This is a genomic window from Aquibacillus kalidii (genome assembly GCF_014280935.1).
Classification (GTDB): Bacteria; Bacillota; Bacilli; order Bacillales; family Amphibacillaceae; genus Aquibacillus_D; species Aquibacillus_D kalidii.
In genome coordinates, this window is sequence record NZ_JACLZI010000066.1 from 1 (window position 1) to 115343 (window position 115343).

At 37.0% G+C, this 115343-nt stretch carries 113 protein-coding genes, 1 tRNA gene and 4 riboswitches (1 of these 118 running past the window's edge); of the genes, 92 read left to right on the top strand and 22 right to left on the bottom strand.

The genetic code is table 11. The features are described 5' to 3' along the window. Positions 1–261, top strand: a 261-nt coding sequence (locus H7K77_RS21140; protein ID WP_222599479.1) for a hypothetical protein, incomplete at its 5' end; no start/stop codon positions are given. A 140-nt stretch (positions 262–401) separates the two neighbouring features. Here the strand turns inward: H7K77_RS21140 and H7K77_RS20335 are convergent. The 3 genes from H7K77_RS20335 to pxpB are packed head-to-tail and all read right to left on the bottom strand — an operon-like array spanning position 402 to position 2807. After that, positions 402–1151: a 5-oxoprolinase subunit PxpA gene (locus tag H7K77_RS20335; RefSeq protein WP_186580764.1), complete on the bottom strand. Its 750-nt coding sequence runs from the start codon at positions 1149–1151 to the stop codon at positions 402–404. Continuing rightward, on the bottom strand, positions 1138–2118 hold the full coding sequence (locus tag H7K77_RS20340) for a 5-oxoprolinase subunit C family protein (protein ID WP_186580765.1): 981 nt from the start codon (positions 2116–2118) through the stop codon (positions 1138–1140). Before H7K77_RS20340 ends, H7K77_RS20335 begins: the two co-directional genes overlap by 14 nt. Then, entirely contained in the window at positions 2109–2807 is a 699-nt protein-coding gene (pxpB, locus tag H7K77_RS20345) for a 5-oxoprolinase subunit PxpB (protein WP_186580768.1), read from the bottom strand. Before pxpB ends, H7K77_RS20340 begins: the two co-directional genes overlap by 10 nt. 171 nt (positions 2808–2978) lie before the next feature. Between pxpB and H7K77_RS20350 the strand changes: the two genes are divergently transcribed. Next, positions 2979–4115: a hypothetical protein gene (locus tag H7K77_RS20350; protein ID WP_186580770.1), complete on the top strand. Its 1137-nt coding sequence runs from the start codon at positions 2979–2981 to the stop codon at positions 4113–4115. 5 nt (positions 4116–4120) lie between these two features. On the opposite strand, the gene H7K77_RS20355 is transcribed toward H7K77_RS20350, so the two are convergent. Next, complete coding sequence (locus tag H7K77_RS20355) at positions 4121–5188, bottom strand: aromatic acid exporter family protein (protein WP_186580971.1); 1068 nt, start codon at positions 5186–5188, stop codon at positions 4121–4123. A gap of 338 nt (positions 5189–5526) precedes the next feature. Here H7K77_RS20355 and H7K77_RS20360 point away from each other — a divergent pair, with 338 nt between their 5' ends. Together H7K77_RS20360 and H7K77_RS20365 are read left to right on the top strand one after the other, a co-directional pair. Next, complete coding sequence (locus tag H7K77_RS20360; RefSeq protein WP_186580772.1) at positions 5527–5970, top strand: IDEAL domain-containing protein; 444 nt, start codon at positions 5527–5529, stop codon at positions 5968–5970. 224 nt (positions 5971–6194) lie between these two features. After that, positions 6195–7187 carry a Gfo/Idh/MocA family protein gene (locus H7K77_RS20365; RefSeq protein WP_186580774.1) on the top strand — a complete coding sequence of 331 codons (993 nt, stop codon included), beginning with the start codon at positions 6195–6197 and terminating at the stop codon, positions 7185–7187. 414 nt (positions 7188–7601) lie between these two features. Here H7K77_RS20365 and H7K77_RS20370 read toward each other — a convergent pair whose 3' ends face one another. Continuing rightward, on the bottom strand, positions 7602–9635 hold the full coding sequence (locus H7K77_RS20370; RefSeq protein WP_186580775.1) for a penicillin-binding transpeptidase domain-containing protein: 2034 nt from the start codon (positions 9633–9635) through the stop codon (positions 7602–7604). Positions 9636–9789: 154 nt separating this feature from the next. Continuing rightward, positions 9790–10389: a class D sortase gene (locus H7K77_RS20375; protein ID WP_186580777.1), complete on the bottom strand. Its 600-nt coding sequence runs from the start codon at positions 10387–10389 to the stop codon at positions 9790–9792. A gap of 216 nt (positions 10390–10605) precedes the next feature. Next, positions 10606–10690, top strand: a riboswitch (cyclic di-GMP riboswitch). Between the two features lie 22 nt (positions 10691–10712). Between H7K77_RS20375 and H7K77_RS20380 the strand changes: the two genes are divergently transcribed. The 5 genes from H7K77_RS20380 to H7K77_RS20400 all read left to right on the top strand — a co-directional run bounded on the left by H7K77_RS20380 (position 10713) and on the right by H7K77_RS20400 (position 14468). Further along, entirely contained in the window at positions 10713–10850 is a 138-nt protein-coding gene (locus tag H7K77_RS20380) for an anti-repressor SinI family protein (protein WP_186580779.1), read from the top strand. 78 nt (positions 10851–10928) lie between these two features. Further along, entirely contained in the window at positions 10929–11261 is a 333-nt protein-coding gene (locus H7K77_RS20385; protein ID WP_186580973.1) for a helix-turn-helix domain-containing protein, read from the top strand. A 195-nt stretch (positions 11262–11456) separates the two neighbouring features. Further along, a riboswitch (cyclic di-GMP riboswitch) is annotated at positions 11457–11536 on the top strand. Between the two features lie 209 nt (positions 11537–11745). Next, entirely contained in the window at positions 11746–13437 is a 1692-nt protein-coding gene (locus H7K77_RS20390) for a methyl-accepting chemotaxis protein (protein WP_186580781.1), read from the top strand. A 295-nt stretch (positions 13438–13732) separates the two neighbouring features. After that, positions 13733–14239, top strand: a complete 507-nt coding sequence (locus H7K77_RS20395; protein ID WP_186580783.1) for a VanZ family protein — start codon at positions 13733–13735, stop codon at positions 14237–14239. 76 nt (positions 14240–14315) lie between these two features. Then, positions 14316–14468, top strand: coding sequence for a hypothetical protein (locus tag H7K77_RS20400; RefSeq protein ID WP_186580785.1), 153 nt, complete (start codon positions 14316–14318; stop codon positions 14466–14468). 119 nt (positions 14469–14587) lie between these two features. Here the strand turns inward: H7K77_RS20400 and H7K77_RS20405 are convergent, their stop codons facing one another. Beyond that, the gene (locus H7K77_RS20405; RefSeq protein WP_186580787.1) at positions 14588–15223 is read right to left on the bottom strand and encodes a YigZ family protein; all 636 of its coding nucleotides are present in this window, start codon (positions 15221–15223) and stop codon (positions 14588–14590) included. A gap of 167 nt (positions 15224–15390) precedes the next feature. Here H7K77_RS20405 and H7K77_RS20410 point away from each other — a divergent pair, with 167 nt between their 5' ends. The 24 genes from H7K77_RS20410 (at position 15391) to H7K77_RS20525 (ending at position 38027) form a co-directional block, all read left to right on the top strand. Beyond that, positions 15391–16521, top strand: a complete 1131-nt coding sequence (locus H7K77_RS20410; RefSeq protein ID WP_328701183.1) for a sensor histidine kinase — start codon at positions 15391–15393, stop codon at positions 16519–16521. Positions 16522–16630: 109 nt separating this feature from the next. Next, positions 16631–17311, top strand: a complete 681-nt coding sequence (locus tag H7K77_RS20415) for a response regulator (RefSeq protein ID WP_186580789.1) — start codon at positions 16631–16633, stop codon at positions 17309–17311. 307 nt (positions 17312–17618) lie between these two features. After that, a complete protein-coding gene (locus tag H7K77_RS20420) occupies positions 17619–18461 on the top strand; it encodes a DegV family protein (RefSeq protein WP_186580791.1) in 843 nt (280 codons plus the stop codon). Positions 18462–19055: 594 nt separating this feature from the next. Continuing rightward, positions 19056–20513, top strand: coding sequence for a DEAD/DEAH box helicase (locus tag H7K77_RS20425; protein WP_186580793.1), 1458 nt, complete (start codon positions 19056–19058; stop codon positions 20511–20513). After that, the gene (locus H7K77_RS21795; protein ID WP_186580794.1) at positions 20513–21193 is read left to right on the top strand and encodes a ComF family protein; all 681 of its coding nucleotides are present in this window, start codon (positions 20513–20515) and stop codon (positions 21191–21193) included. The genes H7K77_RS20425 and H7K77_RS21795 overlap by 1 nt, the downstream gene beginning before the upstream one ends. 76 nt (positions 21194–21269) lie before the next feature. Next, the gene (locus H7K77_RS20435) at positions 21270–21692 is read left to right on the top strand and encodes a TIGR03826 family flagellar region protein (protein ID WP_186580795.1); all 423 of its coding nucleotides are present in this window, start codon (positions 21270–21272) and stop codon (positions 21690–21692) included. Between the two features lie 82 nt (positions 21693–21774). Continuing rightward, entirely contained in the window at positions 21775–22044 is a 270-nt protein-coding gene (flgM, locus tag H7K77_RS20440; protein WP_186580796.1) for a flagellar biosynthesis anti-sigma factor FlgM, read from the top strand. A 15-nt stretch (positions 22045–22059) separates the two neighbouring features. After that, a complete protein-coding gene (locus tag H7K77_RS20445; protein WP_186580797.1) occupies positions 22060–22557 on the top strand; it encodes a flagellar protein FlgN in 498 nt (165 codons plus the stop codon). A 20-nt stretch (positions 22558–22577) separates the two neighbouring features. Continuing rightward, a complete protein-coding gene (gene flgK, locus H7K77_RS20450; RefSeq protein WP_186580798.1) occupies positions 22578–24149 on the top strand; it encodes a flagellar hook-associated protein FlgK in 1572 nt (523 codons plus the stop codon). A gap of 10 nt (positions 24150–24159) precedes the next feature. After that, positions 24160–25077 carry a flagellar hook-associated protein FlgL gene (gene flgL, locus H7K77_RS20455; protein WP_186580799.1) on the top strand — a complete coding sequence of 306 codons (918 nt, stop codon included), beginning with the start codon at positions 24160–24162 and terminating at the stop codon, positions 25075–25077. Between the two features lie 69 nt (positions 25078–25146). Further along, the gene (locus H7K77_RS20460; RefSeq protein ID WP_186580800.1) at positions 25147–25701 is read left to right on the top strand and encodes a DUF6470 family protein; all 555 of its coding nucleotides are present in this window, start codon (positions 25147–25149) and stop codon (positions 25699–25701) included. Positions 25702–25750: 49 nt separating this feature from the next. Further along, positions 25751–26203 carry a flagellar assembly protein FliW gene (gene fliW / locus H7K77_RS20465; protein WP_186580801.1) on the top strand — a complete coding sequence of 151 codons (453 nt, stop codon included), beginning with the start codon at positions 25751–25753 and terminating at the stop codon, positions 26201–26203. A 2-nt stretch (positions 26204–26205) separates the two neighbouring features. Further along, on the top strand, positions 26206–26436 hold the full coding sequence (csrA, locus tag H7K77_RS20470; protein WP_186580802.1) for a carbon storage regulator CsrA: 231 nt from the start codon (positions 26206–26208) through the stop codon (positions 26434–26436). A gap of 127 nt (positions 26437–26563) precedes the next feature. Beyond that, the gene (hag, locus tag H7K77_RS20475) at positions 26564–27388 is read left to right on the top strand and encodes a flagellin Hag (protein WP_186580804.1); all 825 of its coding nucleotides are present in this window, start codon (positions 26564–26566) and stop codon (positions 27386–27388) included. 63 nt (positions 27389–27451) lie between these two features. Continuing rightward, positions 27452–29236, top strand: a complete 1785-nt coding sequence (locus H7K77_RS20480; protein WP_186580806.1) for a motility associated factor glycosyltransferase family protein — start codon at positions 27452–27454, stop codon at positions 29234–29236. Positions 29237–29250: 14 nt separating this feature from the next. Next, the gene (locus H7K77_RS20485; protein WP_186580807.1) at positions 29251–29598 is read left to right on the top strand and encodes a hypothetical protein; all 348 of its coding nucleotides are present in this window, start codon (positions 29251–29253) and stop codon (positions 29596–29598) included. A 65-nt stretch (positions 29599–29663) separates the two neighbouring features. Next, positions 29664–30638 carry a UDP-N-acetylglucosamine 4,6-dehydratase (inverting) gene (gene pseB / locus H7K77_RS20490; RefSeq protein WP_186580808.1) on the top strand — a complete coding sequence of 325 codons (975 nt, stop codon included), beginning with the start codon at positions 29664–29666 and terminating at the stop codon, positions 30636–30638. Between the two features lie 23 nt (positions 30639–30661). Then, complete coding sequence (pseC, locus tag H7K77_RS20495) at positions 30662–31819, top strand: UDP-4-amino-4,6-dideoxy-N-acetyl-beta-L-altrosamine transaminase (RefSeq protein WP_186580809.1); 1158 nt, start codon at positions 30662–30664, stop codon at positions 31817–31819. Beyond that, positions 31794–32549 (top strand): glycosyltransferase family protein, encoded by a 756-nt coding sequence (locus H7K77_RS20500; RefSeq protein WP_328701180.1) that lies wholly within the window; start codon positions 31794–31796, stop codon positions 32547–32549. Before pseC ends, H7K77_RS20500 begins: the two co-directional genes overlap by 26 nt. Positions 32550–32563: 14 nt before the next feature. After that, positions 32564–33631, top strand: coding sequence for a UDP-2,4-diacetamido-2,4,6-trideoxy-beta-L-altropyranose hydrolase (gene pseG, locus H7K77_RS20505; RefSeq protein WP_186580810.1), 1068 nt, complete (start codon positions 32564–32566; stop codon positions 33629–33631). Continuing rightward, positions 33628–34173, top strand: coding sequence for a GNAT family N-acetyltransferase (locus H7K77_RS20510; protein WP_222599480.1), 546 nt, complete (start codon positions 33628–33630; stop codon positions 34171–34173). Before pseG ends, H7K77_RS20510 begins: the two co-directional genes overlap by 4 nt. Continuing rightward, positions 34170–34859, top strand: a complete 690-nt coding sequence (locus H7K77_RS20515) for a WbqC family protein (protein ID WP_186580812.1) — start codon at positions 34170–34172, stop codon at positions 34857–34859. The genes H7K77_RS20510 and H7K77_RS20515 overlap by 4 nt, the downstream gene beginning before the upstream one ends. A 5-nt stretch (positions 34860–34864) precedes the next feature. Beyond that, on the top strand, positions 34865–35911 hold the full coding sequence (gene pseI, locus H7K77_RS20520; RefSeq protein WP_186580813.1) for a pseudaminic acid synthase: 1047 nt from the start codon (positions 34865–34867) through the stop codon (positions 35909–35911). 301 nt (positions 35912–36212) lie between these two features. Further along, positions 36213–38027, top strand: a complete 1815-nt coding sequence (locus H7K77_RS20525) for a flagellinolysin (protein ID WP_186580815.1) — start codon at positions 36213–36215, stop codon at positions 38025–38027. 183 nt (positions 38028–38210) lie between these two features. Here H7K77_RS20525 and H7K77_RS20530 read toward each other — a convergent pair whose 3' ends face one another. Further along, positions 38211–39296, bottom strand: coding sequence for a DUF2920 family protein (locus H7K77_RS20530; protein ID WP_186580817.1), 1086 nt, complete (start codon positions 39294–39296; stop codon positions 38211–38213). Positions 39297–39560: 264 nt separating this feature from the next. On the opposite strand from H7K77_RS20530, the gene flaG reads away from it, so the two are divergent. The 9 genes from flaG to H7K77_RS20575 all read left to right on the top strand — a co-directional run bounded on the left by flaG (position 39561) and on the right by H7K77_RS20575 (position 47294). After that, entirely contained in the window at positions 39561–39941 is a 381-nt protein-coding gene (gene flaG, locus H7K77_RS20535; RefSeq protein ID WP_186580819.1) for a flagellar protein FlaG, read from the top strand. A gap of 14 nt (positions 39942–39955) precedes the next feature. Next, complete coding sequence (locus H7K77_RS20540) at positions 39956–41467, top strand: flagellar hook-associated protein 2 (RefSeq protein ID WP_186580821.1); 1512 nt, start codon at positions 39956–39958, stop codon at positions 41465–41467. A gap of 21 nt (positions 41468–41488) precedes the next feature. Next, positions 41489–41887, top strand: a complete 399-nt coding sequence (fliS, locus tag H7K77_RS20545; RefSeq protein WP_186580823.1) for a flagellar export chaperone FliS — start codon at positions 41489–41491, stop codon at positions 41885–41887. Further along, a complete protein-coding gene (locus H7K77_RS20550) occupies positions 41887–42240 on the top strand; it encodes a hypothetical protein (RefSeq protein WP_186580825.1) in 354 nt (117 codons plus the stop codon). The genes fliS and H7K77_RS20550 overlap by 1 nt, the downstream gene beginning before the upstream one ends. Before the next feature lie 131 nt (positions 42241–42371). Then, positions 42372–43346, top strand: a complete 975-nt coding sequence (locus H7K77_RS20555; protein ID WP_186580827.1) for an AAA family ATPase — start codon at positions 42372–42374, stop codon at positions 43344–43346. Continuing rightward, positions 43343–44473, top strand: a complete 1131-nt coding sequence (locus H7K77_RS20560; protein ID WP_186580829.1) for a DUF58 domain-containing protein — start codon at positions 43343–43345, stop codon at positions 44471–44473. The genes H7K77_RS20555 and H7K77_RS20560 overlap by 4 nt, the downstream gene beginning before the upstream one ends. After that, positions 44454–45788, top strand: a complete 1335-nt coding sequence (locus H7K77_RS20565; protein ID WP_186580831.1) for an MFS transporter — start codon at positions 44454–44456, stop codon at positions 45786–45788. The genes H7K77_RS20560 and H7K77_RS20565 overlap by 20 nt, the downstream gene beginning before the upstream one ends. A gap of 97 nt (positions 45789–45885) precedes the next feature. Then, positions 45886–46200 carry a hypothetical protein gene (locus H7K77_RS20570; RefSeq protein ID WP_186580833.1) on the top strand — a complete coding sequence of 105 codons (315 nt, stop codon included), beginning with the start codon at positions 45886–45888 and terminating at the stop codon, positions 46198–46200. Between the two features lie 140 nt (positions 46201–46340). Continuing rightward, positions 46341–47294 (top strand): DMT family transporter, encoded by a 954-nt coding sequence (locus H7K77_RS20575; RefSeq protein ID WP_186580835.1) that lies wholly within the window; start codon positions 46341–46343, stop codon positions 47292–47294. 69 nt (positions 47295–47363) lie between these two features. Here H7K77_RS20575 and H7K77_RS20580 read toward each other — a convergent pair whose 3' ends face one another. After that, positions 47364–47588 carry a DUF4190 domain-containing protein gene (locus tag H7K77_RS20580; RefSeq protein WP_222599481.1) on the bottom strand — a complete coding sequence of 75 codons (225 nt, stop codon included), beginning with the start codon at positions 47586–47588 and terminating at the stop codon, positions 47364–47366. Positions 47589–47831: 243 nt separating this feature from the next. Here H7K77_RS20580 and hpf point away from each other — a divergent pair, with 243 nt between their 5' ends. The 4 genes from hpf (at position 47832) to prfB (ending at position 52716) form a co-directional block, all read left to right on the top strand. Then, positions 47832–48395, top strand: a complete 564-nt coding sequence (gene hpf, locus H7K77_RS20585; RefSeq protein WP_186580837.1) for a ribosome hibernation-promoting factor, HPF/YfiA family — start codon at positions 47832–47834, stop codon at positions 48393–48395. Positions 48396–48618: 223 nt separating this feature from the next. Continuing rightward, entirely contained in the window at positions 48619–48855 is a 237-nt protein-coding gene (locus H7K77_RS20590; RefSeq protein ID WP_186580839.1) for a hypothetical protein, read from the top strand. A 162-nt stretch (positions 48856–49017) separates the two neighbouring features. Continuing rightward, positions 49018–51531, top strand: coding sequence for a preprotein translocase subunit SecA (gene secA / locus H7K77_RS20595; RefSeq protein ID WP_186580841.1), 2514 nt, complete (start codon positions 49018–49020; stop codon positions 51529–51531). Between the two features lie 83 nt (positions 51532–51614). Then, positions 51615–52716, top strand: a protein-coding gene (prfB, locus tag H7K77_RS20600) for a peptide chain release factor 2 (RefSeq protein WP_186580843.1) whose coding sequence is annotated in 2 segments (ribosomal slippage) — positions 51615–51686 and positions 51688–52716 — 1101 coding nt in all. Because the reading frame shifts where the segments join, the coding sequence is not laid out codon by codon here. A gap of 283 nt (positions 52717–52999) precedes the next feature. Here the strand turns inward: prfB and H7K77_RS20605 are convergent. Genes H7K77_RS20605 through H7K77_RS20615 form a run of 3 tightly spaced genes read right to left on the bottom strand, consistent with a single transcriptional unit; the run spans position 53000 to position 55144 of the window. After that, the gene (locus H7K77_RS20605; protein ID WP_186580845.1) at positions 53000–53206 is read right to left on the bottom strand and encodes a hypothetical protein; all 207 of its coding nucleotides are present in this window, start codon (positions 53204–53206) and stop codon (positions 53000–53002) included. A 26-nt stretch (positions 53207–53232) separates the two neighbouring features. Beyond that, on the bottom strand, positions 53233–54405 hold the full coding sequence (locus H7K77_RS20610; protein ID WP_186580847.1) for an ABC transporter permease: 1173 nt from the start codon (positions 54403–54405) through the stop codon (positions 53233–53235). Beyond that, positions 54398–55144 (bottom strand): ATP-binding cassette domain-containing protein, encoded by a 747-nt coding sequence (locus tag H7K77_RS20615; protein ID WP_186580849.1) that lies wholly within the window; start codon positions 55142–55144, stop codon positions 54398–54400. The genes H7K77_RS20610 and H7K77_RS20615 overlap by 8 nt, the downstream gene beginning before the upstream one ends. Before the next feature lie 165 nt (positions 55145–55309). On the opposite strand from H7K77_RS20615, the gene H7K77_RS20620 reads away from it, so the two are divergent. From H7K77_RS20620 to H7K77_RS20665, 10 genes are all read left to right on the top strand, one after another. Further along, a complete protein-coding gene (locus H7K77_RS20620) occupies positions 55310–56011 on the top strand; it encodes a LytR/AlgR family response regulator transcription factor (protein ID WP_186580851.1) in 702 nt (233 codons plus the stop codon). A 21-nt stretch (positions 56012–56032) separates the two neighbouring features. Beyond that, positions 56033–56992 (top strand): sensor histidine kinase, encoded by a 960-nt coding sequence (locus H7K77_RS20625; RefSeq protein ID WP_186580853.1) that lies wholly within the window; start codon positions 56033–56035, stop codon positions 56990–56992. A 345-nt stretch (positions 56993–57337) separates the two neighbouring features. After that, entirely contained in the window at positions 57338–58201 is an 864-nt protein-coding gene (locus H7K77_RS20630) for a YitT family protein (RefSeq protein WP_186580981.1), read from the top strand. 278 nt (positions 58202–58479) lie between these two features. Next, positions 58480–59166, top strand: coding sequence for a cell division ATP-binding protein FtsE (gene ftsE, locus H7K77_RS20635; RefSeq protein WP_186580855.1), 687 nt, complete (start codon positions 58480–58482; stop codon positions 59164–59166). Beyond that, positions 59156–60049, top strand: a complete 894-nt coding sequence (ftsX, locus tag H7K77_RS20640) for a permease-like cell division protein FtsX (protein WP_186580857.1) — start codon at positions 59156–59158, stop codon at positions 60047–60049. The genes ftsE and ftsX overlap by 11 nt, the downstream gene beginning before the upstream one ends. 47 nt (positions 60050–60096) lie before the next feature. Next, positions 60097–61446: a murein hydrolase activator EnvC family protein gene (locus H7K77_RS20645; protein ID WP_186580859.1), complete on the top strand. Its 1350-nt coding sequence runs from the start codon at positions 60097–60099 to the stop codon at positions 61444–61446. A 132-nt stretch (positions 61447–61578) separates the two neighbouring features. Beyond that, positions 61579–63075, top strand: coding sequence for a S41 family peptidase (locus H7K77_RS20650; RefSeq protein ID WP_186580861.1), 1497 nt, complete (start codon positions 61579–61581; stop codon positions 63073–63075). A gap of 132 nt (positions 63076–63207) precedes the next feature. Further along, the gene (locus H7K77_RS20655; protein WP_186580863.1) at positions 63208–64413 is read left to right on the top strand and encodes a S1C family serine protease; all 1206 of its coding nucleotides are present in this window, start codon (positions 63208–63210) and stop codon (positions 64411–64413) included. A 146-nt stretch (positions 64414–64559) separates the two neighbouring features. Next, positions 64560–65201: a GTP pyrophosphokinase gene (locus tag H7K77_RS20660; protein WP_186580865.1), complete on the top strand. Its 642-nt coding sequence runs from the start codon at positions 64560–64562 to the stop codon at positions 65199–65201. A gap of 63 nt (positions 65202–65264) precedes the next feature. Continuing rightward, positions 65265–65355: riboswitch (cyclic di-GMP riboswitch) on the top strand. A 68-nt stretch (positions 65356–65423) separates the two neighbouring features. Beyond that, positions 65424–66407 (top strand): HD-GYP domain-containing protein, encoded by a 984-nt coding sequence (locus tag H7K77_RS20665; RefSeq protein ID WP_186580867.1) that lies wholly within the window; start codon positions 65424–65426, stop codon positions 66405–66407. Between the two features lie 396 nt (positions 66408–66803). Here the strand turns inward: H7K77_RS20665 and H7K77_RS20670 are convergent, their stop codons facing one another. Further along, positions 66804–70022, bottom strand: coding sequence for a DEAD/DEAH box helicase (locus tag H7K77_RS20670; protein ID WP_186580869.1), 3219 nt, complete (start codon positions 70020–70022; stop codon positions 66804–66806). A 279-nt stretch (positions 70023–70301) separates the two neighbouring features. On the opposite strand from H7K77_RS20670, the gene H7K77_RS20675 reads away from it, so the two are divergent. Next, positions 70302–71891 (top strand): peptide chain release factor 3, encoded by a 1590-nt coding sequence (locus H7K77_RS20675; RefSeq protein ID WP_186580871.1) that lies wholly within the window; start codon positions 70302–70304, stop codon positions 71889–71891. Between the two features lie 141 nt (positions 71892–72032). Here the strand turns inward: H7K77_RS20675 and H7K77_RS20680 are convergent, their stop codons facing one another. Then, positions 72033–72812, bottom strand: a complete 780-nt coding sequence (locus tag H7K77_RS20680; RefSeq protein ID WP_186580873.1) for a FixH family protein — start codon at positions 72810–72812, stop codon at positions 72033–72035. Positions 72813–73170: 358 nt separating this feature from the next. Between H7K77_RS20680 and uvrB the strand changes: the two genes are divergently transcribed. The 13 genes from uvrB to H7K77_RS20745 all read left to right on the top strand — a co-directional run bounded on the left by uvrB (position 73171) and on the right by H7K77_RS20745 (position 87590). Next, positions 73171–75153 (top strand): excinuclease ABC subunit UvrB, encoded by a 1983-nt coding sequence (uvrB, locus tag H7K77_RS20685; protein WP_186580875.1) that lies wholly within the window; start codon positions 73171–73173, stop codon positions 75151–75153. 6 nt (positions 75154–75159) lie between these two features. Beyond that, entirely contained in the window at positions 75160–78033 is a 2874-nt protein-coding gene (gene uvrA, locus H7K77_RS20690) for an excinuclease ABC subunit UvrA (protein WP_186580877.1), read from the top strand. Positions 78034–78189: 156 nt separating this feature from the next. After that, on the top strand, positions 78190–78543 hold the full coding sequence (locus tag H7K77_RS20695; RefSeq protein WP_186580879.1) for a YojF family protein: 354 nt from the start codon (positions 78190–78192) through the stop codon (positions 78541–78543). 24 nt (positions 78544–78567) lie between these two features. Then, complete coding sequence (gene bshB2 / locus H7K77_RS20700; protein WP_186580881.1) at positions 78568–79224, top strand: bacillithiol biosynthesis deacetylase BshB2; 657 nt, start codon at positions 78568–78570, stop codon at positions 79222–79224. A gap of 136 nt (positions 79225–79360) precedes the next feature. Then, on the top strand, positions 79361–80452 hold the full coding sequence (locus H7K77_RS20705; protein WP_186580883.1) for a DUF4097 family beta strand repeat-containing protein: 1092 nt from the start codon (positions 79361–79363) through the stop codon (positions 80450–80452). Positions 80453–80465: 13 nt separating this feature from the next. After that, the gene (locus tag H7K77_RS21650) at positions 80466–80663 is read left to right on the top strand and encodes a PspC domain-containing protein (protein WP_186580885.1); all 198 of its coding nucleotides are present in this window, start codon (positions 80466–80468) and stop codon (positions 80661–80663) included. Next, positions 80663–81025, top strand: a complete 363-nt coding sequence (locus H7K77_RS20715) for a phage holin family protein (RefSeq protein ID WP_186580887.1) — start codon at positions 80663–80665, stop codon at positions 81023–81025. The genes H7K77_RS21650 and H7K77_RS20715 overlap by 1 nt, the downstream gene beginning before the upstream one ends. Positions 81026–81800: 775 nt before the next feature. Continuing rightward, positions 81801–82766, top strand: coding sequence for an HPr(Ser) kinase/phosphatase (gene hprK, locus H7K77_RS20720; protein ID WP_186580889.1), 966 nt, complete (start codon positions 81801–81803; stop codon positions 82764–82766). Positions 82767–82792: 26 nt separating this feature from the next. Next, complete coding sequence (gene lgt, locus H7K77_RS20725; RefSeq protein WP_186580983.1) at positions 82793–83620, top strand: prolipoprotein diacylglyceryl transferase; 828 nt, start codon at positions 82793–82795, stop codon at positions 83618–83620. A 14-nt stretch (positions 83621–83634) separates the two neighbouring features. Continuing rightward, a complete protein-coding gene (locus H7K77_RS20730; RefSeq protein WP_186580891.1) occupies positions 83635–84591 on the top strand; it encodes a nucleoside recognition domain-containing protein in 957 nt (318 codons plus the stop codon). Then, on the top strand, positions 84566–85204 hold the full coding sequence (gene ppaX, locus H7K77_RS20735) for a pyrophosphatase PpaX (protein WP_186580892.1): 639 nt from the start codon (positions 84566–84568) through the stop codon (positions 85202–85204). The genes H7K77_RS20730 and ppaX overlap by 26 nt, the downstream gene beginning before the upstream one ends. 3 nt (positions 85205–85207) lie before the next feature. Then, a complete protein-coding gene (locus H7K77_RS20740; RefSeq protein ID WP_186580894.1) occupies positions 85208–85735 on the top strand; it encodes an acyltransferase in 528 nt (175 codons plus the stop codon). 193 nt (positions 85736–85928) lie between these two features. Continuing rightward, positions 85929–87590, top strand: a complete 1662-nt coding sequence (locus H7K77_RS20745) for a glycerol-3-phosphate dehydrogenase/oxidase (protein ID WP_186580896.1) — start codon at positions 85929–85931, stop codon at positions 87588–87590. Positions 87591–87625: 35 nt separating this feature from the next. Here the strand turns inward: H7K77_RS20745 and H7K77_RS20750 are convergent, their stop codons facing one another. Further along, positions 87626–88540, bottom strand: a complete 915-nt coding sequence (locus tag H7K77_RS20750) for a ketopantoate reductase family protein (RefSeq protein ID WP_186580898.1) — start codon at positions 88538–88540, stop codon at positions 87626–87628. A 223-nt stretch (positions 88541–88763) separates the two neighbouring features. Between H7K77_RS20750 and H7K77_RS20755 the strand changes: the two genes are divergently transcribed. The 7 genes from H7K77_RS20755 (at position 88764) to H7K77_RS20785 (ending at position 95173) form a co-directional block, all read left to right on the top strand. Further along, entirely contained in the window at positions 88764–89771 is a 1008-nt protein-coding gene (locus tag H7K77_RS20755) for a tetratricopeptide repeat protein (protein WP_186580900.1), read from the top strand. A 114-nt stretch (positions 89772–89885) separates the two neighbouring features. Next, a complete protein-coding gene (trxB, locus tag H7K77_RS20760; RefSeq protein ID WP_186580902.1) occupies positions 89886–90836 on the top strand; it encodes a thioredoxin-disulfide reductase in 951 nt (316 codons plus the stop codon). Positions 90837–91380: 544 nt separating this feature from the next. After that, complete coding sequence (locus tag H7K77_RS20765) at positions 91381–91854, top strand: NUDIX hydrolase (protein WP_328701182.1); 474 nt, start codon at positions 91381–91383, stop codon at positions 91852–91854. Positions 91855–91964: 110 nt separating this feature from the next. Beyond that, positions 91965–92849 (top strand): RNase adapter RapZ, encoded by an 885-nt coding sequence (gene rapZ, locus H7K77_RS20770; protein ID WP_186580906.1) that lies wholly within the window; start codon positions 91965–91967, stop codon positions 92847–92849. A 2-nt stretch (positions 92850–92851) separates the two neighbouring features. Next, on the top strand, positions 92852–93805 hold the full coding sequence (locus tag H7K77_RS20775) for a gluconeogenesis factor YvcK family protein (RefSeq protein ID WP_186580908.1): 954 nt from the start codon (positions 92852–92854) through the stop codon (positions 93803–93805). A gap of 31 nt (positions 93806–93836) precedes the next feature. After that, positions 93837–94784, top strand: coding sequence for a DNA-binding protein WhiA (whiA, locus tag H7K77_RS20780; RefSeq protein ID WP_186580910.1), 948 nt, complete (start codon positions 93837–93839; stop codon positions 94782–94784). 134 nt (positions 94785–94918) lie between these two features. Next, complete coding sequence (locus H7K77_RS20785; protein ID WP_186580912.1) at positions 94919–95173, top strand: HPr family phosphocarrier protein; 255 nt, start codon at positions 94919–94921, stop codon at positions 95171–95173. Positions 95174–95242: 69 nt separating this feature from the next. Here the strand turns inward: H7K77_RS20785 and clpP are convergent, their stop codons facing one another. Continuing rightward, positions 95243–95857 (bottom strand): ATP-dependent Clp endopeptidase proteolytic subunit ClpP, encoded by a 615-nt coding sequence (gene clpP / locus H7K77_RS20790; RefSeq protein ID WP_328701184.1) that lies wholly within the window; start codon positions 95855–95857, stop codon positions 95243–95245. Positions 95858–96188: 331 nt separating this feature from the next. On the opposite strand from clpP, the gene H7K77_RS21145 reads away from it, so the two are divergent. Beyond that, positions 96189–96419, top strand: a complete 231-nt coding sequence (locus H7K77_RS21145; protein WP_222599483.1) for a hypothetical protein — start codon at positions 96189–96191, stop codon at positions 96417–96419. A 248-nt stretch (positions 96420–96667) separates the two neighbouring features. On the opposite strand, the gene H7K77_RS20795 is transcribed toward H7K77_RS21145, so the two are convergent. Continuing rightward, positions 96668–96740, bottom strand: a tRNA-Arg gene (locus tag H7K77_RS20795). Positions 96741–96920: 180 nt separating this feature from the next. Here H7K77_RS20795 and H7K77_RS20800 point away from each other — a divergent pair. Beyond that, a complete protein-coding gene (locus H7K77_RS20800) occupies positions 96921–97481 on the top strand; it encodes a hypothetical protein (protein WP_186580916.1) in 561 nt (186 codons plus the stop codon). 135 nt (positions 97482–97616) lie between these two features. After that, positions 97617–97853, top strand: coding sequence for a hypothetical protein (locus tag H7K77_RS20805; protein ID WP_186580918.1), 237 nt, complete (start codon positions 97617–97619; stop codon positions 97851–97853). 56 nt (positions 97854–97909) lie between these two features. Here the strand turns inward: H7K77_RS20805 and H7K77_RS20810 are convergent, their stop codons facing one another. Beyond that, positions 97910–98554 (bottom strand): protein kinase family protein, encoded by a 645-nt coding sequence (locus H7K77_RS20810; RefSeq protein WP_186580920.1) that lies wholly within the window; start codon positions 98552–98554, stop codon positions 97910–97912. A gap of 262 nt (positions 98555–98816) precedes the next feature. Then, a riboswitch (SAM riboswitch) is annotated at positions 98817–98932 on the top strand. A gap of 52 nt (positions 98933–98984) precedes the next feature. On the opposite strand from H7K77_RS20810, the gene metX reads away from it, so the two are divergent. From metX to eno, 10 genes are all read left to right on the top strand, one after another. After that, entirely contained in the window at positions 98985–100172 is a 1188-nt protein-coding gene (metX, locus tag H7K77_RS20815; RefSeq protein ID WP_235989032.1) for a homoserine O-acetyltransferase MetX, read from the top strand. A gap of 34 nt (positions 100173–100206) precedes the next feature. Further along, on the top strand, positions 100207–101433 hold the full coding sequence (locus H7K77_RS20820) for a homoserine dehydrogenase (RefSeq protein ID WP_186580922.1): 1227 nt from the start codon (positions 100207–100209) through the stop codon (positions 101431–101433). Positions 101434–101936: 503 nt separating this feature from the next. Next, complete coding sequence (locus H7K77_RS20825) at positions 101937–102899, top strand: L-lactate dehydrogenase (protein WP_186580924.1); 963 nt, start codon at positions 101937–101939, stop codon at positions 102897–102899. A 77-nt stretch (positions 102900–102976) separates the two neighbouring features. After that, positions 102977–103213, top strand: coding sequence for a glutaredoxin family protein (locus tag H7K77_RS20830; RefSeq protein ID WP_186580926.1), 237 nt, complete (start codon positions 102977–102979; stop codon positions 103211–103213). Between the two features lie 147 nt (positions 103214–103360). Continuing rightward, positions 103361–104389, top strand: a complete 1029-nt coding sequence (locus H7K77_RS20835) for a sugar-binding transcriptional regulator (protein WP_186580928.1) — start codon at positions 103361–103363, stop codon at positions 104387–104389. 32 nt (positions 104390–104421) lie between these two features. Next, on the top strand, positions 104422–105429 hold the full coding sequence (gene gap / locus H7K77_RS20840; protein ID WP_186580930.1) for a type I glyceraldehyde-3-phosphate dehydrogenase: 1008 nt from the start codon (positions 104422–104424) through the stop codon (positions 105427–105429). A gap of 141 nt (positions 105430–105570) precedes the next feature. Beyond that, complete coding sequence (locus tag H7K77_RS20845) at positions 105571–106752, top strand: phosphoglycerate kinase (protein WP_186580932.1); 1182 nt, start codon at positions 105571–105573, stop codon at positions 106750–106752. An 18-nt stretch (positions 106753–106770) separates the two neighbouring features. Further along, on the top strand, positions 106771–107529 hold the full coding sequence (tpiA, locus tag H7K77_RS20850; RefSeq protein ID WP_186580934.1) for a triose-phosphate isomerase: 759 nt from the start codon (positions 106771–106773) through the stop codon (positions 107527–107529). Next, on the top strand, positions 107526–109064 hold the full coding sequence (gpmI, locus tag H7K77_RS20855) for a 2,3-bisphosphoglycerate-independent phosphoglycerate mutase (RefSeq protein ID WP_186580935.1): 1539 nt from the start codon (positions 107526–107528) through the stop codon (positions 109062–109064). The genes tpiA and gpmI overlap by 4 nt, the downstream gene beginning before the upstream one ends. A 33-nt stretch (positions 109065–109097) precedes the next feature. Continuing rightward, positions 109098–110384, top strand: a complete 1287-nt coding sequence (eno, locus tag H7K77_RS20860; protein ID WP_186580937.1) for a phosphopyruvate hydratase — start codon at positions 109098–109100, stop codon at positions 110382–110384. 236 nt (positions 110385–110620) lie between these two features. Here the strand turns inward: eno and H7K77_RS20865 are convergent, their stop codons facing one another. Continuing rightward, a complete protein-coding gene (locus H7K77_RS20865) occupies positions 110621–110899 on the bottom strand; it encodes a hypothetical protein (protein WP_186580939.1) in 279 nt (92 codons plus the stop codon). Between the two features lie 206 nt (positions 110900–111105). Between H7K77_RS20865 and H7K77_RS20870 the strand changes: the two genes are divergently transcribed. Both H7K77_RS20870 and H7K77_RS20875 read left to right on the top strand, forming a co-directional pair. Beyond that, complete coding sequence (locus H7K77_RS20870; protein WP_186580941.1) at positions 111106–111336, top strand: helix-turn-helix transcriptional regulator; 231 nt, start codon at positions 111106–111108, stop codon at positions 111334–111336. Beyond that, complete coding sequence (locus H7K77_RS20875) at positions 111336–111626, top strand: hypothetical protein (protein ID WP_186580943.1); 291 nt, start codon at positions 111336–111338, stop codon at positions 111624–111626. Before H7K77_RS20870 ends, H7K77_RS20875 begins: the two co-directional genes overlap by 1 nt. Positions 111627–111687: 61 nt before the next feature. Here the strand turns inward: H7K77_RS20875 and ptsP are convergent, their stop codons facing one another. The 3 genes in view from ptsP to H7K77_RS20890 are tightly spaced (at most 58 nt apart) and all read right to left on the bottom strand, a layout consistent with a single transcriptional unit that may run on beyond the window. Then, positions 111688–113403, bottom strand: a complete 1716-nt coding sequence (gene ptsP / locus H7K77_RS20880; protein WP_186580944.1) for a phosphoenolpyruvate--protein phosphotransferase — start codon at positions 113401–113403, stop codon at positions 111688–111690. Between the two features lie 6 nt (positions 113404–113409). Then, complete coding sequence (locus tag H7K77_RS20885; protein WP_186580946.1) at positions 113410–113679, bottom strand: phosphocarrier protein HPr; 270 nt, start codon at positions 113677–113679, stop codon at positions 113410–113412. A 58-nt stretch (positions 113680–113737) separates the two neighbouring features. Beyond that, positions 113738–115343, bottom strand: the 3' portion of a protein-coding gene (locus H7K77_RS20890) for a PTS fructose transporter subunit IIABC (RefSeq protein ID WP_186580948.1). The gene runs 299 nt beyond the window's last position; 1606 of the gene's 1905 nt are visible here — the last part of the coding sequence; the start codon falls outside the window, past its right edge; its stop codon occupies positions 113738–113740.

Genomic DNA, 115343 nt, shown 5'->3' on the forward strand with positions numbered 1-115343 from the left:
TATTTCGAGAAGAAAGGAAATAACTGCACTAATCAATCTCAATCGTTGCGCTATTTCGAGAAGAAAGGAAATAACTGCACTAATCAATCTCAATCGTTGCGCTATTTCGAGAAGAAAGGAAATAACTGTACTAATCAACCACAATTGTTGTTGCGCTATTTCGAGAAGAAAGGAACATATCTGTCTATCTTAAAAGAGGTAAATCACCACCAGCCTTTGGTGTCTGGTGGTGAAAGCCGTGTACTCGAAAGGAGATCGTAAACCCATTAGATCTTGTGTACACATTATTACAATATGTTGGTGTTATTTTTCTGAATCAACACTTGTCATTAGTGCGTTGAAAATGATGAGATTGTCTATCAGCCATTGACTAGATAGATTCATTTTTTATTAGGACAAGGTTATCCTAGTGTAATGCTATATCTATCAAAAGCTTGTCGTAATTGTTTTACGAAGGTCAGCGCATGAGGGCTATCCCCATGAACACATATAGTATCTGCCTGAATGGCTATACGTGAACCATCTATAGCAGTTACACTACCTTCTGTAATCATTTGAATCACTTGGTTAATTGCTTGTTTTTCATCGTTTATAACTGCTCCATTTTCAGAACGAGGAGTTAGTGTACCATCTGCTTGATAGGTTCGATCCGCAAACACTTCCTCCGCCACTTGTAATCCTACAGCCTTTCCAGCATCAATTAACTTACTCTTAGAAAGACCAACGAGAATGAGGGTTTTGTCGAGATCAGCTACAGCATTTGCAATTGCGCTAGCAATGGATTCCTTTTTACATGCCATATTATATAACGCACCATGGGCTTTAACATGGTGGAGGTTTCCTCGATTGGATCTGACGAAGCCTTGAAGCGCACCGACTTGGTAAATTGTTAGTTCATATGCCTCGTCTGGACTTATATCGATCATTCTTCTACCAAAACCGTTTAAATCAGGTAACCCTGGATGGGCACCAATCTTAACGTTGTGTGCAATAGCTTGCTTTACTGTTTTGTTCATTGTGGAAGGATCGCCTGCATGGAATCCACATGCGATATTAACTGATGATACATAAGGAATAATTGCTTGATCATTTCCAATTGTATAATTACCAAAGCCTTCACCCATATCACAATTTAAATCAACAGTAAGCATTTTCCCACTCCTTCCATTTGGATGCTATGGCTACCTTTAACCGGGAAATAGTATTTTCTGTAATCTTTAATTCGGTTAGTGCTTCTTCGATACTAGATTTTTGGAAGTGAAAGGCTTGGGTTGGTCTTAATTGACTTAGTTTCGGTAAATCAGCTTGAATTACTTGGCCAATTTTAGGGTAGCCGCCAGTCGGTTGCCGATCAGCCATTAGCACGATGGGTTGTCCGTTTGGTGGTACTTGTATCGTACCAAAAGCGGTCGCTTCTGTAATTAACTCTTTCTGATCGTTAACTAGTAGCTCAGCCCCTATTAGCCGGTAACCCATTCGGTTAGACTTAGTAGAAATTTTCCATTGCTTTGATGTAAAATTATCTAATGATTGAGAGCTGAATGACTTATATTGTTTCCCTTCCAAAAAACGAATGATCGGCTTTTCCGACCGTAAGTAAGCAAATAAAGTGGAGTCAAGCTGCCACGGAATGCGACCGACATAACTATACGATTTTTTAATGGGGATAAAATCACCAGTTTGCAGTTTTCTTCCATTGTATCCACCAACCTGAGCAGTTAAGGAAGTACTCTTACTGTTTAACACTTCAGGTATATCCAAGCCACCTTTAACAGCTAGGTAGCTATAAAGTCCTGACTTGGAGGTGCGTAATTGCAACGTTTGGCCAGTTTTGACAGCTAAAGGCTTTCCGAGTGAAACAGGTACATCATCGATTCTAGGAGACATATCTGCGCCGGTAAGGGCAATAATCATATCAGATTCAAAGCTGATCGAGGGACCTAAAAAGCTCATCTCAAGAACAGCTTCATTTTGATCATTTCCTAGAATGATATTAGCAAGTCGCATTGCTAGTTGATCCATTGGGCCGTTTACAGAAAAGCCAAGGGATTGGTAGCCTTTGCGACCTAGATCTTGAACAGTTGTTAATAATCCTTCTTCAATCATTCTTAGACCCATTGGTTTTCCTCCCATTGTTCGAACTCATCCTTTGAAATGGCATAGAAAGATAAGTTATCCCCTGGTTGTAAGAGAGTTGGGGGATTTTTTTCTATTTGTAGTAGTGACTTGGGAGTACGACCGATGATTTGCCAACCACCCGGTGAATCACTTGGATAAATTCCTGTTTGGTTACCAGCAATTCCTACTGAACCAGCATTAATTTTGATTCTTGGATTTGATTTTCTCGGGGTTGCCAGCTTTGGATTTAACCCACCTAGAAAAGGAAACCCTGGGGAGAAGCCAAGAAAATAGACATGATATATGATTTCTGTATGGTACTTCACAACTTGTTTTACAGTTAAATTATTAGTCCTTGCTACCTCTTCTATATCTGGTGCATATGCTAAATCGTAACACACTGGAATATTAATCGTGTTAGCAGAGGTATCATCCAATGGTAGATTGTCTAGATAGTTTTCGATCCATGAACAGATTTTAGTAAAGGATTGGCTTTCCCCTATAATAGGGTCGTAATAAACGGTGAGCGTCGTATATGCAGGAACAGCTTCAATAAAACCATGAAAAGGCTGGTCCTTCAGTACTTTGGCTAACTGTAGTATTTTCTTATTGGTCTCTCTATTTATTGTTTTTCCAAAGTCAATCATTACTGCGCCTTCATGTAATGGGAAATATGTGACATCTTTCATGGATACACCTCTTTAATATCTTTGTTTTATTTTAACGTATTAGGGAAAAAATCTTAAATGAAATGAAAACAAGGTATATTCTCGGTCTATTTTGGTTATCTTTTAAATAAGATGTATTAAGAGATTACTAGATTAGTGCGGAAGGTTTCGAAATAGTTTAGGAGGGGAACAATGAGAAGCAAGTTGTTAATTGTATGGGTGGTATCCATTAGTTTTCTTGTAGTCGCTTGTGGTAGTAATAATCCTTTTTCTGATAAATATGGTTTTCTCTATCAGGAGGACAATCATTTAAGTCTTGTAAAATTGGAAGGGGATAATCGAAAAGTAAGCGGAACATATCAAACCTTTGACTTGGTAGAGGAAGGACTAGTAAAAACAAACCGAGAATTTTCAGGAAGTCTTTCGAATAATAAGCTTGAACGTATCAATATCGGGTTAGCGAAAAGTGGAACGGTCAATGGAGAGCAAATCACCTTACATTTAACTGATGGAAAGGATCAGGCTTTTAAACTCGTAAGTAAAGAAGAGTTTGAAGCGGCTCTAAAAGATTTAGAAAGTAAGGAAATGGCAGTTAAGGCTGCTAGTGTACAAGTATCGGCAGCGAATGTAGAAAAGGCTGTACCAGATGATACTAAAACGAAAAATGAGCAAGAAGTTGAGCGTGGCCAAACAACAGTTGGAATGGAACAACTCGTAAAATTAACAAATAACATTGGCAAAGTAAAAAAAGAAATCATTAATACAATTGAAGAAAAGGGATGGTATGATTCTGGTCAACCATCAAAACAAGCTTTTGCGGAAGTTGTCAAACCGATAGCAGCAGAGTACTTTTCGGAAACCTTTATAACGGAGCATATAGTTGGTCAAATGGATGCCTTCTTTTGTTATTGTGATGCACCAGGTCCACTTCATGGTTCCATGATGCCCGATGTGTTAGCTAATGTAAATCAAGAAGGAGATACTGCTACTTTTCAGGCTTATCGCCCGGCTAATGATATGTATTCCGGAACGAAGCTAGATGTAACAGTTGTTAAAGAAGAGGATAAATGGAAAATTGACCAGTTAACACCACTATTTGGTTCGCATGAAAAGTCCTTTTCTCTCACTAGTGAACAGGTGAAAGCATATTATGAGTATCGTGGAATAGAACTTGAGTTGGTTAAAACAATAAAGGAAGAGGAAGCTATTTACATTTTCCGAAATAAACATAATGGATCAATGCTAGCGGTACAATCACAAGATTATTATACTGCTGAGGGGAAAGAGTGGATTGAGCAGCTGTACGGTGAGATAGGTACTAAAAAATAACGATACTACTGGCTCGCTAAACCAACAGCATCGTTGTTTTCTTCCTCTACTAACAGTTTTTCAACTAAATTATAGATCGACAGCAATTCATATAAAATGATGATTTCTGGACTAAAGAAACTTATTTTCGCTGGGTCATGTTGTATATTAGCTTGTCGCTTACTTTCCCAAAATTGATCCATTAATGACTTCACCTGCTTCTGGTGTTCTTCGATAGTGAAATGCTCAGGGTATTTCATTGCATCAGCAAGTCTATGAACCATATCAATTAATTTACTACATTCGTTATTGTCCCATGAGACATGGTCAAGTGGAGTGTTAATTAGATTGCCGATATGATAATGGATGAGTCTAAGCGCGGTAAGTTTCTCGTGTTCCTCCTCAAAAACTTTACGTGCTTGCGCGTCGAATCGATGATATTTGGATTCATCTTTTTGAAACCGAAGTAGCATTTCGGTATTATCTAACTTTTTCTTTAGTTGGCTGAAGGTTTGTTTAATTAATTGTTGATTACTATGTTCATCTTTATTGCCCATAATAATTTCTTTTGTAAGAACTTCAAGTTCCTCTCCAGTTGCTTTTAATAAAGAATGAATGTTTGTAAGGATTGTTTTGGAATAGTTCGGTGGTAATACAAACATATTGACAAGTGTAGAAACTAGCAAGCCAATTGTTGTCGTCCCAAGTCTTATGAAAAAGGAAAAAAATAAGTTACTGTGAATCACTTCGATCATGGCAACCGATGTTAAGGTAGCGACTAGCAAGCCGGCATGTAGTCGTAGTTTGAAACAAGTTATAATCGTAAATAATGCGGCTAACGTATAGGTGATTGGGGAATTCCCAAAAAAGTAAATAAAAATAACAGCGTAAGCAGAACCAATTGCTGAAGCAGGGAAACGAACAATTCCTTTTTTAATGGAATCTGCAACGGTTGGCTCAATCGTTACAATCGCCGTAATGACCGCAAATACAGCAGGCCAATTCAGTAATTGACAAAATAACGAGGTTAAAAAAACAGCCAATCCCGTTTTGACGACTCTACTTCCAATAAATTTAAACCGAAACCTTTTCATCATAGTGTCCACCTTCGAATCATGCTTTGCTTTTCAAGTATAACGAAATAAAGAAACAAAAAACAATGTCTTTTAGGTATTTTGTCGGAAAACAACATATTTTATAATTATTAAACAGTTAAGTAGTTTACTGATGTAAACGCTATCACCATTTGTTATAATGATATGACAAGGGGAAGTGATTTTTCATTATTTAGAAAAAATATTAAAAAGTTGTTAACTTTATAGGAAGTCCTGTCATATACTAAATTAAAACAATCGTTGTTAACCTTTACTAGACAGGTTTCTCTTAGTTCAGCTTCATTGTTGTTGGTGATATTCTACAAGGGGGTGTCGGGATGCTTTCTGTTAAAATGTTAAAACCTTATTACGTAAAAGAAGAAGAAGAAGCGATTCGAGTCGTATTAGCGTATCAATATTTCTCCTTATCATTAGACGATAAAGTATATCAATTTGTACCTTTAGAGTCTCGAGAAATTCGTATCAACAGAAAGACGCAAAAGGTGGAAAACGAACAGGATGTATTTGTATTTCAAAAAGGCAAAGAATACAGTCGTGTTGCATTATCTGAACTGTTGAAATTAAGTGATTTTGTCAATCATCTAGATTCCATCGTTCATCCTTATTTAAATGGCGACAAAACTCCATTAAAAGATGAAAAAGTAGACCAAGTGATCATTGAACTTGAAAAAGAAAATATAAAAAGACTAATTGACCATGCATTAGAGGAAAGAAATTATTCTAAATTCATGGACTATACAGAAATTCTAAACAAAATGTAATGGCGTTAGATGTTAGTAAGCTGTCATGCAAAGCAGCAGAAGCCAGGAGGTTTCTGCTGCTTTGCATGACTATGCTTGTGAATAGAGGTTATGAGTAGCTACACTTTCAGTTGTGAGAGAAGCTGTCTAACGCAGGGTAGAGGGAAATCGCTGTCCATGCAAAGTAAATTACTGTAATATGAAACTGTGAAAACGATAACAATGTTGAAGGTGGCTAGTAAACTATGACAAATGTTAAATTTGGTGTGCTAAGTACAGCAAAAATCGGGCTAGAACAGGTAATCCCTGCAATTAAACGATCAGAGTATGCAGAAGTGCTTGCAATTGCAAGTCGTGATGATAAGTCCATAAAAATTGCAGAAGAGATGGCAATTCCTAAAGCGTACACTAGTTATGAAGAATTGTTAGATGATCCAGAGATTGATGCAGTCTATATCCCGTTACCGAATAACCTACATAAACATTGGGTAATTGAAGCTGCTAAAAAAGGTAAACACGTACTCTGTGAAAAACCGGCTACATTGAATAGTGAGGAGCTTGCTGAAATTTTTGAAGTATGTGAAAAATATGGCGTTACATTCATGGAAGCCTTCATGTACCAATTCCATCCACAACATGATAAAGTCAAAGAATTAATAATGAGTGGTGAAATCGGTGATGTTAGCTTCATGCGTTCTAGTTTTTCCTTTTTACTAGACGATTTAACCAATATCCGTATGGTTAAAGAGTTGGGTGGTGGTTCATTATATGATGTGGGTTGTTACACCTTACATTCGATTCGAAACATTATCGGGCAAGAACCAACAAAAGTATATGCAAGCGCCAAATTACAGCCTGAAACAGGTGTTGATACGACCGTGGCAGGTGTGATGTCTTTTGCGAATGGGGTAGAAGCATCATTTGATTGCAGTTTCGATTCCACTAGTCGTCAAACCTATGAGGTTGTTGGTAGCAATGGAACAATTGAAGTGCTAGGTGCGTTCAGACCCGATCAGAATGAGGACGGAAAGGGAATTATCCGTGTGAAAAAGGATGGAGAAGTAAGTGAGCAAAAAGTAGAGAGTGATCAATACAAAGAGCAAGTTGATAACTTCGCAAATGCTATACTTAATCAAACAGAACCACGCTACACCAAGGACGATATGATGAAGCAAATGAAATTGTTAGAAGCATGCTTACAGTCAATTGACAGTGGTGAAAGCGTGAAGCTGCTGTAAAATGTGAATATATTGATTGTAGTACCGGGTTTCCTTTAAGGGGGAGCTCGGTATTTTTTGATTTAATTCATATGCGTCGTTGGCGAGTTGGAATGCGTTAAATTTTGAAGGAAATGCGCCGGGTGCGTGTTAGAATGCGTTGTATTTAGATTATATGCGTCAGTTTAACATGGGAATGCGTCGTTCTACTCAAATGCGTTACTTTTTGGAATAAATGCGTCAAATTACAGGGGGGAATGCGTCAACTCCACAGAAGATACTGCACGCGACTTGGAATGCGTCAAATTATGAAATAAATGAGTCAACTCACTGGTGAAATGCGTCACCCCACAGAATAAATGCGTCCTCCCCAAACACACATGATTATAAAAAAAGTACCAGCCAGGATCTCTCCCAACCGGCACTTCATTAAAATTATCTTATTTTTTCATAAATATCTGCCATTTTCTCCACGACATAGGCGCTGCCGTGTGGTTTATCTTCGACGTGCTCTACCATCATCGAGATTAAGATATCTTCTTGGCTAGGATAGCTTACGAACCATCCATTTTCTTGACCATTTTCTTCGTCCTGGGATGCTTTTAACTCAGCTGTTCCGGTTTTACCAGAGATTTCAATGCCACTGATGTTAGCTCCGCGTCCAGTACCTTTTGGATCGGTAACTACTTTTCGAAGGGCATCCTTTATGACTGCGATATTTTCTGAGCTAATCAGATCATCTTTCCAAACTTGTGATGTTTCTTCTGTGATTTCCAATGTTGGTTTGATCATACTACCATCATTTAGGAAGGGAGTATAACTAACTGCCAGATGGAGGATGTTCATTTGCATTTCTCCCTGACCATATCCAGTGTCAGCTAGTAACGTTTTGCGATCTAGCTCTCCTGATGATGATAGTGTACTTTGTTCAAGTGGATAGGTAAACGGAAATTCTTCATTGAATCCAAAGTCCTTCAATCCTTTAGCTAACGTTTCTCCACCCATTTCAACGGCTTGCTTTGCGAAATAAATATTGTCGGAACGAATGAGTGCATCTGTTAGATCAACTGGCCCATTTGACTCGGATACACGACGAACACTGTAACCGTCCACTTTCCATGTTAATCCTTCAATTTCGATTCCTTCGTTAGGCTTGATACTACCATTTTTCAATCCTATTGCCGCTGTGATCGGTTTAATGGTTGAACCGGGTGCAAAGGTTGCAGCAAAACGATTAATTAACGGTTGTTTTTCATCATCTTGCAGTGCATCCCAATCTTCTTGGTTAATGCCGTACGTTAATTGATTTGGATCAAAAGCGGGACTACTAACTAAAGCTAGTGTTTCACCAGTTTTAGGGTGAATAGCGGATGCAGTTCCAGCATCACCATTAAATGACTCATAAATTGTTTTTTGTAACTCTGCATCAATGGTTAGTGTAATATTTTCCCCATGCTGAACTTCAGTTTCAGCAAGTGTTACAGGCTCTTCATCTTCTTTTTCCACTACTATTTTAAGCCCCTTATGTCCTTTTAAACGATCTTCAAAAAGTTCTTCCAGACCACGTATGCCGATCATGTCATTCGCAGAGTATCTCGTTTGGTCTAACTTTTCAAGACGTTCTGCCGTCATTTTACCGATGTAACCTACCATATGTGCGGTTGCTTTCCCATACGGATAAAGTCTACCGGTTGTATTTTGATATGTTAATGGTCCTATGTCTTCATTCAATTTAGCTGCTTCTGCTTCGGTTAGGGAAGGCATTACTTTTAGTGGAACAAAATAATTTGGTTTTACCCATGAAGCGTTCATCGCCTTATCAATTGCTTCCACATCCATATCTAACACTTCCGCAATTTGTTGCTTTTCTTTCTCTGGATCCTCTGCAAATTGTTCAGGAACAACACCCAGTTCATAAACGACAGCATTTACGGCTAATCCATTATGATTACGATCATAGATTTCACCACGTGTTGGCTGTGTAGATTGGAAGGTGATTTCTCCACCATTTTTAATTTCTGGGAAAATTAAACCTGGATTCCATTCAACAAACCAATTTTTCTCTTCTTTTTCTTTATCTATTACTTCTTGGACTAAACGGATATTGTAGTCAAATGTTATCGGACCTGCTACAGTATCCATCGAAACGGTGATCGGAAAAGAAGCACTTGTTGCTTCTTCCTCTTCCTTGCTTTCTTTTTCCTTTTGTTCTGGAATTTCATAATCGATTTTTAAATTACTCACTTCTAAATCTTCATAAATCTTTTGATACCGATCTATGTATTCTTCTGTCGGATAGTGCTCTTTTGTAGAAGCCGAGACCATCTGATACATCTCAGAGAACTTTTCCTCATTCCAATTACTGACATACTCCTTTAAACGGTCTTCGGGTTTTACTTCCTCTTTTGAACAGGAAGCTAAAATTGTGACGAGTATTAGTAAAGATAGCAATTTTATTAACTTTTGCAATGCTTTTACCTCCCTTTTATAAACACTTCATACTTACCATATTATACAATTAATAGTGGTCATATGTTAAAAAATGGTTCCCCTTTAATAGAAAATAATCAAAAGGAGCATTGGTATGACACCAACACTCCATCTATTTTTTTTGTATCTTTAATTATGATTTCTCTTCTACAACTGGTTTAGCGTAAATAATGTATCGTTCTGGTGCATTTCCAACATAAGAAAACGGATAGCATGTTGTTATGACTAATTCTTCATTTGGTGCAGTAGATTTTATGATAGAAGTATCATCAGCATCTACAATTTTATGATCGACCATTTCGTAGGTAAAATCTCCATATGGAAGTTTGACAACGAAAGTGTCACCAACCTTCACATCACCTAACTTTCGAAATACAGTATCTCGGTGTCCTGAAAGAACAATTTGATCTTGTTGCATTGGGTAGGCGGAACCTTTATAGTGTCCGACTCCTTTTTCTAAATCATCAGGGTCTGTTCCTTCTACAATAGGAAGTTCTGCATCAATAGCTGGAATCTCAAGAATTCCTACAGTATCGCCCATTCCTGGGAAAAATGTTTCGGGACTTTCCTTACTAGCTTGGTCTGAATCACTATTAGCACTATCCTTACTAAGCAATTCTTTTGCTTCATCTAACGCATTCTTCTCTGCTGCTATCGTTTTTATATACTGATAGCCACCGATACTCAACAAAACGACGCCAGCAATGATAAATAAAACCGCTAACTTTTTCATGCAACACGCTCCCACAACAATAATATTTCGATAATTCCATTATACTAATTTTACTAGACTGATGCACCTTTATTAAGAATTTATTCAAAAATTTATTTATTGTAAATTTATTAAATGTTATTTAGTATAATTTTCCAAAAATAGAATCGTTTCGACAAAACAAGTCATTAACATGTTAGAAGTAAAGGTTTAAAATAAAGTTAATAAATATTGCTTCTTAAGCAAAGGCAAACTTATTGAAAAATAGGGGCGCAAAGTAACAGGTCTAAGGCGATAAGGCTAAGGCGGCTGTACTATCTGAAAGGGGTTAGGGAGGAAATCTTATGACAAAACTACTACATAAGAGCCTTTTAGACGACGAATGGGTAACCATGTTAGAAGAAGCAAAAGCGATAGGGCTCACGATTGAGGAAATTAGACTTTTTTTGCAAGGAAATGATAACAGAAAACTTGCACATTAATTGTTCAATCCGCATTCTTTTTATAGAACGTTTACTATTCTATATGGTATAATGGCGATGGAAAGAAGGTGGATGGTCTTGATCGGTGAGAAAATAAAGCAACTACGGAAAGAAAAGCGCATGTCTTTATCAGAATTGGCTGAACAAGCAGGTGTAGCTAAATCTTACTTAAGTTCTATTGAACGGAACCTACAATCGAACCCATCTATTCAATTCATTGAAAAGATTGGCAAAGTACTAAACGTCTCTGTCAATGAACTCTTGATGAGTGAGAGCGATCAAGAACTAAGAAGCCAGCTGGATGAAGATTGGTTGAAACTCGCACAAGAGGCCATGAACTCAGGCGTGTCAAAACAACAATTCAAAGAATTTTTGGAATTTAATCGTTGGAGACAAAAACAGGATAGCTAAAAAAAATAAAACCAGTAAGGTTCACTAGAGCTTTACTGGTTTTTTTCGTGAACATTTTTATAAACCTAGATTATACGTAATTGGTAAAAATCATCAAGTAGTAAACGATTACTGAAATTTAAATTTTACAAAAAATTCAAAACCCCTTCTCACAAACGAAAAAATGTAGTACTATCCTAATGGTAAATATATCCCATACATATTAGGCAAACTTTCCGAAAGGTCAGGACGCAAAGCTAAAGGGGCTCTAATAGAGGTGCCAGCCAGTTGCTTTATTATTAAAAAGTTTCTATATAATAAGTTATAGGAATTTTTCTTCGTCTTAACTTAGAATTCTTTTTAACGATAGGATAGTGAAGACTTGGTTGGAACTAGGTAGTACCTATAGAGATTCGTTATAGGGATACCTAGTTTGTTTTTTGTGACGAGCTAACCCTTATGTGAAATAGGTTGATTGGGATAAAAAAAGAGGGAGACAGCCAGCATGAAATTTACTATCAAGCAAAAACTTATCGGTAGTTTTGTTATTGTTTCACTTATATTCGGTATTGCATCATTCCTGTCCTATACCAGTATGAAGGATACGAATGAAACCTATGATTATTTAATTGATACAGTTGCAGAATTAAGGTCCATTTCTCAATCGATTGAAATGGAAAATGCTAAACAAGTTGGGTTTTACCGAGCGTTTATGTTATATGAGGATGAAACTTATTTACAGAAGTTAAATCAGTCTAGTGAAAATATAAAAGGTTTAATTGAACAAGGTAGAAAATTATCTACTTTAGAAGAAACAGTCGAACGCTTAGATGAAATACTGTATTCAAATCAGGATTTCAATAAAGCGGCAAATGAGATTGCTAATTCTGTATCTCTAGATAAACAAGCCGCATTAGATAGAGGAATAAAGGAAATTGTACCATTAACGAATAGTTTAGATATTGAGACAAAATCTTTCCAGAAATGGTTGACTACGGATATTTTAGAAAAGAAGAAAGAAGAAACGGATAAACTTTCAAAAGCAAGCTTATTTACAGTATTAATTGTTAGCATAGTCGCAGCCTTAATCGCAATAGCTAGTGGATTCGTTATTTCTGTCTTTATCTCGCGTCCGATTGTGAAGCTTGGCAATTTAGCGAAGCAAGTGGCGGCGGGAGACTTACGTGTAGAGAAGTTGAAACTGAAAAGTAAAGATGAAGTCTATTATTTAAATGAATCCTTCCAACAGATGACCAAAAATCTAAGAGAGATGATCGGTGGAATAGCAGATAACTCTGACCAAGTCGCAGCATCTGCGGAGCAATTAAATGCAAGTTCAGGGCAATCAAGCAAGGCTGCAGAAATAGTTGCTTCATCCATTCAAGAAGTGGCAAGCAGTGCAGAAGAAAGTACATCTAAATTAGAATCAAACTCAAAAGCTTTACAAGAAATCCAGCAAGGAATCACGATGATCTCAAGTAATTCAGCGCGAGTATCTGAGTTATCTAAGGAAACTACTAAGGAAGCTGAAGAAGGCGATCAATTCGTTAATGACAATTTAAAACAAATGCGATTTATTCGTGAATCGGTTCAACGTTCCAACGAGGTGATTGGAACCCTTTCTGATCGTTCCAATGAGATTGGTAACATCTTAAATGTTATTAATGATATCGCTGAACAAACAAACCTACTTGCATTAAACGCAGCGATTGAAGCTGCTCGTGCTGGTGAACATGGGAAAGGATTTGCGGTTGTTGCAGATGAAGTTCGTAAATTAGCAGAACAATCTCAGGATTCAACCAAATCTATTGCTAAACTAGTAGCTGATATTCAAAAGGATACTAGTGAGTCTGTGTCGATGATGAGTGAAGTGATGAAAAACGCAGAAAATGGTGTACAAGTTTCCGAACAAACATCAGACAAATTTAGTAGAATCCTAAGTGGAACAAAAGATATTGCACCTAAAATTGAAGAAGTAACAGCAACTGTTCAGCAAATTTTGGCGAGCATCGAGGAAGTATCAACATCTGCAAAAGAAGTAGCAGAGCTATCTCAAACGAATGCAGCAAATTCTGAAGAAGTAGCAGCATCTACAGAAGAACAACTAGCTTCCATGCAAGAAATCAGTGCATCCTCTGATGCCCTAGCTTCTATGGCGGAAGATTTAAAGACTATTGTTAACCGATTTAAGTATTGATATATGTGTAAGGAGTAGTATCTATTAGGATACTGCTCTTTTCTTTTGCCTGGAGTGTTTGATTAGATGGGGGATGCTGAGTTTGACGCAAATATTTATTATCTGGCGCATTAAATGATTAGATTGACTCATATCTCAGCGAGACTGACGCATTTGATGGCTGAGGTGACGCATTCTATTAGTGGATCGACGCATATTCAAAATTTGTAGCTTGAAACTTTCACCTATCGACAAATAATCAGTTTGTAATAGTATAATAGTTAAATCACAGATATTTTATTAATAGGAGGAAACTATGAAAAAGTGGCTATATTGGATCTTTCCACTCAGTTGGATGGGAGTTATATTTTATTCTTCTGCCCAACCTTATCAAAAGCAGGATATTAAACCATTCCTCTCCGATAATATCGATCTTTCTTTTTTAGAGCCATTGATACAGACGATTGTATTTAGTTATCATCAGCAAGAAGTTAGTGTTGCGAATTTAGGTATAAATGGATTTGTCGAATTTTTCGTCCGTAAGGGAGCACATGTAACAGTATTTTTATTGTTATTTCTGCTTTTTTATTTGGCAATAATAAAGACAACCAACTTAAGTGTAGGGAAAACGATAGGTACTGCATTCTTTGCTTCTGTTTTATATGCGAGTTTTGATGAAATTCACCAAGGATTCACACCGAATCGAACTCCGTATATTGGTGATGTAATATTGGACAGTGTTGGGGCAATACTTGGAATTGGATTATTATTAATCGGGATTGCGTGTTACAAGCGATCAAAACCAAGGAAAGAAGCTCGATAGGTGTTGCTTGTAACCAGAGAAAAGCTATCCTCATATGATGATAGTGGTCTAACAGTTTAGGCGATGGGGTGATATGGTGACAGAGCAGGATTTGTACAAAAATATCCTAAGCAAAGTAATCAATCAGACTGAGCAACTACAATTTAAAAATACACGAGAGATCGTACAGCATTTAGTAGACGAATTACATGATAACCAGTTACCTAGTAATAGGGAATATCTTAACTAAAGAGAAAGAGGTTGATCAAAATAAATTTGGTCAACCTCATTTGTAATATTAAGAGATTGGTGCTTTTGATTTAAGTGTCGAGTTTTTTCATTTCCTGGGAAATATTTTGTCATATGACATTATTCCACATCTATTTCCAGATATTTCGTGCCACCTTCATTTATTTCTGCCTGATCACTAGTTAAGTCAACGATCCAATTACAAAAGGCTTCTTCTTCCCCTTCAATAACAAAAACTTTTAAATGTACCTTTTCTAAATAGTCGATATTTTCTAAAATATAAGTGGCATTTCGTAATTCGTTTTCTACTTTTCCAAGTAATGTGTAATCTACGGAGACGATAAATTCTTTCATAAGCTGTCGTTTAACGACACCAGTTGTATTAATTGCTAGAGAAGTTGTACTTGAATAGGCACGAATCAGTCCACCAGCTCCAAGCTTTATACCACCGAAATATCTGGTAATAACAATAGCAGTATCTTTCAACTCTTGTTTTTTTAGTACTTCCAATATCGGGACACCAGCCGTTCCGCTAGGCTCACCATCATCATTAGCCTTTTGAATGTGATCGTGTTCTCCTATCATATATGCTGAACAATTATGTGTGGCATCACGATGCTTTTTCTTTATGTCATTAATAAAAGCCTGTGCCTCTTCCTCAGATTCCACTCGTTTTACATAACCGATAAATCTTGATTTTTGAATGATTTGTTCATCAGAACCTGCTTTTTTAACTGTAAAATACTGATTTAACATAGTGAGACTAACCTCCTATTCTTCATTATATAGAGTACCATTATGTGCAGCAAATGTATTATAATAAGACTATTATAGTAGAATAAATATGATTACCCCCTTAACGGCAAAAGATAATGCGAATTTCTGTAAATATAGTGTGGATGGGTGGCGGAATTTTGAAAAAAATGATGAATGATCAAACACTAGACTTCATCATCGACGAAATGATTGATGCAGTTGAAAATAGTAAAGACGAAATTTTTCATATAGGAGAAGATTCTCGTCAAGAATATGAGAAGTTATTAGAAGAACTAGAAGCGATAAAGGTCCAGGTTGTTGATGTTATTGAAGATGGTGATGAAATAGAGAGGAAAACAAAACTCTCTCGTACAAGATTATTAGAAGTGAATAAAAATTTCAGGAAATACTCTGAAGATGAGATTCGTGCCGTATATGATCAGACGCATAAGCTGCAAACGGAATTAACGATGAAGCGTGAAAAGGAACATACGCTTCGTGACAAAAGGGATGACATTCAGAGAAGACTGCAAAATCTTGAACAGACTGTCGAGCGAGCAGAGGGGCTTGTCGGAAAGATTTCTGTTGTGCTAAATTATTTAAATGAAGATTTTAAACAGGTTACAGAATTAATTCATGATGCGGAAGAGAAGCAAGAATTTGGCTTGAAAATAATTGAGGCGCAAGAAGAGGAAAGAAGAAGATTATCGAGAGAAATGCATGATGGTCCAGCGCAAATGCTTGCAAATATTTTGTTGCGTTCGGAGATAGTTGATCGGACATTCCGAGAGCGAAGTGTTGATGAAGCGATTGAAGAAATGAAAAGTATGCGATCAATGGTTCGATCATCTTTATATGAAGTAAGAAGAATTATTTATGATTTAAGGCCAATGGCTTTGGATGACCTTGGACTAGTCCCAACTATAAGGAAATACTTAACAACTATTGAAGAATATAACCATAACCAATTTGAAATTAAGTTTGAACCTTTTGGGAAAGAAGGGCGTCTAAATAGTAAGTATGAAGTGGCATTATTCCGTCTTATTCAGGAGTCTGTTCAAAATGCAGTCAAGCATGCAGAGCCTAAAAACATTGTCGTGAAAATGGAAACGTGTAAAAACTTTGTGACTGCTTCGATTCAAGATGATGGAAAGGGATTTGATATATCCAATAAGAAAGATAAGTCTTTTGGCATACTTGGCATGCGCGAACGCCTCGAAATATTGGATGGGAAACTAACGATTGACTCAAAAGAAGGGGTGGGTACTAAAGTGCTTATCCAAGTTCCGTTAAATTAATTCAAAAGTAATAATACAAATGAACATTAATGCGTTATAATAAGTAAAGTTGCTAAAATTGACAAACTTTTTATTACATAGATTAATAGATAGTATAGGAGGACAAAAAATGACAACACAAATAATTCTAATAGATGATCATAAGTTGTTCAGAGAAGGAGTAAAACGCATTCTTGACTTTGAACCTAGTTTTTCTGTTGTTGCTGAAGGGGATGACGGTGCGATGGCGCTCACTTTAGTAGAAGAGTACCAACCAGACGTTGTACTGATGGACATCAATATGCCAACAATAAATGGTGTCGAAGCGACTGCTGAGCTAATTAAACGTTTCCCGGATATTAACGTGATTATCTTGTCGATTCACGATGATGAGAACTATGTCACACATGCACTGAAATCTGGTGCACAAGGCTACTTACTGAAAGAGATGGATTCTAATTCACTAATTGAAGCAATTAAGGTAGTAAGTGAAGGTGGGTCTTATTTACATCCAAAGGTTACACATAATCTAGTAAAGGAATACCGTCGACTTACTTCTGAAACTACTACGAAATTAGTAGATAAAATGATAGATTACCGTAAACCTTTACATCTGTTGACTAGAAGAGAATGTGAAGTGCTACAATTATTAGCAGATGGTAAAAGTAACCGCGGCGTAGCTGAAACGTTATATATTAGTGAAAAAACAGTTAAAAACCATGTGAGTAATATCTTGCAAAAGATGAATGTTAACGACCGTACACAAGCAGTGGTTACAGCTATTCGTAATGGATGGGTAGAAGTGCTATAATACAATCCTTCGTTTAAATAAACCGGTGTAAGTAATGCGCCGGTTTATCTGGGCTGATCCGTAGTGAATTCTCGTTTCCCTCATTTTAACCCCAATAAACTCTAGACGAAGATATTAACCTTTTCCTAATTAATATACGAATATGGTTTGGTAAAATATCACAAATCGTGTTTATGCTCTATTATTTTTTTTCTTTATTATGTAAAATAATGTAGGAATGAATTAATTAATAGTATAGCTTCTAAATGTTAGGTTATGCTGAATAGAATTAGAAAGTAAATCTGGACAAGAAGGGTACGATTATTTAATGAAAGTAGCTGTGATGACAGATAGTACGGCCTACATCCCTAAAGCCATACGTGAACAGTGGGATATATACATGGTTCCACTAAATGTTGTCTTTGGTCATGAGTCCTATCAAGAGGAAGTGGACCTGTCGATAGATGATTTTTATAGTTTAGTTAAAAACGAAGCGGAGTTACCAAAAACATCGCAGCCGTCGTTCGGATTGATTACACAAACGTTAGAAGAATTAGCAAAAGATTATGATGCTGTTATTTCAATCCATTTATCTAGCGGTATAAGCGGAACATATCAATCTGTTCTTTCTGCTAACAATATGGTAGACGGTATTGAAGTATATGGCTTTGATTCGGAAATTAGCTGTATGCCACAAGGGTTTTATGTGCTAGAAGCTGCAGAAATGGCCAGGAATGGTGCTGAACCAGAAGAAATAATCGAGCGCTTAAATGAAATGAAACAATCAATGAAAGCCTATTTCGTTGTCGATGATTTAAGTCATTTACACCGCGGTGGCCGTTTAAGTGGTGCGCAAGCGTTAGTTGGTAGTATGCTGCAGATTAAGCCAGTACTTCATTTTGAAGATACTAAGATTGTACCGTTTGAAAAAATTAGAACACAAAAACGAGCTTACAAACGCATTAAAGGACTGTTTGAAGAGGATGCCCAGACTGGCAAGCCGATTCGGGCTGTTGTGATTCACGCCAATTGTGAAGCAGAAGCTGAAGACTTTAAACGAGATTTAGAGCAGCAGTTCCCTAATGCAGAAATAATGTTAAGTTATTTTGGCCCAGTAATTGGCACACACCTTGGTGAAGGTGCGCTTGGGCTTGGTTGGTATTTTAAGTAATATTTTGATTCATGCAATTATTATTAATTATCTTTGGCGCCAGGGGAACCTGGTGCCTTACTTCTATATTCCCCATAAACTTCAACTACTATGTTATTCCTTATTTCGAATTCTTTTACAAAGGCTCTTTTCTCATAGTTTGTTGCTTCAGAATGATGCAGTTAAGATAAATAGCGTCATAGTGTAAATATTCAGCTGTAAAGGATGAGTGCAACGTTGATTTCCGCTCCGGGCAGTTGCTTTCCGTGGGCAACGCCTCAGCCTCCTCGGAAGAACACCGCTTCCTGTGGGGTCTTCACCTGTTGCTCTTCCCACAGGAGTCAACTGCCCTCCACTCCAATCACCCACTAAAAGAGGCTGGATTTCGTTTGCTTAATTGCAAATAATCTATAAACTGAGAGCGGAGGAAATTCACGTAAACTCCTGTGGGAAAGCGAAGTGAATTTCTGTAGTGACACCTATAAGTTAATTCGCATTCTATCGATATTGTGACAAAAGCAATAATAGTTACGAAAAGAGCCTTTGCAAAAGTTTCTCACTATTAATTAAATTACTCATATATTATCACTTGATATTAAAAAAGGAGGTTTAACTATGCTGAATATAGCATCCTCATTAAAATCCTACTTTACCCCTTCCTATTCATGGGTTCCCTCTTCCAATACTAAACAAGACGACTCAATTTATTCCAAACAATTTGCTGGAAAACTATTACTAAGACAGGAAATTCCACTAGATGATCCAACGTTAAATGAATTACTTCATAATAATCTATTCACAACATTAGATTCCATTGAGAAATACATATGGGGACATCGCTGTAGGCGGTGTGGGAATAAGAAAAAGCACTTGTTTGCAAATATTCCCTGTGCTAGGTGCAATCATACTCATCTTTATTGTAGAAAATGTATCGAAATGGGTAGAGTACTAGAATGTGAGCCCCTATATTATTGGACTGGATCCTCACCAACTTGGTTAGAACAGGAAGAGCCATGTGGATGGTCAGGGGAACTAACAAGACACCAACAGGTTGCCTCAGACCGAATAAAAGAAATGATGATAAAAGGGAATTCGGAGCTCTTATGCTGGGCTGTATGTGGTGCAGGAAAAACGGAGATGCTTTTTGATGGTATATCAGCAGCCATTAAACTTGGAAAGAGAGTGTGTCTTGCTACTCCACGTGCTGATGTAGTTAGAGAACTGCTGCCGCGTTTTCGAATTGCCTTTCCTAATACAGAAATCGAAGCGCTATATGGTGGGAGTGAGGAAAAACAGGGAGCTGCACAATTAATCATTGCGACAACCCACCAGCTATTACGTTTTGCACATGCATTTGATGTAATGATTATAGATGAAATTGACGCATTCCCATTTCATGCAGATTCCTCTTTGCCATTTGCTGCTAAGCGCGCAGTAAAACCTTCAGCTGCCACCATCTACCTAACAGCAACACCAAGAAAGCAACAAAAAAGGCGTATCGAAGCGAAAACATTGCCAACTGTTTTTGTCCCTGTTCGTTTTCATGGTCACCCTCTTCCAATCCCAAAACTACAAATGAGCTTTACATTGAATAAATCCCTAAATGCGAACTTGCCCCCCACTTCCTTTATGAAATGGTATCAACACTACCGTATCAATCCAAATAGACAGCTTTTAATATTTGTAGCCAAAATTGAGTTAGCAGAGCCTCTAGTAGAGTCCCTCATAAGCCTTCATATTGCTAGCGGAAAAGATGAAATAACATCGGTACATGCAGCTGATCCAGATCGGGAAATCAAGGTTCAGCAATTCCGTGAGCAGAAATTAAAACTTTTAGTCACCACTACGATTTTAGAACGTGGCGTAACATTTCCTTCTGTGGATGTCGTTGTATTTGATGCGGGTCACCAGGTGTTTGATGAAGCAGCACTTGTTCAGATTGCCGGGAGGGCTGGTAGAAGTCCAGATGATCCAACAGGAGAGGTGATTTTTTATCATAGTGGAAAAACAGATGCCATGGTAGAAGCGGTCCATTCTATTATTAGAATGAATAGGAAAGGTAGGAGATTATAGTGTATTGCTTATGGTGTGATGAGGAAATTTTAGTTGAGGTGAATTGGACTAACTTTTTATTGCCAGATAGGCCTAAACAGCTGTGTGAAGCTTGTGAGAAATCATTACAGCGAATAGAAGGAGCAATATGCAAACTATGTGGTAGGCCATCAGATGTTGAGGTTTGTATGGATTGTGAAAGATGGGAGAATGATGCTGGTTGGAAAGGGGTACTTACGTTTAATAGGTCTGTTTTTCAATATAATTCTAGAATGAAGGAAATGATTGCTAGGTGGAAATATAGAGGGGATTATGCACTACTAGAAGCCTTTCGTGAAACAATTATTAAGACTTTTAATCAAACGTTTGTTCAAGTTCGGAAAGATACTATTTTAGTACCTATTCCGCTTAGTGAAGAGAGACTTTTCGAACGTGGGTTTAACCAAGCTGAAGCATTAGCTAATTTAACTGGACTACCATGTGAAAATCGGCTATCAAGAATACATACTGAAAAGCAATCAAAGAAAACGAGGAGTGATAGATTAGCCACAACGAACCCTTTTAAAATAGAAACTAAAATAGATAGGCCAGTTATCTTAATAGATGATATTTATACGACTGGAATTACACTTCGACATGCAGCATCTTTACTAAAAAAACATGGTTGTCCAAAAGTATATTCGTTTACATTGGTTAGGTAAATGGTAAATAAATACATGATTTATTCCACATAGTCTATGCTATAATGAAGCCAAAAATGTTAAGGTGGAATTATAGATGGGTGAATTATCAAATTGCTCACAATGTAACGGGTTATTTGTGAAAACAACAAAGGATATCTGTCCTAACTGCGTGAAGGAAGAAGAAAAGGCATTTAGAACAGTGTATGATTTTCTGAAAATTAGAATGAATCGTCAGGCTACTATTGTAGAAATAGTGGAAGCGACAGGTGTGGAGGAACGTTTAATTATTAAATTTGTGAAGGAACAGCGTTTACGGCCGTCACAGTTTCCTAACCTGACTTATCCTTGTCAAAGGTGCGGATCAGAAATAAATGAAGGTAATTTATGCAGTGATTGTTCTAAGGAATTGGCGACAGATTTGAAAAATCAGGATGTATATAACGATTTAGCCAAAAGAAAAGCGGAAGAAGAAAAAAGAAAAGCTAATACTTATTATTCAATAAAAAGACAAAATTGATTTAAATTACTAAACAATTTAAGGACAAATCCGATAATAAGATTAGAGATAAGTGTGAATTTAACGAAAGAGGTGATCGATCTTGAAAATACAAGGTCCAAACCACTCTAATTTTAATCCATATCAAAAACAAATTAATAAACAAGCAGAAATTAAAAGTCAGCTAACTAAACGGGAAGACCAGCTACATATTTCTGATAAGGCGAAGGCACTACAAGATATTGATAAGCCAAGCTTCGTGAGACAGAAGAAGGTAGCGCAGATTAAGCAGGCTGTGCAGTCTGGTGAATATACTGTCGATGCAAAAGAGACAGCTAAGAAAATGTTAGATTTCTGGAATAACAAAATCTAAAGGAGAGGACGCATCATGTCCGTTCAATCAATAATTGATACACTGCAAAAAATAGCGCAACTACACCAAAGTTTGTTGAACATTTCTGAAATGAAAACAGATGTCTTGAAAAAAGGCGATACAGACGAATTACAAAAGCTTTTAAAGCAGGAGCAAAAGCATGCCCAAGCTATTAACCAGTTGGAAAATGCACGTCTTGGCTTGGTTGAGAAATGGGGACGTGAAAAAGGAATTGATTCTTCTTCACTGACTGTTTCAGAAATGTTAGATAACCATCTGGAAGGACCGGAAAAGCGAGACCTGGAAGATGTGACTGTTCAGTTAGCCGAGGTGTTAGTGAAGTTAAAGCAACAAGAAGATTTAAACCAACAATTAACACAGCAATCGCTGCAATTTATTCAATTGTCGATGGACATGATAAATCCCGGTATTAAAAACATAAATTATGGTGTGAAACATACTAAACAAGCTAGCCAAACTTCAAATCGATCGGTATTTGATTCTAAGGCGTAGGGATAGGGAGGAAACAAAGGATGGGTTCAACCTTTGGAGGTTTAGAGATTGCGAAGCGTGCGTTAAACACGCAGCAGTCAGCGCTTTATACAACGAGTCACAACATAGCAAATGCAAATACAGAAGGTTATACAAGGCAGCGAGTGAACTTTGAACAAACAGCTCCCTATCCACCAGCGTCTAGAAACAGACCAGAAATACCTGGACAAGTTGGTAGTGGAGTAGAAGCTGGATCTATTGAACGAGTAAGAGATAGTTTTCTAGATGTTCAATACCGTAGTGAAAATAGTAAACTAGGTTATTATCAGTCTAAAGCAGATGCAATGGCTCAGATGGAAACAATTATGAATGAGCCATCCGAGCAAGGGTTAGCAAATACAATGGATCAATTTTGGCAATCATTGCAGGATTTATCAGTAAATCCTGAGGATGCTGGGGCTAGATCAGTTGTGCGTCAACGTGGTGTTGCAGTTGCTGAAGCGTTTAACTATATATCTAATTCACTGAATTCAGTGAGAGCAGATTTACAAAGTGAAATTGGTGTTACGGAAACGGAAGTAAACTCTATTATCGATCAGATTAATAATGTAAACCAACAAATTGGTGATATTGAGCCACACGGTTATTTACCAAATGATTTGTATGATGAACGAGATAGATTGATAGATAAGCTTTCTGGAATAGTTAACATAAAAGTTTCCTATGAAAAAAGTGGCGGACAGCCTAGTCCACAAGCAAGCGGTAAAGCTACTATTACATTAGCAGGTAACGGAGCGGAAAGTGGAATTAAGCTAGTTGACGCTTCTTCTAATACGGTTAATCATTTTGATGTTGGATATGATGGGAATAAGGATGTTAATACTATTACATTTTATAATCCAAAAGACTTAGCGAATGGCGAAACAGATCCTGCTACCATTGCAGCAGATAAAAAGACAGCAGTTGATGCTTATTCTTTTCAGTCTAGTGGAAAGCTTAAGGCGTTAGTTGAAACCAATGGGTATGTTGCAGCGAATGGTCAAGCTACTGGTGAATTTAATAAGATGGTAGCTAATCTTGATAAGATGGCCTATGCGTTTGTAAATACGTTTAATACACAACATCAATTGGGAACTGACTTAGAAGGTAATACAGGAACTGATGCTAAGTTGTTTTTCACAGCTTTAGCTACAGAGAAAGGTGCTGCTTCTACTATTTCTGTCAGCCAAGATATTAAGGATAGTACTGACTATATTACAGCTAGTTTAAATGGAGACAGTGGTGATGGTACGAATGCTAATAAGTTAGCAGATGTATTTAATCAGTTGAATGTTGGTTTAGGTGCAACTACTTCTATTAATAGTTACTACCAGTCAGCTATAGGCGAAATGGCTGTTATTACACAGGAATCAAATAGAATGGTTAATAACGCTACAATATTAAAGCAGCAAGTCCAGGAGAATCGTCAATCTGTTAGTGCAGTTTCTCTTGATGAAGAAATGACGAATATGATTCAGTTCCAACACGCTTATAATGCTGCTGCACGTAGTATGACTACTGTAGATGAAATGCTAGATAGAATTATTAATAATATGGGATTAGTTGGAAGGTAGGTGAATGTGGATGCGAGTAACACAGGGTATGCTGAGTAATAATATGTTACGGAATATGAGTAATAGCTATAATAGTTTAGGAAAATATATGGATCAGTTGGCTACAGGAAAGAAAATAAATAAACCCTCTGATGACCCAGTAGTGGCGATGAAGGGGATGAATTATCGATCCGAATTAAAAAATGTAGAGCAATACCAAAGAAATATTAGTGAAGTGCATAATTGGATGGATAACTCCGATTCTGCTTTGGATCAAACAACAAGTACTCTACACAGGCTGCGTGAACTTGCGGTTCAATCGGCAAATGGCACTTATGATAAGGATCAACGTGAGGCTATTGCTGCCGAAGTGGATCAACTAAAGGAGCATTTAGTAGGTATTTCCAATACGAAAGTAAATGGTAAGTATATTTTTAATGGAACAAAAACAACAGGGGATGGGCCTGTGAAATTGGATGCTAATGGTATGGTTATTAGTACTCCAGATCAAGAGGGTTTAATAGATAGTAAAAAAACAGTACTTATAGAAGTATCCAGGGGAACGAGTATACAAGCGAACATTGATCCTACTAGCATTTTTACTAAATCGTTTTTTGAAGAGATTGAGAACTTTTCATCTGCGCTTAAAGCAGATGAAGTTAATTTCGACCAAAGTAAATTGGGAACAGCCATCTCTAAAATGGATGATAATATTAATGTTGTTGTAAATGCAAGAGCAGACTTAGGTGCTAGAATGAATAGGTTGGATCTAATTGAAAATCGTGTTGCTGATCAGGAAGTTAGTGCTACTAAAAAGATGTCTGACAACGAAGATGCAGATATGGAAAAGGTAATGATTGGTTTAACAGCTCAAGAAAGTATCCATCGTGCTGCGTTAAGTGCTGGGGCACGAGTGATTCAACCGACTTTATTAGATTTCTTAAGATAGAAAAATTAGTTCTTGCCACTGCTTTAGTGGCAAGGCTTTTTATTAGCGATCAGAAATGGTGGTGTAGACATGGAAATACCTCAAATAAGAATTCAAACCCAATTAGCGAAGCTACAAATACATACAGAGCCAGCAACACTAACAATGGAGCAGCCTAAAGCAATTCAAAGCATTGAACAACCTAAAGCTGATATCAAGATAAAAACAATTCCTTCTAAGTTATCCATTGATCAGACTCAAGCATGGAATGATATGGATTTAAAAAATGTTTTTAAACGAACAGAAGAAGCAGCAAATCTGGGGAAACAAGATCTATTTCAAGGTATAGCGAGACGAATTCAACAGGGAGCGGAATTAATGAAAATAGAAAACAAAGGCAATCCTATAAAAAGGCAAGCAATTGAAAATGGATTTGATGAACCAAAGCAATTTAATATTGGTTGGATTCCCTCTGCTGGATCTGTTAAAATACACTATCAAAAGGCAAAAGTAGAAATAAATGTAACTCCGAGAAAGCCTATCATTGAAACAACGCCACAAAAACCAGAAGTGATTTATAATGTAGGTGATGTGGAGATAACTTTAGGACAAAGAAACGAATTAACTATTGATTTTGTTAATTGAAAGCAACGAGGTATAAAAATTTAAGTTTCTATATAAGATGGGGTGAATTATGCTGATTCAAACAAAATATTTTGGCGAAATTGAAATAAATAAAGAGCAAATAATTGAGTTTACGCAAGGGATACCTGGATTCCTAGAGGAAAGGCAATTTGTACTATTGCCATTAGAAGAAAATGAATTTTTTTACGTATTACAGTCTGTTAAACATGCGAATCCTGCATTTATCGTTGTAAATCCATTTCATTTTGTTTCACAATACGAATTTGATTTAGATGAAGTAACACTTAAATTACTTGATATAGAGTCACAATCAGATGTACAAGTTTTGTGCATTGTCTCTCTTAAGGAACCATTTGAAACGAGCACGGCTAATTTACAAGCGCCTATTATCATCAATCATAAAAATAAAAGAGCAAGACAGTATATTACCAATTCAAAGGATTATTCAACAAAAGAAAGGTTATTTATGAAGTCAAATACCTCCGAGGTAAAGGAGGATTAATTATGTTAGTACTTACTAGAAAAATTAATGAAGCAATTAAAATTGGTGAAGACATAGAACTAAAGGTACTCGCCGTTGATGGTGACCAAATAAAATTAGGAATATCTGCGCCAAAGCATATTGATATTCATCGCATGGAAGTATACCTAGATATTCAAGAGCAGAATAGCGAAGCAGCAAAGGTTTCGACAGATTTATTTAATATTTTTAAAAAAAGTACTAAAAATGATTAAACATCTTGTTAATCGTTCCGATAATATAAGTGTAGCCAAGGTGAGCTAAAGACGGCCGCTTTAGTTTACTTGGTAAAACTAAATCAACCACATGGATGTGGGTTCAAACTCAAGGAGGAAATTTAAAATGAGAATTAATCACAATATCGCAGCTCTTAACACATACCGCCAATTAAGCAATGCAAATGGTGCGCAATCTAAATCAATGGAAAAATTATCTTCAGGTCTACGTATCAACCGTGCTGGTGATGACGCAGCTGGTCTATCTATCTCAGAAAAAATGCGTGGTCAAATCCGTGGTTTAGAACAAGCTTCTCGTAACTCTCAAGATGGTATTTCTCTAATCCAAACTGCTGAGGGTGGATTAAACGAAACACACTCAATTCTTCAAAGAATGAGAGAATTAGCGGTACAAGGTGCTAACGATACAAACGTTGCAGCTGACCGTGATGCAATCAAAGATGAATTAGAAGCACTTAGAACAGAAATCGATAGAATTTCTACAGATACTCAATTTAACGAACAAGACTTATTAGCTGCATCAGGTACTTATGATTTCCAAGTTGGAGCTAACTCTGGTCAAACTATCACTTTATCTATTGGAAAAATGGATGCTGCCTCATTGGCGACAGGACTTACTTCAGCTGGTATTACTGGTTTAGCATCATCTGGTGACTTTTCATCATTCGTAACAACTGTAAATGATGCAATCACAAAGGTTTCATCTGAACGTTCTAACTTAGGTGCTGTTCAAAACCGTTTAGAGCACACTATCGCTAACCTTGATACAAGTGCTGAAAACTTAACAGCTGCTGAATCTCGTGTTCGTGACGTTGATATGGCAAAAGAAATGATGAATCAAACTAAGAATTCAATACTTGCTCAAGCTTCTCAAGCTATGTTGGCTCAAGCTAACCAACAACCTCAAGGTGTTTTACAGTTATTAAGATAATAATTTTACAGATGGACAACTTAAGCATAAGTTGTCCATCTTATTCTTTAGGAGTGATTTTTTATGGTGAATATTCTGAATTTAAATAGTCCTATAGACGACATGCAAGATGATTTGTTGATCGTTAAAGCTAAAACCGGTGAACCTATTGGAATTCAAGGAGGATATTATTTAAACAGTAAATATGATCCAAAGAAAGAAGCAAACCAATTAGCTAATCGATATTATAAAAAGAATTTTACCCATGTTCTATTTGGCCTTTCTTTTGGTTACTTAGCGAACGAACTTTTAAAAAAAATGGGAAAAACAGATTTTTTACTTATTGTCGAACCAAACAAATACTTGTTTGAAATTGTAAAGAAAAGTGGTGTATTGGCCGGTTTATTAGATCATAGTCAAGTACTTTTCTTAATTGGTTATGAATTTAATACAGTTGAAGAGGAGGTTAAAAAGTTTGTCCATTCAAAATCAAGAAACATTGGGCAAGTAGAATTTATCTTATCCCCCAATTATGATAAGCTACATCCTCATTTATACAAACACCTCAAGGAAGAGATAATAAAGAACGTGAGATTGTCAATAGTAAATGTTGCCACACTTGTAAAGTTTGACAAATCATGGCATGATAACTTTTTGCATAATTTATATAGTTTATGGAAGGCTGTACCGTTTAAAAACTTTGAAAATAAATTTGATTGTCCGGTGATCATTGCTGCCTCGGGGCCATCTTTAAATAAGCAATTAGATAAATTAAGGAATCTTAGAGATAAAAATAAAGCCATAATAATAGCTGCGGGCTCAACGATTAATCCATTACTAAATGCGGGAATTAAACCTCATCTAATCGTATCAATTGATGGTGGAGAAGCAAATTGGAACCATTTTAAAGATATAAATTTTGATGATATTCCTCTATTCTATGGTTTTAATGTCCACAAAAATATTGTGAATAAGCATAATGGCTTAAAAGTAATTTTTAATTCATATGAACAGGGATTAACTAATTGGATAAACAGTCTTGCGGGTACAGAGTTAGGTTTCCTACACAGTGGTGCATCTGTAGCAAACTTTTGTTTTCAAATTGCCCAAAAAATAACTACTGGCCCAATTGCTCTAGTAGGACAGGATTTGGCATATACTGATAACTTAACTCATGCTGTCGGAAACAAGAACACTAAATTAATCCCTAATAATGAAATTCAAAATAACAAAAAGTATGTTGAGGTGCAAGGCTATTATGGTAAATCTGTACTTAGTGATTATTCTTTTTTAAGTATGAAAAAAGCATTTGAAGATATGGTTCTCTATTTCAGAAATAAGGGAGTAGATCGTACGATTTTTAATTGTACGGAAGGAGGGGCTTTTATTGAAGGAATAATTAACCTAAGTTTCGGAGAATTTATTAGTAAATATTGTGAGACAAACTATAAATCAGAATTGATCGAAGCTTTCCAAATAAGAAATGAAGAAAAAATTTCAAGAGAAAAGGTTACTCAAGGATTAAAGGAAGAAAAAGTAAATCTTAAAAGTCTAGAAAGAACTGTAAAGAAAGCAATAAACACAATCAAAGGTATTTCAGAGACAACGGAATATATCGACAACATAATCTTGAAAAAACTTGATCGTCTTGATGATGAGATAACTAGGTATTCCAAAAATAATATAATCCATAGTCAGATTATGTCAATAAGCTTTAAAATAGACCACATTTATCAGGAGAATGAAAACGAAACGAAATTAGAAAGAAAAAATAGAGTAATTAAGAAATCTAAAGCACTATATAAAAGTATTTTAGAAGCTGTTGAGTATTCATTGGAAATAATTGAAGATATAGAAAACGAAAGATAAGGGAGTGAATAGTTATGGAAAAAATTGTAAAAGAAACCTTAATAAGCTTACAAGAATACTTGCCCCGTTTAATAAACGGGTGCAGTCAGGTCGTTGATAATTTGAAGGAAGGCGACGAAGGAAGTGGTTTACGTAAAATGCCTTCTATTGTAGAAGGGATGCAATGGGTGTTTGAAGCTGTGTCCGGGATACAAAACAATGGATTTTTGCATAATATTTACTTACATTCACTTAAAGAACACTTTAAAGAAGTAGTTAAAGCACTAGAAATTGGTGATTATGTATTATTAGCGGATGTACTTAACTATGAAATACTTCCAGTTTTAGAAGAATGGTTGGAAATAGCCGAAGAATTGGCATGATTTGGGGAAGTGTTGGGAAGATTAACAAAGATTGATAATTAATATTAACTAGGTGGTATTTTAGTATGGCATTAGATCTAAACGATAAGACAATATTAATAACTGGTGGTACGGGTTCATTTGGTAAAAAGTTCATAAAACAAGTGCTTAATCAAGAAGTAAAAAAAGTAATCATCTTTAGCCGTGATGAATTAAAACAATACGAAATGGCTCAAGAATTTACCGACCCACGCATTCGTTTCTTTATTGGGGATGTACGTGATAAAGAACGCTTGTATCGAGCGTTTGATGGAGTGGACGTAGTTGTACATGCTGCGGCATTAAAGCATGTCGGTGCTTGTGAATACAATCCATTTGAAGCTGTTAAGACAAATATATATGGTGCTCAGAACATTATCGAGGCTGCAATAGATCGAGGTGTTCAACGAGTTATTGCATTAAGTACAGATAAAGCTGCTGCACCAATTAATCTATACGGTGCAACAAAACTAGCTTCCGATAAATTGTTTGTTGCAGCTAATTCTTATGCAGGGGATAAAGAAACGAAGTTTTCTGTGGTAAGGTATGGAAATGTTGTAGGAAGTCGAGGAAGTGTGGTGCCTTTCTTTAGGAAGTTAGTACATACAGGTAAGCTACCGATAACTGATAAACGTATGACTCGTTTTTGGATTACTTTAGATCAAGGTGTTCAGTTTGTAATTGATAGTTTAGAACGAATGAATGGTGGGGAAATATTTGTTCCAAAAATACCAAGCATGAAAGTTACGGATTTAGCAATGGCCATTGCACCTGAGGCTAAAGTTGACTTTGTTGGTATTAGACCAGGAGAAAAACTTCATGAGGCGATGATAACAGAAGATGATGCAAGACATACTATTGAAATGAATGATCATTTTATTATTTATCCTGAATTTCCTTGGTGGACAGATCAACTTCATGAGGAAGGGAAAAGACTTTCCGAAGACTTTAAATACACAAGTGATACAAATACGGAGTGGTTATCAGTAGAGGATCTAAGGGAACTAATTGAAGAAATGTAACTATTTTGTATAGGAGTTTGAAGATGAGAGAGTCATTTTTGCCGTATGGAAAGCAATGGATAGATGATGAGGATATTCAGAAAGTGATAGAAGTACTAAAGAGTGATTATTTAACTACGGGACCTTATATTGAACAATTTGAAAAAGATATTGCCAGTTTTGTCGGGACAAAATATGCAGTAGCATTTTCAAATGGTACTGCAGCTCTGCATGGAGCTTGTTTTGCAGCAGATATTAAGGAAGGGGATGAGGTAATCACCTCACCAATGACCTTCGTTGCAAGTGCTAATTGTGTATTATATCAGGGGGGAAAACCTGTATTTGTTGATGTCGATGAAATGACATACAATATAGATCCAGGAAAAATTGAAGAGAAAATTAATAATAGTACAAAAGCAATTATTCCGGTTGATTTTACAGGTCAGCCAGCTGATCTAGATAAAATTATGGAGATTGCAAAGGAAAATAATTTAATCGTCATTGAAGATGCTGCACATGCTTTAGGTGCAACATACAAAGGACGAAAAATTGGATCTATCTCTGATATGACAATGTTTAGCTTTCATCCTGTAAAGCATATTACTTCAGGTGAAGGTGGAATTATAACAACAAATAATGAAATGTATTATCAAAAACTCTTACAATTTCGTTCACACGGCATCACCAGAGAGCATGATAAGATAAAAGATAATCATGGTCCATGGTATTATGAGATGCAATTTTTGGGATATAACTACCGTATGACAGATATTCAGGCTGCATTAGGATCTAGCCAATTGAGAAAAATAGATCGTTTTATTGAACTTCGTAAAAAATATGTTCATTTATACAATGAAGCATTTAGTAATGTAGAAGAATTCACCACACCTTTTCAAAAACAAGATGGTGATTCAAGTTGGCATTTATACATTATCCGTCTAAATTTAGAGAAATTGAAAGTTAATCGAAAAGCAATTTACGAAGAACTATTGCAACAGAACATAGGAGTAAATGTTCATTACATTCCTGTTCATTTACAACCATATTATCAGGAAAGAGGATATAAACAGGGAAGTTGTCCAATAGCAGAAAATCTTTATGAGGAGATTATAACCTTGCCATTATTTCCTGCAATGACTGAGAAAGACGTAATGGATGTAATACGTGTGGTTAAAAGTGTTATTAGTCAATATAGAAGGTGAACTAATGAAAATAGCTGTTATTATTCAAGCAAGAATGGGATCCACTAGGTTACCCGGAAAAATCTTGATGGAAGTTATGGGAAAACCATTAATTGAATACCAAATCGAAAGAATCAATCAAACTAGATCTATAGATGAAGTCATCATTGCAACTACTACAAAAAGTGAAGACGATTCGATTGTGAATCTTTGTAATAAAAGAAAAATTAACTTTTTCAGGGGATCAGAAGAAGATGTTCTTTCTAGATTTTATGATACAGCTGTTAAATATAACGTTGATGTAATAGTTCGTTTAACATCGGATTGCCCTTTAATAGACCCAGAAGTAATTGATAGAACAGTATATTATTTTTTGAATAACAGTTTTGATTATGTATCTAATACTGTAAATAGAAAATATCCAAGAGGTTTAGATGTCGAAGTACTAACTATGAATACTTTAACTAGAATGCACAATGAGGCAAAATCGAAATGTGAAAGGGAGCATGTTACACCTTATGTGTTTAATAATTCAAATGATTTTATAATTGGATCTATTGAAAATGACATTGATCTAAGTTCTTATAGGTGGACAGTGGATACTGAGGAAGACTTTTTATTAGTTAAAAAGATAATATCTTCTCTGTATCCTAAAACAGAATCTTTTCTCATGAAAGATATATTAGACTTACTGGAATTAAACAGTGAATGGAAAGAAATAAATAATTATGTAAAACAAAAACTCTTATAGTAAAGGAATTATCAATGATAGTCATTATTAGAGTTGATTCTTCAAATAGCATAGGCACTGGACATGTATATCGTTGTGTGACATTAGCAGAACAGTTAAGAAATTACAAAGTTAAGGTCTTATTTATATGTATGAATCTAGAGGGTAACAGTATTAATTATATTAAGAATAATGGATTTGAAATTCGTATTATTAAATCTCTGAACAATAATGGAATGTTCTTATATTATGATGATTTAATGGATATCAAAGAGACTTGTAAAATCTTAACTGAATATCAAAATGATAATACTTGCTTAATAGTAGATCATTATAATATTGATATAAGTTTGGAGCTACAAGTTAGTCCATACATTAATAAAATCTTGGTAATAGATGATTTAGCCAATAGGAAACATTGTTGTGATTTGTTATTAGATCAAACATTTAATGAAGATGGGGAAAAATACAAAGGTCTTATAAATGATAGTTGTAAGAAGTTGTTAGGACTTAATTATGCACTTGTGCGAGAACAATTTAGAAGATATAGAAAGAAAAAGTTTTTTCTCGATAATAAGAAAATTAAGATTCATGTGTTTTTTGGGGGAACTGATAATAATAATTTCACTTTTAAATATAGTGATCTAATCCTTCAAAATTTTGATAATACATCAATAATTGCAATTGTGGGTGCAGGATTTAAGTTTACAGAAGAACTTATTTCTCTCGAAAAAAAATACTCAGGTAGATTTTATTGGAAACAAAATATTACCAATATGGCTAAGACAATGGCAAGTTGTGATATAGCAATAGGTGCACCAGGAAGTACGACATGGGAAAGAGCATGTATTGGTTTACCAGCAGCATACTTTAGTATAGTTGATAATCAAGTAAATATATTGAAAAAAATGGAGCTCGATCACTTTTGTACTTATTTAGGAGATGCAAGAAAAACAACAGAACAAGAATTTACCAATAAATTTAGTCAATTTATTAATAATAAAAAGGCGTTAAAAAAATATTTTATGATAAATACTATTTATCTTGACGGAAACGGTGCAAATCGAGTGGCTAAAAGTATTGAAATGTTATTAAAGGAATGATCTTTTTGGAAGTGTGTTTATTTAATGATAAAGTAAAATTAATCCCTTATTCTGACAAACATGATATGCAAACTATTAAGTGGTTAAAAGATCCAGAAGTATATTTAAGTTTTGGATTAACTAGAAGAATAACTCTAAATTCTCATCGTGAGTGGGTAAAAAGTTTAAAAAACACATTGATTTGGGCAATTTATGATGTAGATAATTTTAAACACCAGGGTAATATTATTTTAAAAATAGATGTTCCGGAAAATTCCGCATATTTACAAATTTACATAGGTAATGGAAAATATAGGAATAAAAAGATAGGCTATAATTCAATGAAGTGTGTCATAAATTTTGCATTTAATTTTTTGGATATATCCAAGTTGTGGCTTCATGTTTTTCCTGATAATGTTAAAGCAATAAATTTATATATGAAATTAGGATTTAATATTGAAGCTACAGAAAAACTGTCTCATTATTATAATGGGGAGTATAAAGATCAAATGCGCTACTCTTTATTAAAAATGTATTGGGTTAAAAAGGAGAATAATAATTGATTTGTGCGATAATGCAACCTACGTATATACCATGGGCGGGTTATTTTAATATGATATATAATGTAGATAAGTTTGTTTTTTTAGATGATGTTAAGTTTTCCAAGCGTTCATGGCAACAAAGAAATAAGTTGATTATTTCAGGTAATGAAAAGTTCCTTACAATCCCTGTTAGTAATAGTAGTGATACAAGCAAATTTATTAAGGATATTAAAACTGATAACGAGCAAGATTGGAAAATGGAACATCTTTTGACATTAAAACATAATTATAGAAAACATCCTTACTATGATAAGGTATCAGAAATTATGGAAAGAAGTCTATTAGAGAACAGTGACAGTTTGGTTGATATTAACATATCTGCTATTCAATTAATTATGAAAGAATTAAAAATAAAAACTGATACTATAAGAAGTAGTGAAATAGAAGTATCTGGAAAAAAATCAGAGTATTTATTAAACCTTTGTGAATACTTAGGTGCTAATCAGTATTTAAGTGCTGGTGGATCAAAAGAATATATTCAAGCTGAAGAAAAGTTTAGTAATAGTAAAATTAATGTTATTTATCATAATTTTGAATGCAAACCGTATTTACAGAAAAATAGTAATAAGTTCATTTCACATTTATCAATAATTGACATAATAGCAAATATTGGGGTTGTTGATACAAAAAAATATATTATGGAGTGATTAAGATGCTTATTGAACTCGAAGGTCGTTCGATAGGAAGGAATTCTAAACCATTTATTATTGCAGAGATGTCAGGAAATCACAATAAATCACTGGAACGTGCACTAAAAATTGTAGAAGAAGCCGCTAAAGCTGGTGTTGATGCATTAAAAATACAGACTTATACTGCTGAAACAATGACTTTAAATTCTGAAAAATCAGAATTTATTATCAGTGATTATGGTAATATATGGAAGGGTGAATCTTTATTTGAGCTTTATAAAAAAGCTTATACTCCATGGGAATGGCACAAACCTATTTTTGACCGTGCTAGAGAATTAGGTATGATTCCATTTAGTACCCCTTTTGATGAGACAGCTGTTGACTTTCTAGAAGAATTAGATGTTCCTTTGTATAAGATTGCTTCTTTTGAAAATAATGATTTACCTCTAATTAGAAAAGTTGCTTCTACTGGGAAACCAATGATTATTTCCACTGGTATGGCAACGATTGCAGAACTAGATGAAACGGTAAGTGAAGCAAGAAAAGCTGGCTGCAATGAATTAATCTTATTAAAATGCACTAGTACTTATCCTGCTTCGCCTATGAATTCTAATATCTCAACTATCCCTCATATGAAAGATCTCTTTAATTGTCAAGTTGGTCTTTCCGATCATACCTTAGGAACAGGGGTTGCTGTTGCAAGTGTGGCATTAGGAGCAACTGTGATTGAAAAGCACTTTACTTTATCTAGAGAAGATGGAGGAGTGGACTCAACTTTTTCTATGGAGCCAGATGAAATGAGTCAGTTAGTTACCGAGACAGAAAAAGCTTGGCAAGCAATTGGTGCTATTACATATGGGCCAACTGAGGCTGAATTAAATTCTTTAAAGTTTCGCCGTTCTATTTACGTAACAAAAGATATCAAAGCTGGTGAGAGTTTTACTAAAGATAACATAAGAGTAATCAGGCCAGGTTATGGAATGAAGCCTAAGTATTTTGATAAAGTGCTAGGAAGAGTTGCGACTAAAGATATTTGTGCAGGTAGCCCTCTATCTGCCGATTTTGTTTAATTAGGTTTATCTAAAGAATAATAATTGTTTACTACATATTCTTTTATAGATAAACGATAAAAGTTCGTATAAATATTAAAAAGACTTATCATTAGAAGAAGATGACTTTGTAAACAATGAAGCCATCTTCTTTTTTGTGACCTATGATTTAATCAGTAGATTGTACTTCTTAGTATTTGTCATTTACCAAATCTAGAACTTTATAATGTCATTTTCAAGCCGATATAATAGTCAAGAACAAAAAATATGACTCTTAATTTATTATGCCATATGATAATTATTAACATCAGGAGAATAATCAATGATCATAAAACATAACATCCCGTCATTAAATACATATCGTCAACTTTCAAAGAACCAATCCCAACTAGTTAAATCAATGGAAAAGTTATCATCAGGATTAAAAATAAATCGTGCCGGAGACGATGCTGCTGGTTTATCTATATCTGAAAAGATGAGAGCACAAATCCGAGGTTTGGAACAAGTATCTAGAAATATTCAAGATACAATATCTTTGGTACAGACTGCAGAAGGTGGACTTAAAGAGATTCATTCTTTATTACACCGGGGGCGTGAATTAGCTGTACAGGCTTCTAATGGAACATTAACCGTGAATGATAGAAAGGCAATTGAGCAAGAAACAAATCAAATAGTAAAAGAAATTGACAATATTGCTATTAATACGAAGTTTAATGGTAAGTATTTATTAAGCTCTGGTTCCACCTTTTCAGGCCCATCTACTGGAGGAGGTACAGGTGGAACCACAAATCCCCCACCATCTTCCGTTGACACAATCACTACAACAGAAGAAGCGGGAATTATTGATTCTTTAAAAAGATCTATGCTTGAACAATCTGAAAGTATGGTTTTAACTCATTTTGGTATACAAGCAGATAACTCCGACTTAACCATTTACTTAGATGATCCTGATGGTAATAATACCCTTGCTTTCGTTAGTTATTATGTGGGTGCTGACGGAAAAGGGGTCAATTTGGAGCTCCATTTAGACAAAGGAGTATTTACTGCCCCCTATTATCCTAATGGTGGTACAGGACCAATTTATAATGACCGTATAATCGTTCACGAAATGACACATGCGATTATGGCACGTAGCATGAATTTCGCATCGCTCCCGAAATGGTTTAAGGAAGGAGCTGCTGAATTTATCCATGGTGGAGATGAACGGTTAGAGGGTGATATATACTACAGTGGGAAAGCTGGTGTTGTTTCAGCAATAGGTGATGGTACAGATAGTACATGGGTGAACGATAGTAAACATTACTCTGCGGGTTATACAGCTGTGCGCTATTTACACGACCGAATTAAAGACGCTGGTGGAGAAGGGATAAAGGACGTAATGGTTTATCTCAATCAACACCAAGATCAAACATTGGACGATGCACTTCGGAATATCTCAAAAGGGTCTTATATGGGGGGAATAACAGATTTTATCAGTGATTATAAGACAAATGGAGTAGATTTTATCAATACTGAGATAGATCTAACAAATAGTGATACTGGTGCAATTGGAGGATTTGACGCGGATAGTGGCGCTATCAAGACCGCGGAAAATGTTGTGGCTGATACGGATAACTATAATGAGGATCCATTAACATATTTTAATGAAGTATGGCCTGTTTCATTAATGGAATCAACTTCAACAACATCACCTTTTGTCTCAATATCAAATCCATTGATAACTAGTGATTTATCAGCTATCTCAAGTAATAAATTAATCTCAACACAAATCGGTGCTAACTCAGGTCAGACATTCGTGTTTAATCGAAGTAATGCAACAACTATTAACTTAAGCATTGATGATGTTGATATGATTAATAATCCTACTACAGCTATAGAAAAATTTAATGTTGCCATCGGTTATGTATCCAGTGAACGCTCTAGATATGGTGCTATCCAAAATCGTCTAGAACATGCTTTTTCAAACTCATCTATAATGAATGATAATTTAGTAGGTGCTGAGTCTCTTATTCGTGATGCTGATATAGCGAAAGAAATGATGCAGGTTACAAAAAAGAACATTCTTGCTCAAGTGGCACAGAGCATGTTATCACAAGCAAATCAACATCCTCAAGGTGTTTTAAAACTTTTAGGATGAAATAGTTTTAAAGCTTAGTAAGAATCAATAACCTTTATCTGATCTATTTTAATTAACAATAGTTGTTTCCTATTAAAAAAACCCTAAAGTTAGAAGGAGGCAAACTTTAGGGTTTTTTAGATAGACTCGAAATGTTGTTCTTCAGAAAATTACCCATTTCTGAAACGGATATTTCTACATATTTTATCTAAAATCGAAATTAAAAATTGGTAGACCATGTGAGTAATCGACCGTTATAAACGTATTTTTTAGTCTAATTTCATATTTACTTTCTCTTTCCAGACTCTTTCTGGTGGAACGTTCAAAATTAATAGCATACTGAAAGAGTTCAAAAAAATCTGCATTTAAACCATGATTATTGGACTTATATTTTATATTATCTATATCTTCCTTTTTAACAAGAATATAATCTGAATTAGATAAAGAAGCGATTATTTTTTTCTTTTCGTTATGATTTATTAAATTGTCTTCGTCACCTTGAAATGCTAAGACCTGTGTTCTCATATTAAAGTTCTTATACAGTGTACTCAAGTTTAAATCATTTTTATGTTTAATAATATCTTTGGCTAAATAATTGAATTCAATGGCAAGAGTTGCTTTGCCAAGTTTGTTATAAAGGTGTCTATTTCCTGAAAGATAACCAGGCTCTGTCCAAGCTGAATTATCAATTATAAAAGAAAATAAGTTAGGTGCTAATCTATTGGATAAGTGTAACAAATAAGCTCCATGAGAATGACCATAGCCAATAATCCTTTTGGAATTAAAGGATAAATTATTATCTTTAAGTATAATCTTTATAGTTTCTATTGCACAGATTAAATCTATTGCCTGCATATAGCCCATATCATTAAAATGTTCAATAGTTTCATCGAGGTCAGCAGTTAATGGTAGGACAGTATTTTTATTGGATATTATTTGAGATAAAGCAGAAGAATTTATCTTAATTTTTTCTAACTCTTCTACTGTGAGGATTGAATTTAAAAGGTCGGGATCTTTGTAACTAAATTTATTAGTGGATTGCATATAGCAACTACCAAAATAGTCACATTGGATTGTAACTAAATTATATTTATCTGCAAATTGTCTTCGCATTTTTGTATAAACGTTTGAGTCAATGTCCCCGCCAAATCCAGGAACGAATATTACCAATCCTGTTCGTTCATTTACTCCATTTTCTGGGATGGAAAACTCAATTCGTAATTCACGATTACAAGACCCATTATATATATTTTGATGAGCCGGTATGTGTAAACTGTGTTGTTCAGCCATAATAGACATCTCCTAAGAAGTAGTTAATAGAAACTTTTTATTGATATTTTAAAGCATCTCAGCTTATTTGACATAAAATTGCATCTAATAATTTCATGTAAAAAATGGATAGCTAATAATTATTTTAAATTTATTTAATCTATAAAAATTTCTGCATGTACCATACCATATTACAACAAAACTTCAATAATTACTTTAAAATTCTAAGAGGTAACCGATAAAATAACTATACGACTTTAATTAACGTAAAGGATTGGTGTGACCATGAATGTAGAAAAAACCATTTCTGGATCTCAACTCCTGCAAAAGTCTTCAAACAACGGGCATGGTACAACTGCAGAAGAAAGAACCACTATTATTCAAAATTCTATTGCTGAGAGAACTACATTACCAGAAGGAACATATGAAGGGCAAACATTGGATAAGAAAGAAATTGAAAAAATGATAGCGGGTTTGAATGATTTTCTAAAGCCCACTGAAACAGCACTTCATTTTGAATTCCATGAAAAATTAGACGAATATTATGTTACGATTATTAATCCTCAAACGAAAGAAGTAATAAAAGAAATACCACCTAAAAAATTATTAGATGCTTATGCTTCAATGGCTGAATTTTTAGGATTTATAGTTGACGAGAAGATATAGGATGGTGAATTAATATGGTAAGTGGAATTAGTAGTACAAGGTTAAGTGGACTTGCTTCAGGGATGGATACGGAAGCCCTGGTAGCCAAATTGATGGATGTGGAGAAAATGCCTTTGACCAAGATGCAACAAGATAAATCTTGGATGACGTGGCAAAGAGATGCTTATCGTGACACCAACAAAGCTTTGTATGATTTTAATTTAAAACTCTCTGATATGAAGTATACCAAATCATATATGTCTAAAACGACAACATCATCTCAACCGAATGCTGTTACAGTAACTGGAAATACTGCAAGTTCAAATGGTAGCTATAGTATTCAGGTTAATGAACTAGCAACAGCAGCAATAAAAGTAGGGACACAGTCATTAGGCTCATCTTTTGATCCGGATGCAGCTTTATCAAGTGACTTACATGGTGATATTACTTTTTCTACTTATAACGAAAGTGGCGAGATGGTAACAAAGTCTGTGACGATTGCAGCGGGTGATACATTGAATGGAGTTTTAAAGAAAATCTCTGATAGTGACGCTGGTTTGCGAGCATTTTATGATAAATCGTCTGGAAAAGTAGTAATGGAAAGAACAGCAACAGGCGACTTTAATCCAGTAGATCCAACAACAGGGGATAATGATGGAGAAGAAATAATACTAGGTGCTTCAAGTTTCTTTGATTTTGTAAACTTAAGTGGATCTGTAGAACAAAACGGAACAAATGCAGAAATAGTTTATAATGGTGGACTGACACTAACACCAAAGAGTAACTCTTATACAATGAATGGTTTAACTTTTAATTTCAATACTACAACTACTTCACCTGCTCAAATAACTGTAGACAATAATGTTGACGAAGCGTTTAATAAGATTAAAGAATTCATCGATGAGTATAATAAATTAGTAGAGAAATTAAATGGTAGCCTAACAGAAACTAGATATAGAGATTATAAGCCATTAACGGATGAACAAAAAGAAGGGATGTCTGAAGACCAAGTTAAGCTTTGGGAAGAAAGAGCTAAAAGCGGTTTGTTGAAAGGGGACAGCTTAGTAACAGATGGTCTGTTTGATATTCGTGAAAAATGGTACACAGAAGTTAATACAGGTGGAGCGTATGATTTAATCACGGATCTAGGTATTGGAACTTCAAAAGAATTTCTAGAGAGCGGAATATTAACGATAAAAGATGAGCAAAAGCTTAAAGATGCACTAAGAAATGATCCTGAGAGTGTCTATAAGTTATTCGCGAATAATGAAGCCGGTTCAGATAAAGGACTTGTCTATAAATTAGAAGCATCCATTAAGAAAACCATGACTTCAATCGAGGAACGTGCAGGAAAAAGTACATCCACTAACCAGCAGTATACATTAGGAAAACGATTAGATGATCTGGATGATAGAATTGATGACTTTCAACAAAGGTTAGCTACCATCGAAAACAGATATTGGAGTCAATTTACGGCCATGGAAAAAGCCATGACTCGATTTAACTCCCAATCGATGTATCTTTCCAATCAATTTGGTGGATTTTAAAAAGGAGGAGCTATTACACTAATGATGAATCAAACATATAACACTTATCAAAACAATTCCGTTATGACTGCTTCCCCAGCAGATCTAACTTTAATGCTGTATAATGGCTGTTTAAAATTTATTAAACAGGCTAAGAAAGGTATTGAAGAAAACAATTACGAGAAAAAGAATACGAATATACAAAAGTCTCAAAACATCATTGATGAACTATCTATTACTTTAGATCAAGAGGTGGCAATATCTAAGCAAGTTTTACCACTATATGATTTTATTAAGAGGCAACTTGTTGAAGCGAATATCAAAAATGATGTGGAAAAACTAGACCAAGCTGCTGAGTTAATAACAGAATTTCGTGATACTTGGCAACAAGTGATTAAGATTAATCGTCAAAGGCAGTATAGTGGGCAAGGTTCAGTTTAATGTCAAAAGTAGAAGAGTATTATAAGTTATCTAATAGTTTATTAGAAACGTTAAATACCAAAGTTACAAAAGATCAAAGGCAAGAAAAAATAGATAAGATAACGTCCATTCTTGCTGCAAGGGAAGCTCTAGCTTCTAATTTTAGCAAAACATATACTGAAGAAGAAAAAGAAATTGGAACTTCTATTATCGCATTAGACAAACAAATCCAAGTTAAAATGACTGATTTTTTTGAAGAGATAAAGTTAGATATAAAGAACACTAAGAAACAAAAGAATTCCAATCAAAAGTATGTTAATCCATATCAAAACCTTTCCTCTTTTGATGGTATGTACCTTGATAAAAAGAATTAATCTTTGTAACCTGTTGTATGATGATTGATATTATCGTGCAACAGGTTTTTTTACGGAAATAGTAGGGATAATGAGAGCATAGGTTGTATAATGGAACTTAACAGTAAATATATGAAAGGGGTTAACCATTTATGAAAATAGACCAAATCCAACATTTATCCCAAAAAATAAAATCCAACATCCAACAAGTTATCGTCGGTAAAAATGACACCATCGACCTACTTTTAGTAGCACTTATTTCTTCCGGTCATGTCTTATTAGAGGATGTACCTGGAACAGGGAAAACGCTGATGGCGAAGACGCTTGCTAAATCTTTATCTAGTAAATTTAAGCGCATACAATTCACTCCGGACCTACTTCCTTCAGATGTTACCGGGATTAATTTTTATAGTCAGCAAAAAGGAGAATTTGAGTTTCGAGAAGGTCCGATTTTTTCAAATATACTCTTAGCGGATGAGATAAACCGTGCTACCCCGAGAACGCAATCTAGTTTGCTAGAAGCAATGGAGGAAAGACAGGTTACGGTTGATGGTGAAACTCGTAAACTATTAGCTCCATTTTTAGTAATCGCGACACAAAACCCTGTAGAAAGCCAAGGAACCTTTCCGTTACCAGAGGCACAGCTGGACCGCTTTTTATTAAAAATTAATATAGGCTACCCAACTAAAGAAGAAGGCATTTCCATCCTAAAACGATTCAAAGAAAAAAATCCGTTAGAGAATATTCAACAAGTTTTGAGTTCAGAAGAGATCATCGAAATGCAACAGTTATATTCTCAAGTAATGGTAAGTGAAGATATTCTTTCTTACATGATGGATATTATTGAACAAACAAGATCCCACTCTGATTTAGCGTTAGGCGTTAGTCCGCGTGGAAGTCAGGCTTTATTAAAAGCCGTTCAGGTTTATGCGTTGATTCAGGGGCGTGAATTTGTTATTCCAGATGATGTAAAGGCAATGGTTAAGCCTGTTTTAGCGCACCGACTTGTTCTAAATCAACGAATTGGAACGAAACAAAATCAAGCACACGATATTTTAGCAAAGATCCTAAACGAAGTACAGGTACCTACAGAAGAGGAACTTGCAAAGGAATGGAATGAAAAATGAGTATTGCTTGGACGATCTTTATTACCCTAATGGTTATGCTTGCTCAGGGTGCTGTCTACAGTAAATGGGGACTAAATCGTATCAAATATACGCGAACCTTCAGTCAAGAAACGGCCTTTGAAGGGGAAGAGGTGGAGATGATTGATCGTATTTCTAATCATAAACTTCTTCCGCTACCATGGTTGCGACTAGAGTCAAAGATGAATCCGAATCTCGTGTTTCATAAAAGCACAATTCATCCTAATTTGAATCAGGAAGACGATCAGTTTCATCGAACATTGTTTACCCTTTTACCATTTCAAAAAATTACGAGAAGGCATAAGCTGACATGTGTAAAAAGAGGATATTATCCATTGCAAACTGTCTCTATCGCTACTGGAGATGTGATTGGTTTTGGGGAAACGTTTCAATCCGTTGAAGCAAAGGCGAGTATGACGGTCTATCCTCGTATCGTACCAATCAAGGAGATTCCACTTCCATCGCACAGTTGGCTAGGAGATATTACGGTTCGAAGGTGGATCGTTGAGGATCCCTTTTTATATGCTGGGGTACGTGAATATGCTTATGGTGATCCAATGAATGCAGTCAATTGGAAAGCAACGGCACGAACAGGTCAACTGCAAATCAATAAGCGAGATTTCACGGCTGACCATCATTTAATGATCTACGTTAACTTTGATTTATCGGAGGATTTTCGTTTACCAATTTATAATGAAGCGGTAATTGAAAGAGGATTATCCTATGCTGCATCGATTGCTAATCACACGATTAGTAATGGCATCCAGACCGGCTTCGGATGTAATGCCTATTTTGTAGAGCCATTTACAAATTCGACTGATCCGGTCAAGGAGTCTGTTCGAATAGAACCAAGCAGTAGTAATGGGCAAATAGCTTATTTGCTAGACACAATAGCAAAGCTAAAGATGGATCGAAGTAGAACCTTTTTTAGCTTTTTACAAGAAGACATTGATCAGGAAAGAACGAATGCTGATATCCTTATCATAACAGCGATTGTAACTGATAAGATGCAAGTGAAAATTAGGCAACTTGAAACTATGGGAAATGCAGTTGAAGTGGTTCAGTTGCAAGATGACATGGGAGAGGTGGGTGAAGAAATTGCGCAGTAAGTTAAAGGTAATCGCATTGAAATTTCTTCAAGGATTAGTCGAATACATTGTCCTTTTCCCAATATTCTTATGGCTTGCAGTTTATTTTGTACCAGATCAAACATTAGTTATTTGGTTATCTAGCATAGCCATTATCTTTCTGATCGTAATAGCTTTCCGTGTGATTTTCTTGAATCAACCTAGATGGATCCCTATTTTGTTTGGTCTTGCTGTTGTTGGTGTATTTACTTATCTTTTTCAAGAAACATGGTTGGAATTAGCTGCTAGTTGCCTCGTCAGTTTAGTAGTTGCTTATCGAGCTTTGTTATACGCAGAAAACGAATGGGGTAGGCTCTTTTCAAGTGTGTATATGTGGTCGTTAGGGATACCTGTCTACTTTATAGGCTACTTTTTATTTAAATACGTCGATAAATTGGTACCTTATCAAAGTCCTGTTACGGTTTTAGGTGTAGTCCTACTGATACTGGCTTTGTTTATATCTAACGACCAACACCTTGCAACGGCAACACTATCGAAAAAAGAACAGCCCCGCGTTAGTAGTGAGATTAAGAGAAATAATCGTGTTTTCCTTATCGTAACGATTCTCGTCATTGGTGTAATTACTAATTTTCAAGTGATTCAACACGCGTTATTTGTTGCTGTTAAGTCTGTTGCTCAAGGAGTAATCGGATTTCTTACCCTATTCGAATCTGAACCCGAACCCCTTGAAACACCAAAGCAACAAGCACAACAGCCTCTAATGATGCAACCGGAAGAATATGACCCATCCCTTTTTGCCATTTTGATGGAAAAGCTAATGATTTTGACGGGTTACCTTGCCATAGTTGTATTTATTTTTTTATTGTTGGCTGTTTTTGTAAAACGTTTCCGAGGGTGGTTAATTACCGCGTATCGTTTTGTTAGGGGTTTATTTAAACAAGTATTTAGCAGGGGGAACAAAACTGAAACAGAGAACGAATATGTTGATGAAAAGGAAAGCAGTTTTGACTGGAATTTGTGGCGTAAGCAGGGGCAAGAAAAGGTTAAAAATATGTTTGGAAGAATATACAAAAGACCGGTAAAGTTTGATAATTTATCCTCGCGTGAAAAGGTTCGCTTTATCTATAAGCATTTAATAAAGGAACATAGTAAATCTGGTTCTAAGCTTTCCCTTTCCGCTACTGCACATGAAATGATTAGGCAGCTTGAACAGGAGTACCCTGATCGGCAAGCTTTACTGGCTGAGTTGGAACTAGAATATGACAGAGTTAGGTATGGGGATAAGGATGGGGAGAAGACGATTATTGATCGGATAGCTGGACTTATAAATAAATAAATAAATAAATAAATAAGTTAAATAAGAAGGTTACTAGAAAAAATTATTAGTAACCTTCTTCCATAGTAAGTACCTATATGTAAGAAAGGGTGATGGAATGCTTATATTCGCTGCATTTGTTACGATTGTTTCCATGCTGTTGGGATCGTCTATTCAAACGAAGATATTAAAGTCGAGAAGACTCGTTTTCCTCAAATTAAGTGGATTTTATTTTGCTATTACGCTACTTCCATTTTTCGCAGTAATGATTCTTGCATATATTCTAAACTCGTTTGGTAGGATACTGGCCGAATTGGTAGGTGGGATATTCTTTGTGTACTTCTTTTCTCTCCCTTATATCGCTCTATTAAACTTACTTTGGATGATTGTGCAATATGTTACTAATCGTAAGGATGTTAGTAATGAATCGTAGGTTTTCGAAGTAATTTCACATGCTTCTTTATATCCCCCCTTTAACTCTTTCCAACGCTCTGAATCACTTTCTTTGCTAAAAATTTCACAATAACATACGATATACCTTATTGATATAAAACAAGCAGGAGATGACATAAATTGAGAGGTTTATTTAAAAATAAAATATCGGTGATCGGGATAGCTGTATTCTGCTCGATCCTGTGGGGAAGTGCCTTTCCAGTATTAAAAGTTAGCTATGAGGAGCTGCAAATGAGTCCAGATGATATCATTGCGAAAATTGTCTTTGCTGGGATCCGGTTCTTACTGGCTGGCCTTCTTGTGCTAGCGTTTCTATTAGTTATTAGCCCGAAAAGGATTTTAGTTACAAGTCGACAGTTTATGATATTAATAATCTTAGGGATAGTCCAGACTGCGCTACAATACTTTTTCTTCTACAATGGTCTAGCAAAAGTATCTGGTATGCAGGGAGCCATTCTTTCCTCTAGTGGAACGTTTTTTACGGTAATCCTAGCCCATTATTTTTATAAAAATGATCGTCTAAGTTGGAAAAAAGCTGTCGGATTGATCGCAGGCTTTTCAGGGATTGCGATTGCGAATTGGGGGCAAGAATTTCAATTAAATTTTCAGTGGGACGGGGAAGGCTATATGATCCTGTCCGGAATCACTAGTGCGGTTGCAACAATCATGGCTAAGGAGCTTGCAACAGGTATTCATCCATTTGCTGTTACTGGTTGGCAATTGAGTTTGGGGGCGTCCATTTTGCTACTGATTGGTGTTCCACAGATCAACGATGGAGCGATCGTTTTCACCCCATTTGGAGTAGGGTTATTGGTTTACTCAGCCATTCTATCTGCAGTTGCGTTCGGACTTTGGTATTCTCTATTAAAATACAATCAGGCCGGAGAGATTAGTATGTACAAGTTTATTGTTCCTGTCTCGGGTGCTGTTTTGTCGTCGATTTTTATTCCCGGTGAGGAATTGAACTTGTTTATTTTCGCTGCGATAACAATGGTTGCGATTGGAATAATTGTTGTCAACTATAAGGGGAGAAGGGCAAGGCGTGAACAAAATTTGGCTAGGAGTAAATCATAATAGTATAGTGTTAGGTGAAATAAAAAATCCCAACTAAAATAACTAGCTGGGATTCACTGTATCTATTAGTTACATGCTTGCAAACATAGCCAAACTAAGAACTACCATGAGTATTAGAATTGCATAAAATGACGTACCAATAATGCTAGTTGTTAAACTAGCATTCGCCAGACCACGGCCACCTTGGTTGTAATTTCTAATTTCTTTAAGGGCTTTGGCTGCCAGAACGATACCAATAATTCCAAGGAAAAAACCTAGATAAGGAATAAGAATAGATAAAATTCCTAATACCAATGCTGCAATTGCCTTTCCATTTGTTTGAACAGGTGTTTGATAATGATTAAATGATTGCTATTTTTTAAGGTTATTTTAACCGTTGAAAAATGAATACTTTCATTACTTATCAAACTTTATATTCCATTTTATCAATAGACAAAAAATCGCCACATTCGACAAAGAAATTTACCTGTTTAAGAAGGATTTTATAAGGGTATCCTAGAATATAAATACATAGGTTAAAAAAAGGAGGACACTTTTATGAAATATAACATCCGTGGTGAAAATGTCGAGGTTACAAGTGCCATTAAGGATTACGTTGAGAAGAAGATTGGGAAGTTAGAGCGTTATTTTGATACTCCGCCAACATCTGATGTAAACGTGAACATAAGTGTCTATAACGATGAACAACAAATAGAGGTTACGATTCCGATGACAAATTTATTACTTCGTGCCGAAGAGAATCACAATGATCTATATGCTGCCATCGACCTTGTTGTAGATAAGCTAGAACGTCAAATTCGTAAATATAAAACAAAAGTTAACCGTAAGTTCCGTCAAAATGGTGCACCAAAGCACGTTTTTGCTGAATTAGAAAAAGAAGCAATGGCTGCCCAAACAGCGGTAGAAGAAGACGAAGAAAGTGAAATGGAAATCGTTCGTAATAAACGATTCGACTTAAAGCCAATGGATTCAGAAGAAGCAATTTTACAAATGGATATGCTTGGTCACGAGTTCTTCGTATTTACTAACGCCGTTTCTGGGAATACGAATGTAGTGTACAAACGCCGTGATGGTCGTTATGGATTAATAGAGCCAAGCTAATAAATTGATGTTAGACAGAGGGGATTCCTAGTGAGTCTCCTCTAATTTTTTTCAAATACTTCAACAATATATAATTTATCATAAAAAAATTTCAGGAAACGTAAATTTACATAATCAAAACATATTTTTAACATATAGCTTACATAGCATTTTTCTCATATGCTGATTAGCTTCTTTTTCGTTTACATGCTATAAAGTAAGTAACGAAAAGGGGGCGTATTCTATGTCAGTAGATCAGGAGCAATCCTATCAATCTATTTGTCGCAAACTGGAACAGCATGAGGAAACCATTACACAGTTACTTGCCATACTTGCTGTTAATAATCGAAAATTAAATGAAATAAATCAAAGGCAAATTAGTCTTGAGCGACATGTGCTTTATTCCTCCAGCTCACCCCACACGACATTTGCTGAAGCAAGACCTCCTTTATCCACGAATACGTCCCACTCAAATAAGTAGCTCATCCCCTGGGCTGCTTATTTGTACGCAACTTGGACATATCGGGATTCTTGTCTTTGCAAGGTGCTAGTGTTATTATTAAGTTTGGATTTAAAAATTAACTAATAGCAATATATAGCTTAAATTAAATAAAAATTTTTCACTAAATAGAGGAGCGTTTATATGCGTGGATTACTAAAGAAAGTCTTCGGGGATGGTAACCAACGCCAACTAAGCAGGTTGCAAAAAGTAGTTGACGAAATTGAAGCGCTAGAACCAGAGTTTGAAAAGCTAACGGACGATGGTTTAAGAGCTAAAACAGAGGAACTTAAAAAGCGATATCAAGATGGTGAAAGTCTTGATGATTTAATGGTTGAGGCATACGCTGTTGTTCGTGAAGGGGCGAAAAGAGTTCTAAATATGCGTCCATTCCCTGTACAGATTCAAGGTGCTGTTGCGATGCACGAAGGTAACATAGCTGAGATGAAAACTGGGGAAGGTAAAACATTAGCGTCTACTATGCCAGCTTACTTAAATGCATTGACTGGTAAAGGTGTTCACGTTATTACAGTGAACGATTATTTGGCTGAACGTGACTCTCGTGAAATGGGACAACTTTATGAATTTCTTGGCCTAACGGTTGGTTTTAACGCGAATAGCATGACAAAAGAACAAAAGCGAGAAGCGTATCTAGCTGACATTACGTATGGTACAAACAACGAATATGGGTTTGACTACCTTCGTGATAACATGGTGCTTTATAAAGAGCAAATGGTACAGCGTCCGTTGCATTTTGCGATTATCGATGAGGTTGACTCCATTTTAATTGATGAAGCAAGAACACCATTGATTATTTCTGGATCTGCATCAAAATCAGCCAGTCTGTATCAACACGCTAATTCATTTGTGCGTACGTTAAAAGATGAAGATGATTACACGTATGATGTGAAATCCAAAGGTGTTCAATTAACGGAAGAAGGTATCAATAAGGCAGAGCGTTTCTTCGGAATTGAAAACCTTTATGATTTAAATAACGTGACACTAACTCACCATATTAACCAAGCACTAAAAGCACATGTATCCATGCAACGTGATACAGATTATGTGGTGGAAGAAGATCAAGTAGTCATTGTTGACCAATTTACTGGACGTCTAATGAAAGGTCGTCGTTATAGTGATGGGCTTCACCAAGCAATCGAAGCTAAAGAGGGATTACAGATCCAGAATGAAAGTATGACGTTAGCATCGATTACGTTCCAAAACTTTTTCCGTATGTATGAAAAGCTTGCTGGGATGACTGGTACGGCAAAAACGGAGGAAGAGGAATTCCGTAATATTTATAACATGGACGTTATTGCTATTCCAACGAACCGCCCGATCGTTCGTGACGATAAAGCGGATTTAATTTATAAGTCAATGGAAGGCAAGTTTAGAGCTGTTGTTGAGGAAATTAAAACTCGTTATCAAAAAGGACAACCAGTATTGGTTGGTACGGTAGCGGTTGAAACTTCTGAATTAATATCTCAGCTATTGAAAAAAGCTGGCGTAAAGCATAACGTTTTAAATGCGAAAAATCACTATCGCGAAGCAGAAATTATTGAAAATGCTGGACAACCTGGTGCCGTAACCATTGCAACAAACATGGCTGGTCGTGGTACGGATATTAAACTAGGTGAAGGTGTAAAAGAACTTGGTGGTTTAGCGGTAATTGGTACAGAGCGTCATGAATCTCGCCGTATTGATAATCAGTTACGTGGTCGTTCTGGTCGTCAAGGGGACCCTGGTGTTACACAGTTCTATCTTTCTATGGAAGATGAGCTAATGCGCCGTTTCGGTTCTGACAATATGAAAGCCATGATGGAACGTTTAGGGATGGATGATACTCAACCGATCGAAAGTAAGATGGTTTCAAGAGCTGTTGAATCCGCTCAAAAACGAGTAGAAGGAAATAACTTCGATGCTCGTAAAACTGTTCTTTCTTATGATGATGTGTTACGTCAGCAGCGTGAAGTTATTTATAAACAACGTTTTGATGTTATTGATTCCGATAACCTACGTGAAATTATTGAAAAAATGATCCAGTCTACAGTTGAGAATACGGTACATTCCTTTACTGCAGATGACGATGAACAAGAATGGAACATCACTGGTCTATTGGAGTATCTTCATGCTAACCTTTTAGATGCTGATCAAATTGGAGAAGCTGATCTGAAAGGTAAGGATCCTCAGGAAATGATCGATTCAATCATGGAGAAAATTAAAGTGAAATACGATCAAAAAGAGGAAGAGCTTACTCCAGAGCAAATGCGTGAATTTGAAAAAGTTATTGTGCTTCGTACAGTTGATACGAAGTGGATGGATCATATTGACCAAATGGATCAGCTCCGCCAAGGTATTCACTTACGAGCATATGGACAAAACGATCCGCTTCGTGAGTACCAAATGGAAGGTTTCGCGATGTTTGAGCAAATGATCGAATCAATTAACGAAGATGTTGCTAGATACGTTATGAAAGCACAGATTCGTGAAAACTTACAACGTGAAGAAGTTGTGAAGGATACGCAAGCAGTATCTGGCGACCAAGCGAGTGAAAAGAAAAAGGTGAAACGCCCTTACGTGAAAGCAGAAAGTGTTGGGCGTAATGAGCCGTGTCCATGTGGCAGCGGTAAGAAGTATAAGCACTGTCATGGGCGTTAAGGCTTATAGAGGTTAAGAGGAAAGGCACTTCCTATATGGAGGTGTCTTCCGACTTTTTATACATTATAGTTGAGGTGGATAATATGGAATTAGTAGAAATACGACAAGATTTAGATAAAATGGCTAAACGTTTAGCGGACTTTAGGGGGTCTCTTTGACTTAGATGAGAAGAGAGCCCGAATTGCTGAGCTAGAAGAACTAATGACAGAGCCTGACTTTTGGGATGATCAACAAGGTGCTCAAAAGGTTATCGGAGAAGTAAATGGATTAAAAGATTTGGTTCAAACCTTTGATAAGCATGAAGAGAACCTTGAGAATCTAGAGGTTTCCTATGAGCTTGTAAAGGAAGAAGATGACGCTGATTTACGCGAAGAATTGGAGTCGGAGGTCACGGAACTAACAGAGGCTTTAAACAGATTCGAATTATTTATGCTGTTAAGCGAACCATATGACAAAAATAATGCTATCTTAGAATTGCACCCTGGTGCTGGTGGTACAGAATCCCAAGACTGGGCAAGCATGTTATTGCGTATGTACACGCGCTGGGCTGAGAAAAAGAACTTTAAAGTGGAAACAATGGACTATCTCCCTGGTGAAGAAGCAGGTGTGAAGAGTGTTACACTGATGATTAAAGGTCATAATGCTTATGGCTATTTGAAGGCGGAAAAAGGTGTCCACCGTTTAGTTCGTATTTCACCATTTGATTCTTCAGGCCGTAGACATACTTCCTTCGTATCTTGTGAGGTTATGCCAGAGCTTGATGATGATATCGACATTGAGGTTAGAACTGAGGATCTGAAAATTGATACGTACCGCTCTAGTGGTGCAGGTGGTCAGCACGTTAATACGACTGACTCAGCAGTGCGGATTACACACATACCAACAAACACGGTTGTAACGTGTCAATCAGAACGTTCCCAAATCAAGAACCGCGAACAAGCAATGAAAATGTTAAAAGCAAAGCTATACCAATTAGAAATTGAAAGGCAACAACAAGAACTAAACGACATCCGTGGTGAGCAGAAAGAAATCGGATGGGGCAGCCAAATCCGTTCCTACGTGTTCCACCCATATTCCATGGTTAAAGATCACCGGACCAATCATGAAGTAGGGAACACAAATGGCGTGATGGATGGTGACCTTGACCCGTTTATCGATGCATACTTGCGCTCTAGAATGGATTAATTATTTTGGAAGAGGCTCTTTCTTAGATGAGAGAGCTTCTTTTTTGTATGCTGAATTACTGTTGGCAGGATGATTTTGTACTGTTGGCACATAACCTCTCTCGTTTGGCACATAAATGCTTGGAAGTGGCACATAACTCCTGAATAGTGGCACATAACTCATACAAAGTGGCACATATATAAACAATACTGGCACATAACCTAACTCACGCCTAATATTATGTACGCTGCAAACAGCTACAAATTAAAAAGAGCTCCCACACAGGAAGCTCTCCATAAAAAGATCATCTACCGAACAAATTTAAGTTAAACTGTCTCCATTTAGACGTATCATTATTCATCGAATAGACACCAATTAGCTCAAGTGCAATACCAACTCCGTAGCCTAATCCCATTACGAAATCAGGTAGGTGCACTTCAAATTGACGAAGTAAAATCATAGTGACAATAATCGTTGCACCAACTGGAAAGCACATACTCATTTTCTTCATTCGTAAACACCCTCTGAAAAATTATTTTAAGAATCTCCTAGCACCCATTTACTCTTCTTAAACATAAATGTAGCGGCTGTGAAAATTAATAGGATGAACACTGCTGAACTTCCAAGTACCATGACAATGCTGGATATTTCATAAATACCTGCGATTAATTGTTTTATTAAGGCGAATATGTTTACAATCGGTACGAGAAAGTGCAAGTTTGTTAATTCGTGTGGTGATACCATTAGTAATATGAAGTATGGTACCATGCCAAGCATCGAAATAGGTGACAAGTAGTTTTGCGCTTCTTTGACCGTTTTGGCTATCATGCTGAGCAACATTTCGATCGCTGCGATTAAAAAGGCGAATGAGAAGATCCCGATACATAGGCTAGTAACGAAAAACGGTAAATTCTGGTCTAACTGCATGGCACTTTTCATTTGAGTGGTAAATAGCTGTACGAAAACGACGAAGGTGATGACAGAGAATACGCCACTCATGGCACCTAATGTAGAAATCGTTAACCATTTTCCTGTTACAATGTTAATGCGCTTGACTGGTGTCATAATCAAGGCTTCCATCGTTTTCCGTTCTTTCTCTCCTGCAAACAGATCAGTAGATGCTGGGAGGCCACCCATAATTACTGCGAGCACGATGATTAATTGAGCAAAAATCGATACCATATAGCTAGAGGTAGCGTCGTCTTCTGGTGATAGACTTAACTGATTGATAGTGAAAGGTTCTAAGCTGCTAACGTCTACCCCTTGTTCCTGTAGTGTATTTCCGACTAATATTTCCTTTTTACTAGAAAGCAAGACAGTAATTTTATCCATAACTGTGCTAGCTTTCGTGCTTATTGGGTCTCCATGTAATTCAATAACCGGTTTTTCATTAGTTGCTAGAGCTTCTGTGAAATTATCTGCTACGACAACTGCTAGTGATGTATTACCATCTGTTACTTCTTCCACTGGGTTTTCACTTGAAATAAATTTTATAGATTCAAGTTCTTCTAACCAACTGACAACTTCCTCATCTGCATTACTATTAATCGAAACATCAATAACTTCTTCGTTATCTACACTAAACATAAAGTTATCCATAAAATAAACGAGCGCAATATTGAAAAGGATTGGAATGACGATACTGAGCCATAATGTTTTTTTATCACGAAAAGCGTCTTTCAGTTCTTTGAAATAAATATGTTTAATCAATGCTATTCCCCCTAACGATTTTGGACATGAAGATATAATTGAGATTGTCTGTTTCTTCTTCTTTGTAAAGGTTTTGAAGTGTGCCGTTATACACAACATTACCTTTGTGAATCATAACAATCGCTTCGCAAAGTTGCTGTACTTCTTCCATAATGTGGCTTGAAAAAATGATTGTTTTGCCTTCGTTTTGCAAATGGTGAATAAACTCACGAAACATATTTGCAGATGTAATATCTAAACCAGTTGTTGGTTCATCTAACAAAATCACTTGTGGGTCATGAATTAATGTCCTAGCAATGGCTACTTTTTGCCTCATCCCTTTCGAAAAACCCCCAACACGTCGGTCTAAATAATCCTTCATACCAAATCGTGTAGCTAACAGTTCAATTTGATTTTCCGTATGGTGGCGACTTAGTCCGTATAACCTAGCAAAATATTGGAGGTTTTCCCGTGCAGTGAGGCGATCGTATAACCCTGTTTCACTACCGAACAAAACACCTATTGTCTTTTTGATTTCAGTCGGATTTTTTTGTACATCTAAATTGTTTATTGAAATCCCACCAGAAGTTGGCTCTAAAATGCCAGCTATCATTCGTAGCAAGGTTGTTTTCCCTGCCCCGTTTTCTCCTAATAATCCGATTACCTCTCCTTTTTCAATTGAAAAGGAAACGTTATTAACTGCAGTTACCGTCTTTTTCTTTTCTTTAAATACGCGTGTTACTTGATCTATTTGGATCATGTAAAGACCTCCTCGTGCTAAAGTTGTTATCTTAGTTATAAGCGAAAAATAACAGGGTGTCAGTAGGTATGTCATGAAGCGTCCTTATGATGTCACAAAACGTCTATTTTTTTGCTAATCCATGTTACAATAAAAGAAATAAAGACAGATGGATCGAGTGATAGGATGATAAAGGTAGGTTTAGTGGACGACCAAGTATATGATTTAGAAAAGCTACAACTGATTCTTGGCAAACAAGAAGATGTGGAAATTGTGTTTGCAACAACTAAGTCTGAAGAGGCTTATGAACTTCTCAAAAAAGATGAGATAGATTTATTAGTCTCAGATATTGAAATGCCTAGTTTATCAGGCTACGAGCTAGCAGACTTTATAAATACATATGGATTGGATGTTAAAGTGATTTTTGTAACAGGCTATAGCGCCTACGCTGTTCATGCGTTCGAGCTGGATGTGCTTGATTACATTTTAAAACCATATTCTAAGGAGCGTTTGATAAAAGGGATTGGTCGATTTGAACAAAAGCAAACAGAGGTAACTAGCTCAGAGAAGTTGATGCTGAAACAGCAAAGTGAAATACATATGATTAACAAGAAGGACATTGTTTTTATTGAACGCACTGGGAGATCTACAACGATTGTCACACTCGCGCAGGAGCTTGAAACATACCAATCGCTAGTTCAATTGGAAAAACAATTAAATAAGCAATATTTCATACGTTCCCATAAGGGGTTTATTATTAACGTGCAGTATATAAAGAACTTCACGATCTATTCCAAGCATTCTTATCTTGTTCATTTTCAACAGACGAACAAAACAGCGATGATTACAAAAGCGAATCTAGAAACCTACCAACAACAGTTTTACTAGGTTTGTAAAGGAGTAATTTTATTGTATAGTAGAACTTTTTATTATTTTCATATTTTCCTCTTTTTACTGATATCGATTGTAGTTGGGTTAGATAGTATTAGTCGATCAGCTGTTACCGCTATTATATTTATAGTTGGTTTGGTGATCACGTATAAATTGTATCTCCAATCGGAAAAGTGGGCTAAGCAAATGTGGTTACTATATACGTATCTATTGATTCAGCTGTTATGTAGTAGCTTGTTTGTAATACATAATTTAATAGTTAACGTTATTGTTTCCTTAATAATGACCCTACTATTTATAAGCATTTCTAAGGTGATTGCTGAAAAAATTAGTAATCAAAAAAAGTTAGAGACTTTAATGGAAAAGGTAGCGACGATGGATGATTCTTTCCGTGTTGTTCGTGCTCAGCGCCACGATTTCATGGGACATGTTAGTAGGATTGATTTTCTAGTTTCGGAGTCAAGATTTGATGAAGGAAAGGAATACCTGGCTGCTTTAATTAAACAGTATCAGCTTGTCAATTCTGCGGTAAAAGGGGAGGAAGGCCATGCAGCGTCGGTCTTATTAACCTACCAAAAGCAAGCGGAACACGTTGGTTCAGAAGTGTCATATCAGCTAGATGCACCAATCTCGCAATTGCCTATCCCAACTGTGGACCAGGTCAGTTTATTGTCGAACTTGCTAACAAATGCAATTGAGGCAGCTAGCGAGCATTCGAATAAACAAGTTCAATTACATACGTCGATACATAGAGGTTTATATATTTTAGAACTCACTAACACAACATTACCGTTACCTAACGAAATTGCAGACAACTTATTTAAACGGTTCGATCTAACTTCGAAACAGGAGCACCACGAAGGATTAGGTACATATATCATTCATGAGATCGTCACTAGCAACATGGGTCATTTAGAATATAAATATGAAGCTGAATTGATGGAAATAAAAATTAAATTCCCGATGGTGGAGAGGTAGTGACCAGGTCAAGATTAAATGGATCTGGTCTTTTTTGTTCGATATGGTGTAGGTGGCACATATCTGAGATGTTATGGCATATAAGTTCCTAGAAGTGGCACATATCCATCACAAACTGGCACATAAATCCATCAAAGTGGAACATATCTCCTTTTCATCCTCACAAAAACATCGAATCACATCATTATAGTATAAAAACATCGCTCCATCCCTCTGTCACTCCATTACAATACAGTGCTAAACACTGTTGTGATAGGCTTCTATGCGTGTTATACTCCATAAGGTTGAAATCATGGAATTGATTACGAGCTTAAAAGTTTTAACAACAGAGGTGTTTAAGTGATGATGACTAAATATAGACGTGAGCCGATGCCGCGTGTATTGGTTAATATAATTGAATATACACTTATTTTTATTGGTTCTTTTTTCGTTGCAACAGCATTTAACGTATTTCTTTTGCCACATGAAATAGCATCAGGTGGTGTTGCTGGGATCAGTACGATAACAAAATCCTTGTTTGGATGGGAGCCTTCGCTTGTACAATGGCTCATTAATATCCCGCTATTTATCACCGGAGTCCTTGTGCTCGGGAAAAATTTTGGTTTGAAATCATTGGTCGGGACGATTGTGTTACCGCTGTTTGTTTTTTTGACAAAGGAATGGGCAACAGCTACTCCGGATCCATTACTGGGAGCAATCTTTGGTGGTATGGGTGTTGGATTAGGGTTAGGAATTGTTTTCCGTGGTAAAGCTTCCACTGGTGGGATTGATTTGGCAGCTCAAATCTTTCATAAATTTTTCCCACTGCCACTAGGCGTCTGTGTTGCCTTATTTGATGGAATGATCGTCTTGACGGCAACGCTTGTATTTTCTGTGGAACAAGGATTATATGCCTTAATTGCCCTGTTTGTAACTAGCAGAACGATAGACTTTGTGCAGGTTGGTTTGAACACATCCAAAAATGTGATGATTATAACCGATCAGGTTGAAGAAGTGCGCCGAGTCTTGCTAGATGATATTGACCGAGGTGTTACCGTTCTAAATGGTACGGGAGGATATACGGACGAAGAAAGAAAAGTACTAATGTGTGTTGTCGCGCAAAACGAATTTAGCAAAGTGAAACAGATTGTCAGACATGTGGATGCCAAAGCATTTGTGGTTGCCATGAACGCAACCGAAGTACTAGGTGAAGGTTTCAAAACGTCATAACTAATTAAATAGTCTACCGGACATAGGACCTATCTCTTAATATAGGAGAATGGGTTCTTTTTTATTTTGAAGAAACAAGACACTTTTACAAAAAAGATAGAATTATGCTAAAAATTAGTAGCGTTTGAAATACAAATGTAATAAAAATATGTCTAAAAAAATTGAAATTAGATGTTATAATAAATAGGACTTGCTAATTTCGACATTTGTTGCGAGATAATATTCATTGAAAAGATAAAATTGTTTTTTACTAATTAAATTAAAAAGGTGATTAATATATGATAGAAATGCAGGGAGTTTACAAGACATACCCGAACGGCGTGACGGCTTTAAATGGTATTGACGTCATGATAGAACAAGGCGAGTTTGTCTATGTAGTTGGCCCAAGTGGTGCTGGTAAATCAACGTTTATCAAGTTAATATTCAGAGAAGAGAAGCCTTCCAAAGGTTCCATCAACGTTAACAATAAAGATCTTCTAACCATGAAGTGGAAAGATGTACCTTACCTTCGAAGAGACATTGGTGTTGTCTTTCAGGATTTTAAACTTCTACCAAACTTTACAGTCTATGAAAATGTAGCTTTTGCTTTAGAGGTAATTGAAGAAAGCCCAAAAGCGATGCGGAAGCGTGTAATGGAAGTGTTGGATCAAGTAGGGTTAAAGAATAAAGCTCGATTTATACCTGACGAATTGTCTGGAGGAGAGCAGCAGCGTGTTGCTATTGCTAGAGCTATCGTCAATCATCCTTCGTTATTAATTGCGGATGAACCTACAGGTAACCTTGATCCCGATACATCTTGGGAAATCATGAGAATACTAGAAGAAATAAATGCAAGTGGGACAACGATTATCATGGCTACTCATAGTAAAGAGATAGTAAACACAATTAAAAAACGTGTTATTGCCATTGAAGATGGCTTAATTGCACGTGATGAGCATCGAGGTGAATACGGCTATGAAATTTAGAACATTGAAAAGGCATTTTAGAGAAGGTGCTAAGAACATCCTTCGTAATAGCTGGATGACAATTGCATCTGTGGGTGCTGTTACGACAACACTTATCTTGGTAGGTGCATTTTTAGTCTTGATGTTCAACCTAAATCATATTGCGGACAAACTAGAAGAGGATGTCCAAATAAAAGCATTAGTCGATTTAACTGCTGATGATGCCGAGATAGAAGCGGTTGGAGAAGCGATTAACAAGATTCCGGAAGTGTCTAGTGTTGAATTTTCTACTAAAGAAGAAGAATTAGCAGATTTGGTTAAGAGTATGGGAGAAGAAGGGGAAGTTTGGGAGCTTTATGAACAGGACAACCCATTAAACCATGCCTATATCATAAAAGCAACAGATCCTCTTGATACAGAGTCGATTGCTAAAAAGATTAAGAAAATCGACAATATCGAGAATGTTACGTTTGGCCAAGAGGCTGTTCAAAACTTGTTCAAATTTAATCAATTAGCCCGAAATATCGGCCTGGCCCTTATTATCGGATTAATATTTACCGCGATCTTCCTAATTTCAAATACAATTAAAATTACAATCATGGCAAGAAAAAGAGAAATTGGCATTATGAAGCTTGTCGGTGCAACGAACGGATTTATTCGCTGGCCGTTTTTCGTGGAAGGAATGCTATTAGGTGTACTAGGGAGTATCGTACCTATCGCAGTAATCGTCACAGGTTACTACTATATTAGTGAAAATGTAAGTGCCTTTAAACAATTTAATTTTGTGGAACTATTACCGTTTAGTCCATTTGCCTGGCAGATCTCTCTTATTATTCTATTAATAGGAGCATCGATCGGAGTTTGGGGTAGTGTAATGAGTGTCCGCAAGTTCCTAAAAGTGTAATTACTAGTTAATTTGTAAGATATAAGAGGGGAAGGGGAAGATAAACGATGAAGAAGACCTTAACTTATCTAGCAATCTCTACTTTGGTTGTTACTTCCATCCTGCCAGTTTCACAACATGTGTCGGCAGAAGGGGTTGGATCCCTTAATCAAAAAATCAATGAGCTAAAAGAAGAGAAAAGTGATATTAGCCAACAGAAAAACAGCATAACTAATAAAGCAAATGAAACTGCTGAAAAAATTGAAAAGAATAAAGAAAAGCAAGAAGAGGTAACAAGTGAGATTAACCAAATAGATAATCAACTAGAAGTTACACAAAACAAGGTGGCTGCAAAAGAAACTGAAATAGCGGCTACAGAAAGTGAAATTAAAAAGACAGAAACAGAAATCAAAGATACAGAAGAGGATATTGTTGCGCTTAAAGAAGAAATAAAGAAAGTAAAAGAGCGTATAGAAGAGCGTGAAGAGTTACTAAAAAATAGACTTCGTGCGATTCAAAAAAGTGGTGGAGACCTCTCTTATTTTGAGGTGCTGATGGGTGCTTCAAGTTTCGGTGATTTTATAAATAGAGCTACAGCTGTTAATAAGATCATGGATCAAGATAAAGAAATAATGGAATCACAAAAGAAGGATAAAGAAAGTTTAGAATCCAATCAAAAGGAGTTAGAGGATAAGCAAGCGTCCTTAGAAGCTAACCGTGAAGGATTGGTAAGTAAGAAAGCATCTCTTGAAACACAAAAGCAAGAGTTAAGCAATTTACAAGCATCATTAAACCAACAATTGTCTAGTAAACAATCGTTGAAATCAGAATTAAAAGAAGAGGAACAGCATCTAGAAGAATATAAAATATCTATGGAAGAAGAACGACGCGTATTAGCAAATCAACAGGCAATTATTGATAAAGCTATCCAAGATGCTAAGAAAGAAAAAGAACGCGTCGAGCAATTAGCAAAAGAACAATCATCTGCCAATAATGGTACATCAACTACTCCATCAACTTCTACTGGAGGAAGTAGTTCGTTTATCCGACCAACGTCTGGATATATTAGTTCGCACTTTGGTAGTAGAAGTTTAGGATACCATTATGGTCTTGACTTTGCAGCTGGTGCTGGTACACCGATATACGCTGTTGCTGACGGTGTGGTTACGAGATCCGAGTATTCGTCTAGTTACGGTAATGTAGTTTACATTTACCATGCAAGCTTAAATAAAACAACCGTATATGCGCACATGGTAAGTAGACCGTCTGTATCATATGGGCAATCAGTCTCACAAGGTACACAGATTGGTGGGGTAGGTAACACAGGTAATTCATTTGGAAACCATTTACACTTTGAAGTACACAACGGTGGATGGAGCTACCACGGTGGAATAAACCCATTACCTTTCTTACCTTAATTAAAAATAAACATGTTTTGGACAAGTATTGCATAAACTAAATTATCAAAGGGCATCGCACGATTATGTTGTGGTGCCTTTTTGTGGCATAATCGATACATAAAACAGAATTAAATTCGTAGAGGTGAAACCATGAACTTGAAAAAGCGTTACATAGTAATACTATTGGTCGCTGCACTACTATTAGGGGCTGGTGGTTCTTATGTTGGTGTGCAACTTGCACAGTCAGAAGATGGACAATCAGAAATTTCTTCTGGTAATGCAGATTTAACTACCGAAGAAAGTCAATTTCTAGATTTATCTAATGATGAGCAAAAGCAACTTTTAAGTAAAATGCAGGATATGCAAAAAGTAATTAAAGCATATGAGCTTATCAAAGGTAATTATGTGGAGAAAATTGAAGACAAAGAACTTATTGAAGGTGCCGTGCAGGGAATGCTCAATACGTTAGAGGACCCATACAGTGTTTATATGGATAAGGAAACTGTTGAGGAGTTTAATCATCAAATTGAATCCTCGTTTGAAGGTATTGGTGCCGAGGTAAGCATGGTTGAAGGAAAAGTTACGATCATCGCACCAATTAAAGATTCACCAGCTGAAGACGCAGGCTTAAAACCAAATGATCAAATTCTAACGGTTAATGGGGAAAGTGTTGAAGGATTAGATTTATATGATGCAGTTTCGAAAATACGTGGGGAACAAGGAACTAAAGTGACGCTAGAAATACAGCGTCCGGGTGTGGAAGATTTATTAACGATAGATTTAATTCGTGATGATATTCCATTAGAAACAGTCTATTCTGAAACGAAAGAAATCGATGGGAAGAAAGCTGGTATCATTGAAATCACATCGTTCTCAGAAAAAACAGCTGAACGATTCCATGAAGAGCTAACTAAATTAGAAGAAGCGGGAATCGAAGGCTTAGTAATTGACGTTCGTGGTAACCCAGGTGGATTATTGCCAGCTGTCGAGGAGATTTTGAAGAACTTTATACCAAAAGATAGTCCATACTTACAAATTGAAGATCGTGATGGGAAAAAGTCTCGCTACTTCTCAGAATTGAAGGAAGCAAAGGATTACCCTGTGAGCGTATTAATAAATGAAGGTAGTGCCTCAGCTTCAGAAATATTAGCCGTTTCTATGAAGGAAGCTGGCGGATATGATGTTGTTGGAACAACCAGTTTTGGTAAAGGAACTGTACAACAAACTGTTCCAATGGGAGATGGAAGTACCATTAAATTAACTCTGTTTAAATGGTTGTCTCCAGATGGTAACTGGATCCATAAAAAAGGTGTAGAGCCTACTGTAAAAGTTAAACAACCTGAGTATTATTATACAAATCCAATCCAAATAAAAGAGCCGCTAACATACAACCAATCGAATGATAAAATAGCTAATGCTCAAGTAATGTTAAATGGCTTAGGCTATGATCCTGGAAGAGAAGATGGATTCTTTAGCAAAGAAACAGTAGAAGCAGTTAAAAGCTATCAATCTGATCAAGGAATAGACGTAACAGGTGAGATTAATAAGCAAACAGCGGAAAAGCTACAAGCAAGTGTAGTTGAAAAAATAACTAATGGTGAAAATGATAATCAAATGGAAAAAGCGTTAGAGGTTTTATTCCAATAACCAACAGAAATAATCCGTGGGCTTCCCACGGATTATTTGTTTTTATGGTATGCTAATAGAAGAAGGAAAATTGCGATAGTTATCGAATTAATTACATACAGGTTTTGATGTTGTTGGAAGGGGTAATAGCGGATGTCAGATTGGTTAATAGAGTTTGCAAAAGGAGTCGGGAAACTATTTTTAAATCCCCTGTTTTATTGGTTCTTCATACTTACCTTTCTTGTTTCGCTATCACGAATTAAGAATGAAAGAAAGAACTTCGGTACAAAAATATTTGATGTCTATTATGAGGCTGCTTATACTTGGCCAGTATCATTAATTAGTGGAGCCATCCTATCTGTACTAGCTGTAGGATTAGGAGTAACGTTTGATTACACGGTAATAGCACTTTTATCACTTGTTACTATTTTATTAAGTGTTTCAGGTCGTTTCTCATGGTTATCTGCTGCTTATTCATTTGGATTTACTTATTTATTATTATTAATTTTTCCATCGGTACTAGACAATGTGCTCCCTTCTGAGTGGCAAGAAAATTTTAAGAACGTAGAATTTGTTAGCTTTACTACCTTGTTAGGTTTAATGATTATGGTGGAAGCTGTTCTTGTACTACAAATAAGGAAGAGAGAAACATTTCCAGAGCTGGTTAAGGGAAATAGAGGTAAATGGGTTGGACAACACCGGTTAAAGAAGATTACGATGATCCCCTTCTTTGGTTTAGTGCCTAGTGGGTTAATTACACCTTTTGCTGACTGGTGGCCAATGTTTTCGATTAACGGGGAAAGCTATGGCATACTTCTGATTCCTATAGTTATTGGATTTGAACATGTAGCAAAAGGTGCCTTACCAATTAAGGTTACCCGCGCATTAGGACAATCCTTATTAATTTTAGGACTTGCTACAATTGCATTATCTATTATTGGTTATTACCTACCAATCTTTACGTTAATCAGTGTGATTGTTGCGTTAATTGGAAGAGAGTGGCTGTCTTTTCATTTCCGCTCGAAAGATCAGCAAAACCAGCCATTCTTTAGTCCGGATCAAACAGGATTACTAGTTCTAGGAGTTATCCCGGGAACACCTGCAGAAAGTTTGAAATTATCCGTTGGAGAAAAAATTCTTAAAGTAAATGGAATCCGCGTAGCAAACGAGCAGCAATTTTATGAAGCACTGCAAGCAAATAGTGCCTATTGTAAACTTGATATTCGAGATGAGCGTGGAGAAATCCGGTTTGCGCAGCGTGCACTTTATCAAGGAGAGCACCATGAATTAGGAATTTTGTTTGCTAAAAAGCAATACAGAATAACAACGAAAGAACAGAAAACAGCACAGAAAAATTAAGTTAACATCCTCTAGACACTACAAGTCTATGAGGATGTTTTTTATCTTATCGTGACAAAATAAGGAACTTTATAAATGGACATCCCATTCTCGTCACTTGGTGATATACTAATTGAAGGTTAGTTTTCTTAGAAGGGTGAAGTTGTATGAGTAAAATGGAAGAACAATTTAATGAATGGAAAAATGGTTTGTTAATCTATAAATTTGCATTAGATGAAATAAATACGAAATTAAACATTTTAAATGAGGAATTTCAATTCATTCATAACCATAATCCAATCGAACATATTAAATCACGAATAAAAACACCTGAGGGAATTATTAAAAAGTTAAAGCGAAAAGAGTTACCAATTACACTTGCTAATGCACGTGAAAATGTGAATGATATTGCTGGAATTCGGATCACGTGTTCCTTTGTTTCGGATATTTATAAGATCTATGAATTAATTAGTTCACAGGATGATATTAAAGTTATTTCAGTAAAAGATTATATAAGAAATCCAAAACCTAATGGTTACCGTAGCTTTCATTTGATTTTGGAGGTGCCTGTTTTTCTTGCGGCATCAACAGAACTAGTAAAGGTTGAAATTCAAATTCGTACGATTGCCATGGATACGTGGGCAAGTCTGGAGCACAAAATTTTTTATAAATTTGACCAGGATATCCCGGATGTTCTGAAAAATGAGTTGAAATTAGCAGCAGATACAGTCTGTGAACTAGATGAAAAAATGGCTAGTATTAACAAAGAAGTGGATAAGATTAAATTGACGACTAGTACGCCTGTATAATTTTGGATAGTGTTTTGCATTTGAATAGTACAAGTAGATACAGTATGATTATTAGAATAATAGGTATGCTAAAGGCAAACTATTTGAAAAAATAGGACGCAAAGCTAGGGGTCTAAGGTTGATTTATATTGACTAGGATAGCCCGGTTTCCATAGAATTTTTGGTTATCCACTCGGGATAACCATTTTGCTTCTAGTGGTTTATTGTATGGAGGGGAAAGAGTTGCGGTTGATTAAAATGACTGACTATAACTATCGGACAATGGTATTAGGACAGCCAATATATGATTCTAAGAGAAGGATATTATTAACAGCAGGAAGAACTATTGATCCTAAGATCAAGGATCGTCTCCTTGATCTTGGTATTAGTTATATTTTTGTGGAGGATGAAGTGTCCAAGGGTATAGAATTAGATGATATGTTAGATATGCCGACTTGGACGGAAGCAATAAAGGATGTACAAGAATATCATGAACTTGTTCGGGATAATAAAAAAGCGGATATAAGGAAAATTCAAGAGGTGGCAAAGAAGCTTACGAATGAAGTGAAGGGCCGAGTAATGCTTGTCTTGATTCCATCTGGAGCGATTGCCAAAGAGTTACATCTTTATGCGCATTCTGTTAACGTAGCAATCCTATCTTTATTAACTGCTAAAAAATTAGGTTATAGTGACATTCGTCTTAAGGACCTAGCGGTTGGAGCCCTGCTTCATGACGTTGGTAAGATGCTGACACGAGACTATGACAAGCATAGTGAGAGCGGATTTAATCATTTGCGTTTTGTTAGTCAAATGAGTATTGTATCAGCACACATTGCCTATCAGCATCATGAAAAGGTTGATGGAACTGGATCTCCGAGAAAAATAGCGGGTAAGGACTTCATAGAGGTAGCGCAAATTTGTGGCGTGGCAAATCTGTATGAGAATTTGATTACGAAAGAAGGCATGCCACCGCATGAGGCGATGGAAGGAATCATGGCTGCTTCCGATATCTATTTTGACCATCACATCGTCCAAAGCTTCACCCATGCTGTTCCGACCTATCCGCCTGGAACAAGAGTCATCGTCGACAATCAATATCCATCAATTGTTACAAAAGTTGATAAGCATTTTCAGAGACCGGTTGTGAAAATTTTAGCTGATGATAGGGTGGTAGACCTTGCAGAGGTACCAACCGTGATGATTAAGCCTGATTTAACAGCTAGTTAAAATACGGATGTTTTAGAGGTGCTGCTAGCGTTGCTAGTAGCACTATTTTTTTGTTGGTTAGCCGTGATGAGTGTGGACGGAGCTTTCTTTTACTAAAGAAGAAGAAGCTGTTGTGCTGGACATAATTGAGAGCTAGAGTTTGTGTGCAGATGAAAAGGAGGAACACCAAAAAGCGCAACGAGAGCATCGATTTTTCAAATGAAAGCAACTACACCAAATATCGAAACATAATTCCAACCCCAACGAAAAGAAAAATCCCCACCTATCCAACGATAAGTAAGGATTCTATTAAAACTAGTTTACATTAAGATGATAATTAAAACCACCCAATACCAATGCAATCATTACCGCTAACATGTAATGCACATCAAAACTTTTCTGCAGTTTCAACGAATTTTAAACCTTTACCTGCAGTAACTCTCTAATTTCTTTTTCAGATAGCTTAGAAAGCATTGTTTCTCCAGGTTGGATAATTTGATCGACAAGCTCTCGTTTCTTTTGTTGTAGCTCGTAAATCTTCTCCTCAATGGTTCCCTCGGTGATCAATCTAATAACCTGCACAACGTTTTTCTGGCCAATTCGGTGTGCACGACCTGCTGCTTGCTCTTCTATCGCAGGGTTCCACCATAAGTCGTACAAAATAACGGTATCTGCTCCGGTTAAGTTTAGACCAGTTCCACCAGCCTTAAGGGAAATAAGAAATACAGATTTTTCACCTTCATTGAAGGCATCTACCATTTCCATTCGCTTTGCCGATGGGGTAGAACCATCGAGATAGAAGGTTTCGTATCCTTCTTTTTCGAGTTGACCATTGATCATCGAAAGCATACTTGAAAACTGAGAAAAGATAAGCGTACGCTTGCCGTTTTGTTTAAGCTCTTCTAGTAACTCTTTTAATTGTTCTAGTTTACCGGACTTGCCTGTATAGTTTTCTAAAAATAACGACGGGTGACAACAAATTTGACGAAGTCTTGTTAGTCCAGCAAGGATTTCTAACTTGCCGCGTTCAAATCCTTTTTCCTGAATCGTTTGTTTTAATTGTTCTTGCATTTGTTCTAAATAGGCTAAATATACTTCTTTTTGATTTTTCGTTAAGTCAGAGTACTGGACCGTTTCAATCTTGTCAGGCAATTCTTCCAATACATCCTTCTTAACCCTTCTCAAAATGAATGGTCGCGTTATTTTGGCAATATAAGCTGGTTCTAAATTTAAAAAGGACTTTTTATTGCCAAATAAACCAGGTGATACCGTATAAAAGATTGACCATAGCTCTTCCAAAGAGTTTTCAATTGGTGTACCACTAAGCGCAAATTTCTTAGTTGCCTGAAGAGAACGGACTGCTTTTGCTGTTTGGGTTAAATGATTCTTAATCGCTTGAGCTTCATCAAGGATTAACGCATCAAAGGAGCTCTTTTCATATAAATCGATGTCTTGTCTTAACGTTGGATATGACGTGATAAAGATATCCACATCCTGACTAGACTCAATTAGACGTTGACGATGATCTCTTGTCCCAGTTGCGACACAAACGCGAACATGTGGTGCAAACTTTTCAAATTCTTTCTTCCAGTTGTACAAGAGTGATGCAGGAGCAACGACAAGTCCACGGAAGCTGTCTCGTTCCTCCATTTCTGATACGAGATAGCTAATCGTTTGCAAGGTTTTACCAAGACCCATATCATCGGCTAATATGCCGCCAAGATGGTAATGGGAAAGGGATTTTAACCACTGAAAGCCGACAAGTTGATAGTCTCTTAACTCTGCGTTTATAGAAGAAGGAAGAGAAAAATCTAGTAGGCTAGGCTGCTTTAACTCTGTCAGTAACCTCTGGAATGACTCTGAATAGCGTGCAGATTTAGCATTTAGAGCTTCTTCTACTTGAAAGCTTCTGGCAGCAGGTAACTGTAAATGGCCGTCCTCGATTTGTTTTTTTGTTAATTGTAATTGATCGGCAAGCTGATAAAAAGATTGGTATTCTTCCTCTTCTAATGAAAGCAAGGCACCATTTGGGATTCTGTAATAGTTTTTCTTCTCCACCATTGCTTGTAACACGTTCTGTATATCTTTTTCTGAGATGCCATCCATATCAAAATAGATATCAAGCATCCCACTCTTCTGATCTAAGTTAATCGTAGACACTAGAGGAGACCTAGTAGGTCCTCCAATCATTGCTTTTACTTGTGTAGAAGTATATACAGTTGCTTTTTCTTGAAGGACAGAAAGGGTCTCCTGTAAAAATTGATAGATGGCTGCGTTATTAAAAAGTTGAAACTGACCGTTTAAGAAAGTAAAGCCAGATTTTTGCAAAAGTTGCTGAATCTCGTTTTCTTTCTCGCTATCTCGTTTGATGATTTTATCGGATTGCTGGCTCTTAGAGAACGGTTCAATGATAGTATCCCCGTATTGATAGGATAGCTTTGCAGTCAACGTATCTCGTGATTCATCTAAATAAACTTTAGCCTCCAACGGTTTCAAGACGACTTTATCCTTTGTTTTTTCAGTAAATTTCACTTTACCGATTGCCTCTAGCTTAGGAACTACGTCCGCAACGAAAGGATTAATCTTATCCTTAGGAATCGTGTGTGCTTGCTTGGTCCGGTATGGTAATAAACTAAATAGTTGTTCCATAATGCTTTGTTGCTCTTTTTGGATTTTATAAAAAATCCCTTGCTTAAATAAATAATGATAGTTTTCCAAATACGTAAACGAAGACAGAGGTGAGATATCGATCGTATAAGAGTCATCTTCATCCTGATCTAACAAAAAATGAAGATGATTGATGTTATCGGTAATTTTTATGCCTCTATTAATTTCTCCATCGTATCCTTTATAATAACAATTTTCATTTCTACTAAGGATTTCAAGAATTTCATCTGCACCGCTCGGTTGAAGTGTAATCGTGCGCTTATCTTGTAGTGGATTGGAGAATGAATTCTCATACAGTGATTCACTGTCATAAGCAGTAATAAGTGCATGGATAATATCCTGATCGTCCTCGGTAAAATAATGTTGACTTGGATCATAAGAAAAGGTTGGCGTAATTTTATAGACTTTTGCCTTTTTTATATGCAATAGTAATTCTCGAATGTTTTTAATAATGTAGGTTTTCTTTGTACCCAGCTTTAGTTCGACTTCTAAAAAGGATTTTGAATTATGTGGATTGATTCTTAATCCAATTGTATATTCCACAACAATTTGTTCTTGTTTTCCCGGTGAAGATTTCGGATCCGAACGAAACGCATCAATCATTCTTGTCGTAAACGTATCCTTCTGTTGCGGAACGACACTAGTCTCGATTGGATCGTCATGGTCCTCTCGTAATTTATCCCACGAATCCTGACCTATCGCTAGGAGAACAGCAGCAATATGCTTACAAGTAAAGTGAGTTGCGTAAGCCGGACAATCACAGCTACCTTCTAGCTCATCATCTTCAAAAAAGAAAATCCGCACGCTATATGTCTCGGTCCCTTTTACTTGTCCGCGCCAAGAGTTAATAGTTGGGTTATAGCTTAAGCCGAAAACTCGGCCTTTTTTGTAATAGTCATAGCCACGTTTATAAAAACGTTCGCCAGTTATGCGAACGATATCTTGTTTATCAATAAAAAAGGTGCGCATTGGTTATCCCTTCCTTTTAAAACCTATCCTTATATTATAACAAATTTTCGCTTCTAATAGGTAACAGCCTTTCCTATTTGCCATATAATTAATAGTGTAGTTGACTTTATTACGGAGATCATGCTATTTTTACTATCGTGAATAAAATATTAATCGACTAATCATATATAATGGATATAAGTTTTTATTAAAGGAGAAATAGGACCGATGTGAAACTAAAATCCCGTCTGTTTGGAAGGAAATTAACTTTAAATATAATAGTGGAAGGGATTTTTTTTGATGAGTATAAAAGATGAAGCACAAAAACGTAAAACGTTTGCGATTATTTCGCACCCGGATGCTGGTAAAACGACGTTAACCGAAAAGCTATTATTATTCGGAAACTTGATTCGATCAGCTGGAACAGTGAAAGGTAAAAAATCAGGTAAGTTCGCAACGTCTGACTGGATGGAAATTGAAAAACAACGTGGAATTTCTGTTACGTCAAGTGTAATGAATTTTCCTTATAAAGACTATAAAGTCAATATTCTTGATACACCTGGACACGAAGATTTTAGTGAAGACACATATCGTACCCTAACAGCAGTTGACAGTGTTGTCATGATTATTGATGCGACTAAAGGGATTGAAGCACAAACGATTAAACTTTTCAAAGTCTGCCGTATGCGTGGAATTCCGATCTTTACGTTTATTAATAAGATGGACCGTGAAGGTAGAGAGCCTTTGGAATTACTGGAACAAATAGAGGAAGTATTAGATATTGAAACATATCCAATGAATTGGCCAGTAGGAATGGGGAAGCGTTTCTTAGGTATTTTTGACCGCCACAATGAGCAATTTGTAAAATTCAACGGGAATGAAGAAGAAACATACATTCCATACGCTGACTTAGATAATCCTGAATACCAGGAGTTAGTTAATCATCCAACCTATCAGGAAACGTCTGGTGAGTTAGAGTTGTTAGATGAAGCAGGGGACCAGTTCTCGCTTGAGTCTGTTCTAAAAGGCGAACAAACACCTGTATTCTTTGGTAGTGCGTTAGCCCCATTCGGTGTGCAAACGTTTTTTGATACGTTTGTAGAAATGGCACCAAATCCAACGCCAAGAAAAACTACAGAGGGGTTAGTCAGTCCTGAAAATGAAGAGTTTTCTGGATTTATTTTCAAAATTCAAGCTAATATGAATCCTGCCCACCGTGACCGTGTTGCGTTCCTACGCGTATGTTCAGGAAAATTTGAGCGTGGTATGACCGTTAAATTAGCCCGAAATGATAAAACGCTAAAGCTATCTCAAACACAGCAATTCGTGGCATCCTCACGTGACACCGTTGAGGAAGCTTACCCTGGTGATATTATCGGGATTTATGATCCTAACGCTTACCGAATTGGTGATACGTTGATGGAAGGGAAGAGTAGTTTTGAGTATGATGAACTACCACAATTCCCGCCAGAGCTGTTTAAGCGTGTAACGGCTAAAAACGTAATGAAGGCGAAGCAATTTAAAAAGGGAATTGAACAACTCGTACAAGAAGGTGCGATTCAGTTATTTAGAGGTCATCCTATGGAATCCTATATCATTGGTGCAGTTGGTGAACTTCAATATGAGGTTTTCCAATATCGGATGAAGAATGAGTACAATGTTGAAGTTGTGCTGGAATCAATCGGGGAACGTATTCCTCGTTGGTTAAAAACAGATCAAGTTGACACCTCTTTATTTGATGAGCGAAATATGCTCGTTAAGGATCGTGAAGATGAGTTCCTTGTCTTATTTAAAAATGACTTTGCATTGCGATGGTTCCAGGATAAACATCCTAAGATTGAATTGATCGATCTGTTTGAAGTGAATAAATATGATCAAAGCTACGCTTAAAAAATAAAGGCTGTTGCGAGGGGACTTCCCTTCGTAACAGCCTTATTTACATGGGGAATAGATTCTGTATGAGTCTTTATATTGAAACCAAATAAAAAGGACCTTGCTACAACAAAGGTCCAGGTAAACACTATCTCCTAGTTATTCCACTGTCACATGAAACTCCTTATGATCATGGAGTTCATCTTTCTTTACGTGAACAGTAATTAAATATTCTCCACTATAACCAAAAGTAACATCCCCAACATATTGATTATTGTCAGTTTCCTCTAAATCAACCCAAGAGCCATCCTCTTTTTCTGTATGACTTATTTGTAAGGATATGGCTGCATCTGTCAGTGTTTGATCGTTATTCGTTACCTTCACGGAAAAGCTTTGTCCTTGATGGGGAGTAATTGAATCTGGATGGTCCAACTCAATTGCTAACTCACTATCATGATGGCTATGCTCTTCTGAAGAGGAGCTTTCAGCATGTGCGTCATCATGGTGTTGTGTAGCTTCAGACTCTTCAGTTGCTGAATCAGATCCCACTAGAATCTCAGCTTTAGGCATTGTATGCATTCCACGGGCTGTGACATGTGATTGGACAGTGTACGTGCCAGGTTGATCAAATGTTGTATGTAATACATAGACACCATCGCCTTTGAACTCGGATTCTATCATTTCACTTTCTTCTTTTAAACCATCTTTCCATACTTCAAACATAACTTCATCTGCATCATCTACGAAACTATCTGCTTGTGTTACAGTTACTTTAACACTTGTCTCGGCACCAATCTCAGCCGTTTCTGGTGCGTGAAGCTGTGCCTCAATAGAAGCAAGTGCTTCCTCGTCTTGACCTCCGTCTGAGTGGTTATCTTCAGCCTGTCCACATGCACTTAACAAACTAATCGTCAATATTAAGAGTAATATATTTTTCAAAATAAACTTCCTTCCTAAAATCAGCTTAAATATCTCTATCTCATTATAATTAATAACTATTTATTCCACAATGTATAGGAAGTAGAAAAAGAAAACGCACCCAATCATATTCCTAAAAAAATACAACAATACATGGTAATCTAAAAAAGAATGAAGAAATTCAGTATTTACTGCTTGTTATTTTTATAGTAGGAAATACTGTTTATCATATCTAAATTACTGATGCTTGAAAGTTTGACTAACCTTCAAGGCCAAACGAACTAATTAAGAAAAATAAACGAATGTTTGTTCGTGTTATTTAGAAATATATAGTATAATAGGATAAACTATTTTTAATAGAGTGAACGGAGGTTGCATCGTGGATAATAAATTTCAATTAGAATCTAAATATCAACCACAAGGAGATCAACCAAGAGCAATTGACGAACTAGTGACGGGAATCCAATCAGGGAAGAGATGTCAGACACTCTTAGGTGCGACAGGAACGGGTAAGACGTTTACTATGTCTAATGTTATAAAGGAAGTTAATAAGCCGACATTAGTAATTGCCCACAACAAAACATTAGCAGGCCAGTTGTACAGTGAATTCAAGGATTTCTTTCCAAACAATGCGGTTGAGTACTTTGTCAGTTACTATGATTATTACCAACCAGAAGCATATGTACCATCAACAGATACATTTATTGAAAAGGATGCAAGCATTAATGACGAAATTGATAAGCTCAGACACTCTGCCACCTCTTCTTTATTTGAACGTAACGATGTATTGATCGTAGCGAGTGTATCTTGTATTTATGGCTTGGGTTCTCCAGAAGAATACCGGAATCAAGTGTTATCGATTCGGGTTGGAATGGAAAAGGATCGGGACGAGCTACTCCGAAACCTTGTAGATATACAGTATGCGAGAAATGATATTGATTTTCAACGCGGTACTTTTCGTGTCCGTGGTGATTCTGTGGAAATTATTCCAGCATCACGTGAAGAGCACTGTGTGCGCGTGGAATTTTTTGGTGATGAAATTGATCGTATTCGAGAAGTGGATGCATTAACAGGTGAAATCATCGGTGATCGCGAGCATATTGCTATTTTCCCTGCTTCCCACTTCGTAACTGGTGAAGAAAAACTTAAAGTCGCGATGAAAAATATTGAAAAGGAACTCCATGAACAATTGAAGGTGTTCCGTGAACAAAACAAGTTACTAGAAGCACAGCGACTAGAACAGCGGACGAATTATGACCTAGAGATGATGGGCGAAATGGGGTTTTGTTCAGGAATTGAAAACTATTCTAGACATCTAACTTTAAGAGAATCCGGTTCTACACCATATACACTATTAGATTACTTTCCAGATGACTTTCTTATTGTTGTTGATGAGTCGCACGTTACACTTCCACAAGTTCGTGGTATGTATAACGGGGACCAAGCTAGAAAGAAGGTATTAGTCGATCATGGGTTTAGACTGCCTTCTGCAATGGATAATCGTCCGTTAACGTTCACAGAATTTGAGAAGAAAGCAGGTCAGATGGTGTTTGTTTCGGCGACACCTGGTCCATATGAATTAGAGCATACGCCTAAAATGACCGAGCAAATTATACGGCCTACAGGGTTGCTTGACCCTGAGATTCAGGTTAGGCCAATTGAAGGTCAAATAGATGATCTGATCGGAGAGATCAACGAACGGGTCGAACGAAATGAAAGAGTCTTGGTAACAACACTTACGAAAAAAATGTCAGAGGATTTAACAGATTACTTAAAAGAAGTCGGGATAAAGGTTGCTTATTTACATTCGGAAATTAAGACACTAGAACGTATTGAAATTATTCGAGACCTACGTGTTGGAAAATATGATGTTCTCGTCGGGATCAACCTTTTGCGAGAAGGACTCGATATTCCAGAGGTGTCACTTGTTACGATATTAGATGCCGATAAGGAAGGATTTTTACGTTCCGAACGTTCGTTAATTCAAACAATCGGTAGAGCAGCACGAAATCAAAATGGACAAGTTATTATGTACGCAGATAGAATGACAGATTCGATGATAAAAGCAATCGATGAAACAAACAGGCGTCGTGAGAAACAAGAGGCTTATAATAAGGAACATGGTGTGACGCCGACTACCATTAAAAAAGAAGTGCGTGATGTTATTCGTGCTACAATGGCAGCAGAAGATACGGCAGAGTATAAAGAGGATAAACCGAAAGTCAGCAATTTAACGAAGAAAGAAAAAGACAAGTTAATTGCGGAAATGGAAAAAGAAATGAAGCAGGCGGCAAGAGATCTAAATTTCGAAAAAGCAGCTGAGCTTCGTGACTTAGTTTTAGAACTAAAAGCGGAAGGGTGACCGTGAGTGGCTAAAAAGGCAATAACGATTAAAGGTGCACGTGCACACAATTTGAAAAATATTGATGTCGATATACCTAAAGATAAATTAGTTGTGTTAACTGGATTGTCTGGCTCTGGGAAATCTTCGTTAGCATTTGATACGATTTACGCTGAAGGGCAACGTCGTTACGTAGAGTCACTGTCTGCCTATGCCAGACAGTTTCTCGGGCAAATGGATAAACCAGATGTAGATGTCATAGAAGGTTTATCCCCAGCGATTTCTATTGATCAAAAAACGACTAGTCGAAACCCAAGGTCTACTGTCGGTACTGTAACTGAAGTTTATGATTATTTGAGACTATTATATGCTAGAGTGGGACACCCTACTTGTCCAAAGCACGGTATTGAGATTACCTCGCAAACCGTTCAACAAATGGTGGATCGTATTTTCGAGTACCCAGAAAGAACAAAGCTCCAGGTTTTGGCGCCAGTTGTCTCTGGTCGAAAAGGTGAACATGTAAAAGTGTTGGAAAGCTTAAAACAGGAAGGGTATGTTCGTGTTCGTGTTGACGGGGAAATGCGTGAAGTAACAGAAGAGATAAATTTGGAGAAAAACAAAAAGCACTCGATTGAGGTTGTTGTTGACCGGATTGTTGTAAAGGATGGAATCTCGGCACGTCTTACAGATTCCCTTGAGACAGCTCTCCGTTTAGGAGAAGGAAAGGTTATTGTCGACGTAATAGGGGAAGAGGAGCTCATGTTTAGCGAGCACCATGCTTGTCCGATTTGTGGATTTTCAATCGGTGAGATGGAGCCTCGACTATTTTCTTTTAATAGTCCATTCGGTGCATGTAGTCGCTGTGATGGATTAGGTTCCCAGCTTGAAGTAGATTTAGAACTAGTCATTCCTGATTGGGACCTTTCATTAAAAGATGGAGCGATTGTAGCTTGGGAACCAACTAGCTCTCAATACTATCCAAAATTATTGGAGAGTGTTTGTACTTTTTATGGAATTGATATGGAAGTACCAGTTAAAGCTTTACCGAAAGATCATATCGATAAAATATTGAATGGTAGTGGCAAAGATAAAATATTCTTCCGCTATGAAAATGATTTTGGTGTAGTAAGGGAAAATGAAATTATATTTGAAGGTGTACTTGCAAATATAGCGCGTCGCTATAAAGAAACGAGCTCAGATTTTATTCGCGAGCAAATGGAAAAATATATGGCACAGAAACCTTGTCCAAAATGTAAAGGATACCGGTTAAAAGAAGAAGCTAGAGCGGTTTTAATTAACGGGTTACACGTTGGACAAGTTACAGAGATGTCTGTAGTAGAAATTAATCAATTTTTTGAACAAGTACCATTGAGTGAAAAAGAGAGAACAATCTCTAAGATGATTATAAAAGAAATCAATGATCGGTTAACGTTCTTAGTGAATGTTGGATTGGATTATTTGACACTTTCCCGAGCAGCTGGAACGTTATCCGGTGGGGAAGCCCAACGTATCCGACTCGCTACCCAAATCGGTTCTGCCTTAACGGGTGTTCTTTATGTACTGGATGAGCCGTCGATTGGACTTCATCAAAGGGACAACGATCGACTAATTGGAACACTACAACGGATGCGTGATTTAGGAAATACGTTGATTGTAGTAGAGCATGATGAGGATACGATGCTTGCTGCAGACTGGTTAATCGATATTGGACCAGGTGCAGGAGAACATGGTGGACAAATAGTGGCTAGTGGTACGCCAGCGAAAGTGATGAAGGATAAAGCATCGTTAACAGGACAATACCTTTCTGGTAAGAAATTTATTCCGTTACCAATTGAAAGAAGAAAACCAGATGGGCGATTCCTAGAGGTCATTGGAGCGGAAGAGAACAACCTGAAAAAAGTAGATGCAAAAATCCCGATTGGAATGTTTACTGCTGTTACAGGTGTTTCTGGATCAGGGAAAAGTACCTTGATCAACGAAATTCTTCATAAAGGGCTGTCCATGAAGCTTCACCGTGCCAAACAGAAGCCAGGAAAGCATAAAACGATCAAGGGCATTGACTATCTAGAGAAAGTGATTGATATTGACCAGTCTCCTATTGGACGTACTCCTCGTTCAAACCCTGCCACGTATACAGGTGTTTTTGACGATATTCGAGATGTTTATGCGCAAACTAACGAAGCGAAAATTCGTGGATATAAAAAAGGGCGGTTTAGCTTTAATGTCAAAGGCGGACGCTGTGAAGCATGTCGTGGGGATGGAATATTAAAAATTGAAATGCACTTTTTACCAGATGTGTATGTACCTTGTGAAATTTGTGATGGCAAACGATACAACCGCGAGACGTTAGAGGTAAAATACAAAGGGAAGAACATTTCTGATGTACTAAATATGACCATTGAGGAATCATTAGACTTTTTTGCCAACATTCCTAAAATTAAACGCAAGCTCCAAACCGTTTTTGACGTAGGATTGGGCTATGTACGCTTGGGACAACCCGCAACAACCTTATCCGGTGGGGAAGCACAACGGGTGAAACTAGCCAGCGAACTGCACAGACGCTCTAATGGTAAAACCTTGTATATCCTGGATGAGCCAACTACAGGCTTACACGTTGACGATATTTCTAGGTTATTAGAAGTGTTGCAGAGGTTAGTAGAAAATGGAGATACCGTCCTGATTATTGAACACAATTTAGATGTCATCAAGGCTGCCGATTATTTAATTGATCTTGGCCCAGAGGGGGGAGATCGCGGTGGACAAATCATTGCAACAGGTACGCCAGAGGACATTGCTGAAGAACCAATGTCTCACACTGGCACATACCTTAAGCCCATTTTGGAACGCGATCGCAAACGAATGGGAGAAATATTGCAAACTAAAGAAAAGGTTAAACAATAAATTAGATATGGAAGGCTGTCTCTCATCGCTAGAGGCAGTCTTTTTTTGATGCTCAAACTTTTGACGGTTTTATAGTTTTTGGTTATGGTTAAATCAGGAGTTGTTATCATGTTCGAAGTTGTTACTCGAACTTTATAGAAAGAAGGTAAAAATAAAATGGAACCGATAGATATTAATAAAGTTCAGACAGAATTAGAACGTTTTTTGAATAAAGATGTGTATGTTCACTTAGAAACAACCAATGGTGCATATGCTAGCCATTTTGATGAAAAGGCGTATAACGTAGGTGCTTTTATTCGGAATGCAAAGGTGAATTATAATCATGCCAAAATCGTCGGAAGTGGCAACGCATTTCGTGTTGGGTTAAAGCTAGACTTAGGCTGGGTTTATGCAGAGGGTGTCAGTCAATATGAAGTAGATGAAAAAAATCGCTTACTAATGGCAGGGCATGATAGAGAAGGTAGATTAATGGTTGCTTTAGAAATAAGTGAAACCCCGTTTAAGAATTAAACGTAAAAAAGGAGTAATGAAACGATGGAAAAACATGTAGTCTTAATATACCCACATCCTGATGATGAAGCGTTTGGAGCATCTGGTACAATAGCAAAATTTCGCAATGAAGGTGTACCTGTGACATATTTATGTGGAACCCTCGGTGAAATGGGACGTAATATGGGTAATCCAACATTTGCAAATCGGGAAACATTACCGGAAATTCGTAAAAAAGAATTAATAGATGCTTGTAATGTTTTAGATGTAGATTTACATATGTTAGGATATCGGGATAAAACACTAGAATTTGAATCAAGACAGGAAATCGCTGAACATCTAAAAGGCATCTTGGAAGAGATAAAACCAAGTCTTGTAATCACCCATCATCCAGAACAAGCGGTTCACCCTGATCACAATGCACTTGGAGCAGCTGCAGTTGAGGCAGTTCGATTGATCGATGAATCAGAGCGTCCAAAGTTATGGGTTCAAGCTATTAGTCAAAATCATGTAGAAGTACTAGGCGATCCAGATATCGTCCTTGATATCACACCATTTTTTAAAACAAAAATGGATACCATTCTTGCTCACCGTTCGCAAGCTCAAGGTGTACTTGGGAGTATGGATAAGGAAAAGGTTGATATGGAGGAAATCGCAAAGCATCGCTTAGGTACTGAACGATTTTACACTTGGAATTTCTAGAAAGGCTCAGTCTTCGTCATCTTTACGAAGATTGTAGTTTTGTTATGCTAGCAATCTTTTTGATTGTGATAACAAAGGTCTGGTTTAGGACCTGATAAGAAATTCCCTTTTCATAGATATGAAAGGTGGGAAAGCCATGCAAGAAGAACGTAAAAAGATTTTAAAAATGGTTGAGGATGGCATTATTAGTTCAGAAGAGGCTGAAGAAATCTTTGATTCTTTAGACAAAGCCGAACAGGCAAAGTATCAGCAGGTCTCGCAGCATGTCGATTGGGATCAGGCAGAATCAAACTCAAACTACTATCAGAAGCAAGCTAAATCAGGTACAACCGCAAAGAAACTTCTAGGTTTTATAGAAGAGGCATTTAGCAAAATAAAAAATGTTGACCTGGACTTCAACTTTGGTACGCATACAAAAGTGTCTCATATTTTTCAAAGTCAACAGCCTGAAATTGAAAAGGTAGATGTTGATATTTCGAACGGTAACTTGCAAATAGTTCCATGGGATGAACGGGATGTCCGTATTGAATGTGAGGCAAAGGTTTACCAGGAAAGTAAGCTTGATGAAGCAAGAAAGAGGTTTTTGTCTGACGTAGAATTTCACCTGGATAATGGAATCCTTCGTTTTTATATTCCATCCAAGCAGTTGAAAACTGATGTAGTGATACGAATTCCGGAGCTTCTGTATGACAAGGTAACCATAAAATTGTTTAATGGTTCTATTGATGTGGAAAATTTACAAGTGAAGCAATTCAGAAGTAAAACGACGAATGGTGCCATCACCCTGCAAGGGATAAGTGGCGAAACCTATATGGTAGAAACAGCAAATGGATCAATTAAAGTGGAGCAAGCAGTACTGAAAGAATTAGAAGCCGAAACGATTAACGGCTCGATTCATCTTAATGGTGAATTCGATCACGTCGATGCACAAGCCGTGAGTGGCAGTATTCATACGATGTGGAATGGAATCGAAGCTAAATCTGGATTTTTTAAAACAACAACAGGCAGCATCCGACTCCATCTACCACAAAGGTTGAAGGTTGATGGAAAGCTTGCCACAAACATCGGCAGTATCCATTGTAATTTTTCCGATTATAAAGTGATCGAAAAGAAAAGTGAAATGATGAGAAACCTACTTCATTTTGAAGCAAATAGCGAAATCGAACAGTTACTTCATCTTGAAGCAGAAACAAAAACAGGATCGATTTGGATGTTGCCGAACGAATAAAGGAGGAATTCTCGTGAAAAAGAAATTAGTTCGTTCTAAAACCAATAAAATGTTTGCGGGTGTTTTAGGTGGGATTTCTGAATATTTTCAAATAGATGCGACGATCATTCGATTACTTTTCGTGATTACTATCCCATTTACAGCAGGCTTCATGTTTTTCTTTTACTTGGCAGCAATATTTATTATTCCTAGACGCGGAGATGTTCTGTAATGAAGCGATGGATTTTATCCTTGCTGTTAAATGCAGTAGCCTTAGTTGTGGTGAATGTACTGTTTGAATCGTTTCACATAGATGGCTTTGGAACTGCACTATTAGCAAGTATAATTTTGTCAATTTTAAATGTGATTGTAAAACCAATTTTGATTATCTTAACACTGCCAATAACTGTAGTTTCTTTAGGGTTATTCTTATTTGTCATCAATGCGATCACTTTAATGTTAACCCAAGGACTAATCGGTTCTTCCTTCGTTATTAGTGGCTTTGGTACAGCAATAATTGCGGCTGTTGTACTGTCCATCATAAACTTGCTTCTAAATCGTTTAGTAAAGGATACGATTCTATTGAATAAATAGGTTTGGATTTTATCCTTCGTAGTTGAGGTGAAATGGGTAATAGCTTCTATAAAACCTATGGATGTGTGCTTGAACTCGTTCCGGCAGAATACTCCGCTTTCCGTGGGCACGGCCTCAGCTTCCTCAGAGCAAAGAACGCTCTTCCGGGATCTTCGGACTCGTGCTGTTCCCACAGGACAAGGAAGGCTTCGACAGCATTGACATCGCACGAAGAAAATTGGGTTGTATTTTCTAGGAGTCTCCGTATTCTGCCTACACTTATGATAGGCTTTCTGCATTTTAAGTGATGTCATACTAATTTTAAAAGCTTAATTGAGTACATGATCTACACTGAGCTGCGGAAAAATGCGAGATCCTCGAAAATATAGACCAATTTTCTTCGTGCGATGTGTCACTAGGAAGCATCCCTTGTCCTGTGGGAAAGGAACAGTCTGAAGACCCCACAGCGAGCGGTCTTTGCGAGCGAGGAGGCTGAAGCGTTCCCCACGGAAAGCGAGCGTTTTTCCGCAGCGTTGGTTTAGCATTCATCTTATATAATGAATGTAGGTCTTAGGGCTTTACTTTGCTTTCTATAGAAATAGTGACAATAGGTACAGGGAGATAATAATGAAAAAGGCGTAGGTAACATGCCTACGTCTTTTGTATGAAATAAGATAAGAGTAAAAAGGTTTATTAGAGCCAGGTTATTATTGAGGTGCTTGCTAATCGAAAAAATGCTACAATAAGTTACAATGAATAACAAACTCATGCAGAAGGCAAGATGGAGGTTATAGATATGGTGAAAGTACGCACCCAAGATTTATTAGACCAATTTAAACTAGAGTTAATTGCAGGAAAAGACGGTGTCCATCGCGAGATCTTTATGAGTGAAATTTCTCGGCCTGGTATCGAAATGACAGGTTACTTCAAATATTATCCTAAGGATAGACTCCAATTATTAGGAAAAACAGAGCTTTCTTATTATTTTGATTTGGAATCTAGCGAAAGAACAGATCGTGCATTACGTCTTTGTACAGATATTACACCAGGAATTGTCATAACAAGAGGCTTAGAAGTGCCTGAAGAGCTGGTTAATGCTTGTAATGAATCAGGTGTTCCATTGTTACGTTCACCTTTTAAAACAACAAGAGTAATTAGTCGTCTAACTAATTTTTTAGAAGCTAAATTCGCACCATTTACTGCTGTTCACGGAGTATTAGTAGATATTTATGGGATTGGTGTTTTAATTACTGGCCAGAGTGGTGTAGGTAAAAGTGAAACAGCACTTGAACTCGTAAAAAGAGGACACCGATTAGTTGCAGATGATAGTGTAGAAATTCGTCAAGAGGACTATGATCGTTTAATTGGAACATCTCCACCATTGATTGAACACTTGCTAGAAATTAGAGGGCTAGGAATAATTAATGTGATGACATTGTTTGGTGCTGGTTCTGTGCGTTCATACAAAAAAATCTCACTAATTATTAACCTTGAATCTTGGGATCAAAAGCGAGAATATGATCGCCTTGGATTAGAAGAAGAAACATTAAAAATTATTGATGTAGATGTACCGAAAATCACTCTACCTGTAAGACCTGGACGAAACTTGGCGGTAATTATTGAAGTGGCTGCCATGAACTTCCGCTTAAAACGTATGGGTGTCAATGCGGCAGAGGAATTTTCAGAACGACTAACTACCATGATCAAACAGGAAAAGACAGGTTTAGAAACAAAAGTAGATTTAGATATTGATATTGATTGATTTAGGAGTGATCAGTTTTGACTGGTTTGACATGTGATGCACCTTCATTAAGTAGAGTATTTATAGACATTGGACCGTTTACGATTTATTGGTACGGTGTCATCATTGCAACAGGCGTGTTTTTGGGGTTATGGTTAGCGACAAGAGAATCCAATCGTCTTGGATTAAACAAGGATTTATTTGTCGATCTAATTGTTTTCGCAATCCCTGTTGCGATTATTTCTGCGAGAATTTATTATGTTGTTTTTGAATGGGAAAACTATCAAGGTGGACCCTGGTGGGATGTATTTGCGATCTGGGAAGGCGGTATTGCCATTCACGGTGCATTAATTGGTTCTGTAATGACAGCGATCATTTATGCACGTGTTCGTAAGTTGTCTTTTTGGCAGCTTGCTGATATTGCTGCACCAAGTATTATATTGGGGCAAGCAATTGGACGTTGGGGTAACTTCATGAACCAGGAAGCTCATGGCGGTCCGGTTTCACAAGAAGCCTATAATAACTTTTTACAATACCTGCCTGACTTTATTACGAACCAGATGTGTATCGGAGGCGTGATGTATCATCCAACATTCCTCTATGAGTCGGTTTGGAACATAGTAGGGCTTATCCTTTTACTAGTATTGCGTCGATATAATCCTAGAAGGGGCGAAGTGTTCTTAAGCTATATGATCTGGTATTCAATTGGGAGATATTTCATTGAAGGAATGCGAACAGATAGCCTTTATATTATTGGCAATTTAAGAACAGCACAAGTAATCTCGATTGTACTAATCATCTTCGGTATTGGCTTAATTATTTATAGACGCTATACGGGATTAGCGAATAAGAAATATAATGGCAAAAAAGTATAAATGGGGGAATAATCTTGTTAGGTATTTTACAACGAGGTTTTATGCAAGGATTAAACTTAACATGGACATTAGGAAAAGTGATTTTCCCTGTCACCTTACTAGTCACTATCCTTCGCTATACTCCTGTAATACCTTGGTTAATGGATATCCTAACACCAATGATGAAATACATAGGGCTGCCTGGTGAGGCAGCCGTTCCATTGGTTATTGGAAATTTATTAAGTTTGTACGCAGGGATTGGAGCGATTATTTCCTTTGATTTCACGATTAAGGAAGTTTTTATAATGGCTATTATGCTCTCTTTTTCTCACAACCTTATTATTGAATCTTCTGTTGCTTCCAAGGTCGGCGTGAAGTGGTGGATCGTTGTTGGTATTCGGATTATGTTGGCACTTAGTTCTGCTTTTATGATCAGTACCTTTTGGAAAGGTGGAAGTGATCTAGCAAAGTATGGTTTTATTTCAAAAAGCGAACAGCTACCAGAAGGTTGGGGGAATATCATACTAGAAGGACTTCAAACAGCTTTTTTAAGCATAGTACAATTAGCACTCATCGTAATTCCACTTATGATTGTCATGCAATATTTTCGTGAATTGGGTTGGATGAATAAATTGTCTAGTTTGTTTGCACCGGGGATGAAATTTTTAGGTATGGAAAAAAATGCTTCAGTTACTCTGGTTGCTGGTTTAGTAATCGGCCTTGCTTATGGAGCAGGTGTGATGATCCAAGCAATTAAAGAAGATGGTGTCTCTAAAAAAGATATGTATTTAGCACTTATTTTTCTCGTTTCCTGTCATGCAGTAATAGAGGACACGCTCGTCTTTATCCCACTTGGTATTCCAGTTTGGCCACTCCTAATTATCAGGATAACTACCGCAATCATTTTAACAGCAACCATTTCCTTTATATGGAAACGTAGTGCTGCTAGAAGGAAGGAGATCAAACATGACCATACGTACGATTCTATTTGATTTGGATGGAACATTAATTGATACGAATGAATTGATTATAGCTTCCTTTTCCCACACATTAGAAAAACATGCCGATAGAAAATATACTCGAGAAGAGATTTTAAACTTTATCGGGCCGCCTTTAAAGGATAGCTTTTTATCAATCGATGAAAGCCGAGTAGAGGAAATGATTGCGACATATAAAGAACACAATCTTTCGAATCACAGTGATTATGTTGTTGCTTATCCTACTGTTGTTGAAACGATGAAACAATTAAAAAAAGCAGGTTTTCAACTTGGGATCGTTACGACTAAAATCGGTGCTACTGCGAAACTGGGGTTGGAAATTACAGGATTAGAGAACATTTTCGAATGTCTAATTGCTCTGGAGGATGTTAAGCATGCGAAGCCTCACCCAGAACCAATAATAAAGGCACTAACGGAATTAAATGCACAACCAGCAACAACAATAATGGTGGGAGATAACTATCATGATATTGAAGCAGGTAAAAATGCTGGAACGAAAACAGCTGGAGTGGCTTGGACGATTAAGGGAAGAGAAACGTTAGAAGCCTATCAACCCGATTTCATGCTTGAAGAAATGAGCGATTTGTTGAAAATACTAGGAGTGTAGCCAATGCGTAGGACGAAACGATATCGAGTAAGTGAAGCGAATTCGTTATGGCATATCTATAAGACGGTTCCTTTCTGGAAAGTAATTAAGAACTTTATTGTCATTCAGCTTGCTCGCTATACGCCTTTTTTAGGTATGAAAAACTGGCTATATCGTACTTTTCTTCGGATGAAGGTTGGAGATCAGACTGCTTTTGCTTTAATGGTTATGTTAGACATTATGTTTCCTGAAAAAATCTCTGTAGGAAAAAATACAGTAATTGGCTATAATACGACGATTCTGGCCCATGAATATTTAATTCGGGAATATCGATTAGGTAACGTTGATATCGGAAGCGGCGTAATGATTGGTGCCAATAGTACGATATTACCAGGAGTTACGATTGGGGATAACGCAACTGTAGCTGCTGGTACTGTTGTTCATAAAGATGTTCCGGAAGGTTGTTTCGTTGGTGGAAATCCGATGAGAGTGATTTTCACCAAACAGGAAATGGAGAAGCGGTTAGAAGAGGATGATTTTTTTAGTCAGTAAGGTGAATGATGCAAGGATTGAATAAAATAAGTCTCTTATCTCATACTAGTAGGTGCAAATTGCTTCCGTTTGTTCTACTAGTATATTTTTAATAAAAGTACATAAATAAAGCTATTATGTATGTTTTTCGTGCATTAAAATAAGGAAATAAGTATGTAAAGAATTGTTAGTTGTTTTTCAGGGAGGTTTGGTTGTGGTTAAGTTTTCTAATTTAAATCGTCAACATTTATACGATGGACTTACTAGTGAGACATTAGATGTCCTAATCATTGGTGGTGGCATTACTGGTGCTGGAATAGCATTAGATGCAGCTAGTCGTGGTTTAAAAGCGGGAGTCGTGGAAATGCAGGATTTTGCTGCGGGTACATCTAGTCGTTCAACCAAGCTTATCCATGGTGGGCTCCGCTACTTACAGCAATTTGAAATAGCAATGGTAGCAGAGGTTGGTAGAGAAAGAGCGATCGTGTATGAAAATGGACCACACATTACCAAACCTGAGTGGATGCTTTTGCCTTTCTATAAAGAAGGTAGTTTAGGTTCATTATCCACGAATGTTGGCCTACGGATGTATGATTTTTTAGCAAAAGTTAAGAAACGAGAGCGCAGGACGATGTTATCTGCTAAAGAGGCATTAGAAAAGGAACCTCTGCTAAAGCGTGAACAGCTTAAAGGCGCAGGTTTCTATGTTGAATATAAAACCGATGATGCTCGATTAACGGTTGAAGTCATCAAAAAAGCAGTGGAGTACGGTGCAAAAGCCATTAACTATGCGAAATTAATCGAACTGCTATATGACGAAAATGGAAAAGTAAATGGAGCTGTTATAGAGGATCAGGTAAATGGAGAGCAATATAATATTCGTGCCAAAAAAGTTATTAATGCGACAGGTCCATGGGTCGATTCGATTAGAGAGATGGATGGGTCTAAGCAAGGAAAGACGCTTCATCTTACAAAAGGGATCCACCTTGTATTTGATACGAAGCGGTTCCCGTTGTCCCAAGCTATTTATTTCGATTTAAAGGATGGGAGAATGGTATTTGCTATTCCTCGTGGTGGGAAGACATATCTAGGTACAACAGATACTTCTTATACTGGGGATATCGCACATCCAATTGCAACTAAGGCAGATAGAGAATACTTAGTAGATGCAGCGAATTCTCTTTTTCCTTCATTAAAATTGGAACTAGAGGATGTAGAATCTAGTTGGGCAGGCATTCGGCCATTAATCGAAGAAGAAGGCAAGAGTCCGGATGAAATATCAAGAAAAGACGAAATATTTGTAGCTGATTCAGGTCTTATCTCAATTGCAGGTGGAAAACTGACTGGATACCGAAAAATGGCGGAACAGATTATTGATTTAGTTTGTAAGCAAATAAAAGCAGATGATGGGATTTTATATTCTGAATCAGAAACAATTAACATACCTATTTCTGGTGGAGATGTTGGTGGAGCGAAGGGATTCAAAAAGTTTAAAGCTGAGCAATTAACAAATGCTATAGACATAAGGATAGATGCGCATCAGGCTGTTGAGATAATTGATCGGTATGGTACAAACGTAGAAAAAGTGTTGCAAAGGTATCAGGAGTTGCATAACGAAGCAATGGAAGCAAGGATTGATCCACTTCTATTTGCTGAACTACGCTATACGTTAGAAGAAGAGTGTGTGTATAAGCCGGAAGATTTCTTTGTGAGACGAACAGGGGCACTCTACTTTAATATCGAGTTAGTAGAAGAGTATTTACGTCCTGTCTCAGCATACCTATCCAAGGTCCTGCATTGGAACAGTGAGGAAGAGGCTTATTATATTAGAGAGTTCCAACAAATTATTAAAGAAGCAAAATATCCAATAACATAAAAACACTCAACTACTGTAGGTTGAGTGTTTTTTCGTTATTTATTCTCAAATGGCTTTATAACACCGTAGATGGTTTCGACGTATGGCAAGCTAACACCTGCTTGTTTAGCAAATCGAAGTGCCCCGCCTTGTAGGTGCTCTACTTCTAAGGTGAGCCCTTTTCTACGGTCTTGATGCATCGAGGAGGTAGCTTCTTCATTTAATTTTTGCATGCTTGTTATTGCATTTTCAACTTCTTGTTCGTCTATGTTGATGCTGTGTGCATTGGCTAACTTTCTCATATCTTGTACTAGCTGTTTTGCGATTTCAAAAGTTGCTGGTTGATTTCTAATTTCGCCGATTGGTAAATTTGTAGCGGTCGTTATACCTGAAAATGCAGTGATAAACATGTACTTTTTCCACATTTCAGCGGTGATCGTTTCCTTGTTAACTACGTTCATGTTTGCGTTTTGAGATATAGATTCAATCTTCTTACACAAGCTTTCCTGGCTAGGATGTAAAGCACCTAACAATAAATCATGAAATGGGCTTGTGTGTACGACATCACCTTTATCATCTAAGGTAGAGATAATAAAGGATAAGCCTCCCAGTACTGCTTCTTCACCTAGTTCTTTTTGTAAGATAGAAATATGTTCCACGCCATTTAAAATTGGAAGTACCTTTGCCCCTTTTGCGACCAATTCCTTTAAAGGCTTTATAGTTCCTTCTAGGTGGTATCCTTTAACAGATAGTAGAACAAGGTCAGCAGAATCTATGTCTTTCGTGTCCTCGGCCACTTTTGGGCCCTTGATGGCGTATTCCCCTTTTACACTATGTATCAAAAGGCCGTTATCCTTCAGCTGTTTTGCTCGTCTTTCTCTTACTAGAAACGTAACATCTTGCCCGATTTGCTCCCATCTAGACCCAAAATAAGCCCCAAGAGCCCCCGCACCTAACACAACAATCTTCATCCAATAAGCCTCCCTAAAATATCAATCACCTATAAATATATTCCTAATGGTACAGGATATGCAGGGTGCCTGTCACCACCCGTGTTTTGTCGATTATTGCGTAGGGGGCAGTTTTCTCTTTATTTTCTATATAATATTGATAAAAAGTATGGTATACTTCAAACGCATATATCGTTCACTAATAACCGAATGTTATTTGATGAACTAGACAGGGGGAAGACGAATGCCAACTACACAAGATATAAACACAGAAGATAAAGTCATTCCTTTTATCCCCGAGGGCGATTTTTACTTCACAAAGGGTGTAGAAGCCTTTCATAAGAGAAAATTTGATATAGCGTTAAAATGGTTAAAGAAAGCTGTGGAAGCATCTCCAGATGAGGCTGTTTACCAATGTCAAATGTCCATCATTTATACGGAGATTGGCGCATTCCATGCAGCGAATCAAATTCTAACAAAAGTACTTTCCGCTAACGGGGAAAGTTATATAGATTGCTATTATCTAATTGCTAATAATTATGCGCATCTTGGATTACTTCAAGATGCGAAAAAATATGTAGAAACCTATTTGGAAAAAGACCCAGATGGAGATTTTCGTGAAGATGCAGAGAATTTGCTAGCGGTACTTAACATCGGGGAAGAAGAGGACGATGATGATGATTGGTTGTTCGAAGAGGAAGACGAGCTACTAATCTATCAAGAGACTGCCTTTTATCATTTAGAAAGACAGGAATGGGAGCAAGCTATTCTTCTTTTGGAAGAAATGATGACTTTATTTCCTGACCATATTTCTGCAAAGCATGAATACAGCTATGCATTGTTCTTTTCGGGAGAACGAGAAGAAGCAATTCGATTAGAGACAAAATGGCTCGAGGAAAACCCTCAATCTCTATTCTGTCAAACGAACCTAGCTATTTTCTATTACGAAAATAACGATACAGACCATTTCCATCAACACATAGAATCGATTAAAAACGTATTTCCGATTCATGAACAACAGAAATTACGGATTGCAACTACGCTTGCTCGTACTGGTTTCTATGAGGAAGCAAATCAACGATTTCTATCGTTAAACAAATCGTTGTTAAAAGGTCATGCGTCTTATTTTCTTTATTATAGTGAAACTGCTTTTAAATTAGGTGACTTAGCTAAAGCGAATGCTATTTGGGAAGAAGGGTGTAGGCATCATTCCATTCTAAAATCAAAAGTAAAGCGTTGGGTACGTGAATAAGGTTTCCGTAATAGGCTAATTATATGTAGAAAATGAGCATAATATTAGACCAAATGCCTTATTTCTATGATAATGTGTTAAGAATGCTTTTGAAAGTAAGAAAGGGTGAACATTATGTCAGAAGAACGGATTTATGATGTGATTATTGCAGGTGCAGGTCCCGCAGGTATGACGGCAGCGGTTTACACTTCACGTGCAAATTTAGATACACTAATGCTTGAACGAGGAATTCCTGGTGGTCAAATGGCCAATACGGAAGATGTGGAGAACTATCCAGGATATGATCATATTCTTGGACCCGATTTATCAACGAAGATGTTCGAGCACTCTAAGAAATTTGGTGCTGAATATGCTTATGGTGATATTAAAGAAATCATTGATGGAAAAGAATATAAAACGATTATTGCAGGTAAAAAGGAATACAAAACGCGTGCTCTTATCATAGCTACTGGTGCTCAATACAAGAAGCTTGGTGTCCCAGGTGAGCAAGAATTAAGTGGTCGCGGTGTTTCCTATTGCGCAGTTTGTGACGGAGCTTTCTTTAAAGAAAAAGAATTAATCGTTGTTGGTGGAGGTGACTCTGCAGTAGAAGAGGGCGTTTATTTAACGCGCTTTGCTAGCAAAGTAACTATTGTACACCGTCGTAGCGAATTACGTGCTCAAAAAATCTTGCAGGATCGCGCGTTCAATAATGATAAGATTGACTTTATCTGGGATACAGTTGTTAAAACAATAAATGATAAAGATGGAAAAGTAGGCAGTGTAACTTTAGAAAATACGAAGTCAGGCGAAACCTACGATCATCCTGCTGATGGTGCATTCATTTATATTGGTATGGTACCATTGAGTGAACCATTCAAATCTTTAGGAATTACAAATGACGAAGGTTACATTGTAACGAATGAAAATATGCAAACGAGCGTACCTGGCATTTTTGCTGCTGGAGATATTCGTGATAAAGAGTTAAGACAGATTGTTACTGCGACAGGCGATGGAAGTATTGCTGCTCAAGCTGCTCAAGCCTATATTGAAAATTTAGCCGAGTCATTTAACGCTGTTAAATAACACGCTGTAATCGTTTAGCAATAAATGCGTAATTGCAACTTAACTCTGCTGTAACACGCACGAAACAATTGTGGGGTACAATGGTATTAACTAATTGACCCCCTTTTAATAGATATACATGGAAGGCATAGGTGTAACCCACCTGTGCCGATTTTTTTGTGCCCAAAAGTGTGGAAACGATAGATGGACGCATAATTTCGCTAGGTGGACGGATTTAATTGGAACTTCGATACAATTATTAGGGATAAGACTGATATATGTTATCTATTGACTCATTTCCTGGTTAATCAGACGCATTACTCTGGAAAAGTCATTTATCCTAACAAAGAGAGTAAAGCCCTTCCGTAGGTGTTATGTTCAAGCTATACCAATTAAGAAACTAGCTTTTATAAGAATGAACAAATTAGTGAACAATTGGTAATCTATTCATAATATTGTTAGAGAAGAAATATTCATTGTATAATAAAGAGAATAGCAATCCAGTTTAGACAAAATACTTTAAGGTACAGACATCTAAGAATAGTCATCCTCTGGGTTAGAAAGAGTGATTTATTTGCGAAGGGTAACTAATTGTATTTTAAAACACGATAATCATATCCTAATGTTACAAAAACCAAAACGTGGTTGGTATTCCGTTCCGGGTGGAAAAATGGAAACAGGTGAGTCTATTAAGGAAACCACGGTACGAGAATTTTATGAAGAAACTGGTTTGAAACTAATTGAACCAGAACTTAGAAGTACATTTACTTTTGTTGTAGAAGAAAATGAGGCAGTTCAACAAGAATGGATGTTGTTTACTTTCTATTGTGAAAACTATGAAGGTGAGCTAGTAGAGCATTGTGATGAAGGTGTTCTAGAGTGGGTCCCGGTTGGTGAGGTATTGAGTAAACCGATGGCGGAAGGGGATTTGTCTATTTATAAGCATATTCTCTCGAGAGATGACCTTATATACGGAACCTTTACTTACACGCCGGAATATCAATTAATTAAGAGTAGAATCGACCCGTCTAATACATAACGGATTGAACACTAGATGCAAAATAAATCTAGAACCATTTTACAGTTATTTGAGTAAGTTATTTCATGACCTGTGTAGCGAACAAGTCTGAATAAAGGAGAGAGGTCGTCATGGCAGTCAATGAACAAGAAACGAAGCTAGTCATTATTACAGGTATGTCAGGAGCAGGAAAAACCGTGGCAGTTCAAAGCTTTGAAGATTTGGGCTATTATTGTGTGGATAATTTACCGCCAGCTCTACTTCCTAAATTCTTAGATTTAATGCGAGATGCTACCAATGATATCCAAAAGGTCGCACTTGTTATGGATTTAAGGGGCAGGGAGTTTTTTGACACTTTATTTGAAGCATTAGACAAACTAGGAAAAGAAGATTGGCTGGAAGAACATATCTTATTCCTAGATGCTAGTGACAAATCATTAGTTTCTCGTTATAAGGAAACCAGAAGATCTCATCCCCTTGCTCTTGATAGCTTGCCGCATGATGGGATTAAGCAAGAACGAAAAATTTTAGATGAATTAAGAGGACGAGCACAGAATATAATTAATACAACCGATTTAAAACCGAAGGAACTACGAGAAAAAATTGTTAGCAAGTATGGGGAAAAGGAACAAGAGATTTTCTCTGTTCATACACTTTCTTTTGGGTTTAAATACGGTTTACCAATCGATGCTGACCTAGTATTTGATGTTCGCTTTTTACCAAATCCACACTATGTCGAGCACATGCGTCCTTTAACAGGTCTAAACTCGGACGTGTCATCCTATGTTTTCAAATGGTCTGACACACAAACGTTTATGGAGAAGGTTACCGACCTCTTGCAATTTATGCTACCACAGTACAAAAAAGAGGGGAAAAGCCAACTAGTGATCGCGATTGGTTGTACCGGTGGACAGCACCGTTCTGTCGCCATTGCCGAGCACTTAGCAAAGCATTTTTCTACTAACTATGTCACTCATGTCAGTCACCGTGATATAGACAAGAGAAAGGGACATTAAGTATGAGTTTAAATCAAGGTCGTGACGTAGTCGTCATAGGTGGTGGTACAGGAATGCCTGTTCTACTCCGTGGTCTTCGGGACTTTCCCATTGATTTATCAGCTATTGTTACAGTGGCAGATGATGGGGGAAGTTCAGGACGACTACGATCAGAAATGGCAATGCCAGCTCCCGGTGACATTAGAAATGTTATTGCAGCACTTTCAGACGTCGAGCCGATGTTGATGAATTTATTCCAGCATCGTTTTAAACAAGGGAATGGATTGTCTGGACATTCCATGGGTAATTTACTATTAGCAGCTATGACATCCGTTACAGGTGACTTCTACAACGGAATTAAGGAAATCTCACGCGTTTTAAATGTAAAAGGGAAGATATACCCTATCGCTAATCAAAACATGTTTCTGCATGCTGAAATGGCAGATGGCGAAATCATATCAGGAGAATCAAACATCCCACTGGCTAATAAGAAAATTAAGCGCGTTTTTCTAAAACCAGAGCCAGTGCTACCATTACCTGAAGCTATTAGTGCAATTGAAAATGCTGACTTGGTTGTGATTGCACCTGGAAGTCTTTATACGAGTACACTTCCAAATCTAATTTTACCGCAAATTGGAGATGCATTAAGACATGCCAAGGGTAAGGTTGTTTATGTTTGTAATGTGATGACTCAAGAAGGTGAGACGACAGGATATTCGGCTGCTGACCATGTCCAGGCAATAACGAACCATGTTGGTGAAGGGTGTATCCATTCGATTATTGTTCATAACAAACCAATCCATGGGCCTGTTCGAAAGCTATATGCGGAAGAAAATGCAGAGCCAGTTATTTACGATACCGATCGTTTAATCGATATGGGCTTGGAAATAATTGAGGCTGACATCATAGACCACAGTAAACAAATGCTACGCCATGATACTGACAAGATAGCTAAGTTACTGTTCTCTTTGTTATGACAACTCATGGTTTCACGGGGAGGTGAGAAAGTTGTCATTTGCTTCAGATATTAAGAAAGAGTTAACACAAATTGAAAACGAGCCGTGCTGCATCCAATCTGAATTGGCAGCTTTAATCCGAATGAATGGAGCGATCTCGCTTTCGAGGCAAGAGTATATACTAGATGTACAAACAGAAAATGCAGCTATTGCTAGAAGGATTTATACGTTAATTAAATCCCTATATTCTTACCCAGTTGAACTTTTAGTTCGTAAAAAAATGAAATTAAAGAAAAACAATGTATATATCGTACGAATGAATGAAGGAGTTAAACAAATTTTATTAGACTTCGGAATTTTAGAAGAACCATTTCGTTTAATTAGAACGATTTCGACAAAGTATATGAAAAAAACATGTTGTCGTCGTGCCTATTTACGAGGTGCATTTTTAGCAGGTGGTTCAGTAAATAATCCTGAAACTTCTTCCTATCACCTAGAAATTTATAATTTCTATGAAGAGCATAATGATGCATTATGCGATTTATTAAATGACTTCGGATTACATGCAAGAAAATTAGAAAGAAAAAAAGGTTTTATTGCCTATATAAAAGAAGCAGAAAAAATAACAGAGTTCCTAAATTATATTGGGGCACACAAAGCACTCTTGAAGTTTGAAGATGTCCGGATTGTTCGTGATATGAGAAATTCAGTAAATCGGTTAGTGAACTGTGAAACAGCTAATCTGAACAAGACGATTGGTGCCGCATTCCGTCAAGTAGAAAATATTCGCTTTATTGACCGAACGGTTGGTCTTGAAGCGTTACCAGATAAATTACAAGAGATTGCCAAGCTTCGAGTCGAACATCAGGATGTTTCTCTAAAGGAACTAGGGGAACTGGTTTCAACAGGGAAAATAAGTAAGTCAGGAATAAATCATCGCTTAAGAAAAATTGATGAGTTTGCAGAACGTTTAAAAAATGGTGATTTAATAAGTAAATAGTGTCACAAACTATATATACGGTATTTCTTTTGCGTGATATAATTGTAAAAAAGCTCTCTTATCTTTGTATAAGAGAGTCTTTATCGATATTATGTGATAGCGCTTTCTTGTTAATGCAGAGAGGAGAGGTTACTTTGGTAGAAAAGTTAGTTGTTGTAGAGCTTTTATCAGGTTTACAAGCACGACCTGCTGCAGAATTCGTTCGTAGAGCTAATGGATTTACATCCGAATTGTTTATCGAAAAAGGGGAAAAGCGGGTAAATGCTAAAAGTATTATGGGGCTTATGAGCTTGGCGATTGCAAGTGGAGATCAAATTAAGCTGATTGCTGACGGAAGTGATGATCAAATAGCAATAGATGAACTAACCGAATTTGTTTCAAACGAATAATAAGAAAAACCCTTCCAATATGGAAGGGTTTTGTTATTCAGTCTTTCAATCGGAAAAAATGGCTACTTATTAGTCAGCCTTTTTCTCCATTACCTTGTCGATTAAACCATACTCTGCTGCTCTAGCAGCCGTCATGAAGTTATCACGTTCTGTATCGCGCTCGATAACTTCTAGCGGTTGACCTGTGCGTTCAGACAGGATTGAGTTCAATTTGCCACGCATTTCAATGATTCGGTTAGCATGGATTTGGATGTCCGTTGCTTGACCTTGTGTACCACCTAATGGTTGGTGAATCATTACTTCACTGTTTGGAAGAGCATAACGTTTTCCTGGCTCACCAGCAGCAAGTAAGAATGCTCCCATAGAAGCAGCCATACCGATACAAATTGTAGATACATTTGGCTTAATAAACTGCATTGTATCATAAATCGCCATACCAGCTGTAATAGAACCACCTGGTGAGTTGATGTATAAAGAAATATCTTTATCCGGATCTTCTGCAGCTAGGAAAAGTAATTGCGATACAATGCTGTTAGCAACATTATCATCTATTCCGCTTCCTAACATAATAATTCTGTCTTTTAACAACCTTGAGTAAATATCGTATGCACGTTCTCCTCGGTTTGTTTGTTCAATAACTGTAGGTATTAAGTTCATTGGATGTTCCTCCTTTTTCTTGGTTATATCATGTAATTTAATTGATTGACTAACTACGTATATCTTACCTAATTGGTCAATAAAGGTCAAACAATATGATGGTTAAATCGTAAATCGTTTATGTATGTATAGCTCTTTTGAACTTTGACCTTTTTACTAATTACATCCTTCCCTTTTTCAGTATAAATAAACCCAGTCGAAATGAAAACTTATCCGGTTTATCGTATATACCATTATATGGTGAGTTATCGTTATTTATCATAAAAAACTTGAGATTAGTGGGATAAAAGGTTTAAGAAAAAATTGTTGAAACGGTGGAGGTATTTAAGTTGGAAGTGTTATAGCGGAACGAATTGTATTGGATAGAGCAGATAATTCCGTTTGGAGTAAAATACCGCAACGAATGGTTAGGAATAGAGCAGATAATTTTGTTTGGAGTAAAATACCGCAACGAATGGTTAGGAATAGAGCAGATAATTTCGTTTGGAGTAAAATACCGCAACGAATGGTTAGGAATAGAGCAGATAATTTCGTTTGGAATAAAATACCGCAACGAATAGTAAGGAATAGAGCAGATAATTTCGTTTAGAGTAAAATACCGCAACGAATGGTAAGGAATAGAGCAGATAATTTCGTTTAGAGTAAAATACCGTAACGAATGGTAAGGAATAGAGCAGATAATTTTGTTTGGAGTAAAATACCGTAACGAACCAGAAGGAATAGAGCGGATATTTTCACACGGAGACGAAAAAGCGCAATAAAGGAGTTTAAAATTTAAGCAAAACATAAAGGACAAGGGATAAAACCCTTGTCCTTTATGATAAATAAATAGTGTAGTGCGCCCGGAGGGATTCGAACCCCCGACACATGGTACCGGAAACCAATGCTCTATCCCCTGAGCTACGGGCGCATATTTTCATGGTAATAAATTAGACACAAAGATTATTATAACCTATCTAGCAGTTAATTTCAATGTGAAATTAACTGCTCCGAAACAACTTAATATTTAGAAATATTATTTTATATCAATTGAATATTTAAATCAAAATAGCAGAAATATAAGGAAACATGATTTTTGGAGGGGTGAGGTATGGACTTTCAGCAGTACAGAAATGAAATAATGAAAACAAGTGATCAGTTATCTAGCCTAATGAGTTCCTTTTGGAAGAACTATTCAGGCTTTGGAACATGGCAGTTTTGGGTAGTTATATCTCTATTAATTATCCCGCTTGTTTTACTTTATATTAAGATAGATCGAAGTAGAATTTTTGAATTATTTGTTTTTGGATATACGGTACACATTTTATGGTCGTATGTAGATATTATTTTGGAACGGTATAACTATATGATACATCCTTACTCGTTAACCCCGATATTACCGTATGCTTTAAATATAACTACATCGGTATTGCCGGTCGGATTTATTCTGCTTTATCAGTATTGTACAAACAATAATAAAAACTTCTATATCTATACAGTGATACTAAGTGGAATCTTTTCTTTTCTATTTGCTAGCATAGAAATGTATATAGGGCTTCTCGAGGTTAGAAAAGGATTTAATTTAATTTGTGTTTTTGGAATTGATGTTGGAATTACAGTTATTGCCTATTGGTTCACGCATTTATGTCATAAACTCAAATCTAATAGTTGAGCATCCTATCATGGGTGCTTTTTTTTGCTGAATTCCTAATCAGGATTGATTGGCCCGTTCTACTTAAAAGTAGATTATTAGTCCATGCTATTGCCAATTTAGTTCATACCATATTATAAGAAAGGTGTGGATAGAATGAAGTATTGGGAAGATGAAGGTTTTCATATATCGATATATGATGGGATAATAATAGAGGAATTAGCAGGATCATCAACCTTTTCGGTAGGAAAAACCCAAGTGAAACAGCTATATACCAATGAAAAGAACAATAACCTTGCTTATATATCTGGTAATAATAATTGTATTAACTTTAACCCGAAAAAGTCACCGATATTAGACAAAGATTTAAAGGATTCTATACTGTATAAATAGGTCCCGATATGTGGGCTGCTCCATCTAAAAGCCAGAAGTCTTCTTGTGACTTCTGGCTAAGCTACATGGTCGTTATTACTATTTTTACGGGTGGTGAGTAGGTGCAATAGGTTCCGTTTGTACAGATAGGCAATCATATTCAGTACTTTCAATGGAATCTTTTTTGGGAATAACTCACGGTTATAGAAGGAGTAGAAAGCTTGTTTTAAATCACTCCATTGTTGACACTGTTTTGTCTGCCTAAACCTTGCAACATCCACTAATTTAATATCTCCTTTATCGGTTAAAAGGATGTTTCGTAGATGAATATCTGAAGGGTTAAGTCCTCGTTGCTTTGCTAGATGTAAAGCACTATCAACTTCTTTAATATGTTCATCCTTTATTGGGATCCCACTCGCCAAACAATCGAATAGTGTATTGCCCGCGATATAATCAATTAGTAAAAAATTTTCTCCATACTCGTAAAGAGTTGGGTAATAGTTTATTCCTAAGAGGATTTTGTATATTTCAGCTTCCTCACGTGCTACCTCAATGAATTCAGGTAAAAAAACTTTTAGTACCTGATTGGTTTCATTCACTCTAAATGCTGCTGCACTTCTGCCAGTACCAATGTAAGTTAAATGTTCGCTATGCTTTTTTACAATTACACCTTGCTTTGTGTTACCCATAACAACGGAATTCACAAGATCAATCGTCTTCATTAATAGAAAGCTCCTTTCTGTAATAGGAGTTCTGAGATTCAGGTAACAGGCTTTTAAGGAAAAGATAAAAAAAGTAGTTTTTTATGAGATGAGTTAGTATTTCTAATTATCGTATGTCCTTTATAAGGAAATGGTCAAGAAAAATGTTTAGATTGTATTAAGTTCTATCGTGATCTTATTGACACTAATCTATTCCCATGCTAGACTGCTTTTAGCAGAATAATGTGAAAACTATAAATGCGCAACTAAAATATTTGAATAGTTCTTATCTAGAGAGGTGGAGGGACTGGCCCTACGAAGCCTCGGCAACCATTAAGTTTCTTGTAACTTAACAAGGTGCCAATTCCTGCTGAGCAATATTTGCTTGGAAGATAAGAGAGAAATAGGATTTTAGAAGTCTCTCTATCTATATGGGGAGGCTTTTTTTGTTATGCAAAACTTAGGGGCAGCCATATGGCGAAAAGAGGCTTTTTATGTCTGCTCTTCTAAAAAGCAAAAGTGGGGATGGATAAGAGGAAGGTGGAGATTTCCTATGAAGGTGTCGGTCGCCCTACCTAGGGAAACTGGAACAATTAATATTGGGGATTTGCAATTAGAATCAGGTGAAATAATTCAAGAGGCTCAATTGGCCTATGAACGTGTAGGTTCAGCTAAAAATCCTACTATCCTCATTTGCCATGCACTTACCGGAACACAAGAGGCAGTAGGTGAAAAGGAATCACCAGGTTACTGGGCAAAGTTAATCAAGCCAGGAGGGTATATAAATTTAGATGATTACCAAGTTCTTTCCTTCAATGTTATTGGTGGGTGCAATGGATCAACAGGGCCCTTAAGCATCAACCCTAAGACAGGAAAACCTTACCAATCCAATTTTCCTTTCATCACAGTGCGGGATATGGTAAATGCGCAATATCAGGCGCTTCATAAGATGAAGATCTCACATTTAAAGGCAATTATAGGTGGTTCTTTAGGTGGAATGCAAGTACTGGAATGGGGCATTATGTATCCAGATAAAATGGATGCATTGTTTCCGATTGCGGTTACTCCATTTTTAAATGACTACGCAATTGCCTTTAATACTATTGCGCGATTAGCGATTCGACAAGATCCAAACTGGAATGGTGGAAATTATTCTTTTGATACAAAACCTGAAGATGGTTTGAGCCTAGCGCGAATGGTAGGGATGGTGACGTATCGAACGAGTGAACTATTTAGTGAACGGTTTGGAAGAGAGCAAAGAGGTAACAACGGGACTTCACATGATGAAATCAATTATGAAGTTGAATCTTACTTAGACTATCAAGGGGAAAAATTAACGAAGCGTTTTGATGCAAATAGTTACTTATATTTATTAAGAGCGATGGATACCCATGATGTTGGTCGAGGTCGTGGAGGATGGAAACAGGCTTTATTATCGATCAAGGCCCGTCTTCATGCGGTTACGTTTGCGGGGGACCTATTATTTCCAACAAAGGATTTAGAAGATTTTGTTTATATGATGAAGGAAAATAAAGCGGACGCATCGCTTGATCATGTTGATACCCAATTTGGGCATGATGGTTTCCTAGTTGAATTTGAGAAATGGGGACATCTTCTCAAATATAGGTTACAAATATAGAGATATAAAGGGACGATTAGCTAGGAGGGAAAAGATGGGCAATTTAAGAATAGCGTTAATTGGCTTAGGAACAGTTGGGCAAGGAGTTTACCAAGCGATCGATACGCATCAAGAGCGTTTAGAAAAATTACTAGGAAAACATGTTGAAATAGTCGGTGTACTCGTACATAATCCTACCAAAAAAAGAAATATTTCCTCTAATGCAATACTTACACAGGATATAGATGAGTTATTAACAATTAATGAGCTAGATGTTGTCGTAGAAGCTATAGTCGGAGTCGAGCCCGGCTACACCTATCTCATGAAAGCATTGGAGAAGGGGATTCATGTGATTACAGCTAATAAAGAACTTCTAGCTCATAGAGGGAAAGAACTTCGTGAAAGAGCAAGAGAAAACAACGTTCGCTTACAATATGAGGCAGCTGTTGCGGGTGGTATTCCAGTAATAAGTACGTTAAAGCATATTTTGCGTGTTAATTCGGTTATTAAAATTGACGCTATTCTTAATGGTACATCCAACTATATATTGAGTGATATTCGCCAAAACCAAACCTCATTTACAGAATCTCTCCTAGCAGCTCAAGCAAAAGGTTATGCAGAAGCGGATCCAACGAATGATATTGATGGTTGGGATGCTTTTTATAAGCTAATGATATTATGTGATTTATTATTTGGTGAGCAGCCTGACTGGAATAAAGTAGTTAGGGATGGCATAAGACAAATGGATACGATTGACCATGCAGCTGCAAAGTCAATTGAACATCGAATTAAATTGGTTGCCTCCATTGAAGTAAAACAAAACTCTGTCACCGCTAGTGTTAAACCATTATTAGTATCTAACGAACATCCTCTATATTCTGTTGAGGGAGTAGATAATGCCGTTGTAATCACCGGCGATTTGGTTGGTGAACTTAAGCTTCAAGGACCAGGAGCAGGTGCGTATCCTACAGCGAGTGCAATTGTAGAAGATCTTGTTTCTATTTATACAGCAAACGAGATTCCCACATTAGTAAACGACGTATCGTATTCTTATCAAGAAGCTAGTGATATCCAAGAGTGGTTACTAATCGGTTCGCTAGAAAGTAATCGAGGAATCAATGTGATTGAAAAATGGTTTGTTTCTGAATCAAGTAAAAAGATAAATTGTTGGCGAGTAGTAGCAGAAGGGAAACAAATCAGAACTATCTTGGAGAATCAACCCAATTTGGTAGGGTATAGGTTCATAGATTCACAGTTAAGGCCACTTGTTTCGGCAAAATAGTAAAGGCTTTTTCCGTAAACTTTCTTGCTTTTTTATTGCATGGTTGAGATATATCTCCATTTTTTATTTTTTACTAGATGAGTGTAAATTTGCTTGCGACGCTGTTGAATTTGTCACGTAAGGTTAATTCTAGCGTTGTGTGATTGGAGAAACATTATGAATTGGCTATGTTAGAGAGCTCCTAACGTCGCGAAAATGAAGAAGCTGTATGAATTGGCAACGTTAGAAAGCTTCTAACGTCGCGAAAAAAGAGAAGCCGTAAGAATTCACTACGTTAGAGGACTCCATACGTTGCGAAATTATAGTAACAGTAGGAATTCACCACCTTAGACGACCTTTTCAGTTACTGCAGAGTTTTAGTAAATGTATGAATATAGAAGCAATGGGCAATCTCATAGTAACTAATTTGTCATAATTAAATATCATCTATTGTTTTTAATGTAGGCAAAATAAGATATAGTTAAGATATATTCAATTTTTCGGTTTAGAAAGGATGGTTACTAGTGGTCGATACTCTAACAAAATCAAGAAAAGTAGTTATAATTGGAACTGGATTAGTGGGTTCTAGCTATGCTTATGCTTTATTAAATCAAGGTGTGGCAAATGAGCTAGTATTAATTGACGTGAATAGAGAGAAGGCAGAGGGAGAAGCACGAGATTTAAACCATGGTATGCCGTTTGCTTCCCCGATGAAAATTAGAGCTGGAGGTTATGAGGAGTGTAGCAATGCTGATTTAGTTGTGATCACTGCGGGTGCTAACCAAAAGCCAGGAGAAACTCGCTTAGACCTTGTTTCTAAAAATGCTAAAATATTTAAAGGCATCGTTACTAGTGTCATGGAAGTTGGCTTTAAAGGAATTTTTCTTGTGGCGACAAATCCAGTCGATATTCTTAGCCACGTTACATTAGAAGTTTCAGGTTTACCAAAAGAAAGAGTTATTGGTTCCGGAACAATTCTAGACACAGCAAGATTCCGTTATTTGCTAAGCGAACATTTTGAGATTGATTCCAGAAACGTACATGCCTATATTATTGGGGAGCATGGAGACTCTGAGTTACCAGTATGGAGCCATGTTCAAATCGGTGGTATTCCTTTAAGTAAATATGCCAAAATCGATGATGTAGAAAATAATCCAGAAATGACTAAAATATTTGAAAATGTTCGAGATGCTGCATACCATATCATTGAACGCAAAGGTGCAACTTATTATGGCATTGGATTAGGGCTAATGAGACTGACAAAAGCAATTCTTCATAATGAAAATTCAATCGTTACCGTTTCAACCCTCTTAGAAGGTCAATATGGACTAGATAATGTCTATTTAGGTGTACCTGCCATTGTTAATGAGTACGGGATTAGACAAGTAGTTGAATTAGAACTAAATGAAACAGAGAAGCAGAAGCTTCACAATTCCGCGGGTATCCTTAAAGAAATGACAGATGCAGCACTTAAAGCATTGAAGTAAAGGGGGAGGAGCTAAATTAGCTCCTTCTTTCGTTTGCAAAATAATATAGTGGGAATAGGATAGCTGGAGGGTAAAGGATGAAAACTATTAAGCTTTACACCAAAAGTAATTGTCATTTGTGTGAAGATGCCAAACAATTACTATTAGTAGTAAAAGAAGAAGTAGATTTTAAATGGAAAGAAGTAGATATTTATACAGATGATATTCTTCTAGAAAAATATCAGTTGATGATTCCAGTAGTGGAAGTAGATGGGATCGAAGTTGATTATGGTCAAATAAATTATGATACAATCCTTCAAGCAATAAAGTCATAAAAAAAATGTAGAAATTAGTTGTGGTAAATTGAGGCATCTGATACAATAATTATTGGAAATGGATTTTTTTTGGCGCTTGTGGGACACAATATGACTACCAGGGACATAATTATCCCAGCACCCAGTAATGGAAAGAGGAGTTACGTCATGAGAGCTTTGATCGATCTTCAAGAAAAATTATTCCCTGATTTGCTCGAAGTCATGCAGCGACGATATAAAATTCTGCAATACATTCAATTAATGGAACCGATTGGTCGGCGAACACTTGCTGACACAATGGAAATGACAGAAAGACTAGTCCGTAGTGAAATTGATTTTCTTAGCAAGCATGGATTCATAGGTGTTACCGCAAAAGGAATGCATTTAACTAATCCAGGTTACGAGATACTGGAAAAACTTTCAGAATTTATGAATGAGGTCTCTGGGTTTAGTGTTTTAGAGCGACACATTCAAGAAAAATTGAATTTAGAAAAAGTAATTGTGATTCCAGGTAATAGTGATGAGCATGATTGGGTAAAACAAGAACTAGGAAAAGCATGTGTACATTTCCTAAAGTCACTTCTTAAGTCTGATGAAACGGTTGCTGTAACTGGTGGAACATCCATGGCTGCTGTTGCGCAAATGATGACACCGCTAGAACGTGCGAAAAATTGTATGTTTGTTCCTGCAAGAGGAGGTCTTGGGGAACGGGTGGAAAATCAAGCGAACACAATTTGTGCCGAAATGGCCAAAAAGGCAAATGGGAACTATCGTTTGTTATATGTACCTGATCAACTTAGTGAAGAGTCTTATCAATCCATTATTGAAGAACCATCTGTAAAAGAAGTTTTAAGTCTGATTCGAGAAGCTGCTGTTGTTATTCATGGTATAGGTGATGCCATTACGATGGCAAAACGTCGAAAAGCATCTGAGGATGTTTTAAAAAAGATTATGGGTGGAAAAGCAGTAAGTGAAGCATTTGGCTATTATTTTGATAATGAAGGTGAAGTTGTCCATAAAGTTAGAACTGTAGGTATTCAATTAGAAGATTTATATAAGTCTAATTGTGTCATTGCAGTCGCAGGTGGAACATCCAAAGCAAAGGCAATAACCTCATTTTTCAAACAGGGGAAGAGCAGTATTTTAATAACAGATGAAGCTGCTGCAAAAGAGTTAATAAAGGGAATTTCCCTTTAATTATATATATGAAAAACAAGGAGGAAACAAGAATGACTGTAAAAGTTGGTATTAATGGTTTTGGTCGTATTGGACGTAACGTATTTCGTCAAGCTCTTAAAAATAGTGAGGTAGAAGTTGTTGCAGTTAACGATTTAACTGATGCAAACATGCTTGCGCACTTATTGAAATATGATTCTGTTCACGGAAAGCTGGAAGAAGAAGTAACTGTAAATGGTTCAAATCTTGTAGTTGCTGGAAAAGAAATCAAAGTACTATCAGAACGTGATCCTGCTAACCTTGGTTGGGGAGATCTTGGTGTAGAAGTAGTTATCGAATCTACAGGACGCTTTACTGCTCGTGACGATGCGAAGAAACACCTTGATGCTGGTGCTAAAAAAGTAGTTATTTCTGCTCCTGCTTCTGATGAAGATATTACAATTGTTATGGGTGTTAACGATGACAAATATGATGCTGGAAGCCACCACGTAATCTCAAACGCTTCTTGTACTACAAACTGTCTTGCACCATTTGCAAAAGTACTTAACGATAGCTTTGGTCTTAAACGCGGTATGATGACAACTGTTCACTCTTATACTAATGACCAACAAATCCTTGATTTACCACATAAGGATTACCGTCGTGCTCGTGCTGCTGCGGAAAACATTATTCCAACAAGCACTGGAGCTGCAAAAGCAGTGTCTCTAGTACTTCCTGAACTTAAAGGTAAATTAAATGGTATGGCTATGCGTGTACCTACTCCAGACGGTTCATTAGTTGACTTAGTTGCAGAACTTGATAAAGATGTAACTGCTGAAGAAGTGAACGCTGCATTCAAAGAAGCTGCAGAAGGAAAACTTAAAGGAATCCTTGGTTACAGCGAAGAGCCATTAGTTTCTGCTGACTACGTAGGAGATCCTCATTCTTCTACTATTGATGCACTTTCTACAATGGTTATGGAAGGCAACCTTGTTAAAGTAGTATCTTGGTATGATAACGAAATGGGTTACTCTACTCGTTGTGTAGATTTAGCTGTATTCCTTAAAAAACAAGGTCTTTAATTAGATCTTGTATAGAAAATAGTAATTTAAGGAAATTTAAATGGGAGGGGGATCAATCCTCCTCCCATTTTCTCTATTGTAACTTGTACAGTTTCGCTTAGAAGCTTACATAAGATTGAAAGAGCCCAAGGAGGTAATACGATGAATAAGCAAACGATTCGTGATGTAAACCTTAGCGGTAAAAAGGTATTTTGCCGTGTTGATTTCAACGTACCAATGAGCAATGGTGAAGTAACAGATGATACTAGAATTAAAGCAGCGTTACCTACGATTCAACATTTAGTTGAACAAGGTGCACAAGTAATTCTAGCTAGTCACCTAGGTAGACCAAAAGGTGAGGTAGTAGAAGAATTAAGACTAGATGCTGTGGCAAAACGCCTAAGCGAACTGCTTAATACAACTGTTACGAAAACAGATGAAGTTTATGGTCCTGAAGTAGACAAAGCATTAGCTGAGCTTAGTGATGGCAGCGTATTGCTGATTGAAAACGTACGTTTTAATCCAGGTGAAACTAAGAATGATCCAGAATTGGCAAAAGAATTTGCTAAAATGGCTGATTTCTATGTAAATGATGCATTTGGTGCAGCTCACCGTGCGCATGCTTCAACTGCTGGTGTGGCTGAACATTTACCATCTGCTGCTGGTTTCTTACTTGAAAAAGAGTTAGAGGTTCTTGGAAAAGCTTTATCTAATCCAGAACGTCCATTCACTGCTATTATTGGTGGTGCAAAAGTTAAGGATAAGATCGGTGTTATCGATAATCTTTTAGATAAAGTAGATAACCTTATCATCGGTGGAGGTCTTGCTTATACTTTCATCAAAGCACAAGGGCATGAAATTGGTAAGTCGTTACTAGAAGAAGATAAGATTGATTTAGCAAAAGAATTTATGCAAAAAGCGAAAGACAAAGGTGTCAACATGGTTCTACCGGTTGATGCAATTGTTGCTGATGACTTTTCTAATGATGCTAATATCAAAGAAGTAGATATAGATAAAATTCCAGCTGATCTTGAAGCGTTGGATATTGGTCCTAAAACTCGTGAAAAATATGCTTCTATCGTTAAAGATTCGAAGCTAGTAATCTGGAACGGACCAATGGGTGTATTCGAACTTGAAGCATTCGCAAACGGTACAATTGCAGTTGCAGAAGCATTAGCTCAAACTAATGGTTACACTGTTATTGGTGGAGGGGATTCAGCTGCTGCAGTTGAAAAATTCCACTTCGCTGATAAAATGGATCACATTTCTACTGGTGGTGGTGCTTCCCTTGAGTTTATGGAAGGTAAAGTATTACCAGGTGTAGATGTATTAAGTGATAAATAATTAAGGAGAGGTGTTAGCATGCGTAAAAAAGTAATTGCAGGTAACTGGAAAATGAACAAGGTGCGTTCTGAAGCAGTACAGTTCATTGAAGATACAAAATCAAACGTGCCTGCTAGTGACAAAGTAGAGTCTGTTGTTTGTGCTCCATTTCCTTACCTAGCTGAATTAGTTGAAAAAGCTGCAGGATCTGATGTGAAAATCGCTGCACAAAACATGCACTTTGAAGACAATGGTGCATTTACTGGGGAAGTTAGTCCGGTAATGTTAAAAGATATCGGTGTTACTTATGTTGTGCTTGGTCACTCTGAGCGCCGTGAGTATTTCGCTGAAACGGATGAAACAGTAAACAAGAAAACACACGCAGCTTTTAATCATGGCCTAACACCTATTGTTTGTGTTGGTGAAACACTTGAACAACGTGAGAACAATGAAACAATGACACTTGTAGAAGACCAAGTGAAAAAGGCGCTTGCAGGTCTAAGTGATGACCAAGTTAAAGCTACTATTATTGCATACGAACCAATTTGGGCGATCGGAACTGGTAAAACAGCTACTTCTGAGCAAGCCAATGAAGTTTGTACACACATCCGTAAAGTTGTTGCCGAAGCTGTATCTGCAGATGCTGCTGAAGCTGTTCGTATTCAGTACGGCGGAAGTGTAAAACCAGCAAATGTGGATGAGCTATTATCTCAATCCGACATTGATGGTGCATTAGTAGGTGGAGCAAGCTTAGAAGCTGATTCGTTCTTGAAATTAGTGGAGGCTGGTGCGAAATGAGTCAAGATAAATTAGCCGCACTAATTATCTTGGACGGATTCGCTTTCCGTGATGAAGTTAAGGGTAATGCGGTGGCACAAGCTAATAAGCCAAACTTCGATCGTTACTGGAACCAATATCCACATAACCAATTAGTGGCTAGTGGGGAAGCTGTTGGACTTCCTGAAGGTCAAATGGGTAACTCTGAAGTTGGTCACTTGAACATCGGTGCAGGAAGAATTGTTTATCAAAGCTTAACAAGAGTTAATCTTTCTATTCGTGAAGGTGACTTTTTCGATAACGAAGTGCTTTTAGAAGCTGTAGAAACAGCTATTCAGAGAAAAAAAGCACTTCACGTGTTTGGTCTCTTATCTGACGGTGGTGTTCACAGTCATATTGAACACTTGTATGCAGTCTTAAAATTAGCTGCGAAGAAGGGTCTTAAAGAAGTTTACGTTCATGGCTTTTTAGATGGTCGAGACGTCGGCCAAAAATCAGCCAAGAAGTATGTGCAAGCTCTTCTTGATGAAATGAAAGAAAATGGTGTTGGTAAACTTGCTAGTTTATCAGGCCGTTACTATTCCATGGACCGCGATAAGCGTTGGGACCGTGTGAAAAAAGCTTATGACGCGATGGTTTACGGTGAAGGACCTAAATATAAGGATCCAATCGAATTAATTGAGGATTCTTATGCTAATGGAATTTACGATGAGTTCGTTCTTCCTTCTGTATTAACAGATGAGAACGATCAACCAATTGCAACAATTCAAGACGAAGATTCTTTAATATTCTATAACTTCCGTCCAGATCGTGCGATTCAAATCTCTCGTACGTTTGCTAACGATGACTTCCGTGACTTCGATCGCGGGGAACATGCACCTAAAAACTTGTATTTCGTAGGGTTAACTAATTTTAGTGAAACAGTTGATGGATTTGTTGCATATAAACCAGTCAATCTAGATAATACTGTTGGAGAAGTTCTTTCTCAAAACAATCTGAATCAGCTTCGTATTGCTGAAACAGAAAAATATCCTCACGTAACCTTCTTTATGAGTGGTGGTCGTGAAAAAGAATTTCCTGGTGAAAAACGAATTCTAATTGATTCTCCTAAAGTAGCTACCTACGATCTTAAGCCTGAAATGAGTGCTTATGAAGTGACAGATGCATTACTTAAGGAATTAGACGAAGGTAATCAAAATGCTATTATTTTGAACTTTGCTAACCCAGATATGGTTGGTCACTCTGGTATGCTAGAGCCTACAATTAAAGCGATTGAGGCTGTAGATGAGTGCTTAGGTAAAATTGTTGATAAGATTATCGAAAAGGGTGGGCATGCTATTATTACTGCTGATCACGGTAATTCGGACGAAGTTGTGAGCTTAGATGGGAATCCAATGACAGCTCATACAACCAACCCTGTTCCAGTTATTGTAACGAAAGAAGGTATTGAGTTACGTGACGGTGGAATATTAGGTGACCTTTCCCCAACATTACTAGACTTACTAGAAGTGGCACAACCTAAAGAAATGACAGGTAAATCTTTAATTAAAAAATAATATTAATTGATATTAAAAGGAGAGAAACAAACAATGCCATACATTACAGATGTTTATGCACGTGAAGTATTAGACTCTCGTGGTAACCCAACAGTAGAAGTAGAAGTATTTACAGAATCAGGAGCATTTGGTTCTGCTATCGTACCAAGTGGTGCGTCAACTGGTGAATATGAAGCAGTTGAATTACGCGATGGTGACAAAGCTCGTTACCTTGGTAAAGGTGTTTTAAAAGCAGTTGAAAACGTAAATGAAATTATTGCTCCAGAACTATTAGGTCTAGACGTTACGCGTCAAGTTGTTATTGACGAATTACTTCTTGAGCTTGATGGAACAGAAAACAAAGGTAAATTAGGTGCTAACGCTATCCTTGGTGTTTCTATGGCTGTAGCTCATGCTGCTGCTGACCATGTAGGTGTTCCACTTTACACTTACCTTGGTGGATTCAATGCGAAAACTCTTCCAACTCCAATGATGAACATCCTTAACGGTGGAGAGCATGCTGATAACAACGTTGATATTCAAGAATTCATGATCATGCCTGTAGGTGCTCCAACTTTCCGTGAAGCACTTCGCATGGGAGCTGAAATTTTCCACAGCCTGAAAAAAGTTCTTAGTGGAAAAGGTCTTAACACTGGTGTTGGTGATGAAGGTGGTTTCGCACCAAACCTAAGCTCTAACGAAGAAGCTCTTTCTACAATCATTGAAGCGATTGAAGCTGCTGGTTACAAGCCAGGAGAAGAAGTGAAGCTTGCAATGGACGTTGCATCTTCTGAGTTCTACGAAGATGGAAAATACAACCTTAAAGGGGAAGGCGTAGTACGTACTTCTGCTGAAATGGTTGACTGGTATGAAGAAATGACAAACAAATATCCAATCATCTCTATTGAAGATGGTCTTGATGAAAACGACTGGGAAGGTCACAAGTTATTAACTGATCGTCTTGGTGATAAAGTTCAATTAGTAGGTGACGATTTATTCGTTACAAATACGAAGAAACTTAAGCAAGGTATCGAGCAAGGTGTAGGAAACTCTATCCTTGTTAAAGTGAACCAAATCGGTACACTTACTGAAACTTTCGATGCTATCGAAATGGCTAAACGTGCTGGTTACACTGCAGTAATCTCACACCGTTCTGGTGAATCAGAAGATGTAACAATTGCTGATATCGCAGTTGCTACAAACGCTGGACAAATCAAAACTGGTGCTCCATCACGTACAGACCGTGTTGCGAAATACAACCAACTTCTTCGCATTGAAGATGAATTAGTAGGAACTGGCCAATACCTTGGTCTTGCTTCTTTCTACAACTTAAATAAATAATTGATTTACACGAAAGCTGCTAGTGGGGAAAACCTCGCTAGCAGCTTTTTTAGTTTGGCTAGAGGGTGTAGAGGTTTATGTGCCGACTTAGGAGACAAATGTGCCAATAAGGGGGAGTTATGTGCCAATAAGCAGTGTTTATGTGCCAGTTAGGCAAGTATATGTGCCAAAAGCCAATACTTATGTGCCACACCACTATAAAAGCCTCATGAGAGTGTCTCATGAGGCTTCACATATTAATCCATCGTACGGGATGTCATTTGTTGATAAGTTTGTTTTTGCTGATCTAACTCTCTACGAGCAAGATCAAGTGCTTCTTGATTCTCAGTGACCTGTGCTGCCTGTTCTAAGGAACTCTCAGCACGTTTAAGAGAGTTTTGGATCTGTTCCATTACTTGACTATTTGGATGGCTCTCGGCTTGTGTAATCGTGTTTTGAAGATGCATAATGGATTGTTGAGCCTGTGCTAGCTGAGTTTGGTCCTTCATTGTTGAGATATTGTTGTTTTTCAACATGTCCAACTCCTTTTGAAAAATCACTTCTGTCTTAATTTGCTTTAAATGACCAACAAATATTCATATAGCCTAATGACTTTGCATGGAAGGTTGTCTGAATTTCATAAAATCTAGGTAAAATAAACCATACTAAATGTTAAAAATACTTTACTTAAAGTAAAAAATATATTACCATATATTATACATATTAAAAAGGAGGTTTTTGATTGGGATTAAAAACAACGGGTTGCCTTCAAAACCGACTTGCCGTTCTCCGGGCAGAAAAAAAGTGGTCACAGAAACAAGTAGCAGAATATGTCGGTGTAAGCAGACAAACGATCATCTCTCTAGAAAATAATCGTTATAATCCTTCTTTAAAATTAGCTTTTGAAATAGCGCTTCTTTTTGAAAAAAATATTAATGAAGTTTTTCAATACGAGACAGGGGAGGAAGAGTGATGTTAGTTTTATCAGTGATCTTAGTTCCTATATTCCTAATTTGCCTATTTGTGTCATTGAAATTTATATGGGGAGAAGAAGGGAAGGATGAGCGAGGTAAGCAAATTATTACAACCTCCTACATGATGTCATCACCCATTTTCCCAATAGGTTGGCTAATTGTGGAGAGCTATCATAACTATGTTGATTCACTATCGTTTAGTGTTTACCGCGATTGTATTTGGGTATTAGTATTACTTACATTTATTGTTCAAGGATCAGTTATTTTTAAATTCAAAAGGCAAATGTAATACAATTCCAACAAAAAAAGGAAGCCACAGATGAAATACCTAGAGGCTTCCTTGATTGTTATTATTGATTTGTTTTCTCTCTAATAAACGCTTCTACTTCATCAGCAGTGTCCATAGAAAGTAATTGATCTTTGAAAGAAGCAAGTTCCTCTTTAGAAAGATCTCTAATTTGTGTACGTGCAGGTAAGATAGATGTAGCACTCATACTAAACTCGTCCAATCCAAGACCGAGCAAGATTGGGATTGCAATAGAATCACCGGCCATCTCTCCACACATACCAGCCCATTTGCCTTCTGCGTGAGCAGCCTCGATAACGTTATTAACAAGGTTAAGGATTGCAGGATGGTACGGCTGATAAAGGTAAGAAACACGCTCGTTCATACGGTCAGCAGCCATTGTGTATTGGATTAAGTCATTTGTCCCAATACTAAAGAAATCTACTTCTTTAGCAAATTGGCGTGCAATAACTGCAGTAGATGGAATCTCTACCATAATACCAACCTCAATATCATCTGAAACCTTTACACCTTCATTAGTTAAGTTAGCTTTTTCTTCTAAAAGAAGTGCCTTAGCTTGACGGAATTCGTTTAGTGTAGCGATCATTGGGAACATGATTTTCAAGTTTCCATAAACACTTGCACGAAGTAATGCACGTAACTGTGTGCGGAATATATCGTCACGTTCTAAACATAAACGAATGGCGCGGAAGCCTAAAAATGGATTCATTTCTTCCGGTAACTTTAAGTAGCTAAGCTCTTTATCGCCACCGATATCCAACGTACGAACAACGACAGGTTTGTCACCCATTTGCTCTAAAACTGATTTATAAGCATCAAATTGTTCGTCTTCAGTTGGAAGTTGACTTTTACCCATGTATAAAAACTCTGTACGGTAAAGACCAACACCTTCACCACCGTTATTAATTACACCAACAACATCCTCTGGTGTACCGATGTTAGCTACTAGCTCTACATGCTGATTATCGGCAGATATAGTAGGTTCGTCTTTTAATTGTGCCCATACTTGTTTTTGTTTTTCGAAATCTTCTTGCTTCTGCTTATAAGTAGCAAGTTCGTCTTCGGTTGGGTTTAAAATAACTTCCCCATCAATCCCATCAACAATGATCATTTCATCACGCTGAGCAGAAGAGGTAATCGTTTTTGTCCCAACTACTGCAGGAATTTCTAGAGATCTAGCCATAATTGCAGAGTGAGAAGTACGGCCACCGATATTAGTTGTGAATCCTTTAACGAATTGCTTGTTTAATTGTGCAGTGTCTGAAGGCGTTAGATCCTCTGCCACTACAACAACTTCTTCGTCAATTAGAGCTGGATTAGGGAATGTTACGTTAAGTAAGTGAGCCATCACTCTTTTGGTAACATCTTGAATGTCAGCAGCACGCTCTCTCATGTACTCGTTATCCATTGCTTTAAACATGTCGATGAACATATTAGCTGTTTCATCAAGTGCTGATTCTGCATTAACATTTTCTGAATTAATTTTATCTTGGATTGGGTTGATTAATTCAGGATCGCTAAGAACAAGTAAGTGAGCAGAGAAAATTTCTGCATGCTCGTCTCCAAGAGATTTACGTGCATTTTCTCTGATTTTTTCTAGTTCTTGTTTAGAGATCTCGAGCGCTTTGTTTAAGCGCTCGATTTCTGCTTGTGTGTCATCTACTTTCTTTTTTTCAAAAGAAAGGTCCGGAACTGCAAGCTTATAAACCTTAGCAATTGCAATTCCGCTTGAAGCTGCGATACCGCTTATATTACTCATTAAGAATTACTCTCCTAGTCCTTCTGATTTGATTGCATCTACAATAGCATCTAAAGCTTCTTGCTCATCAGAACCATCTGCAACAATTTTGATTTCTGCATCTTTAGGTATACCAAGAGACATTACACCCATGATTGATTTAAGGTTTACTGATTTTCCGTTATACTCTACTGTCACATCTGATGCAAAGTTTCCTGCCTTGTTAACTAGCACTGTTGCTGGACGTGCGTGTACACCTGTTTCGTCTGTAATCTTCATTGTTTTTTCTACTGCCATGAGAAAAACCTCCTAAATAATTTATAATTTTTGTACGGGTAAAATATTCACTCTAATTTTACTCTTTTTTAAGGTCCTTTTTCAAGAAGCCAATTGCAAATGCACAAATTATTGTACCAATTAATATTGCTAATAGATATAGTAATGCATTTCCCTCTACAAGTCCCGCTACAACAATACCACCGTGCGGGGCTTTAAGGCCAATATTAAATAGCATACTTAAACCACCGGCTGCCGCTGCACCTATGACAGCAGAAGGGATTACACGTGCAGGATCTGCTGCTGCAAATGGAATGGCACCTTCTGAGATGAAGAATGCCCCTAACGCATAGTTGGATTTACCGGCATCGCGTTCTTGTTGTGTAAACTTGTTCTTAAAAATTGTAGTTGCAAGAGCAGTACCTAGTGGTGGTACCATCCCTCCAGCCATAATAGCTGCTATAAAGCTATAGTTCCCAGCTTCCAGCATCGCAATACCAAATGTATAAGCTGCCTTGTTAATCGGTCCACCCATATCAACTGCCATCATACCACCTAGAATGATACCTAGTAGGACTAAGTTCGTGTCTCCAAGTCCTTGTAACCATGAAGATAGACCAGTATATATTCTAGTTAATGGTGGATTAATTAGTAACATGATTATCCCGGCAATACCGATACTAAATACTGGATAGAATAGAACTGTTTTTAATCCATCAAACATGGATGGTAGTATTTCTAAAACTTTTTTCACACCTAAAGTGACATAACCACCTAAGAAACCAGCGATTAAACCACCTAAGAAACCAGAACCCCCAGACGCTCCCTCAACACCAGATATTGTGATGGCAATCAAACCACCTACCATACCAGGAGCAAAACCAGGTCGGTCTGCAATACTTGATGCAATAAAACCTGCAAGTACTGGAACCATTAAGAAAAAGGCATTTCCACCACCGATAACGTTTAACATGTCAGAAAAGCGGTTGTAGTCTTCACTGGATGGATCAGATGGATTAATACCACCAAACAGGAAGGATAAGGCAATTAGTATCCCACCACCAACAACAAACGGTAGCATGTTTGATACACCATTCATCAAGTGTTTGTAAAATCCACTACGGCCTTTATCCTCATTCGATGAACCTTCATCAGATGAGCCGTTTCCGCCACCCTGATAAATAGGAGCATCTTTATGAAGAGCACGTTTGATTAATTCTTTAGGTTCATGAATTCCTTTTGCAACAGGAACCTGAATGAGCGGTTTTCCTTTAAAGCGCTCTGTTTCAATTTTTGTATCCGCGGCAACAATAATGGCATCGGCTTTTTCAATATCTTCCGGTGTTAAACGATTTTTAACGCCACCAGAACCATTTGTCTCAACTTTAATGGCATATCCCATCTCTTTTGCGGTAGCTTTTAATTTATCAGCAGCCATATAAGTGTGGGCAATACCTGTTGGGCAACCAGTAACTCCTAACAAGAATATTTCTTTGTCAGAAGAAACTTCTTCTTGCCCCTCGGATTCCTCTTTTTCCTTTTGGTCAATTACAGCCATCACTTCATCAATAGATGCTGCTTTTTCAATTTTTTCTCGAAAAGCATTGTCCATTAAGAAAGAAGATAGGCGTGATAATGTTTCTAAGTGCGTTTGATTTGCACCTTCTGATGCGGCAATCATGAAA

Coding starts and splice junctions, on each gene's coding strand:
- trxB (WP_186580902.1), top strand. CDS start 89,886: ATGTCAGAAGAACGGATTTATGATGTGATTATTGCAGGTGCAGGTCCC.
- H7K77_RS20560 (WP_186580829.1), top strand. CDS start 43,343: ATGAGTATTGCTTGGACGATCTTTATTACCCTAATGGTTATGCTTGCT.
- H7K77_RS20425 (WP_186580793.1), top strand. CDS start 19,056: ATGCTGAATATAGCATCCTCATTAAAATCCTACTTTACCCCTTCCTAT.
- gap (WP_186580930.1), top strand. CDS start 104,422: ATGACTGTAAAAGTTGGTATTAATGGTTTTGGTCGTATTGGACGTAAC.
- H7K77_RS20480 (WP_186580806.1), top strand. CDS start 27,452: ATGGTGAATATTCTGAATTTAAATAGTCCTATAGACGACATGCAAGAT.
- H7K77_RS20415 (WP_186580789.1), top strand. CDS start 16,631: ATGACAACACAAATAATTCTAATAGATGATCATAAGTTGTTCAGAGAA.
- H7K77_RS20845 (WP_186580932.1), top strand. CDS start 105,571: ATGAATAAGCAAACGATTCGTGATGTAAACCTTAGCGGTAAAAAGGTA.
- H7K77_RS20695 (WP_186580879.1), top strand. CDS start 78,190: ATGGAACCGATAGATATTAATAAAGTTCAGACAGAATTAGAACGTTTT.
- H7K77_RS20820 (WP_186580922.1), top strand. CDS start 100,207: ATGGGCAATTTAAGAATAGCGTTAATTGGCTTAGGAACAGTTGGGCAA.
- H7K77_RS20445 (WP_186580797.1), top strand. CDS start 22,060: ATGTCCGTTCAATCAATAATTGATACACTGCAAAAAATAGCGCAACTA.
- ftsX (WP_186580857.1), top strand. CDS start 59,156: ATGAAATTTAGAACATTGAAAAGGCATTTTAGAGAAGGTGCTAAGAAC.
- H7K77_RS20775 (WP_186580908.1), top strand. CDS start 92,852: ATGAGTTTAAATCAAGGTCGTGACGTAGTCGTCATAGGTGGTGGTACA.
- H7K77_RS20835 (WP_186580928.1), top strand. CDS start 103,361: ATGAGAGCTTTGATCGATCTTCAAGAAAAATTATTCCCTGATTTGCTC.
- secA (WP_186580841.1), top strand. CDS start 49,018: ATGCGTGGATTACTAAAGAAAGTCTTCGGGGATGGTAACCAACGCCAA.
- hag (WP_186580804.1), top strand. CDS start 26,564: ATGAGAATTAATCACAATATCGCAGCTCTTAACACATACCGCCAATTA.
- H7K77_RS20740 (WP_186580894.1), top strand. CDS start 85,208: ATGCGTAGGACGAAACGATATCGAGTAAGTGAAGCGAATTCGTTATGG.
- H7K77_RS20540 (WP_186580821.1), top strand. CDS start 39,956: ATGGTAAGTGGAATTAGTAGTACAAGGTTAAGTGGACTTGCTTCAGGG.
- H7K77_RS20390 (WP_186580781.1), top strand. CDS start 11,746: ATGAAATTTACTATCAAGCAAAAACTTATCGGTAGTTTTGTTATTGTT.
- pseG (WP_186580810.1), top strand. CDS start 32,564: ATGATAGTCATTATTAGAGTTGATTCTTCAAATAGCATAGGCACTGGA.
- H7K77_RS20865 (WP_186580939.1), bottom strand. CDS start 110,899: ATGTTGAAAAACAACAATATCTCAACAATGAAGGACCAAACTCAGCTA.
- H7K77_RS20555 (WP_186580827.1), top strand. CDS start 42,372: ATGAAAATAGACCAAATCCAACATTTATCCCAAAAAATAAAATCCAAC.
- H7K77_RS20650 (WP_186580861.1), top strand. CDS start 61,579: ATGAACTTGAAAAAGCGTTACATAGTAATACTATTGGTCGCTGCACTA.
- flgL (WP_186580799.1), top strand. CDS start 24,160: ATGCGAGTAACACAGGGTATGCTGAGTAATAATATGTTACGGAATATG.
- H7K77_RS20675 (WP_186580871.1), top strand. CDS start 70,302: ATGAGTATAAAAGATGAAGCACAAAAACGTAAAACGTTTGCGATTATT.
- H7K77_RS20875 (WP_186580943.1), top strand. CDS start 111,336: ATGTTAGTTTTATCAGTGATCTTAGTTCCTATATTCCTAATTTGCCTA.
- H7K77_RS20395 (WP_186580783.1), top strand. CDS start 13,733: ATGAAAAAGTGGCTATATTGGATCTTTCCACTCAGTTGGATGGGAGTT.
- H7K77_RS20485 (WP_186580807.1), top strand. CDS start 29,251: ATGGAAAAAATTGTAAAAGAAACCTTAATAAGCTTACAAGAATACTTG.
- H7K77_RS20405 (WP_186580787.1), bottom strand. CDS start 15,223: ATGTTAAATCAGTATTTTACAGTTAAAAAAGCAGGTTCTGATGAACAA.
- H7K77_RS20420 (WP_186580791.1), top strand. CDS start 17,619: ATGAAAGTAGCTGTGATGACAGATAGTACGGCCTACATCCCTAAAGCC.
- H7K77_RS20365 (WP_186580774.1), top strand. CDS start 6,195: ATGACAAATGTTAAATTTGGTGTGCTAAGTACAGCAAAAATCGGGCTA.
- H7K77_RS20460 (WP_186580800.1), top strand. CDS start 25,147: ATGGAAATACCTCAAATAAGAATTCAAACCCAATTAGCGAAGCTACAA.
- H7K77_RS20670 (WP_186580869.1), bottom strand. CDS start 70,022: ATGCGCACCTTTTTTATTGATAAACAAGATATCGTTCGCATAACTGGC.
- H7K77_RS20510 (WP_222599480.1), top strand. CDS start 33,628: ATGATCTTTTTGGAAGTGTGTTTATTTAATGATAAAGTAAAATTAATC.
- pxpB (WP_186580768.1), bottom strand. CDS start 2,807: ATGAAAGATGTCACATATTTCCCATTACATGAAGGCGCAGTAATGATT.
- pseC (WP_186580809.1), top strand. CDS start 30,662: ATGAGAGAGTCATTTTTGCCGTATGGAAAGCAATGGATAGATGATGAG.
- H7K77_RS20885 (WP_186580946.1), bottom strand. CDS start 113,679: ATGGCAGTAGAAAAAACAATGAAGATTACAGACGAAACAGGTGTACAC.
- H7K77_RS20660 (WP_186580865.1), top strand. CDS start 64,560: ATGAGTAAAATGGAAGAACAATTTAATGAATGGAAAAATGGTTTGTTA.
- H7K77_RS20435 (WP_186580795.1), top strand. CDS start 21,270: ATGGGTGAATTATCAAATTGCTCACAATGTAACGGGTTATTTGTGAAA.
- eno (WP_186580937.1), top strand. CDS start 109,098: ATGCCATACATTACAGATGTTTATGCACGTGAAGTATTAGACTCTCGT.
- hprK (WP_186580889.1), top strand. CDS start 81,801: ATGGTGAAAGTACGCACCCAAGATTTATTAGACCAATTTAAACTAGAG.
- tpiA (WP_186580934.1), top strand. CDS start 106,771: ATGCGTAAAAAAGTAATTGCAGGTAACTGGAAAATGAACAAGGTGCGT.
- csrA (WP_186580802.1), top strand. CDS start 26,206: ATGTTAGTACTTACTAGAAAAATTAATGAAGCAATTAAAATTGGTGAA.
- H7K77_RS20355 (WP_186580971.1), bottom strand. CDS start 5,188: ATGAAAAGGTTTCGGTTTAAATTTATTGGAAGTAGAGTCGTCAAAACG.
- H7K77_RS20335 (WP_186580764.1), bottom strand. CDS start 1,151: ATGCTTACTGTTGATTTAAATTGTGATATGGGTGAAGGCTTTGGTAAT.
- fliS (WP_186580823.1), top strand. CDS start 41,489: ATGATGAATCAAACATATAACACTTATCAAAACAATTCCGTTATGACT.
- H7K77_RS20705 (WP_186580883.1), top strand. CDS start 79,361: ATGCAAGAAGAACGTAAAAAGATTTTAAAAATGGTTGAGGATGGCATT.
- H7K77_RS20530 (WP_186580817.1), bottom strand. CDS start 39,296: ATGGCTGAACAACACAGTTTACACATACCGGCTCATCAAAATATATAT.
- H7K77_RS20605 (WP_186580845.1), bottom strand. CDS start 53,206: ATGAAGAAAATGAGTATGTGCTTTCCAGTTGGTGCAACGATTATTGTC.
- pseB (WP_186580808.1), top strand. CDS start 29,664: ATGGCATTAGATCTAAACGATAAGACAATATTAATAACTGGTGGTACG.
- ppaX (WP_186580892.1), top strand. CDS start 84,566: ATGACCATACGTACGATTCTATTTGATTTGGATGGAACATTAATTGAT.
- H7K77_RS20655 (WP_186580863.1), top strand. CDS start 63,208: ATGTCAGATTGGTTAATAGAGTTTGCAAAAGGAGTCGGGAAACTATTT.
- H7K77_RS20830 (WP_186580926.1), top strand. CDS start 102,977: ATGAAAACTATTAAGCTTTACACCAAAAGTAATTGTCATTTGTGTGAA.
- H7K77_RS20800 (WP_186580916.1), top strand. CDS start 96,921: ATGGACTTTCAGCAGTACAGAAATGAAATAATGAAAACAAGTGATCAG.
- metX (WP_235989032.1), top strand. CDS start 98,985: ATGCAAAACTTAGGGGCAGCCATATGGCGAAAAGAGGCTTTTTATGTC.
- H7K77_RS20750 (WP_186580898.1), bottom strand. CDS start 88,540: ATGAAGATTGTTGTGTTAGGTGCGGGGGCTCTTGGGGCTTATTTTGGG.
- H7K77_RS20350 (WP_186580770.1), top strand. CDS start 2,979: ATGAGAAGCAAGTTGTTAATTGTATGGGTGGTATCCATTAGTTTTCTT.
- H7K77_RS20550 (WP_186580825.1), top strand. CDS start 41,887: ATGTCAAAAGTAGAAGAGTATTATAAGTTATCTAATAGTTTATTAGAA.
- H7K77_RS20340 (WP_186580765.1), bottom strand. CDS start 2,118: ATGGGTCTAAGAATGATTGAAGAAGGATTATTAACAACTGTTCAAGAT.
- H7K77_RS20525 (WP_186580815.1), top strand. CDS start 36,213: ATGATCATAAAACATAACATCCCGTCATTAAATACATATCGTCAACTT.
- fliW (WP_186580801.1), top strand. CDS start 25,751: ATGCTGATTCAAACAAAATATTTTGGCGAAATTGAAATAAATAAAGAG.
- flgK (WP_186580798.1), top strand. CDS start 22,578: ATGGGTTCAACCTTTGGAGGTTTAGAGATTGCGAAGCGTGCGTTAAAC.
- H7K77_RS20570 (WP_186580833.1), top strand. CDS start 45,886: ATGCTTATATTCGCTGCATTTGTTACGATTGTTTCCATGCTGTTGGGA.
- H7K77_RS20615 (WP_186580849.1), bottom strand. CDS start 55,144: ATGATCCAAATAGATCAAGTAACACGCGTATTTAAAGAAAAGAAAAAG.
- H7K77_RS20715 (WP_186580887.1), top strand. CDS start 80,663: ATGAAGCGATGGATTTTATCCTTGCTGTTAAATGCAGTAGCCTTAGTT.
- H7K77_RS20645 (WP_186580859.1), top strand. CDS start 60,097: ATGAAGAAGACCTTAACTTATCTAGCAATCTCTACTTTGGTTGTTACT.
- gpmI (WP_186580935.1), top strand. CDS start 107,526: ATGAGTCAAGATAAATTAGCCGCACTAATTATCTTGGACGGATTCGCT.
- bshB2 (WP_186580881.1), top strand. CDS start 78,568: ATGGAAAAACATGTAGTCTTAATATACCCACATCCTGATGATGAAGCG.
- H7K77_RS20630 (WP_186580981.1), top strand. CDS start 57,338: ATGACTAAATATAGACGTGAGCCGATGCCGCGTGTATTGGTTAATATA.
- H7K77_RS20360 (WP_186580772.1), top strand. CDS start 5,527: ATGCTTTCTGTTAAAATGTTAAAACCTTATTACGTAAAAGAAGAAGAA.
- hpf (WP_186580837.1), top strand. CDS start 47,832: ATGAAATATAACATCCGTGGTGAAAATGTCGAGGTTACAAGTGCCATT.
- H7K77_RS20590 (WP_186580839.1), top strand. CDS start 48,619: ATGTCAGTAGATCAGGAGCAATCCTATCAATCTATTTGTCGCAAACTG.
- H7K77_RS20620 (WP_186580851.1), top strand. CDS start 55,310: ATGATAAAGGTAGGTTTAGTGGACGACCAAGTATATGATTTAGAAAAG.
- H7K77_RS20375 (WP_186580777.1), bottom strand. CDS start 10,389: ATGAAAAAGTTAGCGGTTTTATTTATCATTGCTGGCGTCGTTTTGTTG.
- H7K77_RS20805 (WP_186580918.1), top strand. CDS start 97,617: ATGAAGTATTGGGAAGATGAAGGTTTTCATATATCGATATATGATGGG.
- ftsE (WP_186580855.1), top strand. CDS start 58,480: ATGATAGAAATGCAGGGAGTTTACAAGACATACCCGAACGGCGTGACG.
- H7K77_RS20755 (WP_186580900.1), top strand. CDS start 88,764: ATGCCAACTACACAAGATATAAACACAGAAGATAAAGTCATTCCTTTT.
- H7K77_RS20410 (WP_328701183.1), top strand. CDS start 15,391: ATGATGAATGATCAAACACTAGACTTCATCATCGACGAAATGATTGAT.
- flaG (WP_186580819.1), top strand. CDS start 39,561: ATGAATGTAGAAAAAACCATTTCTGGATCTCAACTCCTGCAAAAGTCT.
- pseI (WP_186580813.1), top strand. CDS start 34,865: ATGCTTATTGAACTCGAAGGTCGTTCGATAGGAAGGAATTCTAAACCA.
- ptsP (WP_186580944.1), bottom strand. CDS start 113,403: ATGAGTAATATAAGCGGTATCGCAGCTTCAAGCGGAATTGCAATTGCT.
- rapZ (WP_186580906.1), top strand. CDS start 91,965: ATGGCAGTCAATGAACAAGAAACGAAGCTAGTCATTATTACAGGTATG.
- H7K77_RS20380 (WP_186580779.1), top strand. CDS start 10,713: ATGACAAAACTACTACATAAGAGCCTTTTAGACGACGAATGGGTAACC.
- H7K77_RS20810 (WP_186580920.1), bottom strand. CDS start 98,554: ATGAAGACGATTGATCTTGTGAATTCCGTTGTTATGGGTAACACAAAG.